Origin of the sequence: Rhodococcus qingshengii JCM 15477 (assembly GCF_023221595.1) — a bacterium.
GTDB classification, from domain to species: Bacteria; Actinomycetota; Actinomycetes; order Mycobacteriales; family Mycobacteriaceae; genus Rhodococcus_F; species Rhodococcus_F qingshengii.
In genome coordinates this window covers 4,905,789-5,019,249 of the sequence record NZ_CP096563.1, presented here as the reverse complement: position 1 = coordinate 5,019,249, position 113,461 = coordinate 4,905,789, and the positions used below count along the sequence as shown (strand labels likewise).

At 62.8% G+C, this 113,461-nt stretch carries 112 protein-coding genes, 1 pseudogene and 1 riboswitch (2 of these 114 only partly in view); of the genes and pseudogenes, 58 read left to right on the top strand and 55 right to left on the bottom strand.

All coding sequences use genetic code 11. The features are described from left to right. Positions 1–317 carry the end of a 3-deoxy-7-phosphoheptulonate synthase gene (locus tag M0639_RS22920; protein WP_003940571.1) on the top strand. 772 nt of this gene lie to the left of the window's left edge, so the window shows 317 of its 1,089 coding nt (coding positions 773–1,089); the start codon falls outside the window, past its left edge; the stop codon is at positions 315–317. 54 nt (positions 318–371) lie between these two features. On the opposite strand, the gene M0639_RS22915 is transcribed toward M0639_RS22920, so the two are convergent. The 8 genes from M0639_RS22915 to M0639_RS22880 form a co-directional block, all read right to left on the bottom strand. Further along, positions 372–1,175, bottom strand: coding sequence for a sugar phosphate isomerase/epimerase family protein (locus M0639_RS22915; RefSeq protein WP_064073960.1), 804 nt, complete (start codon positions 1,173–1,175; stop codon positions 372–374). Beyond that, the gene (locus M0639_RS22910; protein WP_064073961.1) at positions 1,172–2,896 is read right to left on the bottom strand and encodes an FAD-dependent oxidoreductase; all 1,725 of its coding nucleotides are present in this window, start codon (positions 2,894–2,896) and stop codon (positions 1,172–1,174) included. Before M0639_RS22910 ends, M0639_RS22915 begins: the two co-directional genes overlap by 4 nt. Further along, complete coding sequence (locus tag M0639_RS22905) at positions 2,893–3,987, bottom strand: Gfo/Idh/MocA family protein (protein ID WP_064073962.1); 1,095 nt, start codon at positions 3,985–3,987, stop codon at positions 2,893–2,895. Before M0639_RS22905 ends, M0639_RS22910 begins: the two co-directional genes overlap by 4 nt. Further along, a complete protein-coding gene (locus M0639_RS22900) occupies positions 3,987–4,811 on the bottom strand; it encodes an aldo/keto reductase (protein WP_064073963.1) in 825 nt (274 codons plus the stop codon). The genes M0639_RS22905 and M0639_RS22900 overlap by 1 nt, the downstream gene beginning before the upstream one ends. Next, positions 4,808–6,760: an oxidoreductase gene (locus M0639_RS22895; RefSeq protein ID WP_064074066.1), complete on the bottom strand. Its 1,953-nt coding sequence runs from the start codon at positions 6,758–6,760 to the stop codon at positions 4,808–4,810. The genes M0639_RS22900 and M0639_RS22895 overlap by 4 nt, the downstream gene beginning before the upstream one ends. A gap of 44 nt (positions 6,761–6,804) precedes the next feature. Then, complete coding sequence (locus M0639_RS22890; protein ID WP_064074067.1) at positions 6,805–7,686, bottom strand: shikimate dehydrogenase; 882 nt, start codon at positions 7,684–7,686, stop codon at positions 6,805–6,807. 63 nt (positions 7,687–7,749) lie between these two features. Next, a complete protein-coding gene (locus M0639_RS22885) occupies positions 7,750–9,126 on the bottom strand; it encodes an MFS transporter (RefSeq protein ID WP_047270985.1) in 1,377 nt (458 codons plus the stop codon). Positions 9,127–9,265: 139 nt separating this feature from the next. Then, complete coding sequence (locus tag M0639_RS22880) at positions 9,266–10,183, bottom strand: LysR family transcriptional regulator (protein WP_039973351.1); 918 nt, start codon at positions 10,181–10,183, stop codon at positions 9,266–9,268. Positions 10,184–10,317: 134 nt separating this feature from the next. Between M0639_RS22880 and M0639_RS22875 the strand changes: the two genes are divergently transcribed. After that, on the top strand, positions 10,318–11,010 hold the full coding sequence (locus M0639_RS22875; RefSeq protein ID WP_064074068.1) for an SDR family NAD(P)-dependent oxidoreductase: 693 nt from the start codon (positions 10,318–10,320) through the stop codon (positions 11,008–11,010). A gap of 22 nt (positions 11,011–11,032) precedes the next feature. Here the strand turns inward: M0639_RS22875 and M0639_RS22870 are convergent, their stop codons facing one another. Beyond that, on the bottom strand, positions 11,033–11,806 hold the full coding sequence (locus tag M0639_RS22870) for a hypothetical protein (protein WP_064073964.1): 774 nt from the start codon (positions 11,804–11,806) through the stop codon (positions 11,033–11,035). Between the two features lie 105 nt (positions 11,807–11,911). Between M0639_RS22870 and M0639_RS22865 the strand changes: the two genes are divergently transcribed. Both M0639_RS22865 and M0639_RS22860 read left to right on the top strand, forming a co-directional pair. After that, positions 11,912–12,739: a crotonase/enoyl-CoA hydratase family protein gene (locus M0639_RS22865; RefSeq protein ID WP_047270980.1), complete on the top strand. Its 828-nt coding sequence runs from the start codon at positions 11,912–11,914 to the stop codon at positions 12,737–12,739. After that, positions 12,736–14,274 (top strand): class I adenylate-forming enzyme family protein, encoded by a 1,539-nt coding sequence (locus M0639_RS22860; RefSeq protein WP_064073965.1) that lies wholly within the window; start codon positions 12,736–12,738, stop codon positions 14,272–14,274. The genes M0639_RS22865 and M0639_RS22860 overlap by 4 nt, the downstream gene beginning before the upstream one ends. Here M0639_RS22860 and M0639_RS22855 read toward each other — a convergent pair. After that, complete coding sequence (locus tag M0639_RS22855; RefSeq protein WP_054188888.1) at positions 14,267–14,899, bottom strand: alpha-ketoglutarate-dependent dioxygenase AlkB; 633 nt, start codon at positions 14,897–14,899, stop codon at positions 14,267–14,269. The genes M0639_RS22860 and M0639_RS22855 overlap by 8 nt on opposite strands. A 147-nt stretch (positions 14,900–15,046) precedes the next feature. On the opposite strand from M0639_RS22855, the gene M0639_RS22850 reads away from it, so the two are divergent. Next, positions 15,047–15,463, top strand: coding sequence for a DUF7144 family membrane protein (locus tag M0639_RS22850; RefSeq protein ID WP_007733561.1), 417 nt, complete (start codon positions 15,047–15,049; stop codon positions 15,461–15,463). 94 nt (positions 15,464–15,557) lie between these two features. On the opposite strand, the gene M0639_RS22845 is transcribed toward M0639_RS22850, so the two are convergent. Then, positions 15,558–15,785, bottom strand: coding sequence for a hypothetical protein (locus M0639_RS22845; protein ID WP_020970523.1), 228 nt, complete (start codon positions 15,783–15,785; stop codon positions 15,558–15,560). Positions 15,786–16,033: 248 nt separating this feature from the next. Between M0639_RS22845 and M0639_RS22840 the strand changes: the two genes are divergently transcribed. Then, the gene (locus tag M0639_RS22840) at positions 16,034–16,825 is read left to right on the top strand and encodes a MerR family transcriptional regulator (RefSeq protein WP_042921734.1); all 792 of its coding nucleotides are present in this window, start codon (positions 16,034–16,036) and stop codon (positions 16,823–16,825) included. Between the two features lie 83 nt (positions 16,826–16,908). Beyond that, the gene (locus M0639_RS22835; protein WP_042921731.1) at positions 16,909–17,373 is read left to right on the top strand and encodes a hypothetical protein; all 465 of its coding nucleotides are present in this window, start codon (positions 16,909–16,911) and stop codon (positions 17,371–17,373) included. A 53-nt stretch (positions 17,374–17,426) separates the two neighbouring features. Here the strand turns inward: M0639_RS22835 and M0639_RS22830 are convergent, their stop codons facing one another. After that, on the bottom strand, positions 17,427–17,801 hold the full coding sequence (locus tag M0639_RS22830; RefSeq protein ID WP_063315893.1) for a hypothetical protein: 375 nt from the start codon (positions 17,799–17,801) through the stop codon (positions 17,427–17,429). Between the two features lie 136 nt (positions 17,802–17,937). Between M0639_RS22830 and M0639_RS22825 the strand changes: the two genes are divergently transcribed. Further along, the gene (locus M0639_RS22825; RefSeq protein WP_050654738.1) at positions 17,938–18,306 is read left to right on the top strand and encodes a hypothetical protein; all 369 of its coding nucleotides are present in this window, start codon (positions 17,938–17,940) and stop codon (positions 18,304–18,306) included. A 22-nt stretch (positions 18,307–18,328) separates the two neighbouring features. Here the strand turns inward: M0639_RS22825 and nicT are convergent. From nicT to M0639_RS22810, 3 genes and pseudogenes are all read right to left on the bottom strand, one after another. Beyond that, a pseudogene (gene nicT, locus M0639_RS22820) lies at positions 18,329–19,474 on the bottom strand (Nickel transporter NicT). A 140-nt stretch (positions 19,475–19,614) separates the two neighbouring features. Further along, positions 19,615–19,944 (bottom strand): branched-chain amino acid transporter permease, encoded by a 330-nt coding sequence (locus M0639_RS22815; RefSeq protein WP_003940007.1) that lies wholly within the window; start codon positions 19,942–19,944, stop codon positions 19,615–19,617. Further along, positions 19,937–20,674, bottom strand: coding sequence for an AzlC family ABC transporter permease (locus tag M0639_RS22810; RefSeq protein ID WP_003940360.1), 738 nt, complete (start codon positions 20,672–20,674; stop codon positions 19,937–19,939). The genes M0639_RS22815 and M0639_RS22810 overlap by 8 nt, the downstream gene beginning before the upstream one ends. 79 nt (positions 20,675–20,753) lie before the next feature. Between M0639_RS22810 and M0639_RS22805 the strand changes: the two genes are divergently transcribed. Continuing rightward, complete coding sequence (locus tag M0639_RS22805) at positions 20,754–21,194, top strand: Lrp/AsnC family transcriptional regulator (RefSeq protein ID WP_020970517.1); 441 nt, start codon at positions 20,754–20,756, stop codon at positions 21,192–21,194. 57 nt (positions 21,195–21,251) lie between these two features. Continuing rightward, on the top strand, positions 21,252–21,677 hold the full coding sequence (locus M0639_RS22800; RefSeq protein WP_003940409.1) for a VOC family protein: 426 nt from the start codon (positions 21,252–21,254) through the stop codon (positions 21,675–21,677). Here the strand turns inward: M0639_RS22800 and M0639_RS22795 are convergent. Beyond that, on the bottom strand, positions 21,674–22,684 hold the full coding sequence (locus M0639_RS22795; protein ID WP_003940556.1) for an AraC family transcriptional regulator: 1,011 nt from the start codon (positions 22,682–22,684) through the stop codon (positions 21,674–21,676). The two genes, M0639_RS22800 and M0639_RS22795, sit on opposite strands and share 4 nt — an antisense overlap. Further along, complete coding sequence (locus tag M0639_RS22790; protein ID WP_003939670.1) at positions 22,681–23,871, bottom strand: pyridoxal phosphate-dependent aminotransferase; 1,191 nt, start codon at positions 23,869–23,871, stop codon at positions 22,681–22,683. Before M0639_RS22790 ends, M0639_RS22795 begins: the two co-directional genes overlap by 4 nt. A 135-nt stretch (positions 23,872–24,006) precedes the next feature. Here M0639_RS22790 and M0639_RS22785 point away from each other — a divergent pair, with 135 nt between their 5' ends. The 5 genes from M0639_RS22785 to M0639_RS22765 all read left to right on the top strand — a co-directional run bounded on the left by M0639_RS22785 (position 24,007) and on the right by M0639_RS22765 (position 27,829). Beyond that, a complete protein-coding gene (locus M0639_RS22785) occupies positions 24,007–24,585 on the top strand; it encodes a carboxymuconolactone decarboxylase family protein (protein WP_007733549.1) in 579 nt (192 codons plus the stop codon). Between the two features lie 125 nt (positions 24,586–24,710). Beyond that, positions 24,711–25,106: a TOBE domain-containing protein gene (locus tag M0639_RS22780; protein ID WP_064073966.1), complete on the top strand. Its 396-nt coding sequence runs from the start codon at positions 24,711–24,713 to the stop codon at positions 25,104–25,106. A 25-nt stretch (positions 25,107–25,131) separates the two neighbouring features. Beyond that, a complete protein-coding gene (modA, locus tag M0639_RS22775; protein ID WP_042451258.1) occupies positions 25,132–25,941 on the top strand; it encodes a molybdate ABC transporter substrate-binding protein in 810 nt (269 codons plus the stop codon). Further along, entirely contained in the window at positions 25,938–26,747 is an 810-nt protein-coding gene (locus tag M0639_RS22770; RefSeq protein WP_020970514.1) for an ABC transporter permease, read from the top strand. The genes modA and M0639_RS22770 overlap by 4 nt, the downstream gene beginning before the upstream one ends. Continuing rightward, positions 26,744–27,829 (top strand): sulfate/molybdate ABC transporter ATP-binding protein, encoded by a 1,086-nt coding sequence (locus M0639_RS22765; protein ID WP_007733546.1) that lies wholly within the window; start codon positions 26,744–26,746, stop codon positions 27,827–27,829. Before M0639_RS22770 ends, M0639_RS22765 begins: the two co-directional genes overlap by 4 nt. Here M0639_RS22765 and fadD11 read toward each other — a convergent pair. Genes fadD11 through M0639_RS22730 form a run of 7 tightly spaced genes read right to left on the bottom strand, consistent with a single transcriptional unit; the run spans position 27,805 to position 36,074 of the window. Continuing rightward, a complete protein-coding gene (gene fadD11, locus M0639_RS22760) occupies positions 27,805–29,607 on the bottom strand; it encodes a fatty acid--CoA ligase FadD11 (protein WP_064073967.1) in 1,803 nt (600 codons plus the stop codon). The genes M0639_RS22765 and fadD11 overlap by 25 nt on opposite strands. Continuing rightward, positions 29,604–30,566 carry an SDR family oxidoreductase gene (locus tag M0639_RS22755; RefSeq protein WP_064073968.1) on the bottom strand — a complete coding sequence of 321 codons (963 nt, stop codon included), beginning with the start codon at positions 30,564–30,566 and terminating at the stop codon, positions 29,604–29,606. Before M0639_RS22755 ends, fadD11 begins: the two co-directional genes overlap by 4 nt. A gap of 4 nt (positions 30,567–30,570) precedes the next feature. Then, positions 30,571–32,004 (bottom strand): aldehyde dehydrogenase family protein, encoded by a 1,434-nt coding sequence (locus M0639_RS22750; RefSeq protein ID WP_064073969.1) that lies wholly within the window; start codon positions 32,002–32,004, stop codon positions 30,571–30,573. After that, positions 32,001–32,501 (bottom strand): SRPBCC family protein, encoded by a 501-nt coding sequence (locus tag M0639_RS22745; protein WP_007733538.1) that lies wholly within the window; start codon positions 32,499–32,501, stop codon positions 32,001–32,003. Before M0639_RS22745 ends, M0639_RS22750 begins: the two co-directional genes overlap by 4 nt. Continuing rightward, positions 32,498–33,589 carry a PDR/VanB family oxidoreductase gene (locus tag M0639_RS22740; protein ID WP_064073970.1) on the bottom strand — a complete coding sequence of 364 codons (1,092 nt, stop codon included), beginning with the start codon at positions 33,587–33,589 and terminating at the stop codon, positions 32,498–32,500. Before M0639_RS22740 ends, M0639_RS22745 begins: the two co-directional genes overlap by 4 nt. Next, a complete protein-coding gene (locus M0639_RS22735) occupies positions 33,586–34,518 on the bottom strand; it encodes a metal-dependent hydrolase (protein ID WP_003940129.1) in 933 nt (310 codons plus the stop codon). Before M0639_RS22735 ends, M0639_RS22740 begins: the two co-directional genes overlap by 4 nt. Beyond that, the gene (locus tag M0639_RS22730; RefSeq protein WP_064073971.1) at positions 34,518–36,074 is read right to left on the bottom strand and encodes a flavin-containing monooxygenase; all 1,557 of its coding nucleotides are present in this window, start codon (positions 36,072–36,074) and stop codon (positions 34,518–34,520) included. The genes M0639_RS22735 and M0639_RS22730 overlap by 1 nt, the downstream gene beginning before the upstream one ends. A gap of 183 nt (positions 36,075–36,257) precedes the next feature. Between M0639_RS22730 and M0639_RS22725 the strand changes: the two genes are divergently transcribed. Both M0639_RS22725 and M0639_RS22720 read left to right on the top strand, forming a co-directional pair. Continuing rightward, complete coding sequence (locus M0639_RS22725) at positions 36,258–36,914, top strand: TetR/AcrR family transcriptional regulator (protein WP_007733534.1); 657 nt, start codon at positions 36,258–36,260, stop codon at positions 36,912–36,914. Continuing rightward, entirely contained in the window at positions 36,911–37,537 is a 627-nt protein-coding gene (locus tag M0639_RS22720; RefSeq protein WP_030535343.1) for a TetR/AcrR family transcriptional regulator, read from the top strand. The genes M0639_RS22725 and M0639_RS22720 overlap by 4 nt, the downstream gene beginning before the upstream one ends. Before the next feature lie 4 nt (positions 37,538–37,541). Here the strand turns inward: M0639_RS22720 and M0639_RS22715 are convergent, their stop codons facing one another. Continuing rightward, positions 37,542–38,720, bottom strand: coding sequence for an acyl-CoA dehydrogenase family protein (locus M0639_RS22715; protein ID WP_054781686.1), 1,179 nt, complete (start codon positions 38,718–38,720; stop codon positions 37,542–37,544). 187 nt (positions 38,721–38,907) lie between these two features. On the opposite strand from M0639_RS22715, the gene M0639_RS22710 reads away from it, so the two are divergent. Further along, on the top strand, positions 38,908–40,629 hold the full coding sequence (locus M0639_RS22710; RefSeq protein WP_064074069.1) for an FUSC family protein: 1,722 nt from the start codon (positions 38,908–38,910) through the stop codon (positions 40,627–40,629). On the opposite strand, the gene M0639_RS22705 is transcribed toward M0639_RS22710, so the two are convergent. Further along, positions 40,605–41,567, bottom strand: coding sequence for a sigma-70 family RNA polymerase sigma factor (locus tag M0639_RS22705; RefSeq protein WP_030535346.1), 963 nt, complete (start codon positions 41,565–41,567; stop codon positions 40,605–40,607). The two genes, M0639_RS22710 and M0639_RS22705, sit on opposite strands and share 25 nt — an antisense overlap. A 276-nt stretch (positions 41,568–41,843) precedes the next feature. On the opposite strand from M0639_RS22705, the gene M0639_RS22700 reads away from it, so the two are divergent. The 6 genes from M0639_RS22700 to M0639_RS22675 are packed head-to-tail and all read left to right on the top strand — an operon-like array spanning position 41,844 to position 48,213. Further along, positions 41,844–42,923 (top strand): ABC transporter substrate-binding protein, encoded by a 1,080-nt coding sequence (locus tag M0639_RS22700; protein ID WP_007733528.1) that lies wholly within the window; start codon positions 41,844–41,846, stop codon positions 42,921–42,923. Continuing rightward, positions 42,920–43,741: an ABC transporter ATP-binding protein gene (locus M0639_RS22695; protein ID WP_003940477.1), complete on the top strand. Its 822-nt coding sequence runs from the start codon at positions 42,920–42,922 to the stop codon at positions 43,739–43,741. The genes M0639_RS22700 and M0639_RS22695 overlap by 4 nt, the downstream gene beginning before the upstream one ends. Beyond that, on the top strand, positions 43,734–44,606 hold the full coding sequence (locus M0639_RS22690) for an ABC transporter permease (protein WP_003939860.1): 873 nt from the start codon (positions 43,734–43,736) through the stop codon (positions 44,604–44,606). Before M0639_RS22695 ends, M0639_RS22690 begins: the two co-directional genes overlap by 8 nt. A gap of 31 nt (positions 44,607–44,637) precedes the next feature. Then, positions 44,638–45,984: an LLM class flavin-dependent oxidoreductase gene (locus M0639_RS22685; RefSeq protein ID WP_064073972.1), complete on the top strand. Its 1,347-nt coding sequence runs from the start codon at positions 44,638–44,640 to the stop codon at positions 45,982–45,984. After that, the gene (locus tag M0639_RS22680) at positions 45,981–47,213 is read left to right on the top strand and encodes an MFS transporter (protein ID WP_042451237.1); all 1,233 of its coding nucleotides are present in this window, start codon (positions 45,981–45,983) and stop codon (positions 47,211–47,213) included. Before M0639_RS22685 ends, M0639_RS22680 begins: the two co-directional genes overlap by 4 nt. A 13-nt stretch (positions 47,214–47,226) precedes the next feature. Continuing rightward, complete coding sequence (locus tag M0639_RS22675) at positions 47,227–48,213, top strand: LLM class F420-dependent oxidoreductase (RefSeq protein WP_064073973.1); 987 nt, start codon at positions 47,227–47,229, stop codon at positions 48,211–48,213. Between the two features lie 9 nt (positions 48,214–48,222). Here M0639_RS22675 and M0639_RS22670 read toward each other — a convergent pair whose 3' ends face one another. The 5 genes from M0639_RS22670 to M0639_RS22650 form a co-directional block, all read right to left on the bottom strand. Further along, the gene (locus M0639_RS22670) at positions 48,223–48,885 is read right to left on the bottom strand and encodes a DUF3239 domain-containing protein (RefSeq protein WP_007733514.1); all 663 of its coding nucleotides are present in this window, start codon (positions 48,883–48,885) and stop codon (positions 48,223–48,225) included. Between the two features lie 74 nt (positions 48,886–48,959). Beyond that, the gene (locus M0639_RS22665; protein ID WP_058037814.1) at positions 48,960–51,038 is read right to left on the bottom strand and encodes an amidohydrolase family protein; all 2,079 of its coding nucleotides are present in this window, start codon (positions 51,036–51,038) and stop codon (positions 48,960–48,962) included. A gap of 102 nt (positions 51,039–51,140) precedes the next feature. Beyond that, positions 51,141–52,799 (bottom strand): DNA repair helicase XPB, encoded by a 1,659-nt coding sequence (locus M0639_RS22660; RefSeq protein ID WP_003940219.1) that lies wholly within the window; start codon positions 52,797–52,799, stop codon positions 51,141–51,143. A 180-nt stretch (positions 52,800–52,979) separates the two neighbouring features. Continuing rightward, positions 52,980–54,056 (bottom strand): alcohol dehydrogenase catalytic domain-containing protein, encoded by a 1,077-nt coding sequence (locus M0639_RS22655; RefSeq protein WP_064073974.1) that lies wholly within the window; start codon positions 54,054–54,056, stop codon positions 52,980–52,982. Beyond that, on the bottom strand, positions 54,053–55,246 hold the full coding sequence (locus tag M0639_RS22650; RefSeq protein ID WP_064074070.1) for an LLM class flavin-dependent oxidoreductase: 1,194 nt from the start codon (positions 55,244–55,246) through the stop codon (positions 54,053–54,055). Before M0639_RS22650 ends, M0639_RS22655 begins: the two co-directional genes overlap by 4 nt. Positions 55,247–55,461: 215 nt before the next feature. On the opposite strand from M0639_RS22650, the gene M0639_RS22645 reads away from it, so the two are divergent. Together M0639_RS22645 and M0639_RS22640 are read left to right on the top strand one after the other, a co-directional pair. Further along, positions 55,462–55,773, top strand: a complete 312-nt coding sequence (locus tag M0639_RS22645) for a hypothetical protein (protein ID WP_064073975.1) — start codon at positions 55,462–55,464, stop codon at positions 55,771–55,773. Between the two features lie 54 nt (positions 55,774–55,827). Then, positions 55,828–56,478, top strand: coding sequence for a TetR/AcrR family transcriptional regulator (locus M0639_RS22640; protein ID WP_064073976.1), 651 nt, complete (start codon positions 55,828–55,830; stop codon positions 56,476–56,478). A gap of 424 nt (positions 56,479–56,902) precedes the next feature. On the opposite strand, the gene M0639_RS34975 is transcribed toward M0639_RS22640, so the two are convergent. Together M0639_RS34975 and M0639_RS22635 are read right to left on the bottom strand one after the other, a co-directional pair. After that, positions 56,903–57,028 (bottom strand): hypothetical protein, encoded by a 126-nt coding sequence (locus tag M0639_RS34975; RefSeq protein ID WP_003940363.1) that lies wholly within the window; start codon positions 57,026–57,028, stop codon positions 56,903–56,905. A gap of 87 nt (positions 57,029–57,115) precedes the next feature. After that, positions 57,116–59,440: a helicase-associated domain-containing protein gene (locus tag M0639_RS22635; RefSeq protein ID WP_064073977.1), complete on the bottom strand. Its 2,325-nt coding sequence runs from the start codon at positions 59,438–59,440 to the stop codon at positions 57,116–57,118. Positions 59,441–59,500: 60 nt separating this feature from the next. Between M0639_RS22635 and M0639_RS22630 the strand changes: the two genes are divergently transcribed. Continuing rightward, complete coding sequence (locus M0639_RS22630; RefSeq protein ID WP_019744939.1) at positions 59,501–59,689, top strand: hypothetical protein; 189 nt, start codon at positions 59,501–59,503, stop codon at positions 59,687–59,689. Between the two features lie 83 nt (positions 59,690–59,772). Here the strand turns inward: M0639_RS22630 and M0639_RS22625 are convergent, their stop codons facing one another. After that, complete coding sequence (locus tag M0639_RS22625; protein WP_003939675.1) at positions 59,773–60,336, bottom strand: transglycosylase family protein; 564 nt, start codon at positions 60,334–60,336, stop codon at positions 59,773–59,775. An 8-nt stretch (positions 60,337–60,344) separates the two neighbouring features. Next, positions 60,345–60,554: riboswitch (cyclic di-AMP (ydaO/yuaA leader) on the bottom strand. Between the two features lie 394 nt (positions 60,555–60,948). Between M0639_RS22625 and M0639_RS22620 the strand changes: the two genes are divergently transcribed. Continuing rightward, on the top strand, positions 60,949–62,346 hold the full coding sequence (locus M0639_RS22620) for a YncE family protein (RefSeq protein WP_058226123.1): 1,398 nt from the start codon (positions 60,949–60,951) through the stop codon (positions 62,344–62,346). A gap of 94 nt (positions 62,347–62,440) precedes the next feature. Here the strand turns inward: M0639_RS22620 and M0639_RS22615 are convergent, their stop codons facing one another. Next, positions 62,441–62,830: a YccF domain-containing protein gene (locus M0639_RS22615; RefSeq protein ID WP_003939919.1), complete on the bottom strand. Its 390-nt coding sequence runs from the start codon at positions 62,828–62,830 to the stop codon at positions 62,441–62,443. A gap of 33 nt (positions 62,831–62,863) precedes the next feature. Beyond that, the gene (locus tag M0639_RS22610) at positions 62,864–63,091 is read right to left on the bottom strand and encodes a hypothetical protein (protein WP_003940194.1); all 228 of its coding nucleotides are present in this window, start codon (positions 63,089–63,091) and stop codon (positions 62,864–62,866) included. 215 nt (positions 63,092–63,306) lie between these two features. Between M0639_RS22610 and M0639_RS22605 the strand changes: the two genes are divergently transcribed. Continuing rightward, positions 63,307–63,720: a cold-shock protein gene (locus tag M0639_RS22605; protein WP_007733502.1), complete on the top strand. Its 414-nt coding sequence runs from the start codon at positions 63,307–63,309 to the stop codon at positions 63,718–63,720. Between the two features lie 88 nt (positions 63,721–63,808). On the opposite strand, the gene M0639_RS22600 is transcribed toward M0639_RS22605, so the two are convergent. The 3 genes from M0639_RS22600 to M0639_RS22590 form a co-directional block, all read right to left on the bottom strand. Then, positions 63,809–64,276: a DUF2771 domain-containing protein gene (locus M0639_RS22600; RefSeq protein WP_223304425.1), complete on the bottom strand. Its 468-nt coding sequence runs from the start codon at positions 64,274–64,276 to the stop codon at positions 63,809–63,811. Between the two features lie 26 nt (positions 64,277–64,302). Then, positions 64,303–65,997, bottom strand: a complete 1,695-nt coding sequence (locus M0639_RS22595; protein ID WP_223304424.1) for an MFS transporter — start codon at positions 65,995–65,997, stop codon at positions 64,303–64,305. A 69-nt stretch (positions 65,998–66,066) separates the two neighbouring features. Next, positions 66,067–66,897 (bottom strand): glutaminyl-peptide cyclotransferase, encoded by an 831-nt coding sequence (locus M0639_RS22590; protein ID WP_075834166.1) that lies wholly within the window; start codon positions 66,895–66,897, stop codon positions 66,067–66,069. A 38-nt stretch (positions 66,898–66,935) separates the two neighbouring features. Here M0639_RS22590 and M0639_RS22585 point away from each other — a divergent pair, with 38 nt between their 5' ends. The 3 genes from M0639_RS22585 to M0639_RS22575 all read left to right on the top strand — a co-directional run bounded on the left by M0639_RS22585 (position 66,936) and on the right by M0639_RS22575 (position 71,056). Then, positions 66,936–67,757: a DUF3027 domain-containing protein gene (locus tag M0639_RS22585; RefSeq protein WP_030535360.1), complete on the top strand. Its 822-nt coding sequence runs from the start codon at positions 66,936–66,938 to the stop codon at positions 67,755–67,757. A gap of 68 nt (positions 67,758–67,825) precedes the next feature. Beyond that, a complete protein-coding gene (locus M0639_RS22580; protein ID WP_064073978.1) occupies positions 67,826–70,498 on the top strand; it encodes a sacsin N-terminal ATP-binding-like domain-containing protein in 2,673 nt (890 codons plus the stop codon). A 6-nt stretch (positions 70,499–70,504) separates the two neighbouring features. After that, on the top strand, positions 70,505–71,056 hold the full coding sequence (locus M0639_RS22575; RefSeq protein WP_042921691.1) for a phosphatase PAP2 family protein: 552 nt from the start codon (positions 70,505–70,507) through the stop codon (positions 71,054–71,056). On the opposite strand, the gene M0639_RS22570 is transcribed toward M0639_RS22575, so the two are convergent. Beyond that, on the bottom strand, positions 71,046–72,086 hold the full coding sequence (locus M0639_RS22570) for an iron-siderophore ABC transporter substrate-binding protein (protein ID WP_082893142.1): 1,041 nt from the start codon (positions 72,084–72,086) through the stop codon (positions 71,046–71,048). The two genes, M0639_RS22575 and M0639_RS22570, sit on opposite strands and share 11 nt — an antisense overlap. A gap of 90 nt (positions 72,087–72,176) precedes the next feature. Then, on the bottom strand, positions 72,177–72,434 hold the full coding sequence (locus M0639_RS22565; protein WP_007733492.1) for a DUF2530 domain-containing protein: 258 nt from the start codon (positions 72,432–72,434) through the stop codon (positions 72,177–72,179). A gap of 102 nt (positions 72,435–72,536) precedes the next feature. Here M0639_RS22565 and M0639_RS22560 point away from each other — a divergent pair, with 102 nt between their 5' ends. The 3 genes from M0639_RS22560 to M0639_RS22550 all read left to right on the top strand — a co-directional run bounded on the left by M0639_RS22560 (position 72,537) and on the right by M0639_RS22550 (position 75,900). Beyond that, positions 72,537–73,991, top strand: coding sequence for an NCS2 family permease (locus M0639_RS22560; protein ID WP_003940242.1), 1,455 nt, complete (start codon positions 72,537–72,539; stop codon positions 73,989–73,991). A 65-nt stretch (positions 73,992–74,056) separates the two neighbouring features. Next, positions 74,057–74,488, top strand: a complete 432-nt coding sequence (locus M0639_RS22555) for a MarR family winged helix-turn-helix transcriptional regulator (RefSeq protein WP_003939901.1) — start codon at positions 74,057–74,059, stop codon at positions 74,486–74,488. A gap of 104 nt (positions 74,489–74,592) precedes the next feature. Then, complete coding sequence (locus tag M0639_RS22550; protein ID WP_007733487.1) at positions 74,593–75,900, top strand: MFS transporter; 1,308 nt, start codon at positions 74,593–74,595, stop codon at positions 75,898–75,900. On the opposite strand, the gene M0639_RS22545 is transcribed toward M0639_RS22550, so the two are convergent. Continuing rightward, on the bottom strand, positions 75,884–76,432 hold the full coding sequence (locus tag M0639_RS22545) for a hypothetical protein (protein ID WP_003940103.1): 549 nt from the start codon (positions 76,430–76,432) through the stop codon (positions 75,884–75,886). The genes M0639_RS22550 and M0639_RS22545 overlap by 17 nt on opposite strands. Before the next feature lie 70 nt (positions 76,433–76,502). Between M0639_RS22545 and M0639_RS22540 the strand changes: the two genes are divergently transcribed. The 3 genes from M0639_RS22540 to M0639_RS22530 are packed head-to-tail and all read left to right on the top strand — an operon-like array spanning position 76,503 to position 78,205. Beyond that, the gene (locus M0639_RS22540) at positions 76,503–77,093 is read left to right on the top strand and encodes a TetR/AcrR family transcriptional regulator (RefSeq protein ID WP_037128521.1); all 591 of its coding nucleotides are present in this window, start codon (positions 76,503–76,505) and stop codon (positions 77,091–77,093) included. 48 nt (positions 77,094–77,141) lie between these two features. Then, the gene (locus M0639_RS22535) at positions 77,142–77,948 is read left to right on the top strand and encodes a TrmH family RNA methyltransferase (RefSeq protein WP_003939731.1); all 807 of its coding nucleotides are present in this window, start codon (positions 77,142–77,144) and stop codon (positions 77,946–77,948) included. Continuing rightward, the gene (locus tag M0639_RS22530; RefSeq protein ID WP_030535366.1) at positions 77,945–78,205 is read left to right on the top strand and encodes a DUF2537 domain-containing protein; all 261 of its coding nucleotides are present in this window, start codon (positions 77,945–77,947) and stop codon (positions 78,203–78,205) included. Before M0639_RS22535 ends, M0639_RS22530 begins: the two co-directional genes overlap by 4 nt. 20 nt (positions 78,206–78,225) lie before the next feature. Here M0639_RS22530 and M0639_RS22525 read toward each other — a convergent pair whose 3' ends face one another. The 4 genes from M0639_RS22525 to M0639_RS22510 all read right to left on the bottom strand — a co-directional run bounded on the left by M0639_RS22525 (position 78,226) and on the right by M0639_RS22510 (position 82,518). Beyond that, entirely contained in the window at positions 78,226–79,011 is a 786-nt protein-coding gene (locus tag M0639_RS22525) for a DUF6928 family protein (protein WP_064073979.1), read from the bottom strand. 52 nt (positions 79,012–79,063) lie between these two features. Continuing rightward, positions 79,064–80,005, bottom strand: coding sequence for a septation protein SepH (gene sepH / locus M0639_RS22520; protein ID WP_064073980.1), 942 nt, complete (start codon positions 80,003–80,005; stop codon positions 79,064–79,066). A gap of 200 nt (positions 80,006–80,205) precedes the next feature. Then, entirely contained in the window at positions 80,206–81,327 is a 1,122-nt protein-coding gene (gene serC, locus M0639_RS22515) for a phosphoserine transaminase (RefSeq protein WP_007733484.1), read from the bottom strand. 63 nt (positions 81,328–81,390) lie between these two features. Then, positions 81,391–82,518 carry a citrate synthase 2 gene (locus M0639_RS22510; protein WP_003940025.1) on the bottom strand — a complete coding sequence of 376 codons (1,128 nt, stop codon included), beginning with the start codon at positions 82,516–82,518 and terminating at the stop codon, positions 81,391–81,393. Between the two features lie 244 nt (positions 82,519–82,762). Between M0639_RS22510 and pdxH the strand changes: the two genes are divergently transcribed. The 5 genes from pdxH to M0639_RS22485 all read left to right on the top strand — a co-directional run bounded on the left by pdxH (position 82,763) and on the right by M0639_RS22485 (position 87,786). After that, positions 82,763–83,476 (top strand): pyridoxamine 5'-phosphate oxidase, encoded by a 714-nt coding sequence (pdxH, locus tag M0639_RS22505; RefSeq protein WP_007733483.1) that lies wholly within the window; start codon positions 82,763–82,765, stop codon positions 83,474–83,476. Continuing rightward, positions 83,473–84,738: an MFS transporter gene (locus tag M0639_RS22500; protein ID WP_021332219.1), complete on the top strand. Its 1,266-nt coding sequence runs from the start codon at positions 83,473–83,475 to the stop codon at positions 84,736–84,738. Before pdxH ends, M0639_RS22500 begins: the two co-directional genes overlap by 4 nt. 41 nt (positions 84,739–84,779) lie before the next feature. Continuing rightward, positions 84,780–85,727, top strand: coding sequence for an aldose 1-epimerase family protein (locus tag M0639_RS22495; protein WP_003939677.1), 948 nt, complete (start codon positions 84,780–84,782; stop codon positions 85,725–85,727). Between the two features lie 358 nt (positions 85,728–86,085). Then, on the top strand, positions 86,086–87,384 hold the full coding sequence (locus M0639_RS22490) for a citrate synthase (protein WP_020908786.1): 1,299 nt from the start codon (positions 86,086–86,088) through the stop codon (positions 87,382–87,384). Between the two features lie 39 nt (positions 87,385–87,423). Continuing rightward, positions 87,424–87,786, top strand: a complete 363-nt coding sequence (locus M0639_RS22485) for an FKBP-type peptidyl-prolyl cis-trans isomerase (RefSeq protein ID WP_003940440.1) — start codon at positions 87,424–87,426, stop codon at positions 87,784–87,786. Between the two features lie 92 nt (positions 87,787–87,878). On the opposite strand, the gene M0639_RS22480 is transcribed toward M0639_RS22485, so the two are convergent. Together M0639_RS22480 and M0639_RS22475 are read right to left on the bottom strand one after the other, a co-directional pair. Then, on the bottom strand, positions 87,879–88,640 hold the full coding sequence (locus M0639_RS22480; protein ID WP_054781864.1) for an ABC transporter permease: 762 nt from the start codon (positions 88,638–88,640) through the stop codon (positions 87,879–87,881). After that, positions 88,637–89,590, bottom strand: coding sequence for an ATP-binding cassette domain-containing protein (locus M0639_RS22475; RefSeq protein ID WP_064073981.1), 954 nt, complete (start codon positions 89,588–89,590; stop codon positions 88,637–88,639). Before M0639_RS22475 ends, M0639_RS22480 begins: the two co-directional genes overlap by 4 nt. Positions 89,591–89,683: 93 nt before the next feature. Between M0639_RS22475 and M0639_RS22470 the strand changes: the two genes are divergently transcribed. Further along, the gene (locus M0639_RS22470; RefSeq protein WP_007733476.1) at positions 89,684–90,487 is read left to right on the top strand and encodes a TetR/AcrR family transcriptional regulator; all 804 of its coding nucleotides are present in this window, start codon (positions 89,684–89,686) and stop codon (positions 90,485–90,487) included. On the opposite strand, the gene M0639_RS22465 is transcribed toward M0639_RS22470, so the two are convergent. Continuing rightward, the gene (locus M0639_RS22465; RefSeq protein ID WP_007733475.1) at positions 90,422–91,405 is read right to left on the bottom strand and encodes a sugar-binding transcriptional regulator; all 984 of its coding nucleotides are present in this window, start codon (positions 91,403–91,405) and stop codon (positions 90,422–90,424) included. The two genes, M0639_RS22470 and M0639_RS22465, sit on opposite strands and share 66 nt — an antisense overlap. 239 nt (positions 91,406–91,644) lie before the next feature. Between M0639_RS22465 and M0639_RS22460 the strand changes: the two genes are divergently transcribed. The 3 genes from M0639_RS22460 to M0639_RS22450 all read left to right on the top strand — a co-directional run bounded on the left by M0639_RS22460 (position 91,645) and on the right by M0639_RS22450 (position 95,809). Then, on the top strand, positions 91,645–92,472 hold the full coding sequence (locus tag M0639_RS22460) for an MIP/aquaporin family protein (protein ID WP_003940085.1): 828 nt from the start codon (positions 91,645–91,647) through the stop codon (positions 92,470–92,472). A gap of 64 nt (positions 92,473–92,536) precedes the next feature. Beyond that, on the top strand, positions 92,537–94,045 hold the full coding sequence (gene glpK / locus M0639_RS22455; RefSeq protein ID WP_058037823.1) for a glycerol kinase GlpK: 1,509 nt from the start codon (positions 92,537–92,539) through the stop codon (positions 94,043–94,045). Positions 94,046–94,093: 48 nt separating this feature from the next. Then, on the top strand, positions 94,094–95,809 hold the full coding sequence (locus M0639_RS22450) for a glycerol-3-phosphate dehydrogenase/oxidase (RefSeq protein ID WP_058037824.1): 1,716 nt from the start codon (positions 94,094–94,096) through the stop codon (positions 95,807–95,809). A gap of 67 nt (positions 95,810–95,876) precedes the next feature. Here M0639_RS22450 and M0639_RS22445 read toward each other — a convergent pair whose 3' ends face one another. The 4 genes from M0639_RS22445 to M0639_RS22430 are packed head-to-tail and all read right to left on the bottom strand — an operon-like array spanning position 95,877 to position 99,053. After that, positions 95,877–97,154, bottom strand: coding sequence for a sensor histidine kinase (locus tag M0639_RS22445; protein WP_050654708.1), 1,278 nt, complete (start codon positions 97,152–97,154; stop codon positions 95,877–95,879). Next, positions 97,151–97,828, bottom strand: coding sequence for a response regulator transcription factor (locus M0639_RS22440; RefSeq protein ID WP_003939990.1), 678 nt, complete (start codon positions 97,826–97,828; stop codon positions 97,151–97,153). Before M0639_RS22440 ends, M0639_RS22445 begins: the two co-directional genes overlap by 4 nt. 12 nt (positions 97,829–97,840) lie before the next feature. Then, positions 97,841–98,404 carry a hypothetical protein gene (locus tag M0639_RS22435; RefSeq protein WP_003940255.1) on the bottom strand — a complete coding sequence of 188 codons (564 nt, stop codon included), beginning with the start codon at positions 98,402–98,404 and terminating at the stop codon, positions 97,841–97,843. Continuing rightward, positions 98,397–99,053, bottom strand: coding sequence for a hypothetical protein (locus tag M0639_RS22430; protein ID WP_003939689.1), 657 nt, complete (start codon positions 99,051–99,053; stop codon positions 98,397–98,399). Before M0639_RS22430 ends, M0639_RS22435 begins: the two co-directional genes overlap by 8 nt. Before the next feature lie 253 nt (positions 99,054–99,306). Here M0639_RS22430 and M0639_RS22425 point away from each other — a divergent pair, with 253 nt between their 5' ends. From M0639_RS22425 to M0639_RS22395, 7 genes are all read left to right on the top strand, one after another. Next, positions 99,307–99,873, top strand: coding sequence for a hypothetical protein (locus M0639_RS22425; RefSeq protein WP_042921673.1), 567 nt, complete (start codon positions 99,307–99,309; stop codon positions 99,871–99,873). A gap of 63 nt (positions 99,874–99,936) precedes the next feature. After that, positions 99,937–100,398: an RNA polymerase sigma factor SigD gene (locus M0639_RS22420; RefSeq protein ID WP_007733468.1), complete on the top strand. Its 462-nt coding sequence runs from the start codon at positions 99,937–99,939 to the stop codon at positions 100,396–100,398. 236 nt (positions 100,399–100,634) lie between these two features. Continuing rightward, complete coding sequence (locus M0639_RS22415; protein WP_051649553.1) at positions 100,635–101,558, top strand: thiamine pyrophosphate-dependent dehydrogenase E1 component subunit alpha; 924 nt, start codon at positions 100,635–100,637, stop codon at positions 101,556–101,558. A gap of 10 nt (positions 101,559–101,568) precedes the next feature. Next, complete coding sequence (locus tag M0639_RS22410; RefSeq protein ID WP_007733466.1) at positions 101,569–102,618, top strand: alpha-ketoacid dehydrogenase subunit beta; 1,050 nt, start codon at positions 101,569–101,571, stop codon at positions 102,616–102,618. Between the two features lie 2 nt (positions 102,619–102,620). Beyond that, positions 102,621–104,138 carry a 2-oxo acid dehydrogenase subunit E2 gene (locus tag M0639_RS22405; protein WP_064073982.1) on the top strand — a complete coding sequence of 506 codons (1,518 nt, stop codon included), beginning with the start codon at positions 102,621–102,623 and terminating at the stop codon, positions 104,136–104,138. A 6-nt stretch (positions 104,139–104,144) separates the two neighbouring features. Further along, complete coding sequence (lpdA, locus tag M0639_RS22400; protein ID WP_042451192.1) at positions 104,145–105,542, top strand: dihydrolipoyl dehydrogenase; 1,398 nt, start codon at positions 104,145–104,147, stop codon at positions 105,540–105,542. A gap of 106 nt (positions 105,543–105,648) precedes the next feature. Continuing rightward, complete coding sequence (locus M0639_RS22395; RefSeq protein WP_064073983.1) at positions 105,649–106,887, top strand: helix-turn-helix domain-containing protein; 1,239 nt, start codon at positions 105,649–105,651, stop codon at positions 106,885–106,887. A 10-nt stretch (positions 106,888–106,897) separates the two neighbouring features. Here the strand turns inward: M0639_RS22395 and M0639_RS22390 are convergent, their stop codons facing one another. Further along, positions 106,898–108,109 carry a low temperature requirement protein A gene (locus M0639_RS22390; protein ID WP_064073984.1) on the bottom strand — a complete coding sequence of 404 codons (1,212 nt, stop codon included), beginning with the start codon at positions 108,107–108,109 and terminating at the stop codon, positions 106,898–106,900. A gap of 85 nt (positions 108,110–108,194) precedes the next feature. On the opposite strand from M0639_RS22390, the gene M0639_RS22385 reads away from it, so the two are divergent. The 4 genes from M0639_RS22385 to M0639_RS22370 all read left to right on the top strand — a co-directional run bounded on the left by M0639_RS22385 (position 108,195) and on the right by M0639_RS22370 (position 111,066). Further along, positions 108,195–109,004: a helix-turn-helix transcriptional regulator gene (locus tag M0639_RS22385; protein ID WP_007733461.1), complete on the top strand. Its 810-nt coding sequence runs from the start codon at positions 108,195–108,197 to the stop codon at positions 109,002–109,004. A gap of 94 nt (positions 109,005–109,098) precedes the next feature. Continuing rightward, entirely contained in the window at positions 109,099–110,265 is a 1,167-nt protein-coding gene (locus tag M0639_RS22380; protein WP_007733459.1) for an LLM class flavin-dependent oxidoreductase, read from the top strand. A gap of 49 nt (positions 110,266–110,314) precedes the next feature. Continuing rightward, positions 110,315–110,764 (top strand): flavin reductase family protein, encoded by a 450-nt coding sequence (locus M0639_RS22375; RefSeq protein ID WP_054800653.1) that lies wholly within the window; start codon positions 110,315–110,317, stop codon positions 110,762–110,764. 11 nt (positions 110,765–110,775) lie between these two features. Continuing rightward, entirely contained in the window at positions 110,776–111,066 is a 291-nt protein-coding gene (locus M0639_RS22370) for a hypothetical protein (protein WP_042451185.1), read from the top strand. A gap of 9 nt (positions 111,067–111,075) precedes the next feature. Here M0639_RS22370 and M0639_RS22365 read toward each other — a convergent pair whose 3' ends face one another. Beyond that, on the bottom strand, positions 111,076–113,461 hold the 3' portion of the coding sequence (locus M0639_RS22365) for a lysylphosphatidylglycerol synthase transmembrane domain-containing protein (protein ID WP_007733454.1). Its footprint extends 32 nt past the window's final position; 2,386 of the gene's 2,418 nt are visible here — the last part of the coding sequence; its start codon lies off the right edge, out of view; it ends in the stop codon at positions 111,076–111,078.

Here is a 113,461-nt window from a genome sequence, read left to right as displayed (position 1 = left end):
ACACCCTTGCCCGCCTGCGTAAGTCGAACCTGCCCGAGCGCGTGGTCATCGACGCGAGCCACGGTAACAGCAGCAAGGACCATGAGCGTCAGGTCATCGTGCTCGACGACATTGCCCGACGTCTGACCGAGGGCGAGCAGGGAATCGCGGGCGTCATGTTGGAGAGTTTCATCGAGGCCGGCCGTCAGGACCTGACCTTGGGCAAGGCGGACGAGCTCACCTACGGTCAGTCGATCACCGACGCGTGCATCGACTGGTCCACCACCGCAGCGCAGTTGGATCGTCTGGCGCAGGCCGTTGCGGCTCGGAGGGGCTGACGCACCCGTGCGCCTTTCTGGTAGCGCCAACTACCAAAAAGGCGCACAGGGCCGCTAGGCCAACACTTCTCGCGTGGCCTCGACCAGGCGTTCCAGCCAGGCATCCGTGCCGACGGCCTGACGCAGTGGCTCGTTGGGCAGTTCGATGCTGACCGGCAGTCCGGCAGGCAAAGTCGACCAGATGTCGGCCAGGGCTATGCCGCCGGTGCCGGGCACCAGACGCTCCTCGCGGGCCTGACGGATCAGCTCTGCGTCCCCAGTGGGAGCGGGGGTCGAACCGTCGCACATCTGGGCGTAGTGCAACCACTCGCGCGGGATGGACGCAAGATCCTCGAGCGTTGTCGCCGAGCGGTCGGTGTGCAATGCGTCGACGAGGACACTGCGAGCCGGACCGTCTGCCGCCGAGACGATCTCGATGGCCGCACGTGCATCGGGCACCGCGGTCCACGGCATGAACTCGAGGGAAGCGACGATGCCGTAGTTCGCGCACAGTTCAGCGAGGCGGGCATAGGAGTCCGTGAGCCGAGCGCGGTCGCGGTCGTCGCCGCCCACCAGAACGGCTTTGGCTCCGAGCTGTGCTCCGGCTTCGAGCAGCGGAACGTAGTCGGTGGGGTCGAAGTCGGCTGCAAGACGGATGATTTCGAGGTCGAATACCTCTACGGGTGAATCGTCCAGTCGACGCACCAGTTCATTCAACCCCTCCTTGTCCTCGTGCAAAGGGTAGGCCGTCGTACCTGGTGCCGCGGGCATCAGACGGATACCGATGGTGTCGAAGCCGTGCTTTTCAGCTAAGTCGACGTGCTGCATCGGTGCGGTGTCGAGCACTGTGAGGGCTGCCAGTCCGAGTGAGAGTGTCATGCGTGCGCTCCAACTGTCTTGGCTCCGGCCAGTTCCCGGCCGGCCAGGTAACCGAATGTCATGGCCGGTCCGAGGTTGATGCCCCCGGACGGGTAGTGCCCGCCCATCACGCTCGCCTGATCGACGCCGACGGCGAGCAACCCCTCGATGGGGCGGTCGTTGTCATCGAGAACCTGCGACGACGAGTCCGTCACCAGTCCGGCAAAGGTGCCGAAACTCCCTGGCACGACTTTCACCGCGTAGTACGGGCCCTTCTGCAAGGGCGCGAGCGACGGGTTCGGCCACGGATTGGAAGCATCTCCGGAACCTCGGTTGAACGGTGTTGTACCGCGACCGAACTCGGGGTCTTCACCGGCCGCGGCCCCGATATTGAAAGCTGCGACGGTTTTCTCCAACTGCACGGGGTCGACGCCGATCTTCTCGGCCAAGTCCCGAAGAGTGCGCCCACGCGTGAGGTACCCCGAGCGCAGGTACGGCTGGATCGGGATCGGCAAGGGCTTCGCCATGCCCAGCGGGAGGTATCGCACATACTGTTGATCGGCAATCAACCACGAGCACACCTCTTCGCCCTCGGGAACCTGCTCGACCATCGCGAGTGTGTAGTCGTGATAGCCGAGTGCTTCGTTGACAAACCGCTTGCCGTTCGCGAGAACTCCGATGACACCGGGCTTTCCGCGATCGAGGATGTGCGGGAACACACCTTCCTTGCCGTTGCGGTAGCGAACGATGGAGACGGGGCAGTACGCGACGGGAGAGGCGAGTGTGCGGTCGAGTCGGCCGCCCACGGATTCGCCGAGGGTGATGCCGTCGCCGGTGGTTGTCTTCGGAGTGAGTGACCAGTGCTCGTTTCCGGTGGGGGTACGGGGGAACAGTTCACGTCGGCGGTCGATGTCCTGGGCGAAGCCGCCGGTGGCCAGTACGACGCCGCGCGTGGCAGTTACCGAGTACGCGCCATCCGGACCTTCGAGGCGGACACCGACAACGCGACCGTCATCGGTCTGCAGCGATGTTGCCGACGTTTTCACCCGAAACTCGACGCCGAGATCGAGCGCTGAGCGAAGCATCATGCCGACAAGCGCAGTGCCGTTGACAAGTTGCTGACCACGACGCTTGGTGGCGAGATCGAACATGTGCTTAGTCACCCGAACACCACAGTGCACAAAGGCTTTCGGCGATCGAGTCGAGTGCAGGAAAGCCTGCAGGTCGGGCCCGGCCATGATGCCCATACCGAGGAACGACGTTTCGTACAGCTGCCGACGCAGTAGCGCCGCGACATCTGGTCCGAGCTTTCGCAGACTCACCGGTTTCGGTCCGACGGAACGGTGACCCGTGCCGGCGCCCGGTGTGTCACCGTGAATATCGGCGATCTTGGCTCCGGGCACGAACTTCAGAGCAGTCTTCCGTTCGAAGAACTCGACCATCTCCGGGGCGCCGTCGAGGAGTGCATCAACTTTGGCGGCGTCGAAGTTGTCGCCGAGTCGGTTTTCCAGATATGTCCGCGGTGCCGAGCGATCCTCGACAACCCCGTCGGCGATGGCAAACATGTTGCGTGGGGTCCACATCCACCCGCCCGACCAGGCCGTTGCGCCGCCGCAGGTGTCGGCCTTCTCGACGACGAGTACGGAAGCGCCGCCATGTGCTGCGGCAATTGCTGTGGAAAGCCCGCCTGCGCCGGAGCCCACGACAACTACGTCGTAGGTGAGGGGGGTACTGCTACTCATTTCTGCTCCTTGGCAGTTGTTGCGAGGGTCGGTGTCGATGTCAGATCGACAACCTTGCCGGTTCGTGACGATTCGTAGATTGCGGCGATGATGGCAAGTGATGCGCGGGCGTCTCGTCCGGTGACGGCGGGTTCGCGCCCGGTCAGGACCGCGTCGGCGAAGTCTTGCACCTGCAAGGTGTGGAAATCGGTCAGTGCCGCATTGACCGCGCCCACATCGAGATTCGCGTCGATGTCGGCAGAGTACGGCGACAGGAACTCCACTTCGCCCGGCACCGTCCAGATTTCGTTGACACCCTCGTGCCCTTCGGGGAACTCGAGGACACTGGAGACGGCACCGGTGCGCCCGATCACCGTGACGCGGTTGCCCAGGTTGTGATTGGCACCCGTTGTCGCAGTGACGGTGGCGGTGCCACCCGAGGCAAAGGAAATCACAGCTGACGCGCTGTCTTCCGTCTCGATGTGCTCACCGTGGGTGTGGGTGCGGATGAAGCCGCTGACCGAGACGGCCTCGCCCATGAACCAGACCAGCATGTCGATCTGGTGCACGGCCTGAGTCATGAGCACGCCACCGCCGTCGGTGTCCCAGCGTCCACGCCAGGCGTCGGCCGAGTAGTAACTCGATGGGCGATGCAGGATCACCGACGCCTCACCGAGCATGGGTAGTCCGATCCGCCCGTCGTCGATGGCGTCGCGGATCCGACGTGCTGCCGGCCAGAATCGGCGTTGGAAGAGCACCCCGAACGTGATACCGGCGCGGTCGGCGGCCTCGATCATGCGGTCGGCGGCAGCAACATCGACTGCGATGGGCTTCTCGCACAACACATGTATACCCGCGTCGGCAGCGGCCACGACTACCTCTTCGTGTACCGGGTGCGGTGTGCATACCGTGCAGGCGTCGAGGCCTAGAGCAAGCAGTTCGTCAACGGAACGTACGGCGGAGGGAATGCTGTGGAGCGCAGCGAACTCCTGGGCGCGTCCGAGATCGGGATCGCAGCAGCCGATTACCTCGACACCGGGGACTTGTTGCAGAGCGCGGGCATGGTTGCCGGCGATCTTGCCGCAGCCGACGATTCCGACTTTCAAGGTCATCAGAAATGTTCCTCTGCTTCGACGTCCCGCGCCGCAGATTCGCCGCGGTCGAGACTGTTCAGTGCTTCGATGTCCTCGCCGGAGAGGGTCACGTCGAGAGCCGCCAGGTTCTCGACCTGACGCGTCGGGTTCGCTGATCGCGCGACCGGAACCACACCCTGCGCGACGTGCCATGCGAGCACCACTTGAGCTGGTGTGCAACCGATTCGACCGGCGATCTCCCCGACCACGGCGTTGTCGAGCACGTCACCCCGGCCGAGCGGACTCCACGACTGAGTGAAGATGCCAAGTTCGTCGTTTGCGCGGCGAACCGGGATCCGAGCGAGCGACGGGTCCATCTGAATCTGGTTGACTGCCGGTGCCTCGCCGGTTTCGGCGACGACGCGGCGCAGGTGGTGCTCCAGGAAGTTCGACACACCCACGTAGCGAACCAGTCCGGCGTCGCGGCAGGCCAGCATCGCCTCGAACGACGCAACGTAACGATCGATTCGCGGGAGCGGCCAGTGGATCAGGAACAGATCGAGTTGATCCAGTCCCAGTCGTTCCAGGCTCTGCTCGAGCGCTCCGCGGATGTCACCGGAAACCTGTTCGTTTCCACGAAGTTTGGTGGTGACGAACAGTTCTTCTCGCGGTAGAGCAGACTCCGCCAACGCTACGCCGACGGCGTCCTCGTTGCCGTAGATCGCGGCGGTGTCGATGAGGCGGTACCCGGCCTCGATTCCGGAGAGTACCGACTTCGTGGCGTCGGCACCGACCAGTGGCCAGGTTCCGAGTCCGATGGGTGGCAACGCAGGTGCCACCGGTGCGGCTGTGTGTGCGCTCATGCGTGAACCTCCTGACGGGCCGCAGCGGCGGCGGTGATGGTGACGGCAACGTCGGCTGCGGTCACGAGTGCGGCATGGATGGATCCGCCGTCTCCGCTCGCATCACCGACGGTATGGACCCCGAGTCGTGGTGCCAGTGAACGTAGTTCGGACAGAAGCTCCGAGCGCGGCTCGACGCCCTGTGAGATCAGCAGCTCGCCGGGGGCGTCGACTTCGCTCAGTACACCGCCTGTCGAGATCATGACCCGATCGGCGTCGACTTTGGTGACGATCGAGCTCAGGTAGGTCGTGAGGTTCTCACTTGCGGCCAGGCGCGGCAGCAGCACGATCTTTCCGCGGCGTCCGACGTCGTGCGCGATGGTTTCCTGCGGGCCGATCATCACGACCTGGGTGCCCTTCTGAAGGAGATCGTCGGCGACGGCCGCAGCCTCACGGTCGGCGCCGAAGATGGTGACAGCGGCAGGAGCTGGATCGCCGGAGACGAGGAATTCGCGGACGTCGCGAACGGTACGGGTAGCTGCTCCGGGGAGATCGACCACGGGGCCGACGCCGCCGGCGGCAAGAACTATGGCGTCGAAATCGACACCGGAGAGCAAAGCAGCATCTGCCCGGGTCGAGGTGTGGCAGTGGACCCCGAGTTCAGCCAGTTCCGCGGCGTACCAGTCCACGATCCGTCCATATTCGGGATACTCGTGCAGCTTCGATGCCAGAGCGAAGTCGCCACCGAGGCTGGGTCGCTCGTCGTACAGGTCGACGCGGTGACCGGCAAGTGCGAGGTCGCGGGCAGCGGCCATTCCCGACGGCCCGGCACCGATGACGGCGACCCGCACGGTGGCATCAGCCGGCTTGGTAGGCTGATCCAATTCGCGGCCGACCCACGGGTTGACGGAGCAGGGAATGGGGCCGGCGGCCAGGCTGTCGATGCAGTAGTTGCAGGCAATGCAAGGGCGGTACCGGCCACCGTCGATGGCGCGATTCGGGAAGTCCGGATCTGCGTGCAGCGTACGAGCCATGCTGACGAAGTTCGCCTGCCCGGATTCGATGATCCGCGCAGCGATCTCCGGCGACGTGATGCGTCCGGCCACTCCCACCGGGATGTCGAAGTCGCGCTGGTACTGCTCGGAGTACGGCGCGAGGAGACCGCGTGACCATTCACCGGGCTGGATGATCCACTGTCCCGCTTCGTAGTTGCCGGCCGAGACGTCGAGGAAATCGAGTCGGTCGGTGTCGATGGCGCCGATGCGAGCGCGAGTCATCTCGGCGTCGAGTCCGCCGTCGATGCCTTCGAAGGCTGAGAATCGGAGTCCCAGAGTGATTCCCGGTGCGTGCTCGTGGACGGAGGCGATGACCTTGTTGACGAACAAGGTGGGGTCGGCCCACTCGTCGTCGCGGTGATTGTAAGCAGGGGAGAGGAACTGGTGGATCAGATACCCGTGGCCACCGTGCAGGGAGATGACGTCGACGCCGGCCTGCTGGCAGCGCGCTGCGGCTTCACCGAAACACTCGATGATGTGCTCGATGTCGTCGCCGTCGAGTTGTTCTGGCATCTCGCCGCCGACAACCAAACACGGAATCGGTGTCGGGGCAACGGGAACAAACCCGCTGACAGAACCTTGCGCCGTGCGACCACCATGGTTGAGTTCGACTCCGACGAGCGCTCCATGCGCGTGAATAGCGTCGACCATCTTCTTGATGCCCGGAATCCGTTCGTCGACGTCGACGCCCATCTGCCGGATGCGACCCTTGCCGTCGGCACGCACGTAGCTCGCTTCGGTGAAGATCAGTGCAGCACCACCTTCGGCGCGGCGAGCGAGGTACGCGATGTACTCGTCCGTCATGGTGCCGTCGACTTCGCAGTAGTTGCGTTCCATCGGGGCCGACACGAACCGGTTCCGGAGGCGGACGCTGCCCATGTCGAGAGGTTCGGCGAAAGGCGCAGTCACATTCATCAGTGCTCCTGGTACTTCGCGAGAAAGTAGGTGTTCGGTTGTGCTCATGCGCATGCCGTCTCGGAGAGCAGCTCGCTCAGATGGCTGCGTATGCGATCCGTATCGGCTTCGACACCAGTCAGGAGTGTGAAGGTGTCAGAGGCTTGAGCCACCAGCATCTGGCCGCCGTCGAGGACTCGACATCCGAGAGTAATTGCAGCGTCGAGCAATTCGGTGCGCATCGGTCGATAAACGATGTCAGCGACCCACAATCCGGAATGCAACGCCGCAGGGTCGAAGGGAGTTCCGGGGTGACCCACCATGCCGATCGGAGATGCGTTGACGACGCCGTCGCACGTAGTCAGGTTGACGGCGATCTCATCGATCGCCAAAGCCGTTGTGCGCGTGCCAGGGAAGGCCGAGGCGACGCGAGAACACACATCGGCAGCGCGAGCGGGATCAATATCTGCGATGCGAAGATCCGTGGTGCCGGCGGCGGCGAGTGCGTATGCCACAGCGGAACCCGCCCCTCCTGCCCCGGCAAGCACTACTCGGTCCAAGGCGGCGTCGGGCAAACCGCGCTGCAGTGCTGTGAGGAATCCGCTGTGGTCTGTGTTGTGGCCGATCAAACGGCCGTTGTCGACCACAACCGTGTTGACGGCACCGAGCAACCGCGCGTTGTCGGACAGCTCGTCGAGCGCGTCCACGACAACCTGCTTGCACGGATGGGTGATGTTCAGTCCGGTGAAATCGCCCGCGACGGCGCCACGCACCACCTCACCGGTTTTCTCGACCGAGATGTTCAGGTTCTCGAGGTCTACCAGTTCGTAGCTGTAATCGTCGAGTCCCAGTGCTGCTGCTTCGTGTGCGTGCAACGCGGGCGAGAGTGAGGTGGCGATACCCGACCCGACAAGGCCGATACGGTGACGTGTGTATTCGGTGGTCATGACATTCTCCTGCATAAGTGGGGACGGCCCCTCGCGGCAATTCAGCGCGAGGGGCCGGTCCGGTCAAGCGTTGTTGCTGGTGAGCTCCGAGTCCTGCTTGATCGGCAGGCTCGGCTTCGGTTGGCCCAGTTCTGCTGTGGGCGTGCGGTACGTTTCCGGTCCGGTCATTGCCGCGATGGCGGAGACGACGGCGAAGCCCAGGCACATCCAGGCAACCGGTGTCCAGTTGCTCTTGTCTCCGGCTGAAATCGCCTGAGCGATAGCCGGTGTGAAGCCGGCAACAAGGAGTCCGAGCATGAGGCTGACGGCCATTCCGGTGTATCGGACCTTCGCGGGGAACTGCTCCGGGAAGTACGCCGGGTACGTGCCGTTGGGCATCGCGTAGAAGATTCCGATCATGACGATTCCCGAAGCGAAGACCATGGGGACGCTTTGGGTTCCGATCGAATGGAAGAAGACGAAGATCATCAGGCCGGCTCCGATCGCGCCGACGACGAAGATGGGCTTGCGTCCGTAGCGATCCGAGAGGATGCCGAACAGCGGCTGAGTCAGTACGGCAACAAAATTGGCGGTCGCGATTGCCCACAGCATCGTGGAGCGCTCGAAGCCGGATTCGACGGCGTACGCCAGGGCGAAGACGTTGACGATGGTGTTGATCATCGCGAAGGTCGAGCTCATGCTGATACGGATCACGGTGCGCCAGTGCGAGCGGAACATCTCGACGACGGGAATTCCGGCCGTCTCGTCCTGTTCCTTGAGTTCCTCGAATACCTCCGGCTCATCCAGGGCGCGACGTAGCCACAGCGCGACGACGGTCACGATGATGCTGAGCCAGAAGGGAACTCGCCAACCCCACGAGTAGAGGTCTTCGTCGGGCAGGCTCGCCACTGGGATGAATACCAGGCTGGAGACGACGATGCCGAACATGATCCCGCTCATGGTGAACGAGGTGAAGAACGAACGACGGTGATCAGGTGCGTGTTCGAGCGTCAGTGCCGAAGAGCCGGGTGATTCACCGCCCGCAGAGAGCCCTTGAAGAAGGCGAAGCAAGACGAGAATGATCGGCGCGGCGATGCCGATCTGGTCGTAGGTCGGCAGGCAACCGACGATGACCGTCGCAACACCCATGAGGAGCAGGCAGGCGAGAAGCGCGTTCTTGCGTCCGTACCGATCGCCGAGGTGTCCCCAAAGCACCGCGCCGAGCGGGCGGGCGACGTAGGCGACACCTAAGGTGCTGATCGAGAGCAGGGTTGCCGTTGATCCGCCGCCGGGGAAGAAGATCTTGGGGAACACCAGCGCGGCCGCGGAGCCGTAGATGAAGAAGTCGTAGTACTCGAGGGTGCTGCCGAGGAAGCCCGAAACGGCGGCGCGGCGCGCGTTCGCATTCGGATGTTCCTCGGTCGAGTTCGTGGATCCGGTGGAGGTGATCGGAGGTGCCATGTGAAGTCCTTTCGTCCCGATGGGCCGGCCGTGGCGGCACGTTTGGTGATGCACCACGCATCGGTGACGTCCCTCACCTTTCGGCGGCTGAGACGACAGTGCCACGAAGGACTATGGCGCGTCCAACACTAAATGAGTCTCAGATAATGACGTTTTTGGTCTCAATCTCCGGCGTCGGCAGAATTTCCTCGGATGTCTCCAATGCGACGGCGAGCGCATCGGTCATGTGCCGCGGTGACCAGGCAATTCCGTGATTCATGAACGTCGGCTCGCCGGTGAGTGGGACGAACACACTGCCAGGTGGGGTGATAGCAGCCATACCGGACGTCATCAGCGCTACACCGACGCCGGCGGCAACGAGCATCAGGATCATGTACGGATCGGTGATCTCCTGAACCACGCGAGGCCTGAAGTCTGCGTTGATGCAGGCGCGCATCGCGGTTTCCTGGAGGGCCGAGCCGGCCGAGAGCGGGGTGGTCACGAATCCGTCGTCGGCCAATTCGCGGAGGTCGATCGCGTCCCTCTCTGCGAGGGGATGGTCGATCGGAAGCACAGCGCCGAATGCCTCCCGTCGGATCAGCCGGGTAGACAGTGATGCGGATTCCACGGGTAGTCCGACGAAGGCGAGATCGAGGGCGCCGCTCTCGAGTTGGATGACCGCGTCGCGCGTCATGATCCGGCCGAGGAGTGTCAGTTCGACTTCCGGATAACGCTGACGCAACGCGCGTGTCAGTGGCGGAAGTGCTTGATAGTTGAGCACTCCGGTGAACCCGATTGTGACTCGTCCGTAGACGCCTCCCGACGACGCGCGCGTAGCGTGTCGTGCCGTCTCCATGTTCTCGATGACGCGATAGGCGTGGGGGAGAAAGGCATGTCCGCCGGATGTGAGTGCGACGCTGCGAGTGCTTCGTTCGAACAACTTGACGCCGATGTCCTTTTCGAGCTTTCGGATCATCTGGCTGAGCGGCGACTGGGCCATCTGGAGCCGTGATGCGGCCCGCCCGAAGTGAAGTTCTTCCGCAACCGCGACAAACGCGTGCAACCAGCGGGTTTCCATCGGCAAGGCCTCCAGGTATTTGACGTTGACAACCAACGCCATATATTCAGAATTTCTACACAGTGTGACGGCAATTATGCCTGTTTGCAACATAAATTGAGTGCGTAGCGCACAGAAACTCAGGAGTGAATGCGATGCAGGGTTACCCAGAGGGTGTCACAGCGCTCGTTACCGGCGGTGCGAGCGGAATCGGCGCCGCCAGTGCAAAGCTGTTGACGGAGAGGGGAGTTCGGGTGGTAACGGCAGATCTTGCCGAAGGCGCGGACGAACAACTCGACGTGAGTGATCCGGCAGCAGTCGATGCGCTTCGAACCAGGCTCGGCAGAGTCGACATCTTGATCAACAGTGCGGGAATCGTCGGACCATCAGCGCCACTCGTCGACGTAGATCTTATGGCTTGGCAGCGTACGTTCCGGATCAACGTCGAAGGGACCTTCCTGATGTGCCGGGCGTTCGTGCCGGGAATGGTTGCGTCGGGGTGGGGACGGGTCGTCAATCTCGCGAGTATCGCGGCCAAGGACGGAAACCCGAATCAGAGTGCATATTCCGCGTCCAAAGCGGCAGTCGTCGCGCTGACGAAATCGCTCGGCAAAGAGGTCGCCACCACCGGTGTGCTGGTCAACGCGATAGCTCCGGCGGCGGTGGAAAGTCCTATGAATGCCGGCACCGATCCGGCCATCCTCGCCCGTTCGCAGTCTTTGACGCCGATGGCACGGATGGGGACGGCGGACGAAATCGCCGAACTGATCTCCTGGCTGTCGTCGTCGGCGGTGAGTTACTCGACCGGCGCCGTGTACGACGCCAGCGGTGGCCGCGCAACATACTGAATTACCTTCTGGGAGAAATCGATCAGAACTCGAGCAGTGACTGCCACAGTTCGCGAGATGCGTCCTGGTACTCGAGCATGTGCGAGATCAGTTCACGCAGTGGCTGCGTCGGTTCGAGTTCTTCCGGAAGGAGCGGATTGCGCACGATGACCGCGATCACCGCGCTGCCCAGAGCAAGTGATTCGCGGGCCGCCTCCTCGCGACTGATTGTCGCCAGGCGTGTTTGCGCCTGTGTGAGTGCTTCACGGGCCTCCGCGATGTCGGCCAACAGCGCTTCGGAGTTCCAGAGTGTGCGGATTGTCGAATCATCCTCGGGGGCAAGGTGAGCGATTTCCATGACGGCCGATCCGGAGGCGGCGCCGAGTCGGTGGAGAGTGCGGCGGGCGCTGTCCGTGCCGCCGAGGAGATTGTTCGGACGGACTGCGAGTGTGGGCTTCCACTCCTCGTAGCCCGCCAGTCGCAGCGCTTGATCGTGCCGGCGGGCGGCAGTGCGGTCGCTTCGTTTGAGCCCCGAGTGCTCGACGGCGATCCAGGTGCCGTCCCAGGGGCGTATGCGATCGGTACGAGTTCGCCACCCCTCCACTTCGCTGTAGGTGGGGATGCCGTCCGGGTTGAGGAGGTACGTTCCACGAGCGGTACGACGCAGTTTGTTCTCGCGGCACAGGCGGCCCGTTGCCACGCGAATGCTCGATGCGCTGACGCCGACGATCTCGCCGGCCCGGGTCAGCACAGCGGTGCTGAACTCGGTGTCCGGGCTCGCTGTTGCGAGGTCCAGCACAACTCGGGTTGCGGACATTCCTCGATCAGTTTGTAACAACTTTTGAACAACTCCTGACAAATTCTGTTACAAGTGGCATGGTGGGTACCGGGAAACCTTATCCGCGAGCAGTGAGGAAATATCGTGACCGACTCCGATCGACCAGGTGGCGATGTCTATGTGGAGCGTGACGGTGGCGTCACCGTCATCGTGATGAATCGCCCTGATCGCAAGAATGCGGTGGACGGGCCGATGGCGGCGCAGTTGCGTGATGCCTTCCTGGAGTTCGAATCGGACGAGAGTCAGAAGGTGGCGATTCTGTGGGGCGCGGGCGGCACATTTTGTGCCGGTGCGGATTTGACCGCAGTCTCCGACCCCGCCCGCGTGCATGAGTTGCATCCGGAAGGCGGCGGCACCGGCCCGATGGGGCCGAGTCGGTTGGTGTTGTCCAAGCCATTGATCGCCGCCATCAGCGGATACGCGGTTGCAGGAGGGCTCGAGCTTTCATTGCTCGCGGACCTGAGGATCTGCGAGGAGGATTCCGTGTTCGGAGTCTTCTGCCGGCGCTGGGGAGTTCCTCTCATCGATGGTGGGACCGTGCGACTGCCGCGAATCGTCGGGCAGGGGCGAGCGCTCGACATGATCTTGACCGGTCGCCCGGTCGACGCTCCGGAGGCGCTGGCCTTCGGACTGGCCAATCGTGTTGTTCCAGTGGGGCAGTCACTCCAGGCAGCCAAGGAGCTTGCGCACCAGTTGTCCGCTTTCCCTCAACTCTGCATGCTCGCGGATCGCGCGTCGGCCTACCGATCTTTTGATCTACCACTTGCCGAAGCACTGCGGGCCGAGGGCGTCGCGGGAAATCCCATTGTCATCGCCGAAGGTGTGCGCGGCGCTGCTGCGTTCGCCGCGGGCGCCGGCCGGCACGGCCGGTTCGAGAACAACCCGAATTCGAACGAGGAAACTGAACCATGATGCCCGTAACCAGAGACCTGATCGCCCGTGGTGCGCGACAGCACGGATCGCGAACAGCCGTCGTTTTCGGCGATCGATCGATGACGTTCACGGAAGTGGACGAACTCAGCAGCCGATTGGCGCATACATTCATCGCCCTCGGTATCGGGCGTGGTGCACGGGTTGCATTGCTGGTCAACAACTCTCTTGCCAGCGTCCCCGTCGATTTTGCCTGTGTCAAAGCCGGCATCAACAGGGTTCCGCTCAACTCGCGTCTCTCGCTCGACGAGCACGCGAGAATGCTCGAGGACGCCGACACCTCGCACGTCGTCTTCGGTAGTGACCTCGCCGACCGCGCCGCTGAACTGTCCGCCAGGTTCCCCGAACGTACGTTCATCGGGCTGGAAACAGGTTCGGCGCGGCAGCGTTCGCTGCTCGACCAAGCACAGAGCATGCCGTCGGACACACCGGACGTCGAGTTAGCTCCCGACGATGTGATCCTGACGCTGTTCACCTCCGGGACCACGGGAACATTGAAGGCCGCGCAGCACACTCAGCGCAGCTACGCCGGCATCTGCCGCAATGTTCTGCTCAATCTGCTTCCGGCGACTCAGGACGACACGATGCTGCACGCGGCATCACTGATTCATGCCAGCGGTGTCTTCGTGCTTCCGTTCTGGCTGCGTGGCGGTAAGACCGTCATCCTCCCCGGTTTCGACCCGTCGACCTTCTTGGACTCGATAACCGAGCATCGGGCTACGGCAATCAATCTGGTGCCGACGATGATTCAGATGCTCCTCGAACGCCCTGATTTTGCGAGCGCAGACATCTCGAGTCTGAAATCCGTGATCTACGGTGCGTCGCCGATGCCGCTGGCCACCATCGAACGGGCGATGCAGGCGTGGGGGCAACACCGTTTTCTCCAGTACTACGGGCAGACCGAGGCACCGCTGTGTATTGCAGTCTTACGGCCCGAAGATCACACGGAAGATCGCCTGCTGTCCTGTGGTCAGCCGGCCATCGACGTCGAGATCAGGCTGCTCGACGGCGAGGGAAACGAAGTGCCCCAGGGAGAACCGGGTGAAATCGTGATCCGCTCGCCATCGGCGATCGCCGGATACTTCAATGCACCGGAACTGAATGCGGACACCTTCACCGAAGACGGCTGGGTTCACACCCGTGACATCGGTCAGTTCGACGCCGAAGGATTCTTGTTCTTGAAGGACCGAGCTTCGGACATGATCATCAGCGGCGGATACAACGTCTACCCCCGTGAAGTCGAGGATGCACTCCTGACGCATCCGTCCGTCCGTGAGGTCGCCGTGGTGGGTACCGCCGACGCCAAGTGGGTGGAGGCGGTCACGGCTGTGGTGGTACTCGAGGACGGGACCGTCGAAAACGACGTACTGCAAGCATCATTGGTCGCGCACGTCGGCGAGCGACTGGCGTCGTACAAGAAGCCGCGTCGGGTTGTTTTTGCAGAATCCATACCGAAGACGGCCGTCGGCAAGCTCAATCGGAAGGCGCTGCGAGACGAACTCCGCGACGCTATCTAACTCCGCGAGTGCGGAATTGAACGCTGATTCTCGGCCCGAGGGCCCGCGCACTCTTCGGGACACAGTGTTCCCACGTGCGTTGGCAGGATCCGCCCATGACGAGTAGATCTCCGTGTCCGAGATTGAAGCGGATGGATTCGCCGCCCCCACGAGGGCGCAATAGGAGCGGGCGAGCCGCACCGAGAGACAGGATGGCCACCATCGTGTCCTCGGTGCGACTTCGTCCCGTATCGTCCCCGTGCCAGGCAACGCTGTCGGAACCGTCGCGATAGAAACAGAGACCCGACGTGGCGAATGGTTCACCGAGTTCGTCGAAGTAGTGACTGCTCAGCGCGTCTTTGGCTTCGGTGAGAAGTGCGTCCGGCAGTGGTTGATTCTCTGCGTAGAAACACACCAGACGAGGGACGTCGACAACGCGGTCGTACATCTGACGCCGTTCGGAACGCCACGGCACCGTAGCTTCCAGATTGTCGAACACGGCCTCCGATCCGGTCAGCCAGGCCGGGCGATGGTCGACCCATGCGCCGGCGGTGAGAATACGTCGCTGCACCGTGCCGTCGAGATCGGCCAAAGAAACGCCGAGGTCACCGTTGTCGAACAGAGACGGTTGCATCGTGGCGGGCATAGGCTCCACCGTACACCGAAATCGAACATATGTTCCCATGAATTTTGATTGCAGTGCTGGACGGCTGTTCATCCTTGCTGGGTGATGTCCGTCGGCGTGAACCTTTGAATACTGTTCTCACGCTATTTCGCCGAAGAAGGGGACGTCATGACTGCTCCGCACCAATCTCATGCGAACCATCCTGTCCGACAGGGCTTTGCCATCGGGACCACGGTGGCGGCAGCCTGCCTGCTCTTCGTCGCGGGAATCGTCGCGTTGCTGCAGGGCATCGCGGCTCTCGCAGACAACGACCTGCTGATCGTCGGAGTCAATTACACCTTCGAATTCGATGTCACGACATGGGGTTGGATCCACATCGTGCTCGGAATCATCGGCATCGCGGTGTCGCTGGGATTGTTCGTCGGCATGGCGTGGGCCCGCGGGATGGCATTCGTCATCGCGGCACTTTCGATCGTGGCGAATTTCCTGTGGATGCCGTACTACCCGCTGTGGTCGATCGTGATCATCGCCCTCGACGTCGCTGTGATCTGGGCCGTCGCGACCTGGCGACCTGACGAGGTGTGATCCTCTGACCGAAGTGAGTGGTTCACCTGCGGTAGGTGAACCACTCACTTCGCTGTGTCCGGGCCTCCACGGTTGGCCTCATCCCTACGCGGCGTCAGCGCCGTTTCGGTGACTCGCGATCCTGGTTCTCGCGCGGACGCATGTCCTTCGTCGATCGGTGTGGGAAGCCATGGATCATCGAGCAAGAGATCCAGCAGATCACTACCGTTGCGATTCCGAGTCCGATCGACGCGAATGGTTCCTGCGTAGCCAGCCAGACGCTCAGTCCGATTGCCGTCCCGACGATCAGAATCAGGATGGTGTCGAGTCGTGTCGTTTGCATCGAAATCATCGCCTGGCACAGATAGTTTCTGGCGGCCCGCTGGTTTTGGCGGCCCGCCGCCCGGCGAGTGACAGCCGGGGGCAGACCTTGCGCGGCTGACCCCTCGCTCTGGAAATCGCCGCCGCAAGTGATCAATACCCGCGAAATTCGTCTGCGAAACTCTTGGCAGGAAGAACAGGACCTTATGCCTCAAGGCCCGACATGCCGGGCCTTGACTATGACGTAGCGTCATAGTTAATGCTGTTCGTATGCGAATCAGCGACGTGGCCAGTGCGGCAGGCACCACTCCGCGGACCGTTCGGCACTATCACCGACTGGGGTTGCTGGCCGAGCCGAGACGACTGTCCAACGGTTACAGAACTTACGAACTTCCCGATCTGGTCAGGCTGATGCGCATTCGTTGGCTCACCGCCGCCGGCATTCCACTCGGATCCATTGCCGCGATGATCGAACCGACGCCGATCGATGCACGAGAACCGGACGACTTCGCCGAAGATCTTTCCTCCCTGATCGCGGAGATAGACCGGAAGCAGCGCGTCCTCGCAGACCAGCGAGTGCGCCTCCAGGAAATGCTCACGGCGCGAGGTGCTGGGAGGGTGGTCTCGCCGCTTCCGATGGAGCTGCTGTCGGCGTTCGACGAGTTGATCGCGTCGTCCCCCACGGGTTCGGTGCGACGCTTGTTCGAGCGCGAACGTGACATGTGGGAATTGGTGGCGATCTCGGGAGCAGCGCCACACGAACTGTTCTCCACGGCTGCGCGATTGCTGTCCGACGAGGGCGACCGGAAGAGAATTGTCGATCTGTACCGTCGTTTCGCCGCTCTGGCTGGGCGCGAGGTAGCCGAGGTTGCAGACGAGATCGCGTACTTGTCGGACGAACTGGAGGAATCACTGGACGGGGTGCTCGGCGATGTGTACGCAGACGGAGACTCCGCAGGCGTGGGATTCTCGGTTGGGATCGCTGATCTGGTGCCTGATTCAGCGCAACGTGAAGTGGTCGCGCGCGTCGCAACACGTCTCATGTCAGGCGGTACGGCGTGATCCGATCACTGTGGTTGCTCTCGACGGGTCGGAGAGACGGAGGTTCCAGTGATACAGCGACTTTCGGCTACGCGAGGGGGACAATGTCGATACCGGTGGCATTTGTTGCGGCGAGTGTGATCGAGGCCGTGGCGATTCACTTCCTGGTGCCGTGGCAGTGGCTTCGCGTCGTGCTGCTCGTTGCAACGGTGTTGTCGCTGATTGCGATTGGCGGTTGGCTTGCCGGACGCGTCGTGCACCCGCATCTCGTCTCGGCTCGAACGGTGGTGTTTCGTTCCGGCACGGGCATTCGAGTCGAGGTGGACCGATCACGGATTTCGCGGGCGAGCATGGTCCGAAGGTTCGGTGAGACAGCAAATGTGATTGTCGACGATCGCTTGGTTCTGCCGGGGCCCGACGGCACTGTCGTGGACATAGACTTCGATCGGCCGCTCTCGGTCACGCTCCCGAAACGGCTGTCGAAGGGATCTCGCTCCACTCTGATCGGTGGGTTGCGGTTGCATGTCGATCAACCCGGCGAATTCTGTGCAGCGTTGTCGCGGGACTGAACTCGCAAAGATCGTCTGGAGTCGGTCAGAGCGGAGACCTCGATGGAAGACCTTCAGGGAAACGGCTCGACAACCAGCCACTGCACCGTGCCGCCGACATTCCACAGTGCATCGGGGTTGTCGAGCGAGGCCGCGTAGGTTGTCGCAGCTCGGTTGCCGGCGATCTCACCGCTCTCACCCGACGGCGGGTTGGGCTCGAGGAATTCGGAGGGGTGCGGCCCTGGCCATGCAGGCACGTCGAACGGGGAAATGCTGGTGTCGATGAGGCCAGGTCGATGCACGGTCACCCGGTCGGGAACTTGCTTGGTTTCCGCCGCCACGGCGATGCCTGGTCCTTCGGCAGCTTCGCCGTCGCCGCTACCGCAGCCTGCCACTGCAAGAACAAGTCCCGTGATTGCCACACCCACTACCGCATGACGTATCCGCACCGTTTTCTCCTAGCCGGGGCTCACCCCGTTCGAACTCCACTATTGCATCTCGCCAACTCCGCGGGATGCGTCTTTCGATAAATGTGGGAAACGCACTGAATGTGCTCGACAGGAGAATTGGATTGTACTGTGAGCCATGCCGACCCTGCTTCGACGTGCATTCAAGACCGGCGCGGTAGCGCTGGCAACGATTGTGGTGGCGGCCTACCTGTATCTGGCCTTCACTTATCGCAGCGCTGATGTCTTTGCGCCGCCAGGGCGCATCGAGTCTCTCGGCCCGACCTACCTGATCAGCAATTTCCCGCCGCGCACTCGTGAAGATCTCGAACAGCGATTCGCGCAGGGCCATCGTGAGCAGTACACCTTGGAACAAGTGAGTTCCGTATTTCCGTGGCGCGCTGTCTACCAGTGGCAGAACGACCAGATCCGCGGCCAGGCGACGTCGAGCGCGTACCTGAAATGGGGCGAGACGTACATCAGCTATTCGCTTTCGGGTGGCCCATGATTCTGCGTAGACCGAGTCGAATTCACATCGCTTCGTCTGGTGTCGCTCGTCGTGCTACTGCTGCACCGGACTGAGCCTGCCACCGTTCTTCGATGCGGCCGTACCGCCACACGAGTAGAGCAATCAGCCAGGTGGCGACAAAGAGTCCGACGATGATGAAGCCCATCGCGCCGAGATCCAAGTTCCCGATGGTGCCGAGAAACCCGTCGTGAATGTCGAGTTTGTCGGTGAAAATCGAGATGATTTCCTGGGACCCGATCAGCAGTGCCACTGCCACCGAGAGTCCGGTGATCACCATGTTGTAGTAGATCTTTCGGACCGGCTGAGCAAATGCCCAACCGTAGGCGAAGTTCATGAACGATCCGTCGATCGAGTCGAAAAGCGACATCCCGGCGCAGAAGAGGATCGGCAGAACGAGGATCGAATACCACGGGAGCCCTGTCGCCGCCGCGCCGCCGGCGATCACCAACAGCCCGACTTCGGTGACGGTGTCGAATCCCAATCCGAACAGTAGGCCGACCGGGTACATGTGTCAGGGCTTGCGAACCATCTTCATCACCGGGCCCAGAATCTTGTTCAGGGCGCCACGGCTGTCGAGTTCCTTCTCGAGTTGTTCCTCGTCGAAGGTTCCGGCCTTGTACTTCGTGTACACCCGATGAATCCCGATGAGAGAGAAAAGGTTCAAGATTCCGATCAAAATCAGGAACGTGCCGGAAATGGTGGTGCCGAACAAGCCGGTCCACTTCTCCAGATCGGAGTTGTCGTCGGAAAGGCTGGTGGCCAGTTGCCGCACACCCAAAGCCAAGAGGGCGACGAGTACGAAGACGATGGTCGAGTGTCCGAGCGAAAACCAGAACCCGACGGACATCGGTTTCTTGCCGTCCGCCACCAACTTCCGAGTGGTGTTGTCGATAGCGGCGATGTGATCGGCGTCGAAAGCATGGCGCATGCCGAGCGTGTACGCCGTGACACCGAGTCCGACGCCGAAGACACTGCCTTCGATCGTGTAGTGGCCGGGGACAACCAGGCCGAGAAGAACTGCCCACCCGACGACGTTGAGCGCTACGACGGTGACGGTCATCCCGATGATGCTTCGACGCTGGCCTTGATCCAGACTGTGCCAAGCACCGGCGATTCGAGTGCCCGTCGTGGTCATTGTCGTGGACATCGAACCTCACCGATCTTTCAGTCGCGGCCGGCGGCCACGCTACTGAAATCGTATAAGTGTTCAACTGTTCAGATAAGCGCCTGGAGGTTACAAATCACCCATCCGGGGGTAAAACTGCTTTGCTCCCGGATGGGAAATGCTCAGGCGAACACGGTATTGACCAGCGCGACGTAGATCGTCGTTCCGACGACGATGCTCAGGACGGCATTCTTTCGCCAGAGGTGCGCGGCGATCGTGGCGCACACTGCAATCAGTTCGGGTAGGCCGTGAGAAGGGGCGGTGATCGACACCCCTTTGAGTGAATACATCACGAGGATCAACATGACGCCTGCCGGCATGTAGATGCCGAGGTAGCCGACCAGGGCGGAGGAGCGCAGCGGCATGAGCGCGGCGAAGGGGATTGCGCGCAGCGCGAAGGTGACCACGGCCATGACTGCGACCGCCGCAAAGATGTACGAGGTGTCAGGCATCGATCTTCGCCTTTCGTGAGTCGTAGACAAAGCGCCCGATCAGGAAGAGCACGAAGGCGCCCATCGCAATTGGCAGCATGTGGTCCGGCGCTGCGAGCCGGGCGACCAGAGCGCAGGTGACCGCGGCGACCGGCACCGCGAATCCGTTTTGTGCGCGAATCGCTTCGATCGAGAGGACGACGAACAACGCCGTCAGGGCGAAGTCGAGGCCGACGATCGAGTCCGGAATCCACTGTCCTGCCGTCGCGCCCAGGATCGCGCCACCGATCCAGTAGCCGTGCAGGTACAGCTGGGAGTAGACGATGACGCGTCCGGTGAGTGCCTTGGGATCGGCAGTTACCGACATCGCATAGGCCTCGTCGGTCAGCGCGAACATGCTGTAGAAGCGGGCGAAGGGGTTGCGAATCTTTTCCAGCGGAAAACTCAAGGCGTAGAACACATGTCGAAAGTTGACCAGCAGTGCGGTCAGAGCGACGTACGGCAGCGGTGTCATGGCCGCGACCATTCCGACCGCGAGAAACTCCAGCGATCCTGCGTAGATCAGCGAGGTGAAAGCGACTGCCCACCAAGGGCTGAGCCCTTGTTGGACCACAAGAACGCCAAGTGCGATCCCGAGTGGGAGCAGGCCGAATCCAACCGGTAGCGACAGCTGGAAGGCGTGCCGCCACGCCGGGGTTCGCGGTGGGAGTTCGACGGCCGGTGCGGCCGTCGACGATGCTGGTTCGATCACGACGCAAATCTATAACAAAGATCGAGGTGATCGATTGCTCAGAATGCCCACATATTGAACAGTGCGCAATAATAGTGCGATGGATGCCATGGATGACGCAATTTTGTTTCACCTACGCCAGGACTCGAGTTTGACCAACACCGAGTTGGCGGATCTGGTGGGTCTGACACCCTCACCTTGCCTGCGTCGGGTGAAGAAGCTCGAAGCCGACGGAATCATTACCGGGTACCGGGCGATCGTCAGTCAGGAAGCGCTCGGTCGAGGATTTCAGGTGATCGTCACCGCCGAGATCGGAGTCAATGACCAGGCCACCATCGAGGACTTCGAATCCCAGGTCGCCGCCTTCGACGAAGTGATCGAATGTCGGCGGTTGTTCGGAATTCCCGACTACTTCATTCGGGTCGCGGTGAAAGATCTCGCGACGTATGAGAACTTCATGGTCACCAAGCTCAGCGGGCTTCCGGCTGTCTCGCGGGTGACATCGTTGATCACCATGAAGACCATCAAGAGCGTCGACTGACTCCCGGGCTCGGCTGAACCTTCACTAGGTGTCGGTGGTCGGCGTTAACGTCGGAACATGGGATACGAATTTCAAGTCACAGTAGATTCGGCACATCCGCACGAACAGGCGAAGTGGTGGGCCGCAGCACTCGGGTGGGCAGCGGAGCCCAGCGACGAAGACTTCATCAGGGGCCTCGTCGCCGCTGGTCACGCCAAGGAATCCGACACCACGACATTCGAGGGAGTCCTCGTCTGGCGCGAAGGTGCGGCCATCAGCGATCCGGAGCATCCCGAACGTCCCCGCGTTCTGTTCCAACTGGTTCCGGAATCGAAGACGGTGAAGAACCGGCTCCATTTCGACATACGAGTGGGCGACAAGCGCGAGGATGTCGCAGCGCACCTCGAGACGGTGGGGGCGACGATCCTGCACCGAGGAGCGCAGGGGCCGAGCGTGTGGATCACGATGACCGATCCCGAAGGAAACGAGTTCTGCGTCAGCTAGCGGTACGAACTCGGAGTGTCGCCGGTCCATCGTTTGAAGGCCCGACGGAAGGCGCTGGGCTCGGAGAACCCCAATCGCGCCGAGAGTACTTCGACGGATTCTCCGCGCCGCAAACCAGCGATGGCTACGTCGCGGAGCACTTCCTCGCGCAGTTGATTGAGTGATGTTCCGTCACGCCGCAGCAGTCGACGCAGATGGGGAACGCTGATCGAGAGCATCTCCGCGATCTCCTCGGCCGTGGAGGTTCGCCCCTTCACCCCGAGCTCCAGGACCCGTCGTACCTGCGCCGACGCAGTGCTGTCGTAATCACGTTCGGACATGAGCTGAATCGGAGATTCTCGGAGGTACTCCTCCAACGTCTCCTCGGTTTGGATGATCGGTGCACGCATGGCCGAGTTGTCGAACTCCAGTGCCGCGCGCTTCGCGCCGAAGGTGACCGGCGCTCCGAAGATGTAGTCGTAGTCCTGCGCCAACCGTGCATCCGGTGCCGAGTACGGAAACTCGACCGCCCGAAGTCGGACGCGCTTTCCGATCAACCATGCGGAAAATCGGTGCAGCAAGATCAGGACGAAATCGGTTGTGACACGTTCTGCGACATCAGGTTCGGCGACGCCTTCGCGAGCTCGGACAGCGAAACTCACCCGAGTGCTTTCCTCGCCCTTCTCGATCGACAGTGGGGCCAGAGCCGGTAGCGCACGGATCACGTCGGACATTCGAGCGAAGGCCGATCCGAGATCAGGGCAATGGATCAACGTCAGGCAGATCAATCGGAAAGTGCCACGGGGGACCGGGGCGGATCCGAGGCCGAACAATTCGTCGTCGGTGATCTGCCAGGTGGATTGGATGAACGTGGTGACCTGAGTCGGGGTCAGCCGGGCGCGCGGGTCGGACAGTGTCTCGAGGTCGATCCCGGCAGCGCGCAGTGCACCCGACAAGTCGACGTCGTTGTCCGGCGAGAACGCGAGATAGCGGTGGACGAATGCGGTCGGGATGGTCCGCGCTGTCATGGGTGCGCTGCTCCTTGGAGCAGGTGGAGACGGCGTGCAGCTTCGGACAGAATGTGGTCCTGCTTGCAGAAGGCGAAGCGCACCAGGTGCTTCCAATCGTCGCGGTTGTCCGCGAACACGTCGACCGGAACGGCCGCGACGCCGATCCGCTCGGGCAGTGCGCGGCAGAAATCTCCCGCATCGGTTTCGCCCAACGGTCTGATGTCGGCAAGGAGGAAGTACGTGCCGCCACCGGAATGCACCGTGAAACCGGCCTCGGTCAGAGCTTTACCGAGCACGTCGCGTTTGCCTTGCAAGCTCTGTCGAAGTTCGACGACCCACGGCTGTTCGTTGGTGAGCGCGTAGGCAACGGCCGGTTGGAACGGTGCACCGGCAACAAATGACATGAACTGCTTGGCGGCACGGACTCCGTCGATGAGTTCGCGCGGGCCGATCGCCCAGCCGGTTTTCCAGCCGGTGACATTGAAAGTCTTTGCGGCACTGGACACCGTGACGGTGCGCTCACGCATGCCCGGGAGCGACGCCATCGGTGTGTGGGTGAGGCCGTCGAAGACCAAGTGCTCGTAGACCTCGTCGCTCAACACGATCAGGTCGCGTTCGCACGCGAGTTCGGCGATCGCTCGAAGTTCGTGATCGGTGAATACGGTGCCGGTGGGGTTGTGAGGACTGTTGACGATCAGCATCTTCGTCTTGGCGGTGATCGCGCCGCGCAATGCATCGAGATCGACCGCAAATCCGTCTCCCGCGGTTACCAACGGAACTGTGCGACGTACAGCGCCTGCCAACGCGACGGATGCAGCGTAGGAGTCGTAGTACGGCTCGATCAGCACTACTTCTTCGCCGGGTTCGACCAGTCCGAGAATCGCAGCACTGATCGCCTCGGTGGCGCCGACGGTGACCAGAACTTCGGAGTCGGGATCACTGTCGAGTCCGTAGCGGATGCGCCGATCCTCCGCGATGGCCTGACGCAAGACGGGCATGCCCGGACCGGGCGGGTATTGATTGACGCCCTCGGCGATGGCTCGGCGCGCTACCTCGAGCATGGCCGCAGGACCGTCGGTATCCGGAAAGCCCTGACCGAGGTTGACCGCGTCGTGAAGTGTGGCCAACGCTGTCATCTCGGCGAAGATCGTGGATGCGAACGGCTGCAGACGCGAGACGGTGCGGTTGCGGGGCGTCGAAGGCATCTTTGCAGCTTAGTCGGCTGACACCGCATCCTCACATCCGCTCGGACGCGGTGCTTGTCACGTTTGAATCGCCGCCATCGTCCAACTCTGTAGAGAGCATCGAATCCGGTGCCCCAGAACATACGGAGGCTTGCCATGACTCGCATTCCCGCAGTGACACCGTCAGAAGCCAGTCCGTTGATCAAAGTGGCATACAAATTCGCCGCCAGGCAGTACGACGAAGTCCCCGAGCCCTTTGCCGTCCTGGCCAACCATCGGAAATTGTTCGTAGCGGCTGCCCGCCACGAAATGGCTGTGCAGAAGGCGTCGAAGGTGCTGCCGTCGAACATTCGTGAACTGGCCGTCTATCGCGTCGCCTGGACTGTCGGCTGCTCGTGGTGTGTCGACTTCGGGACGATGCTCTCGCGCTTGGACGGTTTGGACATCGACAAGTTGAAAGAGATCGCGAACTACCGGGATTCATCGAAGTACAGCGAAGACGAGCGGGCCGCGATCGCCTACGCCGACGCCATGACCGGTGACCCCCATGGGGAGAACGGGGTGACGGACGAACAGGTCGCGGATCTCGAGCGCAGGTTCGGGCGAGCGGGCGTCGTGGAACTGACCTATCAGATCGGGCTCGAAAACATGCGCGCCCGGATGTATTCGGCGTTGGGGATTACCGAGCAGGGGTTCAGCACCGACTCCTGCCGTGTGCCCTGGGCAGAAGAATGATGCGCTGATTCGTCTACGGCAACTATCGACAATGCTCCGCAGATACGTGATCATGATTGACTAGTTCACGCATCTGCGGAGCATTTCGGCTTGTTAGGTCCGCACTTGCGACCTACGATCACCTGGTGCCCAACATTCGAATCCGCGAAGCTGCCGGCCTGCTCGGTGTCAGTGACGACACCGTCCGGCGGTGGGTCGACGGTGGGTTTCTCACCGCGACGACGGACGACTCCGGCCGCAAGGTCATCGACGGTGCCGAGTTGGCGGGCTTCGCCCGGTCCAACGCCGGACCCGCACCGGCCGATCCGCTCACGGGTGCGAGTTCGGCCCGCAACCGGTTCGCCGGCCTCGTCACCAAGGTCGTCACCGACAAGGTGATGGCTCAGGTCGAAATGCAGTGTGGGCCCTTCACTGTCGTCTCGTTGATGAGTACCGACGCGGTTCGGGAGCTCGGACTCGAGGTCGGGAGTATCGGAGTCGCAATCGTGAAGGCCACCACGGTCATCGTGGAAACGCCGTAGTTTTTGAACATACTGGAGGAAATTCGTGAAGCGTGTAGTCGGACTTGTTGCAGCAGGTGCCTTTTCGCTTGCCCTGGTGACCGGTTGTAGTTCATCCGACAATTCTTCGTCGGAGACGTCGTCGGCCGCTCCGACCACAACCACTTCCAGTGATAGTGCCACGGGAAGCATCACCGTCTTCGCAGCGGCGTCACTCAAGAACAGCTTCACCGAACTCGGCAAGGAATTCGAGTCCGAGAACCCCGGTTCATCGGTCACATTCAGCTTTGCCGGGTCCTCGGACCTCGTCGCTCAGATCACCCAGGGCGCACCGGCTGACGTGTTCGCCTCGGCTGACGCCGCCAACATGACCAAGGCCACCGACGCCGGCGTCGTCGCGGGGTCGCCCTCGGACTTCGCGAGCAACACCTTGACGATTGTTGTGCCGCCGGGCAATCCGAAGGGCATCGCGTCGTTCGCCGATCTGGCAAAGGAGGGGACGCAACTGGTGATCTGCGCTCCGCAGGTCCCTTGTGGCGCGGCTACGAAGAAGGTCGAGACGGCCACAGGCGAGACCCTCTCGCCCGTCAGCGAAGAATCGTCGGTGACCGACGTTCTCAACAAGGTGACGTCCGGGCAGGCCGATGCCGGCATCGTTTACGTCACCGACGCGAAGTCCGCTGGTGACAAGGTTCAGACCGTCGCGTTCCCGGAAGCCACCACGGTGGTCAACCTGTACCAGATTGCGGTGCTGAAGGATTCGAAGAATTCGGAAACGGCAACCAAGTTCGTCGATCTCGTGAAGGGCCCCAAGGGCTTGGCAGTTCTGGGTGACGCGGGATTCGCTGCCCCGTGACACACCTACGACCGGCGGTCCGGGCTCCGCTCGGGTTGCCGGTATGGATTTACCTTCCCGCGCTGATCGGCGGGGCGTTTGTCATCGCTCCCTTGGCCGCGATGCTGGCCACCGTGCAGTGGTCGCAGTTCTGGGAACTCGTGACTTCCGAATCGTCGGTTGCCGCGTTGAAACTGAGTTTGAAGACAGCAGCGATGAGCACGCTGCTGTGCATCCTGTTCGGCGTACCGATGGCCGCGGTGTTGGCGCGCAGTCATTTTCGGGGACTGTCCGTTCTTCGATCCTTGATTCTGCTCCCGCTGGTTCTGCCGCCCGTGGTGGGCGGTATCGCGTTGCTGTACACGTTCGGGCGCAAAGGGTTGATCGGTGAGCAGTTGGAAGTGCTCGGCATCCAGATAGCATTCTCGACAACCGCGGTGGTCCTGGCGCAGACGTTTGTCGCGCTACCGTTCCTCGTCGTCAGCCTCGAAGGTGCGCTACGCACTGCGGGCACACGATACGAGGCCGTAGCCTCGACGCTCGGAGCCCGCCCGACCACCGTGCTTCGCCGGGTGACTTTGCCGCTGGTGCTTCCCGGTCTGGTGTCAGGGGCAGTGCTGGCTTTCGCTCGCGCACTGGGGGAGTTCGGTGCAACGCTGACGTTCGCGGGAAGTCTGCAAGGGGTCACGCGTACCCTGCCGTTGGAAATCTATCTCCAGCGTGAGACCGATCCGGATGCAGCGGTAGCGCTTTCGCTGGTGTTGGTCGTAGTCGCGGTGGTCATCGTGGTTGCGGTGCGTGGACGCGGATCGGCGGGTTCGTTGTGAGTGGCCTCCACGTCGACATCGAGATTCCGGAGCGCGACGTCGTTGCGACGTTCGACGTCGCGGCCGGTGAGGTGACCGCTGTCCTCGGACCGAACGGCGCAGGCAAGTCGACGGTACTGGCGGCGGTTGCCGGACTACATCACCCGCGGCGTGGGTTGATCGAACTGAATTCCCGCGTTCTCACCGATACCGGTAGGGGAGTCGCGTTGGCGCCGCATCGGCGCGGCACTGCTCTACTCGCGCAAGAGGCACTTCTCTTTCCCCACCTCAGTGCGGCCGCGAACGTGGCGTTCGCGCCGCGCAGTGCAGGGCGGTCGCGTCGCGATTCCGCCGATTCCGCGCGCCACTGGCTCGACGCAGTCGACGCCGCCGAATTGGCTGACCGCAAGCCGTCACAGCTCTCCGGCGGTCAAGCGCAACGAGTCGCAGTGGCGAGGGCATTGGCTGCCGAACCCGAACTACTCCTGCTCGACGAACCGATGTCTGCGCTCGACGTCGCCTCCGCCCCGGCATTGCGGTCGTTGCTGCGTAGAGTGCTCCGAACAGGAGATCGCACGGCCGTGCTCGTCACGCACGACGCTCTGGATGCGCTGGCCCTTGCCGACACCGTTGTCGTGCTGGACGGCGGCCGGGTCGTCGAACGTGGTGACGTACGAACAGTTCTGACTCGCCCGCGTAGTGCATTTGCAGCACGCATCGCAGGGATCAACTTGCGCAGCGGCACGATGGCCGGAGACGGAATGCTCAGAAGTCCGGTCGGGGTGGATATCGCGGGCCAGACGGAGACCGACCTACCGGCCGGCAGTGCCGCCGTGGCAGTCTTCGAGCCGCGAGCAGTGTCGGTCTACCTGGATCCGCCTCACGGGAGCCCACGAAACGCGTTTGCGGTCACGATCGCGGAGATCGAAAATCGAGGCGATGTCGTCCGAGTCCGAGCCGAGGACGAAGCCGGCCAGCCGGGCTTGTCTGCCGACATCACGGCGAGCGCAGCGGCCGAGCTCGATCTGGTTCCGGGATCGGCCGCTACGTTTGTGGTCAAGGCCACCGAGACGCTGATCTATGCGCAGGGCGCAGGCTCGTAGACGTCCTCTACGACCGAATCCGCATAGAGGGCTGCAATTTCGGACGCGTACTTCTCGGCTATCGGCTTGCGCCTGAGCTTCATCGTCGGTGTCAGCTCGTCGCCGCCTGGCTCCCAGAACGTGGTGAGTACGTGAAACCGCTTGATCTGCTCGGCCCTCGACAGACGCGAGTTTCCCTCGGCGACAGCAGTTGCAACGATGTCGACGATCCGAGCGTCCTTGGCGAGTACCGCGGCCTCGGCCGCAAGTCCCAGTGAGCGTGCCCCTCCGACCGCGGCGTCGGCGCTGAGAGTGATCAACGCTGTGTTGAACTTTCGGCCGTCTCCGATTGCCACGACCTCACCGATCAACGACGACGACGTCTTCACTGCGGTCTCGATGGCAGCGGGGGACATGTTCTTTCCCGACGCATTGATGATCAGCTCCTTCTTGCGATCGATCACCGTGAGGTATCCGTCTGCGTCGGCCGTGACGATGTCTCCGGTCGAAAGCCAACCGTCTGCACTGATCGCTTCGGCCGTTTTTGCCGGTTCGCCGCGGTACCCCTTCATGACCAACGGTCCTCGAACCAGTAGCTCACCGTCCGCCTCGATGCGCATTTCCATGCCTGGAAGCAACTTTCCGACCGTTCCCAGCTTGGTCGGCTCGGCCGGTGCGGTGCTCGCAATGCATGTCAGCTCGGACATTCCCCAGATCTCCGAGATCGGAACTCCCAGGGCTGCAAAGAATGCCAAGGTGTCCGGCGGAATCGGTGCGGCGCCAGAGATGGCCCACTTCAGTTCGGCAAAACCGAGTTTCGCACGCAGAGCGGAGAGGACCATTGCATCGGCTCGGGCGTAGTCCGCTTCCAGTTCGGCGGGGACTGTTTCACCGGCTCGCAAGTGTGCGAGCCGAGTGCGACCGACGTCGAGTGCCCACTGCAATGCCACTCGCCGCGCGTCGTCCGGTTCGTTGGCGACGGCCGATTCGACTGCAACCTTCAGCTTTTCCCACACACGGGGGACGCTGCCCCAGATCGTGGGGCGACAGTCCGGAAGCGCAGCCGCTACCTGGCTCGGATCCGGCACGACAGTGATCTGGGCGCCGAACACCATTTGCATGTACAGGCAGGTGAGCCGATCGGCGATGTGCGCCGACGGCATGTACGAGGTGATGCGGTCACCGAACTCGACGGGGAGTACAGCACTGACGGCGGTGGTTTCGAACAACAGACAGGCATGAGTCGTCTCGACGCCCTTGGGGTTGCCGGTCGTGCCGGAGGTGTAGATCAACGTGGCGACGTCGTTCGGTTTCACCGCACGCCAGGTGCTCTCGAAATCGAAATCGGCGGCAGCAGAGGACTTCATCTGCTCCAGCGTCAGGGTGCCGGACTGCTGGGCAGACGGTTGCGCGTCGACGACCACGATCGTGTCGAGTGTGGCACCGGATCGGCGAACGGTATCCACGTACTGGGCCTCGCAGACGAGCACTCGCGCACCGGAATTGGCGAGGATGTACTGGATGGCTTCGGGTGCCGACGTGTTGTAGATGGAGAAGGACGTCGCGCCGAGGTGTTGGGCGCCGACGTCGATCGGGTAGAACTCGATGCGGTTACTCATCATCAATGCAACCGTATCGCCATGTCCCACGCCGATTCCGGCCAATCCCGCGGCAACATCGCGAACCTGTTCGCCGTACGCGCGCCACGTCAGTGTTCGCGCATCGCCGATGTCTCGCAAAGCCACCGCGTCGGGCGCTACCGCCGACACTCGCTGGAAGGCTGCACACAACGTAGTCATGATGTTCTCCTGGATGCCTTTGGCAGGGCTGATGCATTCGTCGGGGCCGCAGCGGTGGTTCTGTCTTCGAGTTCGCGGATCAGGTCGTGTGCCTGTTTGTCTTTTGCCAGGTAACCGTCGGCAAGGACATTGATGAATCCGCGTCCCCACGCCCAGGGTTCCCAGGCAGCGGGGGCAAGGGTCCGGGCGGCGCGGCGCGCGATCGCGTCGGCGATCACGGTGGCGGCACGGTCCGGGGAGATTCGATGACGGAGGGGACCAGGTAGTCGAGCGTCGAGTTTGCGCCCGATCTCGTCGTCGTCGAGTGTTGCGCGTGCAAGTTGTGTATCCACCATCCCGAAGTACGCGATGCCGGCAGTAGCGCCGTAGCCGGCAACCTCGAGACGCAGCGCCCGGCCGAGCGCTTCGACCCCAGCCTTGCTGATCATGTACGAAGCGCCGCCCAAACCGGGGGCGAACGACGCCGCCGATGACACGACGACGATGTGCCCACTGTTGCGGATCACCTCGTCGATGGTCGGATGCACGGTGTTGAAGACGCCGGTGAGATTGACGTCGAGCACACGATCGAAGGCGTCGGGATCGATCTGGCGCAATGTTGCCGGGGGAGGGGTGATTCCGGCGTTGGCCACCACGACGTCGATTCTGCCCAGCTGCTCGATGATCGTTTGCACGGCTGCGGTCATGCCGTCCCGATCTCGGACATCGGCCGTCACCGTCACGACTCGCTGTGACTCGAATGAGCGCTCGGCCGTTGCCAATGAACTCTCGTTGACGTCGACCAGTGCCACGGTGGCCCCACGCCGGTGGAGAGTGCGCGCCAGCGCTGCACCGATACCGTCGCCTCCACCGGTGATCAGTACGACCTTCCCGGCGACGTCGTAGTCGAGTCGGCGTCCGGGCAGTGGAATGCCCAGATCGCGGACTGTTCCCGCAATTGCGGACAAGCGTCCCGTCATTGCTTCAGTGCCTTCCGTGTAGCGCGCGGATGAGAACCTTGACCAGCCAGTCGATTCGGGCGGTCCTTCGAAACGTCGTCAGTGGTAGGGGCGAACGGAATCGTTGCCGAGTCGTCGAACGAGCGTAGGTGAACTCCTTCAGACCATCTGGGCCGTGAACGCGTCCGAAACCAGATGCTCCGACCCCACCCAGTGGCAGGTTGGGAACCGCGGCATACATCACGTAAGAGTTCACCGACGCTCCTCCGGATCGGAGCCGATCGGCAACAGCCGCTCCGTCCTTGCCGAACACGCTTGCTCCCAATGCGTATGGCGACGCATTGACCAACTCCACCGCCTCGTCCATCGAGGCGACCTTGGTGATCGTCATCGTCGGGCCGAAAGTTTCCTCCGTGACGGCGAGGCTGTCTTCGGGGACGTCGACCATGATGGTCGGTTGCACGTACTGGCCGGAGATCGAGCCGAGCCCTCCGAGAACGACACGTCCACCCCGCGACATCGCGTCGTCGATGTGGCGCCGGATTACAGCCACTTGCGAGGGCATGGTGATCGGACCGATCTTGTCTTCGGCACCCGGACCCGCATGAACTCGGGCAGCCAAAGTGATTGTCTTGTCGATAAACTCGCCGTAGACATGTTCGTGCACGTATACACGCTCGACGCCCAGACAGGTTTGACCGGAGTTGGACAATGCTCCCCACACCGCAGCATCCGCGGCGGCACCGACATTTCCGTCGGCATCAAGGATGAGCGCGTCCTTACCACCACATTCCATCAACACCGGTGTGAGGGTCTCGGCGCACGCTGCCATGACTTTCTTGCCCGTCGCGGTCGATCCGGTGAACCCGATCTTGTCGACACCGGCCAGGCACAGTGTCGCGCCGACCGAACCATCGCCCGTGACGACCTGCAGCACAGGATGTTCAGGGACGACCTCGGCGAAGGCGCGGCCCAACCATTGCCCGACTGCCGGTGCGAACTCACTCGGCTTGTAGACCACGGCGTTGCCTGCAGCCAGCGAGAACGAGAGCGAACCGAGTGGGGTGAAGACCGGATAGTTCCACGGACCGATCACACCGATCACCCCGAGAGGTCGATACTCCACCGAGGCGGCCTGATTGACCGTCAACAAACTGGAGCGGACGCTGCGCCTGCCCAATACCTTTCGGGCATTCTTCGACGCCCACGCGAGATGTTCTAGTGCCATGGCGATTTCGAGCATTGCGTCAGGGTGCGGCTTGCCCATGTCCCGGTGCACGACGTCGGCGAGTTCGGATGCGCGACGAGCGATGATTCCTCGCCACCGATCCAGTCGACGAGCGCGTTGCTCGAATGTCAGTTCTGCCCACCATTCGGAAGCAGTACGGGCGTCGCGCACTGCCTGTGTCACTGTGTCGTCGGACGCCTGTGTGGTCGTGTCGATCTCGGTCGCCGTCATCGTGGAGTTCCTTGAAGTGTGTGGTGGACGGCGCCGTCGGCCCAGCCGCGGGTGACGCGTTGGAGGATCGGTCGGGACAGAGTCAGAATGGGGGCGAACCACGGCTGCGCTTGCACAGCGAACGTCCAGGTGAGGCGGCTGCCAGTCGAAGTCGGTTCCAACACCAGATCTTCAGCGAAGCGTTTGAACCCCGGAAGTGACGCCGACTCCACGTAGAACGACATCCGGCGCCCCTCGTCCCAGCGGAAGAATCGCTCGTTCAGTGCAGCAAAAGCGCCGGCTCGCACGGTTCGCGTAGTCCCGACGCCGAATGGTCTGTCCGAGGTCCAGTCGGCTCCGGTGATCCCGTGCGCCCACGACGTGAGCGCTCCGTCCGAGGTCAACGTCTGCCACAAGCTTTCACATGTCGCTTCGGATTCGATCCGGTGAGTGATCACCAGCGGAGCGGAGCGGATGAAGGCTGCGTCGGCCGCAGAAAGAGAGAATTTTCCCTTCACAGGTCCACCACCAAAGACCCACCGGTGGAACGTGATCGACAGGTCAACATCGAACCAGTACGTTCGGATTCGGTGAGGAGGGTGTCTCGATGCTCGACGGTCCCGGAGAGCACCCGGACCTTGCATGTACCGCAGAAGCCCTGTTGGCATGAATACGCTACTCCGGGAAGTACGCGTCGTATTGCAGCCAATGCACTTTCGGACTCGCCCACATCGACGGTGAGACCGGTGCGCGCCAGATGCACCGTGAACTCCTTGCCGTCGACTGCCGGGAGTGGGGAGAACCTCTCGCTGTGCACCGATCCGGTCGGGTTGGCGGCGAAAGTTGCCGCACGCACCGTGTTCATCAGCGGAACCGGTCCGCACGTGTACACCGCGGCACCTGGATCCGCAGCAGCGACGAGTGTTCCGATATCCGTCGGACCCAGCTCGTCGTCGGGTCGGATGGTTACCCGGCCGCTGGAATACTCCTCGATCTCGTTCAGGAATGGCATAGCTGCCCGAGTTCGTCCGAGATAGTCCAATCGCCACGGGACTCCGCGGCGGTGACAGCGTTGCACCATGGGAAGTATCGGAGTGATCCCGATTCCGCCCGCAACAAAGAGGTACGACGGAGCAGTGACAAAAGGAAATGCATTCCGCGGCCCTCGTACGTCGACAACCATTCCGGGTTTCAGCGACTCGTGTATCTCGCGGGAGCCACCCCCGCCTTCGTCGATTCGCCGGACGGCGATCCGATACGAGGTCAAGTCGTCGGGGTCTCCGCACAACGAATACTGTCGTTGCCTTCCCGAGGGGAGAATGACGTCTAGGTGAGCGCCGGGAATCCACGACGGCAGGGTGATTCCTTCCCTCGGGGTCAAGGTGACACTCAGGACGTCTGCGCACTCGAACCGGACGGACTTCACGTCCAGCGTCATGTCGAATCCGCTGTAGCGGACCGGGTTGGGACGCGAAAGTATCTGCGCTGCAGGACTTGACGCAAAGATTCGACGGTATGCGCTCGTCGCCTGTGCGGCAATCCTCAACGACCGGGTCGGTGTGAAGTCTTGTGCGTCGTGAGGACGGTCGGCAGTCGTCTTGTTCATCCTTCACTCTTTTCGGAAGAACGATTGGCGGCAGGTGAGCGAGCGAGGTAGCGCATGGCTACGTCCATGTCCCCGATCTGGGACGGATGGAAGCTCGGCCGCAGATACGGAGGAATCTCGGTGATCAGGAATTTCATGTTCGGGACCAGGCCGCGGCGAGTGGCGCTGATCAGTTGCAGAGGCCACAGGCGGCCCTTCGCCTTCGACGGGTCCTGCCGGAAAAGGTAGTTCATCGAGGCGATGAACAACACGAACAACGTGAAGCTGGCGAGCAGCGCCGTGCGAACGCGGCGGGCGTAGCTACCGTCCACGTACATGTAGGCGTCGAAGGCCACGTTGCGGTGCTCGACTTCCTCGGCGCCGTGCCACTTGACCATGTCGAGCATCGTCGGGTGCATGCCGGCATCTTCGAGGGCGGGATCGGTGAGCAGCCATTCCCCGACCACCGCCGTGTAGTGCTCCATCGCGGCAAACAAGCCGAGACGTTCACAGAGCCAGGCGTGCTTGGCTTTTCCGGTCAATCCTTTGTCGCCCAATATCTTGTCCACGAGCCAGTCCATCCGGCGTGACATCGGTTTCATGTCCATGCCGAGGTCCGCAAGATGCTCGCGTGCACCTTTGTGCGACGACGCGTGTGTTGCTTCCTGGCCGACGAATCCCACCACCTCTTCGTGCAGGCGGGGGTCCTCGATGAGCGGGAGCGCTTCGGCGAGCGTTGCGGACATGGCCCGCTCTCCCTCGGGCAACACGAGATGCATGAAGTTGATGACGTGGGTGACCATCGGTTCGTTCGGCACGTAATGCAGTGGTACGCCGTCCCAGTCGAATTCGACGTCACGGGCGGCGATCGCATGTGCTTCGTCGGTGTAGCGGCGCGCGCCGGACGGTGCGACGACGGGTGTGCCTCGGAAGGCGTTGATGCCGAGCATTATCGGCTCCTCACGGTTTCTCGGGCAGTGGTGAGTGATTCGGACGAGACGGGTTGTACTTGCGCGTAGTGAGCGAGGTCGGCTCGTTTGGTCCTGGTGCGGAAGGATCGGTTGAATCCGGGATAGAAGGTGTAATTGCGGCCGCCGTCGACGAGGTAGTAACTACTGCACCCGCCGGCGTTCCATACGCTGGTGGCGAGTCGGCGGTCGGTCGCGCGCACGAACTCTCTCTGCACGTCTGCCCGGACGTCGATACTGCCGATGCCGCCCTCGTCCATTTGAAGAATGCAGCTCACGATGTACTCGACCTGCGCTTCGATCGTGACGACCTGCGAGGTGTAGACCACGGAATTGGGGCCGAGGATCATGAAGAAGTTCGGAAACCCGCTGATGGTGGTGCCGAGGAAGGCCTCGGCACTGCCGTTCCACGTCTGCGCGAGGCTGCGGCCGTCCTTGCCCCGGATGATGTCGAACGACGGGTTGTCTCCCATACGAAAGCCGGTTCCCATGACTATGGTGTCGACTTCCCGGAAGGCGCCGTCCGCGGTGAGGACTCCGCGCTCCTGCACCTCGACGATTCCGTCCGTCACCACCTCCACATTGGGTGACGCCAGCGCGGGATAGTAGGTGTTCGAGAACGTCGGACGCTTGCATCCGAATGCGTAGTGGGGGAGCAGCTTTGCGCGAAGCTCCGGGTCCCGCACCTGCCGGCGAAGGTGTGCTCGGCCGAGTGCGGCCAGCCCTTTGAGCAGTGACGGCTTGTACACGAATCCGGGTACCAGGGCTTCTTGGAGCAGGTCAAGTCCCTTGCGTGCCAGTCGTTGGGTGAGCGGCACCCGCTCGAAGAGAGCGCTCGGCCAGCCGGTCATCGGCTGATCCGGGTGCGGCAGGATCCACGTCGGTGTCCGCTGGAACACGGTCAACGTGTCCGCGAGCGGTTGCAGTCTGGGGATGATCTGCACCGCAGAGGCGCCGGTGCCGACCACGGCTATCCGCTCACCGCGAAGGTCGTGGTCGTGGTTCCAGTCCGCGGTGTGGAACATCTGACCACGAAACGATTCGAGCCCGGGAAGGTCGGGTGTGGCGGGGGCACTGAACGGGCCGGTGGCCGCGACCAGGAACTGTGCCTCCCACATGGTTTCCGCAGTGTGTACCCGCCAGATCTGGGCTTGCTCGTCCCACGAAGCTTCTGTCACGTCCTGGTTGCAGTGGAAATGACCGGCCAGTCCGAAGCGATGGACGCAATCCCGGAGATAGTCGTAGATCTCGGGCTGTAGCGGATACAGCCGCGTCCAGTTCGGATTTGGCGCAAACGAGAACGAGTACAGAATCGACGGGATGTCGCACTGTGCACCGGGGTAGGTATTGACCTGCCAGGTTCCCCCGGGCTCCGCGGCACGTTCCAGAACGACGAAGTCGTCGATCCCGGACTGCTTCAAGCGGACAGCCGTTCCGATGCCGCCGAAACCGGCTCCGATGACGACGACTCGTGTTCGGCGAGTTCGAGTTTCCTCGTCACCGGCCGATGGCCCCGAGGTTGGGTCGATGTCGACCATGTGTGACGCCTCCTGATTGGTGCGTGAACAACTGAACGAAGAGTAAGTCTGACATCAAGTGATGTCAACAGCGGTTGATGTCAGAATTCAACTGATTGACATCGGGCGATGTCAGTTCGCTTGCGGAGGTCGCCGCGATAACCTGAGGTCGAGAGCGCTGCCGGTCAGTGAGAACATGGGGACATGACGGATACCGAGGCTCGGCGCACCGGCCCGCGCAGGTGGCGTGGGCAGGAACCGGAAGATCGCCGCGCCGCGCGCCGGACACAGCTGATCGAAGCCGGGTTGCAGATCATGGGTACCGAGGGAGCGGCCGCCGCGACCATGCGTGCGACCTGCCGCGAGGCCGCGCTGACCGAACGGTACTTCTACGAGAGCTTCGCCAACCGTGACGAACTGCTGGTCGCCGTGCTCGACGAGGTCGTTCTCGGTGCGCGTGACACTATTCTGGACGCTCTCGAGGCGGCGCCTTCCGAACCGTCGGCCCTGATCCGCCACGTGGTGAAGGCCTTCACCAACTACGTATTCAAAGATCCTCGACGTGGACGCATCATGTTCGTCGAATCCCAGGCGGAACCTGCGCTGTGGGATCGAGGGCGAGAATTGATGGCGGAGTTCACGAATCCGATTTCCGCGTCGCTCGAGCTGATGTACGGCGGCGAGGCAACCGACTCCGCGAACTCCGAACTCAATTCGGTGGGGCTGTTCGGTGCCCTCGCGTTCATCTATCAGGCGCACACCCCGTCCTCCAAGATCTCTCGAAAGCGTTTGGTGGAGCACATTTCGCTCATGGTCGAGGCGCAGGCGACGGTCAACAGCACGCCCGCGAGAAAAGAATGACGTCCGCGTCGGCCACAGGCGGAAGGCGTCTCGGTCCCGAAGACCGGCGTGAGCAGATCATTGTCAGCGCGGCAAAGGTTTTCGAGGAGAAGTCTTTTGCCGACGTCTCGATGACCGAGTTGGCCAAGGCGGCTGGGGTCGGACGTCCGCTGCTCAATCATTACTTCGGCTCCAAGCGGGAGTTGTATCTCGACGTCGTGCGGCGGTTCGTCTTCATTCCCGAAGTGGCGGTGGACCGCATTCCGCGATCGGCGAGCCAGGAGAAGCGGATCGGCGCCGTGATCGATCGGTGGCTCGACGTCGCCTGGCGTCATCGCGACATGTGGATCTCGACAGTCATGTCCGACGACCTCCGCCGTGATCCCGAGATGGATCGGATCCTGCAGGATGCTGACGACGTTGCTGCGCGACGCATGATGGATGCGCTCGAGATTCGACCGAGTGAAGGCAGCGAGGCTGCTGTTCATTCGATGATCGTGGCGTACGGAGGCTTGGCGAAGGCTGCCAGTAAGCAGTGGTTGGTGACGGGAGCGCTCGACCGCGAACAGGTGCACCTTCTGCTGGTACGCAGTTTGCTCGCCATCGTGCGTGACGTTCTGCCGGCGTGCGAGGCGGATTCCTGATTGCTCAGAGTGATCTCGCCACGAGGTCCTTCATGACTTCGTTCGATCCGGCGTAGATTCGCTGAATACGAGCGTCGGCATACATCTGAGCGATGGGATATTCGAGTATGTAGCCGTACCCGCCGTGTAGTTGCACGCAGCGGTCGATCACGGCGCACTGCTGATCGGTGAGCCAGTACTTGGCCATCGCGGCGGTAGTCGCATCGAGCTGCCCGGCAAGGTATTTGACGATGCAGTCGTCGATGAACGTTCGTGAGATACGAGCGATGGACGCGCACTCGGCAAGTTCGAAGCGCGTGTTCTGCAGATCGAAGAGCGTTTGCCCGAACATGTTTCGGGATTTGGTGTACTCGACGGTGAGGGCGACTGCACGCTCCATTGCCGCAGTGGCTGCAACTCCGCAGATCAATCGTTCGGGCAGTAGCTGCTGCATCAGCTGGGCAAACCCTGTGCCTTCGCGGTCCCCGAGCAGGTTTGTTGCAGGCACCCGCAAGCGGTCGAAGAACAGCTCGGTGGTGTCCTGGCCCTTCTGTCCGACCTTCTCGAGTATTCGCCCGCGCTCGAAACCCGGTGTGTTGTCATCGACCTCGGCCACGATGAGCGACACTCCACGCGCTCCGAGGCTGGGATCGGTCTTGGCGGCAATGATCACCAGATCACAATTGCGACCGTTGGAGATGAAGGTCTTTGCGCCGCTGATCAGATAGTCGTCACCGTCGCGGACGGCTCGGGTGGTGATGTTCTGCAAGTCGGATCCGGTGCCGGGCTCGGTCATGGCGATTGCGCCCACCCACTCGCCACTCACCAGTTTCGGTAGCCAGCGCAGTTTGTGCTCGTGATCGGCGTAGGCATTGAGGTAGTGCGGCACGATTCCCGAGTGCACGCCGAGTTGGAGTGAATGATCACCCGCCATGACCTGCTCGTGGAACAGCACGGCGTCGTGCGCGAAAGTTCCTCCTCCGCCGCCGTACTCGGTGGGGATCGACATGCCGGCGAGCCCGAGCGCCCCGAGTTCTCGATATGCGGATTTGTCGGGAAAACCTTGGGACGCGAAGCGTTTCTGATGCGGTGTGACGTGTTTGGCGAAGAAGTTCCTTGCCAGGTCGGCCACGGCCTCCAATTCGTCGTCCATCCACGGGGACCGTCGTTCTGCGGTCCGGGTTGCGGTAGATCCTTGCGTCATCGTGATTCTCCCGATCGATGAAGTGCGACCCGCGAGCGGATCCGACTCCACCTATCATCCACACTGTTGACATAGTGTCAATAAAGGGGTGGTCGAATCGACCTCCGGACCCGCCTCGAATTCCACGTCGGCCGCCCGCAAGAATGGGACGACACAGACACGAACAGGCCGGCGCGAAGGATGGGCAGTGGACCCCGAAGAAACATCAGCGGGTCACGAGTCCAACCTCCCGGCTCCGCGGCCGGCGCGCAGCGTCCTGTTCGGATTGCCGCCGGTGGGAAACAGGTACCCCGGAGCGGTTCGCGTCGCCCTCGCCCTGGCGATTCCGGCGGCCATCGCCACACTGCTCGGATTCGGGTCTGCTTCGCTCCTGGTCGGCCTCGGTGCATTTGCATCGATCTACGGTGAGGGTCGTCCGTACCGGAGCAGGTGGAAGGCAGTCGGTATCGCTGCGACGGCGCTGACGATCCTGTCCTTCGTCGGGGCATCGGTGGGTGAGCCCGTCCACCGAGCCATCGCTGAGGGAGCGCCGACGGTGCTGCTGGTCTTTGTCGTGCTGATCATGGCCGTCGTGGTGTCGACCTGCGCCTTCACCGTCGACGCGCTTCGATTGGGTCCACCGGGCGCGTTCTTTCTGTTGCTCACCACCGAGATCAGTTCCGTGATCGCCACTCCCGGTCAGCCGCCGGTCGAGGTCGCGATGTGGACGGCAATCGGTGGGATCAGCGCGGTGGTCGTCTCGATGACGGGAATCCTGTGGGCACCGAGAGCTGTCGAACGCAGCGCTGTACAGGCAGCCGTCTCGGCCGTTGCGGAGTACACGGACGCTCAGGCGAGGTACGCCCCACCCGAACTCACGCGAGACAAACGCCACGCTGCAGCACTTCGGCTGCACGACGCGTGGCAGTGCCTTTACCGCGGCGCAATCGTCGGGAAAGACCACCCGTTGACCCGTGAACTCGAACGAGCGCAGATCTCGATGGCCAGAGCGATCTCCGACGACCACGATCCGGAGCTCATGGCGGACCCCGCGTTCGACGTCGACGAGGTCGGGGCCCACCCGCCTCTGCCCGACCCGACGATCCGATATCGGTTCCTCCGCGCCTGCAATCCGTCCAGCCGAGCGTCGGTGACGGCACTTCGGCTGTCCATTGCCTGTATGGCGGCGGGAACCCTCACCGTCCTGCTCGGCATCGATCGCCCGGACTGGGCGGTGATCGCCGCGGCGATGGTCCTTCATCAAGGACCGGATCGAATACTGGGCACCTATCGCGGAATCCACCGCATCGGCGGAACCGTCCTCGGGTTGATTCTGTTGGGTGCCATCTACTCCTGGAGTCCGACCGGTCTGTGGTTGGTGGCGGTACTTGCAGTCCTGATGGCGGGGATCGAGCTGTTCCTGGTGCGGAATTACGGGATAGCCGTCATCTTCATCACCGCCCTCGCGATTCTCCTCGGCGCGGCCGGTGGTGCGCACGGGACCGTCCGACATCTGATCCTCAGCCGCATGCTCGAGACGGCAATCGGCGTCGTCGTGGCGTTGGTGGTCCTGTGGACGGTGGGGCGCGGTGCGCATCGACGCACTCTGATCTGGGTCGACGAACGGGCGGGTAGCGTCCTGTTCAAGCTGCTGACCGAAATTCGCGCGAGGCACTATGCACCACAGGCGAATTGGTCGGAGCTTTCGGAGCTTCGACGGGACCTGGACTTCGAACTGCGAGGTAGCGCGATGGCCGGGATCGACGCCGCCCACAACGAACCCGAGTGGGCGTCGCAGCAGTGGAGGACGCACACCGAATTGCACCATCTGGGATCGGATGTACTGCACCGACTGTGGTTCGGCACGCAGGTGTCCAGATCACACCTCGAGGAATGGGAGTCTCGCTACTTGCGTTCGGGTTCGGTGTGATCGAGCATCGGCACAGCGCTGAACTTGGCTGGATTCGCAATGTCGTAGGCCGCGCACACGACTCCGTCGCGGACAGTGAAGCCGGCAACGCGAGCGGCGAACTGCGGGTACTGGTCGTCCCCTGGTGAGCCGGCGAATACACCGCCGAGCTGTCCGTTGACGAGAACCGGTGACATCGAGAACACCGCTGCCGGTCCGTACTTGCGGGCCAATCCCAGATAGAACCGCGCGACACGATCGCTGCCGCGCACAATGTTGACAGCCGTGCGGGTAGTTCCGCCTGCGTCACCGATCAGGACGGCATCGGGATCGAGTGCACCTATCACGGCGTTCAGATCTCCACTCGCGATAGCCGTCACCAATCGCTCGACGGCAGCAGCATGCTCCTCGCTACTGACCGGGACCGGCGCCGACGCTGCGGCTTTACGGGCCCGCGAGGCCAACTGACGGGCAGTGGCTACTTCGATGTCGAGGATGCGCGCAACCTCGGCGAAGGGCACGTCGAAGCCGTCATGCAGGACGAAGGCAACGCGTTGAGCGGGAGTAAGGGTGTCCAGGACGACGAGGGCAGCAAAACGATTCTGTTCCTGCGTCACGACGTACTCCAGCGGATCGGGTGTCGCTGAGGGTGTGCCCGAGGTGGCGTCGACGGGCGTGACGATCGGCTCCGGAAGCCACTGTCCGACATAGCTTTCTCTTCTGACCGCGGCCGATTTGAGATGATCGAGGCAGATCCGACCGACAACAGTGGTGAGCCATCCGCGCAGCTCGCGGATCTCGAGGTCGCTTCCTTGTCTCGATTGTGCGACTTGCAAGCGTATCCATGCCTCCTGCACCGCATCCTGAGCGTCGCTGAAACTTCCGGTGAGACGGTAGGCCACCGACGTCAGGTGGCCACGGTGTTGCTCGAAGTCCTGCGCAGTCGTCGGCGAAAGCATGCCCTCATGATACTGACCTCACACATTAAATCCGGCATGAATGTAACCGTTGACCCAGGTAGTGGGTGCCGACGTATGGTTTCGGCACTGCTCACGGCTCGATCCTGTCTGCACATTCATTGGAGTCTCACGTGTTTCGGTCTTTCCCGCTCATGTCGCTCAACTGTTGTCGTTGAACTGACATTCCCACACCTGCCTGTGCCGAGTGCCGCACACGGCGCTCCGGACAGGTGTAGCCGAGAACTGAACCAATCATCTTCTACAGGAAGCAACTTCATGATTCGCCCTCGTTTCGCGCGCTCGGTAGCCGCGGTCGTCGCTCTTGTCACTCTGTCCAGTTTTGCCGTTGCCTGCTCGGGCTCCTCCGACGAAGTGGTCAAGACCGCCGACGGCAAGACCGTCCTGCGGTACGAGGGCAGCACCGGACAGGTCATCTACCCCGAACTGGCCGCTGACCTCGGCTACTTCAACGACGTGGAGCTCAACTGGATCGGCGATACGACCAGCGGCCCTCAGAGCATTCAGAACGCAGCGACCGGTCAAACCGAGTTCGGCGGAGCGTTCAACGGGGCGGTGGTGAAGTTGGCTTCCGCGGGTTCACCGATCACCTCGGTCATCGGGTACTACGGCTCCGACAAGGAGAGCTTCAACGGGTACTACGTTCTCGACGACAGTCCGATCAAATCGGCGAAGGACCTGATCGGCAAGAAGGTCGGGATGAACACCCTCGGTGCGCACCACGAGTTCGTCGTGCGTGAATGGCTTGCGCGGGAGGGGCTTACACCGGACGAGATCAAGCAGGTTGAATTGATCGTCGTTCCGCCGGTCAACACGGAACAAGCGTTGCGGCAGGGACAGATCGACGTCGCCACCCTCGGCTCGGTCTTCCGTGACTCCGCGCTAGAACGTGGTGGCCTTCGTGAGCTGTTCACGGACGAATCGTTGTTCGGCTCCTTCACCTACGGCACGTTGGTGTTCCGTGACGACTACATCGCGCAGAACAAGGAGGCGGTCGCCGATTTCGTGCAGGGAACAGCGAGGGCCATCCGCTGGACGCAGACACACCCACGAGAAGAAGTGGTCGCGAAGCTGACGTCGATCATCAACAGCCGCGGACGCAACGAGGACACCAAGCTCATCAGCTACTGGAAGAGCCCAGGAGTCGCCGGCCCCGGCGGAACGATCACCGATACCGAGATCAGCACGTGGATCGACTGGCTCACCCGTAACGGCGAACTCGAAGAAGGAAAGTTGAAGCCGTCGGACATCTACACCAACGAATTCAACCCGTACGCCAACGGAACGTATTCACCCGACAGCGGCGCTGACGGACAGGCACTGGAGGCAGCAAAATGAGCACAGAACCGAAACTACGGCTCGAGCACGTCACCAAACAGTTCGACATTCGTGGAACCGACGAAGTTTTCACCGCGGTCGAGGACATCAACATCGACGTGGCGCCGGGGGAGTTCCTGGTCCTCGTCGGGCCGAGTGGTTGCGGCAAGTCGACTCTGCTGGACCTCCTCGGAGGACTCAGTTCGCCCACTTCCGGTCGAATCCTTCTGGACGGCAAGCAGATCACGGGCCCAGGCTTGGATCGGGGAATCGTCTTCCAGCAATACGCGCTACTTCCATGGCGAACTGCACGTCACAACATCGAGTTCGGACTCGAAGCGAAGGGCGTGAAGAAGAGCGAGCGACGCGAGCTCGCCGAGCATTACCTCGAACTGGTCGGTCTGCAAGGTTTCGCGGATCGCTATCCGCACGAGTTGTCCGGTGGAATGAAGCAGCGGGTCGCGATCGCCCGCAGCCTGGCATTCGACCCCGAAGTGTTGCTGATGGACGAACCATTTGCTGCGCTGGACGCACAGACGCGAGAGTCGCTGCAGGACGAGCTTCTGCGCATCTGGAAGGCCACCGGCAAGACGATCCTGTTCATCACCCACGGAATCGACGAGGCCATCTACCTCGGGCAGCGTGTTGCAGTACTGACGTCGAGGCCAGGGCGCGTCAAGACGATCGTCGACATCGACATCGACCGGTCCGGCGACGACGTGCGATCAGGTGAGGAGTTCCGAGTGTTCCGGCACCGGATCTGGACGCTACTGCACGGTGAAGTCGAGCGCGCTCGGGCCGGCGAACTCGATCCTGCCAAGGAGGTTGCACATGTCTAGCGCATTGGCGACGCCGGAGGTGGTCGCCGCTCCGAAACCGTTGGCCGACAAAACACCTGACATTGCGCAGCGGAGCCAGGCCGGCGGCAAGGCGGCGCGCTACATTGGTTCCACCGCCTGGCGGATTGCCAAGCCGTCGATTGCGATCGCGATCTTCCTCGGGATCTGGGAAGCGGCACCTCGGCTCGGGCTGGTGGACAAGGTCTTCCTCCCGCCCTTCACCGAAGTTGTGTCCGCATTCTTCACCCTCGCCGAGAACGGACAATTGCAAGAGCATGTTTCCGCCAGTCTGACGCGTGCGCTGACCGGCTTCTTCGTGGCCATCGCGATCGCGATTCCGTTGGGAATTGCGATCGCCTGGTACCGCCCGGTCTCCGACTTCCTCAACCCGATTCTCGAATTGTTCCGCAACACAGCAGCCTTGGCGCTGCTTCCCGTCTTCGTGCTGATTCTCGGAATCGGTGAGGAATCGAAGATCGCCCTGGTGATCTACGCCTGCACCTTCCCGATCCTGCTCAACACCATTTCGGGTGTGCGCACGGTCGATCCGCTCCTGATCAAGTCCGCTGCCTCGCTGGGGTTCTCCTCGATTCGGCTGTTTCAGAAGGTGGTTCTGCCCGCCGCTGTTCCCACGATCTTCACGGGTATCCGCATGGCAGCCGCGTCGTCGATTCTCGTGCTGATCGCCGCCGAAATGGTCGGGGCCAAAGCCGGTCTCGGGTATCTGATCACCGCTTCACAACTCAACTTCCAGATCCCGAACATGTACGCGGGCATCGTCGCGATCTCGTTGTTGGGTCTGACAATCAACGCGATTCTGGTCCTGATCGAACGTCGGCTCTCGCGCTGGCGCGTCACCACCTGACCACACATTCACGGAAAGATTCTGCGAACTCATGTCCGAACGACAATTTCATCTGAACGCCTTCCTGATGGGCGTCGGCCATCATGAGGCGGCGTGGCGCCACCCACGCACAAATGCGGCCAACCTCCTGGACGTCAAGCACTTCCAGGAATTGGGGAGAATCGCCGAGCGTGGAAAGCTGGACTCGGTGTTCTTCGCCGACGGTCTAGCAGTCGGCCCGCGGGTCAAGTACAACACCCAGGCGATCTTCGAACCCGTCACCTTGCTGTCGGCGATCGCGGCGGCCACCGACAAGGTGGGGCTGATTGCAACCGCGTCGACCAGTTACAGCGATCCATACACTCTCGCAAGGAAGTTCGCTTCCCTCGATCACATCAGTGGCGGACGAGGCGGGTGGAACATCGTGACGTCGGCCGGCGCCGACGAGGCCGCGAACTTCGGCCTCGATGCGGTACCGACGCACAGCGGTCGTTACGAGCGCGCCGAGGAGTTTCTCGACGTGACGCTCGGACTCTGGGACAGCTGGGAAGAGGGGGCAGTTGTCCTGGACGAAGAGACCGGAATCTTCGCCGATCCTGATCGTGTCCATCGCATCGACCATGACGGTCAACGATTCACGGTGGCTGGCCCGCTCAATTCGCCGAGGTCTCCACAGGGACGTCCGCTGCTTGTACAGGCCGGTTCCTCCGAGAGCGGTAAGGATTTCGCGGCGAGGTATGCCGAAGCCGTGTTCACCGCTCAACGAACACTCGAGCAGGGGCAGGATTTCTACACCGACCTCAAAGCGCGGCTGATCAAGTACGGGCGTAGTCCCGACGAGATCAAGGTGCTGCCAGGCATCGTTCCCTTCATCGCGGATACGGAAGAAGAAGCCAAGGCACTGGAGCAGTCGTTCACGGATCTCATCTCACCTGAGTACTCACTGCGCCAACTGTCGAACATGGTGGGCGTCGACCTCACCGAGCATTCGCTGGATGCCCCGCTGCCACCGTTGCCGGACATCGATCGCATCCAAGGAAACAAGAGTCGATACCAGCTCGTCAAAGACCTTGCGGAGAGCGAAAACCTCACCGTCCGTGAACTGATCGGCAAACTCGGCGGTGGCCGTGGGCATCGGACATTTGCCGGGACACCGGAGCAGGTCGCGGACGAGTTGACCGAATGGTTCGACAAGGGCGCCGCGGACGGCTTCAACATCATGCCGCCCTATCTGCCCGGAGGGCTCGAGGTGTTCGTCGACCGGGTCGTGCCGATTCTGCAGGCGCGTGGGCTCTTCCGGACCGAATACACGGAATCCACCCTGCGGGGTCACTACGGCCTCGATCGTCCGGCGAATCGGTTCTCGCGGGCCGCTGACGCGGCAGAAGTGAGCGCGTGACGGAAACACTGCCCAAGGAACAGCCGGCGATTGCCGGTCTCAAGCCACTGGTCACAACGGTTTTCGTACCGGCGGCCATCTTCGGGATCGGTCAGGGTGCGGCTGCCCCCATCATGGCCGTCACCGCGCGCGACCTGGGTGCCTCGGTTGCCGTCGCCGGCCTGATCGTTGCACTCGGTGGTTTGGGCGCCGTACTCGGTGACCTCCCCGCCGGCAGGATCGTGTCGCGCTTCGGTGAGCGCAGGTCGATCATCGGCGGAAGTTCCTTGGGTGCAACAGGAGTGGTGATCTGTCTCCTTGCACAGACTCCGTGGATGCTCGGTATCGGCGCACTGTTGACCGGATTGGCGAATGCGGTGTGGGGCCTTGCGCGGCAGAGCTACCTCGCCGAGACCGTGCCACTCGGTCTACGGGCTCGAGCAATGTCGTCGTTCGCTGCGATGTGGCGGTTGGGTTTCTTCCTGGGACCGCTCATCGGGGCCGGCGTGATTCTCCTGGTGGGAGCGCGCGGAGGATTCCTTGTCCAGTTGGTGGGCGTCGTGCTCGCCGGGGCGCTGATGGCCCGCGTTCCCGACCCGCCACGAAAGGTGCAGGCAGGCAACAGCGATCACGGACACGTTACGCTCCCGGAGATCCTTCGCCGTCATCGTGCCGCTCTGTCGACGCTCGGGACAGGCTCCCTTCTGATGGGCGCCGCCCGCGCTTCGCGTGAGGCCGTTCTTCCATTGTGGGCATTGCACCTCGGATTGGATGCAGCCCAGGTGAGTGTGATCTTCGGTATCGGTGCGGCCGTGGACCTGCTGTGCTCGTACCCGGCCGGACACATCATGGACCGATACGGCCGCAGGCTGGTCGCGGTGCCTTCGCTGACGGTGATCGGTGTGTCGTACCTACTGTTGCCGTTCTCGACGGGTGCAGTGGGATTGACCGTGGTCGCTGTCGTGATGGGGATCGGCAACGGACTGGGCAACGGCGTGATCATGACCCTCGGTGCCGATATCGCCCCGCCCGAAGAACGCGCCGAGTTCCTCGCTGCATGGCGATTGACGCACGACACCGGCATGTTCGGTGGGCCGCTCGCGATCGGTCTACTCGCCGCGGTGCTCCCACTCGGGTGGGCATTCGCCGCTCTGGGCGCGACGTCGTTCGCCGGCGCGGCGATGATGTTCCGCTTCATTCCGGTCTACTCTCCGCGGGTGTCACCCCGGTCGCGCGTCGGGAAACTGTAGGTAGGCTCGCTACATGCGATTCGGACTGTTCGTACCTCAAGGCTGGCGTCTGGACCTGGTCGGCATCGACCCCGCGAAGCAGTGGGAGGTGATGCGGGACTTCACGCTGCGCGCGGAGGCAGGGCCGTGGGAGTCGGTGTGGGTCTACGACCACTTCCACACCGTTCCCCAGCCGACGGAAGAAGCGACTCACGAGGCGTGGACATTGATGGCCGCACTCGGTGCGTCGACCTCGCGTATCCGACTGGGCCAGATGTGTACCGCCATGAGTTACCGAAACCCGGCGTACCTCGCCAAGGTCGCCGCGACCACCGACCTGATCACGGGTGGACGCGTCGAGATGGGCATCGGCGGCGGCTGGTACGAGCAGGAGTGGCGCGCATACGGCTACGGCTTCCCCTCTGCCGGTGAGCGTCTGGGCCGCCTCGACGAAGGAATCCAGATCATGCAGCAGGCGTGGTCGACCGGCAGCGCGACGCTCGACGGCAAGTACTACCAGGTCGACGGAGCGCTGTGCCGTCCACTTCCGTTGCAAGAGGGCGGAATTCCCATCTGGGTTGCCGGTGGCGGCGAGAAGGTCACACTCAAGATCGCGGCCAAGTACGCGCAGTACACGAACTTCGACGGCACCCCGGCCGGCTTCGCGCACAAGTCCGAGATCCTGAAGAAGCACTGCGACACCGTCGGCACCGATTTCGACGCCATCGTCCGTTCGGCCAACTACAACGTGGCCATCGGCGCGACGGAATCCGAGGTGGCTCAGCGGTTGGAGACACTGAAGGACAGACTGACGCCGTTGGTCGGCGAAGCTGCCGCCGATGCGTCGCTCGATGCGTTCCGCGGAATGCCCGCCGTCGGTACACCCGAGCAGATCATCGAGAACCTGTCGGCGCTCAAGGCACAGGGACTCGAGTACGGAATCTTCTACTTCCCCGAGGCCGCGTACGACACGTCGGGAATCGAGATGTTCGAGAAGGAAGTGCTGCCCGCGCTCGCGTAACCGTTGGGGCTAGCGCAGTGAGTCAGGAAGATCGGCCGGGTTGATCAGAACCCGGCGATCGGGGTGGGTGCGAACTTCTTCGGAATCGGGAATCCGGCTCTGCAGGAAGTTCCACTCGCTCGCACTGACAGCAGCGATCGCGCGTGCCAGCACTGCCGAGTCCTTGGTCCCCCACTCGATCGGCATGGGACTGACCATCTGCCACGTGTCAGCCTTGCTGCGGGTGGAACGATCCGAACGCAGTGCGACCGACGGAATGCGGTCGCCGACTCGCCACTTCGGATTGAGTCGAACGTTGCGGCTGACGAGCGCGTACTGCGGTGCTCCGGCCGCAGGCTTCGCGATGTCGATCAATGCCGTCAAGGTCGCCGCTCGAGGGTGAACCTCGGTGACGATCGCGGGAACCAGTGGGTTGTCCGCATACAGAGATTCGACGCTTCCCACCTTGCGAGGTGCCCACACGGCAACCCACAGGGAACTGGCCGCACCGATGGCGAGGACTGCGCCGATGATGATGGACCACACCTCGCCCATGCTGATCAACCAGGCCCCGACCGCGGCGAGGACGATCGCGAAGATCACCGCAGAAATCTGCAGGCGGCGTACATCGGCCAGTGTGTCGTTGACCGACTTGGCGTGAGCCTTGTCGACGGTGAACTGGAAGTCAGCCACGAAAAATTCCTTCGGGTGGTGCCGGACGATCTAGGACCGGCCCCCGATCTCCCGGGGACCGTCCACCAGCGTAGCTAGTTTCGCGCGCGCTCCCACATCTGCAGGTAAGCCTCGGCGCCACGGCTCATGTCCTCGATGATCGTGTCGCCGTCGGCGCCCGCAGCAATACGCATGTCCGCGATCCAGTCGGGAATCATCCCGTACTGGGCAACGCCGTCGGTGTTCACGTCGAAAACCCGGGTGCCGGCGCGCTGCTGGTCCATGACCGTGCCGTCGAAGGCGGTGTACGGATATTGCAGCGGATTTTCTGCGGCGTCGCCGCGCGGTGCGGCCTGCGGCCCGAAGCCGTTGGTGTCGGCGCCGTAGCCGAAACCGAAGTAGTAGTTCTCGCTTCGCATCGCCCGTGCGTCCCGCCACTGGTCGATGAACCCACGCTCTTCGGGCTTTTCGTCCGATGCGTCGAGTTGTCCGGCGTACAGGGCGACAAATCCGCCGAGTGCGTAGATCCGCTTGTACAGGCTCGGGTCGCTCCAGCTGTGACTGGAAACGACGCCGGAGTAATTCGCAGCTTCGAGAATATCGAGAGCCGCTTCGGCGGTCTTGACGCTCATGTGATCGATGTCCACGATCATCCCTCGGTCCATCAAACCTCGGATCGTGTACGCGCCGAGGTCGGTCAGGCCGTGCGAATTGCATTGCGGACCAGAGGGGTACACCGGAAGCGTCACTCCGGGTGGGAGTACCGCGAGAAGATTCTGTGCGCCGTCGACCTTGGTGGGCAGCACATTGTCCTCGGCAACGCCGGTGCATGGTTCCGACTGCCAGAACTCCCCAGTGCCCAGGTAGTTGCCGATGTTGACGGCCACTCCGGTGACGCCGCCGTCGAAACGGGCACCGCCGAGGGCGTTGTCGAACTTGTGCGTGACGATCATCTGCCGGACACCGAGGTCGTACAACTCGTCCAGGCCGCGGTCGATGTCGTCCTCGGTGCACTGCGGAATACCGTTGCGCACAGAGCAACCGAAGGGTTCGGACACCTCCACCCCGAGGGTGACGGCCAGCTTTCCGTCGGCGGCCACCTGCCTGGCCTGTTCAGGGGAGCTCACGATGCGGAACCAACCCCGGCCGGGACCGCCATACTGGGCGTCGATGTAGTCCTGGAGTTCGCGTGTCTGCTGCGCCTGGATCCGGACGGTCTCCATCTCGTCACAGGGATTTCGTTTACTCGGATACAGCTCGCACAGGACACGGTTGGCGACAAAGAGGTTGGTGAAGATTCGCAGACCGCCACGCCAGGCCCGCTCGACCCACTTGTAGTACGTCTGCTCGTGTGTCAGTGAATCGTGCGCCGGCCAGTCGGTGAAACTCGGCCAGCCGGTGGTGTCGTGAGTTTCGAAGGGATTGCCGTACGACAGAACGTTTTCGAGGAGCGCCGGTATCCCGTCGGGTTGATGGTCCGGGCAGTCGACGAGCGCTGCGGTGACGCCCTGAGGATCGAAAGGTCGGCCGCAGTGCAGGTTTCCGCCCATGAACTCGGAAGCATTCATGTGCACGTGTGTGTCGATGAATCCGGTGACTTCACCGTTCGGTCCGATTTCTCCCGGAACGCCGTTTGCGCCCACCTCCGCTTCGGGGAAGTCGGCGCAGCCGTCGCGCGGGATCAGCGTGAACGCAGATTCGGGAACGTCACCGGGATCGGACATCGTGAGCATCAAATCTCGCGAGATCAGTTGTCGGCCGTTCGAGGTCGCTGTCAGAACGAAGGACTCGCCAGTGGACATCACGGTCCAGTCGGTGGACGGAGTTGCTTCGGAAGTGGCGAGCACCGAGTCTGCGCCGTCGTGCGAGAGCATCGACCCGTCCGGGCCGTACAGCATGAATCGACCCAACTGGGCCGCATGTAGCCGGAACGGTTCGGCGTCTGCGGCTTTCGTTACGTCGGTGAGGTACGCCGACCCGTCACGACGGACGAAATCACCAGACTCGGTGCGCAGCGCGAAGCAACCGTTCGCAAGTGCGTACACCGAGTTCTGCGCAGTAGGAGCAGGACTCGGTGCCGCGGCGCTGACGCCAGTCGTGGCGACGACGACGGCGGCAGTCAGCAGCGAGATGGTTCCGGCGAGCCGACCCCGTAGACGTGGAACTGAGCGCATGGTGCTGGTGACCCCCGGCCGATGGACACGACTGTGACAGGGGACACTCTACAGATAACTGGACGTATGTCCATTTGATTCTGCAACGTGTTGCAGAAATGCTCAGCCGATGGCAGGTCCGAGCAGGTCATCGGCGTCGGTGATCCGATAGGCGTAGCCCTGTTCGGCGAGGAATCGCTGACGATGTGCCGCGTACTCCGCATCGAGAGTGTCGCGCGAGACCACCGAATAGAAGTGAGCCTGACCGCCGTCGTGCTTGGGTCGCAGTAGGCGTCCGAGTCGCTGCGCTTCTTCCTGTCTCGACCCGAAGGTTCCCGAAACCTGCACGGCGACAGACGCCTCCGGAAGGTCGATCGAGAAGTTCGCGACCTTACTCACCACCAGCGTCTGGATCTCACCGTTACGGAACTGATCGAAGAGGATCTCGCGTTCCTTGTTCTTGGTGGATCCCTTGATCACCGGGGCGTTCAGGGCTTCGCCGAGTTCGTCGAGCTGATCGAGATACGCACCGATCACCAAAGTCGGAGAATCGGGGTGCTTGGCCAGGATCGACTTCACGACCGCAATTTTCGTGTGAGCCGTCGAGCACAGTTTGTAGCGCTCCTCCGGTTCGGCGACGGCATAGGACATGCGCTCGGCGTCCGTCATCGTCACTCGCACCTCGACGCAGTCGGCCGGCGCGATCCAGCCCTGCGCTTCGATGTCCTTCCACGGAGCGTCGTAGCGCTTGGGGCCGATGAGCGAGAAGACGTCGCCTTCGCGGCCGTCCTCACGAACCAGCGTTGCGGTCAGGCCGAGACGGCGGCGCGACTGCAGATCTGCCGTCATCCGGAAGACAGGCGCGGGCAGCAAGTGGACCTCGTCGTAGATCACCAGTCCCCAGTCTCGGGAATCGAAAAGTTCGAGGTGCTTGTACTCGCCCTTCGTGCGACGTGTGATCACCTGGTACGTGGCGATCGTGACCGGCCGAATCTCCTTGCGCTCGCCGGAGTATTCGCCGATTTCTTCCTCGGTCAACGATGTACGCGCGATCAACTCACGCTTCCACTGACGACCGGCAACGGTATTGGTGACGAGGATGAGGGTGGTGGCCTTGGCCTTTGCCATCGCTGCGGCGCCCACCATCGTCTTGCCGGCGCCACACGGCAGCACGACGACGCCCGAACCGCCGGCCCAGAACGAATCCGCTGCCATCTGCTGGTAGTCGCGCAGTTCCCAGTGGCCCTCTTCGAAAGCGAGATCGATCGGGTGCGCTTCGCCGTCCACGTAGCCGGCGAGGTCCTCGGCCGGCCAGCCCACCTTGAGCAGCATCTGCTTGAGGCGGCCGCGTTCGCTCGGGTGGACGATCACGGTGTCGTCGTCGACCTTCTCACCGAGCATCGGCGAGATCTTCTTGTGTCGCATCACCTCGGTGAGGACTGCGCGGTCGAGGCTGACCAGGATAAGGCCGTGCACCGGGCTCTTGACCAGCTGTAAGCGTCCGTACCTGGCCATCGTGTCGACGATGTCGACCAGCAGCGGTTGTGGAACCGCGAATCGTGAGTACGACACGAGCGCGTCGACAACCTGCTCGGCGTCGTGTCCGGCGGCGCGGGCATTCCACAAGGCCAGGGGAGTGATGCGATAGGTGTGGACGTGTTCGGGGGCCCGTTCGAGTTCCGCGAAGGGGGCGATTGCCTGCCTGGCATCGCCGGCGCGCTCGTGGTCGACCTCCAACAGCAGCGTCTTGTCGGATTGGACGATCAACGGTCCGTCGGTCACGGAATCCTCCTAGTGAAGCTAACGCGGCAGCCACAGAGCGTTGCGCCGCGTTGTCGGCTGACGCCAACCCTGCCATTGTCCTGGTATCGGGGCGCAGACGCCAACAGGCGACGCTCGCACAGCCCGAAGTAGAGGTGCCCGAGTGCGAGCACCCCTACGTCAACAGGGCAGGATCGACCGCTATTCCGGGAGGCCCGCGGGTAGTACGAGGATCTTCACGTGTTCGTCGGGTGCGCGCAGAGCTGCGAAAGCGTCCGAGACTCCATCCAGACCGACCCTGCCGGTGATGATCGCTTCGGCGTCGATCTCGCCGTCGGCGAGCCTCTGCAGGGTGATGTCGTAGGCATTCTCGTAAGGACCGTGACCGAAGTTGATCGAGATCCTCCGGAACTGCCCGACGACGGGAATGATCGTCTCGTCGCCGAACGGCGCAGCCAGAACCTGAATCTTCGAGTTGAACGGGAGAGTGTGCATCAGTTCTCCGATGACTCCCGCCCGGCCGCTGCATTCGTAGGCGATCAGAACTCCGTTCGCGGCCTGACCGACAAGCTGGTTGCCTTCGGCGATCATTCGATTCCACAGTTCGATCGGATCCTGCTCGGCCGGATCGACGACGATGTCCGCGCCCATCTTCGCGGCGAGCTCGCGTCGTTTGGGGGAGGGCTCCGACGCGATGACGATCTGCGCTCCGCGCGCTTTCGCGGCGACGATGGCGCCCAGTCCGATCGTTCCGCAACCGATGACGAGCGCCGAATCGGCCGAGGTGAGGCCGGACTGTTGGAGGTGCATCTCGCCGACGTGGAGAGGTTCGGCAAGTGTGGCGTGCTCGAGTGACAGGTGGTCGGGAACTTTGCGGACCCAGAACGCGTCGACGACTATGTGATCGCCGAACGCGCCGTGGTACTCGTTCGAGTAGCCGATGATCGTCGGGATCCCGGTAGCGGTGTCGGTGGCCAAGCCGATGCCGGCCACCCGATCGCCGATCGCGAAATCGTCTACTGCAGAACCGGTCTCGGAGACGATACCCGCGTATTCGTGCCCCAGCACCACTGGCGCGTCCGGATCGAAGGTGGCGAGCGGGTAGCCCCCGTCGTGCGCGACCTGAACGAAGCGGCACGGGTCCTTCGACATGCTCAGGTCACTGCCGCAGATCCCGCAGGCGACGACGTCGATGCGGATCTGATGGGGTGCCAACGGCGGCGGGTCGGCGATCTCGGTGACCGCGAATTCTCCCTGCTGGAAACGGACGGCCCTCATGCGCGCACGGCTCCCGTCTCGGCCGGCCGGCCGTAGTAGTCGGTATGGGCTTTGGTGATCGCTCCGACCAGCCCGCCGATCAGGTACTCGCGATTGTCCTCGGCGAACTGCATGCTCGCCTGACGCCCCACATTTCGCTTCCGGAAGTGCGGGACCACCTCGGAGGCGAACAATTCGTAGCTGCGTTTGGTGTCCTCCCAGCTCGCCATGTCGACGTGAAGGATCAAGAACGTGCCGAACCCTCCCGTCTTCTCGATCAGACGCTCGATCTGTGCGATCGCATCTTCGGGGGTACCGATGATCGCCTGACCGAACTCGCCGAGCGTGTCGTTGCGCCACTGATCGATGACTCCGGCCGGTGTATCTGCCCAGGCCGGGTTCTGGCCGGTCTGTCGATTCACGTAGGAAGCCATCGATCCGATCCGTCGGCTCACGGCGCGCTCGGCCTCCGCTCGGGTCTCGGCGATGAACATCGGATTGACCACACGCCACGTCGCTCGGTCGGCGCGGTGGCCGTGTTCGGCCGAGACCTTCTCGTACACATCCCAGTTGCGATCCAGTGCGTCGAAGCCGCTGGGTGAACTCGCCGCCAATGAGAGCAGGGAGAGCCCGTTCTTGCCTGCGAGCACCGAACCGTTGGGGGAAATCGTCGACGCTGTCACTGTCTCGATGCCGTCCGCGCGATAAGTGGGCAGCTGTGCGCGTGCGTCACGCAACGTGAACCAGTCGGTTTCCATGTTGACGACCTCGCCGCGAAGCAACGCGAGAATGGCCTCGAGCGCTTCGCCCTGGCGACGACGCTGGTCCGACGGGTTGATGCCCATCATGTGTGCATCGAGGGGGATCTTGCCCGGGCCGGTGCCGAAGATGAGCCGTCCGCGGGTCTGCAGATCGAGCTGAGTGATGCGGTCGGCCGTGATCAACGGGTGGTGATAGGGCAGAGACGTCACGCCTGTGCCGAACTGGATGCGCTCGGTTCGCTCTGCGGCGGCCGCGATGAACATGTCCGGGGCAGGCACGATCTCGGCGCCGGTCGAATGATGCTCACCCATCCACGCTTCTTCGAATCCGAGGTGGTCCAGGTGTGTCATGAGGTCGATATCGCGTCTGAGTTGCAGGGCGGGATCGGCGTCGAGCGGATGGTACGGGGCGAGGAAGGCTCCGAAGCGGATGGACGATGCGGACCACACGATGACAACTCCTGTCGACAGGGGAGTGATTTGGATCACTCGCTCTGATCGAGATGTCTAACATGGATCACCTGATCCAATAAGTTGAGCCTCCCGCACAGTGGGAGATTTGTAATCACCTGTAGTTCAACGTTATCTGGTGCAATGACGTCGGATATCGTTGTTGCAAGTCGATCGACTGAACCAAGTACTTTCCGAAGGAGTATTGAAGAGGTATGCAACTGGACGTCACAATCACCCCCGACTCCTCGACCGTCGAACTGAACAGTGTCGACGACTTCACCAGTCTCTCGGTCGTCGTTGGCGGCGACGATCGATCCGAGACTCTGAGTCGGGTACTGGAACCGTGGGGGGAACTCGAGGGGGATCACGTCTGGCTCGACATCGGCCACTTGGAGCAAGCCGTCGCTGCCCGGATCGGAAACACCGAGTGGAGACAGAAGTTCTCCGCGATGGTGGTCTACGCACGCGCCCACGGCTGGGTGGATCGCGACAACAGGGTGCGAGCACACCGTGAATCACTCTGACTCCGCGTTCGCCACGGTTGAGACGTTTGTCGAGCCCGTGCGAAGCTCGTTCGTATGACCGACTCCCGGCAGAACCGTCAAGGCGACGCGACGCGTCTGCGTTTGCTCAAAACTGCTGAAAGGCTTTTCGCGACAGAGGGATTGGATGCAGTTTCGCTGCGCTCGGTCAACGCCGCGGCCGGTCTCGGGCCGTCATCGGTCCACTACCATTTCGGAACCAAGGACGATCTGGTCGCAGCGGTGCTGTTGGACATGGGAACGTCGGTGCGAGATCAGATCAGCGCGAACGTCGACGCCCTCTCCGCCGACAAGACGCCGCCGACGGTGGAGGCACTGGTACGGGCCGTCACTGCGCCCTACAAGGCATTGCTCCTTCGCCATCGCACGCGGGGAATGCGATGGATCAGAATCGTCACGCAGATCTCGCAGCTGCAGATGTCACGACCGGGCCATCCAGCCCTCGAGGCGACCGAGTTGCACCTGCGTGAACATCTTCTCGACCAGGTCCGTCGTACTTTTCCTGCTACCGATCCCGAACGGCTCGAGACTCGCTGGGCGATTGCCTTGATGGGCTTCCTCCAGGCGTTGAGCCGGGCGGACGATTGGAGCGGAAGTGGCAAGCCGCTCGCGCCGGAGCGGCTTGCCGACTTCTACGAGGACCAGGTCGTCTTTCTGGTCGGTGGTGTGCGGCAGTTATTGGGGTGAGCGCCTAATCGATGCGTCTCCTATTTCTGCGCGACCACTGACTTCCGCATTTCCATTACATGAGTAATAGCTTCGGAAATTCCGGACCGGTAACCGATATTCTTTTCGGAATCACCCGGAGTGGAATCAAGCTCCGATTCGAGTCTCGTTTGAATGCGGTCCAGGGTATGGATTGTTCTTTTCACGATGGTTGATTCTCTTTCTGCGGTAAATCCGATAGAAGTATTCCGGATTGCCGAGCGTGTTCGTCGAGGACGCAGAGTGAAGCGAGGGTCATGCCCGCTGCGTACCCGCGCGAGCGTGCGTCAGTTCCTCGATTACGTGACTTGAACAGGTTGAACGTTTCGTGCAGGTGCACAAGGGTGTCGGTGGGGGCAGGCATTGGTCAGCTTCGCAATCAGCTCGTCTTCTCTGGACTTTGCTGTCAGCTCCGCTTCCGCTTACGGATGAACTCGGAAGACTCCGCAGATTTCGCCCGCTTCTCCGCGCGGCGTTCCTTGATCGACTGGGCGGGTTTCTTCATGTTCTTACCCGGCGCCTTGTCAGCCATTGTCGCTCCTCATTTTTCGAAGTGGCAATCACAAACTGACCTCGACCATACTTCATTTACAGAAAAAAGCCAGTTGCTTCTTTTTTGCTACTTTTTTCCGGAGTCGACGGGGCTGACGGAAGTAATTCGGTGCAACGTGAAACGGCGAACCGCGCCGCTCGCGGGGTCGAAGGCGTCCAGCTGTCCGCCGCCCACGCTGACGGGGTCGACGATGCGATGCGTCGCGACCCCCTGGGCGTCGACGTAGCCGATGTTGACGCTCGAATTGTCTCGGGCCGCCGTGGCCAGCAAGGCGATGGTGGCGGCGTTATTCTCCCGTGAACCGTCCGTTCGCACTCCGCCGCGGCCGGGGGCGGAAGCACGGTCTCCGGCCCGCATCGTGCGGACCAACGACGCCAGCTGATCCGCCGACGGGCTCGCCGGCATCCTCGACGCCGGTCGGCTGCGACGGTTGGGTACACGTGCCCCGCGTGGGCGGAGATCGACCAACGTGCCCGAGGAGTCCTCACCTGCCGGCGCGAATCCGGCGGCTCGCAGCTCGGTCAGGACTTCGCGGAGAGGGGCCTGCGAAATCGCGACGGTGGGAGCCAAGGCGCGCAGTGCCAACGGCTCGGCCACTGCGGATGCGAGGACCTCCGCCAGCAGTGACGCGTCCTCACATCGAATGAACGACGCCGCCACTCCGGCACGCAGTCGTCCGTGTCGACGGGCGACATCGTCGATCAGATACGAAAGTGATTGGGGGACAGGAGTCTTCGATTTCGAAGCGAACATCGTATGCAGTTCGGTGGCCGTCAGACCGGCGTCGAGCGCACGACGCACGCTGTCCTCGCTGATGCGGTACATGGACGCCGATCCGGCCGACTCGATGTCTGCGACCAGGCTCACCTGCTCGAGCAGGTCCGGTACCAGCGGGCCGGGCGCAACCAGAGTCAGATCCGCCTGGACCAGGATGTAGTCGATGGGCTCGGGTAGCGCGGACTGCATTTCGGCTTCGGCGTCCCCGCCGTGCAGCAAGGCTCGTCCAGGTGACGACAACGCGCCGCGGGCCACCAGCCCGAGAGCAGCGGCCTCGTCCAGAGTCCGCTCGATCGCGAACGTCCGCAGGCGCCCGCTCCATCGCGGGCGTCGCCACGCCAGCAGCCGACTTACCTCGACGGCCGACGCGGTCTGGCCGCTGTCGAGTTCGGAGAGCAGCCCCAGAATGGCCTGACGATCTCGCGGAGCCGCCGGAGCGCGGCCCTCCTCGGACAACGCCGCGATCGGCTTGTCGGTGGAATCGCGCAGCCCGATCATCCACGGGACTCGAGGTACGTCGACCCAGGCGGACGCCAGGACCTCCCACCGTCGCGCTGTGGATGCGTTCAGCCAGCCGTCGACCGCAAGCGTGGGCGTCCAGTATTCGTCCGCGTTGTCCGAGACCGGCGCCGGGTCTGGTGTTCCACTGGCGATGAGTCCGGCTGCCGAGAGCAACTCGACAAGTAGGCTCACGCGCGCTTCGTCGAGATCGGCCGTCTTGGCCACGCGTCGTAGTTCTCGAACACCGAGCCCACCGGCTCGCAGTGCGGGGGCCGGCGCTGCGCCCAGAACAGCGATCACGTTCTCGCATTGGCGTACCAACTCGAGCGCCTCGCCGGCTGCTGCGGCGTTCACGTCCGCCGGCTTGAGTTTGTCGCCCCCGATGACAGGTGCGGTCAGCGTCGTCGGATCGAAAACCGGCTCGCCGCGGATGACCTGACGAACCGTCGCCGGAAGCTCGACGGTCTGCTCGTCGAGCCACCGCAGCAGGCCGGCCGCCAGCAGTCGTTGAACCGGGCGCTCAGGCGGCGTTCCGGGGGCAGCGTCGCGGGTGCGACCGATCGGGCTGGAGTTGGCGAGTGTCTCGAGGAGATCCCGCTCGCGGGTGTCCAGAGCGTTGAGCGCAGCCGAGATCTCGGTCTCGGTCATCGCCTCGGCAGGTTCGAGGGCGCGCCCCACACGCCACGGAATCATCCCGATGACTGCCGGGACGACGCTGATGGGATCGACACCCCAGATGAGGGCGGACGCGCGCATCTTCGACAGAGACTTGTCGACGGCCTTCTTGGTGACCTTGCCCTTGCCGGTCAGGGCGCGTTCGGCGATCGCACTGTTGAGCTCCGCCCGCGTCATCGGAGTTTCCTCGGCGCCGGCCAGTGCCAACAATTCGAGAAGACCGAAATCGAGGGTGTCGAGTTCGTCCGCGGCTCGGCTGACCGACGCGCGTTGCTGTGCCCGACCGCTGAGAACCACCATCGTGCTCGGCGGCGGTACGGCCAGATCGGGGCGCAGACGCAGCAACTCCGTCAACTCGGCGTCACTGCGCGCCGAGAGCCAATCGGTCAGACTTTCGGCTGCGGAACTGCCCGCCGGGGTGCCACGTGTTTCGGTCATCAGGTATCAGATTAGAGACCTGGTCTGTACGGCGTAACGGCGTCCTGTCAAAATGACTTCGTGGCCAACAATTCGAAGCAACACTATGTAGATCCAGGATGGCCGGAAACTGCAGACGGAGATCACGCAGTGACCGAATTGTCATCGACCCGCGCAGGTGGACTTTCACCCTTCGGCGAGGACACCACCTTTCCGGTTCCGGTGGAGTCACTTCCTTACGTACACCCGCACACCGTCATCAACCGATAACAACTCGACACGAAGAAGGCCCGCACCGAATCGGTGCGGGCCTTCTTGATGTTCGAGCGTCCGAGCGGACAGTCTTGCCGGTGTTACTTGAGGAACGACTTCGCGGTGTCGGCGACTGCGAGGATCTGCGGGTCGACCGGGATACCGTTGGCCTCGGCGAATGCGATTGCCTGATCGATGGCGTCGGCGACCGGGTGTGCAACGGTCTGTGCGACCTGCTGCGCCGGAGCCGGAGCTGCCTGAGGAGCCGTCGTGGCCGGAGCGGAACGCTCGGTGGCGCCGCTGCTCAGCCCGAGGCTGGAGGAGCAGGACGGCCATGCGCCCCAACCCTGGTTTGCGAGAACACGCTCGGCAACAACGATCTGCTGCTCGCGAGTGGCCTGGTTTGCGGTGGCTGCGTACTGTCCGCCGCCGTGTGCGTTCCACGTGCTGGGGGAGAACTGCAGTCCGCCCTGGTAACCGTTGCCTGTGTTGATGGCCCAGTTTCCGCCGGCCTCACACTGGGCGAGACGATCCCAGTCGGAGTCGGGGGCAGCGTTTGCGGTTCCGGTGGCTGCAATTCCTGCTACGCCCATGATGGCGCCGGTGACGGCGACCTTGGCGACAGTGCGGCCGGTGGTGGTGGGCTTGCGATGGCGTCCGCTCATGATGGTCGAAATCCTCTCCACACGCGCCTGCGAGGTCAGCTGTCGGGTTCGGGCTGAGAGGTCGCCCGGCCTCGCCTTTCCTGGCTGGAAAGGGTCTGGCTTCACCCCAAGATTCGGTCTTGCGATCGAACCGGTGTCCACTGGAGAACTTTTCTGTTCTCACAGAGGACTTTGGGTCCCCCGTCCTCGTCCCTGGAATGCTCTGTCGGAAGTCCGGTACCCGCGGGACAAGGCTTGGCGCGGCGGGCCGGAGGTGGCCGAGTTTCCCGGCCGAAAACGACGGTAACGGCTCGAGTCGCTCGTGTCACCATTTGATAACGCGGCGTGGCGAAAGCCGTACAACGCGTCACACAAAGCGCAGGAGACTCTTCCCAGGTAGGTGGGGGTGCCCGAGTGAATGTCCGGTTGTGTCCGTTCCGTTATCCATCCGTAATGTGAGCAAGGTCACACGTTGTGTGGAAATACAATTTCGGGCGATTGAGAGGTGTGTCGATCCGGGCCCAAGGTGTGGCCCGTGTCTCAACATCGAGATCGAAACTTAGGTTAGGTTTGCCTGACTTGCCTCGATTGGGCAGGTTTCGCAGAGTCTTCCAAAGAAGTAGGGCACCCCTCATGAAACTGCAATACCGTCGGCGTGCGGTCACCGCATCACTCGCCGTCGCCGCTGCTGCTGTCGGCCTGGCCGTCACTGCTCCCGCTGCACACGCCTCACCCGAGGATCCGACACACGGTGTTGTCGGAAGCTATTCCGCAACCCAGCCCGGCGACATCGTCGTCGACTCGGCAACCCACCGCGGATACATCACGCAGTACGGCGGACCGACCAGCTCGTTGTCCGTCGTCGACACGAACACCGGCAAGTCCGTCGGCACCATCGACGGCGTCGTCGGTTACCCGTCGGCACTTGCCGTCGACTCAGGCCTCGGACGCGCATACGTGTCCTCCTCCTACGGCGGCGCGATCTCGATTGTCGACACGAAGACCGGGAAGGTCGAAAAGACGGTCACGCTGAGCGAGAAGAACCCCGACGGCTCGCGTCCGCAGATCAACGATGTCGTCGTCGATCCCACAACACACCGCGCGTACTTCTCGGACTACAAGTCCGGCAACATCCGAGTCGTCGACCCCAACGCCGCCGACGCCGTGTCGAGCATTCTGGTCCACAAGTCGGCAACGCCGACCAAGCTCGCCTTCGACAGTGTCCGCGGCTTCCTCTACATCGCGGACACCAACTTCTTCGACGAGAATTACGGCCGCACGCTGTGGCAGGCGGACGTACGCAAGGGCGGAGCACTCAAGTCGATCGTGCGTGCCGACAACCTCTACCCGGTCGACGTCGATGTCGACACGAACACCGGCAACATCTACATGACCGACACCCGGGCAACCAACCTGTGGGCGATCACCCCGGCCGGCGCGGTTCTGTCGAAGACCACGCTGTCTCCGACCGCGATTCCCAACGGCGTGGTCGTCGACGCTGCGGCAGGCATTGCATATGTCGCGGACGTCATGAACGGACACCTGTGGTCGGTCGATCTGACGACCCGCGCCACCACCGCTCTGACCGATACCAAGGTTCCGGCACTGGAGAAGGTCAAAAACCTCGCGCTCGACACCTCGACCGGCGCCATCGCGTCGACGACCAACGGGGGCAAGGTGACAGTCGTTGCTGCGTACCCGCTACCCGCGACCGTCGAATTGCCTGCCGCTCAGGTAGGTAAGGCGTATTCGCAGAAGCTCACTGCCGCCGATGCGCGCGCAACCTTTGCACTCACCAGTGGCACTCTGCCCGGCGGACTGTCCCTCGCACAGGACGGCACCATCTCGGGTACCCCCACCGCTGTCGGCAGCGTCACCGTCGAGGTCACTGCGAAGAGCGTGCTTTCGCGTGCTTCGAGCGTGACCATCGTGGTCTCCGAGGGGCCGGTCGGCCCCGTCGATCCGGGCAACCCGGGAACGGGTACCGGTTCGCTCGGTAACCTCCCCGGACTCGGTAGCCTCGGCCGCTGATACGACCTGATACCAGAGAACCCGACCACAGCAACTGCTGTGGTCGGGTTCTTCGGTCCGCGGGCCCGCTATGCGTAATCGACGCGGTCCACGACTATGCGTAATTCACCCGGTCCACGTCGACGATCTCCTTGCCGAGCGGCATCAGCGAGATCGGAATCATCTTCAGGTTCGCGACCGCGAGCGGAATTCCGATGATCGTGATCGCCATCGCGACGGCGGTGACGATGTGTCCGATCGCCAACCAGATACCGGCGATGATCACCCAGATGACATTGCCGATCATCGAACCGACACCAGCGGTCGGCTTGTCGACGACGGTCTTACCGAACGGCCACAGTGCGTAGATGCCGATGCGGAATGCCGCGATTCCGAAGGGAATCGTGATGATGAGGATGCAGCAGATGATGCCTGCGGCGAAGTAACCCAACGCCAGCCAGAAGCCGCCGAAGACCAGCCAGATCACGTTCAGGAGGATTCTCATGGTCAGTGACCTTTCGGTTGGAGGCGGGAGTGATCAGCGCACGCGTCGACCGGATCTGAGCGTGTAGACGATGGCCAGGAGGAAGCCGATCGGGCACGCGAGTGCTACCAGGTACAACGCCAGGCCGGGTGGGGTGTCGCTGAAGATATGGACTGCGAAGATGGCCACGATCGCCAGGAATCCGACGATGAACAGTGCCATCGCCGTACGGAACAGACCGTTTCCGGTGCCGGAAGTGCGCGGGTTCGGTTGAGGGTCCACACCTACGAGGATAGTGCCTGTAAACCTGGGTGCCGACCCGGGTTCGTCACAGGTAGACTGTTAACAGACTGCGCGCCCCGCTGAAGCAAGTGTGGGGCGCGTTCTTTTGCATTCTTCCACCGGAAGCGATGCGAGCAAGGCCATGAGGCTCTTCCGAGAGCCTCCCGAGCACATTGGGGCAGACGCCCCAGTCGAGTGATGAGCAGGTGAACGCGGTGCCGACCGGCAAGGTGAAGTGGTACGACGTCGAAAAGGGTTTCGGCTTTCTGTCGCAGGAAGAGGGCGAGGACGTCTACGTCCGTGCTTCCGCTCTCCCCGAGGGCGTCGAAGGCTTGAAGGCCGGCCAGCGCGTCGAGTTCGGAATGGCTGCGGGCCGCCGCGGTCCGCAGGCACTGAGCCTGAAGGTACTCGAGCCGGCGCCGTCGTTGCGCGGCGCGACGGCGACGCGTCGTGAGCCCGTCGAGCGTAAGCACACCCCTGATCAGTTGCACGGCATGGTCGAGGACATGATCACGTTGCTCGAGGCGAAGGTCCAGCCGGATCTGCGCAACGGCAAGTACCCGGACCGCAAGACCGCTCAGCGGATCTCCGAGGTCGTCCGGGCCGTCGCTCGCGAGCTCGACACCTGATCGCTCGATACGAGCTGCCATACACGGCTTCGAAACAAAATGCCCTGCACACCAATCGGTGTGCAGGGCATTTTCGACGTTCCGGGGATCAAGCGGTCTTGATCGACCAGATCAGCAGTCCCTGTTCGCTTCCCTCACCGACGGCGAGGTGGATTTCGACGCCGACGAGTTGCTTGACGGGATCGCTCGAAGACTCGACCGTCACTGCCAGGGCCTCGCCGGGCTCGAAGACTCGGGGCTCACCGGTCTGGTTGCCGTCGGCATCCTCGTAGACGGCGAGCAGTGCCCACTGCGCATCCGAGACGTCCGTCGACAACGACAGCTGCAGCGGGTAGCCCGCTGGAACGTCGAGTGCGTAGATGTCGCCCACCTGGGCGCACTGGGACAGGTCGATGGTGCAGAAACCGGCAGGGTTCGTTTCGATCGTCTTGCCGTGTGCGTATGCAGTGATGACCGGCAGCTTGTCGGGGTCGTCATTGATGTTCTTGATGATCACGAAAAGAACGGAGACGTAAGCAACCAGTGCCACCACCATCAGGACACTGATCGCTGCCACGATCTTCTTTGTTCTCGAGCGCATCATCACTGCGGAGTACTTCCTTGTCCTCGGTTGGATTTACCGGTGTAAATCACTTCGGTCACTTCTTGTTCGGCCAGATCGGGTCGCTTCCCGCCGAGGCCGGGCAGGAGGCTGCTTCCTCGGTAGCTCAGGAAGGTCTGCAGAAGCCCGATCGTCAGGAACACCGATACAACAGTGAACCCGATCCAGTATTCGGTCGGAAGCAGAACCCCCAATGCGCCGCCGAGTACCCAGCTCAGCTGCAGAACCGTCTCGGATCTACCGAATCCGGACGCGATCGATTCCTCGGGCAGGTCGTGCTGGAGTGACGCGTCGAGTGAGACCTTGGCGAGCGCGCTGGCGGCCGATGCGATGAGCGTGGCAAGCGCGGCCGTCATGAGGTTGTCCGTCAGAGCTGCGATCACCGCGATGATCCACACCGACGCAGTACACCGGAGCACGATCAAGGCAGGCCGGCCGAGCTTGAGGCGCGCACCCGTGGCATTTCCGGCGAAGTTACCCAGACCGGCTGCTGCGCCGACCAGGCCGAGCATCATGGCCTGCTGGAGCGGCTCGTGATCGGTGCGTGATTTGGCGACGAACGCGATGTAGAGCGTCAGGAAGCCGGTGAGCACGCGAATGGTGCCGTTGCCCCAGAGTCCGATGATCACGGCGCGTCCGAGAGGCTGACGGACCTTGGCAGGTTTGGCGTCCGGCTGCGGTGGGGCGCTGCCGGCGTGATGCGCTTCGTCCGGGTGGTAGGTGATGGTCGCGGGTACCTCACCCTCGGTGACCTCGACCCACGACGGGATTCGCATGCTCAGATATGCGCCGAACACGGTGACGGCGACCGCGAACCACAAGGCGCCGGTGGAACCGAAAGCGAGCGCGAGCGCACCTGCGACCGCGCCGGCCCCGATCGTTCCACCGATCAGCCCGAAGACCGTCAGACGCGAATTCACGCGCACCAGGTCTATTTCCGGTGGTAAGACACGTGGTGTCACTGCACTCTTGAGCACCGAGAACGATTTACTGAGCACCATCATGCCGAGCGCGGCCGGATAGAGGATCCAACTGTCGAAGTTGAAGACCAGGATCACCGCGAGGAGCGTCCGGATTCCGAACGACGACGCGAGTGCGATGCGGCGTCCGCGCTGCAACCGGTCGAGCATGGGGCCGATGAGCGGTGCGATGACCGCGAACGGTGCGATCGTGATCAGGAGATAGAGCGCGACCTTGGTCTTGTCCTCGCCCGTCGCCGCCGAGAAGAACAGGGTGTTGGCCAGAGCGACGGAGATCGCCGCGTCGGTCGCGTTGTTCGTCATCACCGCGTAGGTGAGAGCGGTCAGACCGGACTTGTCCGCGCCGTCGGCCTTCGCCGCGCGCTGGAAGGTCGCGATGCCCTTGTTCGTCAGTTCGCGGCTGCGCATCGCTGCGACGCGAGTGACGGTGAGCTTGCGAGGCATCGGTGGAGCCTTGGGAGCGTCCGCCCCCGGCGTCTTCGAACCGGCCGCGGATTCGGAGTCTCCCCGCGATTCGGGAATCGGATGCAGCGGTGGCAAAGGCGTGCGACGGGCAGCGGGACGGGCCGAAGGTGGGTAATTGTCCGGGCGGGCCGCGGGTGGGTAATTGTCGTAACCGGGGTGCACCTGTTGCCCCTCCGGCTCGTCGTGGATTCGCCGAGTTTCGGGGTCGTAGGGTTCGCGCGGTCCGGTCACCACTCAATTCTGTCCTAGTGTCGGCGCGGCTACCACGCACACCCCTGCGAGTCCTGTGTCATGTCGGACTCAGTTAACAAAACGGACTTCGAACATCTGCGGCCAATACTTGCCGGTGAGCAGGAATCGATCGGTACCGGGAATCTGCGCGATGCCGTTGAGAACGTCGACGGTGCTGGTCGATCCGTCCGCGACGAGTTCTTCGCGTAGCGGCGAAGCGTCGTACACGTTCGTGACGCTGCCGTCCGACGGATCGATTCGGACGACGGTGTCCGTGGTCCAGACATTGGCGTAGACGGAGCCGTCTTCGGCGCATTCCAATTCGTTCAGCTTGCCGACGGACTCCGAAGATCTGGTGACGTCGACGGTCGAGATCGACGCGAAGGTTTCGGGATCGCGAAAGGTCAACGTGGCCGAACCGTCGCTCGAGACCAGCCGATCCCCGAGCGAACAGATTCCCCATCCCTCGGTGTCGAGTGGGAACCGCCCTCGTTCGGTCAAGGTGTCCTTGTCACGGGCGATGGCAACGCCGTCTTTCCAGGTGAGTTGCCACAGTGTGTCTCCGGCAACCGTGATGCCCTCACCGAACAACGGCGGGTCGAGATCGGCACGCGCAACTTCCGGTCCCGAAGCGGGGGACTGCTCGTCGGAGATCTCGCTCGAGCGCACCCAGGACTGCCCGACGCGTCCGGTGCTTTCGTACAACCGGTTTCCGTCGATCTCGAGGCCCTGCGTGAACGCGTCGGGATCGTGCGCGGACACTCGAACGATCTCGACGGAGCCGGTTTCGGACGTGAGGTTGTCGGGAGCGCCGGGGGAATCGGAGCACCCCGCCAAGGCCGAGGCGATCACGGCGACCACTGCAAAAGTGCGCACGGAATTGGCGTGTGACCTACTCATCTGCCCAGCATGGCAGCCCAGTGCGTTGCGGACTTGCGGTGGTGCGGCAAACTGGAGGAGTGAGTGTTGCTACTTCTCCAGAGCGTGCAGTGCCGCGCCCAGTACTGGCCGATGCGGTCGAGCTTGCCCGAAAGGCAGTCGTCGACCTGCATGAAGGCGGTGTGGGGGCATACCTCGGCGTGACGTCGGAGGACGAATTTGCCGCCACCCATCGATTTGCAGCAGACATTCCGGGATACCGCGGTTGGCAGTGGGCGGTTGTCGTCGCTGCCGGACCGGAGGACACCCACGCCACGATCAGTGAGTTGGCGCTGTTGCCGGGTCCCGACGCGTTGGTTGCGCCGGAATGGCTGCCATGGGATCAGCGGATTCGTCCCGGCGATCTGTCCGTCGGTGACCTACTCGCCCCGCCGGCCGAGGATCCTCGCCTCGTTCCCGGCTACGTCGCCACCGGTGACCCGGAAGTCGACGAGGTAGCTCTCGAAATCGGGCTCGGCCGCAAACAGGTCATGAGCCGCGAGGGCCGACTCGATGCCGCGCAGCGTTGGTTCGACGGTGACTTCGGCCCGGAGTCGGAGATGGCGAAGGCCGCGCCGTCGACGTGTGGACTGTGTGGATTCTTCCTTCCACTCGCCGGTTCGCTGCACGCAGCGTTCGGTGTGTGCGGAAACGAACTCTCCGCAGACGGCCGTGTGGTCAGCGTGTCTTACGGTTGTGGCGCGCACTCGGACACCAGCTTGCCGCTCGGTGCGGGCTCGCCGCAGTTCGACGCATTCGACGACGGGGCCGTCGAGCTGATTGCGGTGCCCGCTCGCCCGTCGAGCGCTGTTGCAGTTGAGGATTCGGTATCCACCGAGTAGAAGATCCGTTCGGTACGGACGCACTCCGCGAGGCGACGCTGCGCGCGTGGTCGGAATCTCCGACGCGATTGCGTGAAGACGCGGCTGCGGAATCCGACCTCGCGAAGGCCGGGTACCGCGACCGTCTGCTCACCGAACTGGCGCAGAACGCTGCCGATGCAGCTGCACGCGAGGGCGTCGAGGGCTCTTTGTGGGTGGACGTGGACGGTCGGACGCTGACGGTGGCGAACACGGGCCGTCCACTGGACGAACCCGGTGTACATGCGCTCACCGCGCTGCGCGCGTCGAACAAGGTCGACGCCGACGAAGGTGTGACGGGACGGTTCGGCGTCGGATTCTCGGCAGTTCTCTCGGTCAGTGACGAGGTGGAACTGCGCTCGTCGACGGGATCGATTCGATTCTCCGCCTCGCACACTCTGCGCGAGATCGAGTCTCGCGAACTCCCCGTGCCGGAAACCGGTGTCCCCGTACTTCGTTTGGTGTGGCCCTCTGGCGAATTGCCGAGCGACGGTGCCGATTCGGAAGTGGTGCTGACGCTTCGGCCGGACGTCGATGCCGCAGCGCTGCTTTCGCAGATGGCACGTGAGGCTGTCGACCTGCTCCTCGAACTCCCAGCTCTCGGATCAATTCGTCTGGGTGAGAAGACTTTTCGGCGATCGGAACGGGTGCTGGATTCCGGCCTCGTCGAGATCGCTATCGGTGATCGCACGTGGTGGCAGTACACCGCGCCGAACGCACGATGGTTGGTGCCCGTCCGCGACGGGGTCGTCGAGCCGGTCGCAGACGACGTCCTGCGGGCGCCGACGCGATCCGACGAGGAACTGTCGATCCCCGCGATCATCATTGCCGACATTGCAATGCAACCCGATCGGCGACGCCTCATGCCCGCTGCACCGATCGCTCCGCTTGCCGAGGGGTACGCGAAGTTCCTTGCTGCACTACCTCCTCGGCAGCGAACGGCACTCGTTCCGATCCCTGCCTTTGCCCGCAGCGAAACCGATTCGCTTCTGCGCGAAGCGCTTCTGAAGGAGCTGCAGGAAAACGAGTGGCTTCCGGTGGTCGGTGAACCCGACCGCGCGCCGCAGCGAGCATCCGTGGTGCCCGGGCTCGGTGATGACCTTGCCGAGTTGCTCACCGATATCATCGGCGGCCTGGTTGTCCCCGAGCTCTCCGGCCCCAAGCACGAGCGAGCACTCGCGGCAGTGTCGACGCACCGCATCGGGCTCGCGCGCATCGCGGAACTGCTCAGCGGTTCGGAACGTGAACCGAAGTGGTGGAATCGACTCTATTCGGCTCTCGAGCCCTTGGTGATCGACACTCTTGCGGTGGAAGAGCTTGGAACACTGCCGGTTCCGCTCTCCGACGGACGGACGGTGACCGGGCCGCGGACCGTCGTCGTCGGCGTCGAACTGGGCGAAGACGCGCCGTCGGTGCAGTGGACGAGGTTGGTTCATCCCGTCGCGGTTCACCCGTTGCTGTCTCGATTGGGAGCGCAGACCGCGAGTGCCACCGACCTGCTGTCCGATCCGGCGCTGCGCGCATTGATCGAAGATGCTGCGGACCAAGATGATTCGGTAGCGACGGAGTTGGCGCAAGTGGTGCTCGGATTGGCGGCCCACGTGGCGCCAGGGGCGCTGCCGTCGTGGATCGGTGAAGTGCTGCTTCCTGATTCGGAAGGCGAATTGCGGTCCGCCGACCAACTTCTGCTTCCGGGAGCTCCCCTTGCAAGCGTCCTGGTCGAGGATTCTCCCTTCGGTATCGTCGACGCTGATTTTGTTCAGCGGGTGGGGGAGCAGGCGCTACGGGTAGTCGGTGTCGGGTGGGGTTTCACGGTGGTCCGTGAGGAATTGCCTTCCGGCCCCGATCACGATCTCGACGCCGAAGACGCATGGTGGGACACCCTCGACGAGGACCCCGAATACATCGAAGCCGTGCGCGATCTCGACCTCGTGGACGAAGACCGCTGGCCGCAGGCGTTGTCGCTGCTGGTCGAGTCGCCGGCGACGCGGGCGCTGCTCACCGACCGTCGTGGATACACGGCGTGGTGGTTGCGTTCGAATGCCGAACTCGGCGGTGAGGTGCTGGGCTTGCTGCGCGCTCCGGGCGATCGCACCTTCGAGGGATTGCTCGATGCTGCCGAACACCCCGACGCCGGATTCTTCTCCGGATTGCTGGCATCGGATACCGTCGACGATCCGGAACTGGCTCAGCTGCTGCTCGATCGGCTTGCCGACCCACTACGGATGCCGGCCTCCGCCGTCGTCGCGCGGACGCACCGACTGCTGGGTGAGGCAGCGCAGCGACGGGTTCTCGACCTGGAGGAACTGCACCTGCCTCCGTTCGTGCGAGGCCTTTCCGGCGATCTGGTCGATCCCGGCGACGCCCTTGTTCTCGACCGACCGTGGCTGGGAGCAGCACTACCTGCACAACGAGTCGTGCTCGGCAGCTTCGAGACAGCTGACGCACTGGCAGATCTGCTCGACGTCGCGACGGCGTCCACGTCAGTCTATGGACGAGTGAGCAGCACCGGCGTCGTGACGACGTGGGCGAACGAACCGCAGGCAGTTCTCGGCTTCGCAGCCCTCGGCCGTGAGGTACCCAGCGGCGAGGTAGTGATCCATCACGAACTGTCGGTGGAACTGACGGGGGCGGTCGAGACGACGGTGATCGTGCCGTGGTGGGTGGACTCGGACGGCGTTCATCACGTGATGCGTACGTGGACTCTGCCGCAAGGAATGTGAGGGCAGATGTCTTTTGATCAGTGGGTACTCGACAGCGCAGTGAGTCAGCGGACGGCGTGGCTCGTGGACGTCGTCGACGTCATCACCGACAGCGGCGGAACCCTCGCGTCGTGGCTGATCGCGACGCTGCTCACGATCGTGCTTCTGGTCCGGGGACTACGCACCGAAGCTCTGCTGATCGCCGGATCGATGTTGACCGGTCTGCTCGTGATGAGCGGATTGAAGCGCATCTTCACGCGAACCCGTCCACCCCTGCCGGAGCGGTTGATCGAAATCGATTCGTATTCGTTCCCGTCGGGCCACGCGATGATGAGCGCGATCCTCGCGACTTCGGTTGCCGCCGTGATCCTTCGTCTTGCCTTGCCGAGGCTCGCGAAGACGGCAATGCTCGCGAGCCTCGGCCTGTACACGATCGCCGTCGGATTCTCCCGCGTCTACCTGGCTGCCCATTGGATGACCGATGTACTGGCAGGTTGGGCGTTCGGGATGATGTGGGCCGGGGTGTGGATCTGGGGAACCGCGCAGATCAGAAAGCGCCGGGCGCTGGTTACTTCGTGAGCTCGGCGAGTAGTTGGCTCGTGGCCCACGGCAAGCTCAGTGCCGAGCTTGCGGTCAAGGCCGCACCGACCTGCGGAGCCTGATCGTCGTTGACGTAGACGACGCGATTGTCCTTGACCACGTCGAGTTGCTGGAAGCCAGGGTTGTTTCGGACCGCCTGTGCGGCATCGGGATTGCCGATGACAACGAGACGGTCCACGTCGAGAAGATCCAGTCGTTCGGTGGAGATCGGCGCGTAGAACTCACCGTTCATCAAGGCCTCGACCGCGGGAGCAGGTTTGAATCCGAGACTGCCGAGAACCCGTCCGCGGGCGTCCTCGGAGGAGAAGGCGTAGAACTCCGGGGGCGCGTCGACGCTGATGATCACCGCGGTCTGGTCTGCAAATTCCGGGTGAGCGCTTCTGGCGTCGGCGAACTGCCTGTCGATATCGGCGACCAACTTCTCGCCGTCGGCTTCGCGACCCACTGCCTTCGCTGCGGTCTTCGTCGTGATCTGCCACGGAGTTGCGTAGTCGCCGTAGGCCGGATCCTTCGCGACGGTCGGGGCGATCGCGGAAAGTGTGCTGTACAGGTCTTTGTCGATGCTCGAGTAGAGCGCGAGGATCAGGTCGGGCTCGAGCGCAGCGATCTTTTCGACGCTGATCGTGGTTTCGGGATTGCTGCCGACGACGGTCGGTTCGGTTCCGCCCCAAGGGCCGGTGACCCATGGCCACGTGCGGTTGACGTCCGGTTCGCCCGGGTACTGGTTGACCATTCCGACGGGCTTGATGCCCAGAGCCAACAGAGCCTGCTCGTCGTTGTAACCGACGGTGACGATCCGTTGTGGTTCGGAATCGATCGTGGTGCTGCCGAAAGCGTGATCGATCGTGACGGGGAAGGCGCCACCATTGGAACTCGACGGACTACTTGCTGCGTCGTCGTTCGAACTGCAGGAGACGAGTGCTGTGCCGACCAGGGCGACCACAGCAACGGATGTCAGTCTCGTCCAACGTCCTCGGCTTTTCCAACGATTTCGGTGGGAGATCTTCACGGCTACGTGGTTCCTTTCAGCATTGACAAGCTAAGACCGACACTGGAGTGAAGGGTAGGCTTACCATGCTGAAAGGGTGAATCGACCTGCTCAGTCGACCAGACCGGCGCCCTGCTGTGCACCCTTGTCACCGCGCACAGCTGCGCGTCGTTGAATGGAGAACAGAGCGAAGCCGAGGAAGCCGACTCCGATACCCGCGTAACAGATCGGGAGTGCATCCGACCAACGATCGCCGCTCACCGCGACCACGATCGTGGCGATCACCCACAACGCGGTGCCGATGATCAGTGCCGGCGCGGGTGCGGACAATTTGCCGATCAGGCCTGTTGTGTTGCGAGTCTCCGTCACAAAATTAACGCTACCCGTACCCCGGTGGCCTACTCTCCCTAGTGCGACCGGCTTCATGTGCGCCGGCACACGGCGACCTACAGCGATGGGGAAAGAACAAACATGGCGGCACCCGGCAAGATCCTCGACACCTATTTCAAGATCAGCGAACGAGGGTCGACGATCTCGACCGAGATTCGCGGCGGTGTCGTCACCTTCGTGGCGATGGCCTACATCGTGGTCCTCAACCCCCTGATCCTCGGCAGTTTCTCGGCTGACGACGCTGCAGCGAAGACCGACGTTCTCGGCAACATCCTTCCGGTCAACCAGGTGGCTGCGGTCACCGCTCTGGTTGCCGGCCTGATGAGCATCGTCTTCGGTGTCGTTGCCAACTATCCGTTTGCCATCGCCGCGGGTCTCGGCATCAACAGCCTGCTCGCCGTCACAATCGCACCTCAGGTCACCTGGCCCGAGGCGATGGGCCTGGTGGTCATCGACGGTGTGATCATCGTTCTGTTGGCACTCACCGGTTTCCGAACTGCGGTGTTCAATGCGATTCCCTCGGCATTGAAGTCCGCGATCGCGGCCGGTATCGGCATGTTCATCGCCTTCATCGGACTGGTCGACGCCGGATTCGTCCGCCGTATCCCCGATGCCGCCGGTACGACGGTTCCCGTCGGACTCGGAATCAACGGCTCCATCGCTTCGTGGCCGACCGTGGTGTTCATCTTCGGTGTGCTGCTCATGGGTGTTCTGGTAGTGCGCAAGGTTCGTGGTGGACTGCTGATCGGCATCGTCGTCACGACGATCCTCGCCGCGATCATCGAGGCAGTTGCCGACGTCGGACCCTCGCTCGGAACCAACCCCAAGGGCTGGAACCTCAGCATCCCCGCGATCCCGGAGATGCTCGGTGGTATGCCTGATCTGAGCCTGGTCGGCGACGTCAGCATCTTCGGCGCATTCACCCGCATCGGTGTTCTGGCCGCCAGCCTGCTTGTCTTCACCCTCGTGCTCGCGAATTTCTTCGACGCCATGGGCACGATGACGGGTCTCGGTAAGGAAGCCGGCCTGACCGACAAGGACGGAAACCTCCCCAACGTCGGTCGCGCGCTTGTCGTCGAAGGCGCGGGCGCGATCGTGGGCGGTGGCGCTTCGGCGTCGTCGAACACCGTGTTCGTGGAATCCGCGTCGGGTATCGCCGAAGGCGCCCGCACGGGCCTGGCAAACGTCGTGACCGGACTGCTCTTCCTCGTCGCGATGTTCCTGACGCCGCTCTACTCCGTCGTGCCGATCGAGGCAGCTGCGCCTGCCCTCGTCGTCGTCGGTGCGCTGATGATCGGGCAGGTCCGAGACATCGATTTCACCAAGTTCTCGGTTGCTCTCCCGGCGTTCCTGACCATGATCGTCATGCCGTTCACCTACTCGATCGCCAACGGCATCGGCGTCGGCTTCATTTCATGGGTGGTCCTGCACGCTGCCAGCGGTGGTATCAAGAAGATCCACCCGTTGCTCTGGATCGTGGCGGCACTTTTTGTGGCCTACTTCACTGTCGGACCCATTACCGACGCCCTTACGTGAAATCAGGGTTGACCGGTATTCGATTACGTGAGCTACCGGCCAGCTCTTGACGTATTGTCTGACGCGTGACCACCGAAACTCGTGCGCTGGCCAGCGATCTTTCCCTGGCTGTAGTGCGTCTCACCAGGCATCTGCGCGGCCGCAGAGTCGACGCTCAGGTATCGCTGACGCAACTGTCCGCCTTGGCGAGCCTGGATCAGTACGGCCCGATGACTCCTGGCGTACTCGCAGCACGTGAGAAAGTGCAGCCGCCGTCGATGACGCGCGTTGTTGCTTCTCTCGCCGAGCTCGGTCTGGTCGAGCGCTCGCCGCATCCCACGGATGGTCGTCAGATCATCGTGAATCTGTCCGACGCCGGGCAGGCGTTGCTCGCGGACGAAACTCATGCGCGTGAGGCGTGGATGAACGAGCAGCTGGCCGGGCTGGGTGGCGAAGAACTCGCGACGCTGCGCGGTGCCGTCGAGATCATCACCGAGATGGTCAACAAGACGGAGTAGCTCCGTGAGTTAGAGGTCGCGTAGCTCCGCTACCTAGAGGTCGTTGCCCAAACGAATTACTCGAGGGGCAAGATAGTGGGGTGCCCCGAGACCCCGATTCCGGCATGTTTGCCGCGCTCCACAACCGCAACTACCGCCTTTGGGCTTCCGGACAGATCGTTTCTCTGGTCGGCACGTGGATGCAACGCATCGCCCAGGACTGGCTGGTACTGACGCTCTCGGACGGCAACGCGCTGGCGGTGGGCATCGTCATGGCCTTGCAGTTCGGCCCGACGCTGTTCTTGTCGGTGTGGGGTGGGGTGCTGGCCGATCGGTACGACAAGCGTCGGATCCTGATCTTCACGCAGTGGGCGAGTGCGGTATGCGCACTCGTGTTGGGCCTGCTGGACGTCGGTGGGCTCGTCGCGTTGTGGCATGTCTTCCTGATTGCCTTTGCCCTCGGCTGTGTCTCGGCGCTCGACGCACCCGTGCGTCAATCGTTCACCATCGAAATGGTGGGCAAGGAACACCTGTCCAACGCCATCGCGCTCAACTCCATGACGTTCAACACGGCCCGCATCGTCGGTCCGGCCATCTCGGGTGTGCTGATCAACCTGATCGGAACAGGGTGGGTGTTCCTGCTCAACGTCGCGACATTCGGTGGGGTGCTCATCGCGCTCTACCTGATGAACAAGAAGGAGTTGATCCCGTCGGAACCGGCCCCGCGCACCAAGGGGCAGGTGCGCGACGGGTTCCGATATGTATGGGGCCGCAAGGACCTTCGCGTGATCATGGTGTCGGTCTTCATGGTCTCGACCTTCGGCCTGAACTTCGCGATCAGCCTGGCGGTGATGGCGCGCAACACGTTCGGTCTCGAGGCCGACGGTTACGGATTGCTGTCCACGACGCTCGCCGTGGGCACCCTTGCCGGCGCTGCGTACGCCGCAAGACGGAAGGAAGCGCCGCGGTTGCGGACGTTCCTCGGTGCCGCCGTGGCTTTCGGTGTGTTCGAGGTCGCGGTGGGATTGATGCCCACCTACGCGTTGGTGGCGCTGATGTTGATCCCCACGGGCGCACTGACGTTGACGTTCACGACGTCCGCGATGAACATCCTGCAGATGTCGGTGCCTTCCGAGATGCGCGGGCGGGTGATGGGTATCTACATGCTCAGTTTCCTCGGTGGCACACCGCTGGGAAGCCCGTTGCTGGGTTGGCTCGCCGACTCCGTGGACCCACGTGCGCCCTTGATCGTGGGCGGAGTGATCTCGCTCGTCTCGGGCACTGTGGCCGGGGTGTACCTGCTACGCAGCGAAGGGCTGAAACTTCGTCTTGCGCGACCGGAAGACGGTGGCAGGCTGCCGGTTTTCGTCCTGCGTCCGGTGATCGTATGCGACGCGACCGAACAGGCAGTCGAGGCTAGCCGCGCGCCGTGACCTTCTCACGCTTGGGAAACACCGTGTAGCTCAGGGCGATTGCTCCCCAGATTGCGAGTACCACTGTCAGCTTGCTGATCCATCCGTCGAGGGCTCCAGTACGGGTGGGGTCGTCGACGAGGAAGATGGCCGCGCCGAGAAGTCCGCACGCGACGGCCCAGGCGATCGCGGCTTTGCCGAACTCGCGCCATTCGCGCAGTGCTCGCGCACTCCCGTACTTGGGTGGTGCGACGGGAGCCGGGCCGCCGGCGAATCGGTAGGCGAACCTGGCGTCGGCCCAGGAGATGAGGCTGTGTCCGAACGCGACGGAGAATCCGATGTAGGCCGCGGCAAGCCCATGGGTGAAGTTCGCCTCGCCACCGCCACGAAGATCGAGGGCTGTGGCGACGAGCAGTACGACATCCACCAGGGGCGCGCAGATGAGCAGTGCGGCGCCCAGCGTTTTGCGGCGCAGTAGATAGCGGGCCGCGAGACCTGCGGCGATGAACACCCAGAACATGATTTCGCACGCGATGATCAAGTGGACGATCATGACATCAGCTCATTTCTAGTACGACTGTGTTAGTGATCGAAAACTAGCACAGCTGTGTTAGTTTTGTGAAGTGGTGAAACGTAGCAGTCCGGATGAGCGGCGTGAAGAGATCGCCGAGGCCGTGTGGCGTGTGATCCGTCGAGACGGTGTGGCGAGCGCCAGCGTCCGGGCGGTCGCGGACGAGGCGAAGATGTCGACGGGGTCGCTACGGCACTTCTTCGCGACGCAGTCCGAACTCTTGCTGTTCGCGATGACGCTCGTGACCGTCCGGGTGGAGGAAAGGATTGCCGGCATCGACTTCGATCCCGACATCCGCCGCGCGATCCGTCAGTTCACCGATCAGTTCGTTCCCCTCGACCAAGATCGGCGTGAAGAAATGCAGGTTTGGGAGGCCTTTGCTGCTGCCGCCCAGACCGATTCGGCGTTGACGGCCGTGCGTGACGAGACAGACCGGACCTTGTTCGAGCACTTTCGTTCGTTCGTGGAAGCGGCGCATCGAGCGGGTTTTCTACGGCCGGGTGCCTCGGTCGACATCGAGGCGATGAGATTGCATGCGCTCGCCGACGGGCTCGCGTCGCACGGCGTCGACAATCCCGAGCGAACCAATCCAGAGGTGATCAGCCAGGTGCTCGACGCGCATTTTGTCACGCTGTTGCGCTAGGTCGGGAGTAGTGGTGGGGGCTTGCGGTGCGTACGGCACGATAGACCCGTGGTTCACGTCATCGACATCTCAGATCCCGCCGACCCCCGGCTGGATGACTTTCGCGATCTCAACTCTTCGGATCGGCGCCCCGACCTGCCGGAGGGCAAGGGACTGGTCATCGCCGAGGGAGTGTTCGTCACTCAGCGACTGCTGACTTCGCGGTTCGAGCCGATCAGTCTCCTCGGCGTCGAACGACGGCTCCTGGAGCTCGCTGACGATCTCGACGGTGTGGACGTGCCGTTCTACCGTACGAGCGCCGAAGTGATGGCCGAGGTCGTCGGATTTCACCTCAACCGCGGCGTCCTCGCTGCAGCAGCGCGCCCGGCACCGCTCGCGGTCTCGGACGTGTTGAAGGACGCGAAGACCGTCGTGGTTCTCGAAGGCGTCAACGATCACGAGAATCTCGGCTCGATGTTCCGCAACGCGGCGGGGCTCGGTGTCGATGCAGTTCTGTTCGGGAAGGGTTGTGCCGACCCGCTGTACCGGCGGTCGGTCCGTGTGTCGATGGGGCACGTGCTGCGAGTGCCCTTCGCGCATGTGGCAAAGTGGCCACACGACTTGGATGAGCTGCGTGGCAACGGTTTTCAGCTCATTTCCTTGACTCCGAATCCGGAAGCGGTCACTTTGGCCGAAGCGATGACCGGGGAGAAGGTAGCGCTACTGCTGGGCGCCGAGGGGCCAGGTTTGACCGAACATGCGATGCGGGCCACCGACATTCGTGCCAAGATACCGATGGCACCCGGCACCGACTCGCTCAACGTCGCGACCGCAGCGGCGATGGCCTTCTACGAACGTGTCAGGACCGGCCGGTGACTCAGGACCGCACGCCCTGGTTCACCGGAATCGCGGTGTCGGTGTTCGCAGCCATGCTCTCGACCAGTGCCGTCGCGGCGTTCTGTGTCGCGCTGGGCAACGTGAACGTGCTCCTGGCGGTTGTCGTCAATGTCATTGCGGTAGGCGGACTTGCGCCGACCGTCTGGCGCTGGCGAGCCGTCCCCGTCTGGCGATGGGTGGTCTACGGCGCGGTAGCCGGCGTACCGCTCGGGTGGATCGCAGCGATAGCCGCGTGAACCTGTGAGGCTGCTCGGCGCTACTTGAAGCCGAAGTACCGAGCGAGGCGGCCGCGCGGCTTGGCCACCGGTGCGTCGTGGATCGGCGGCATGTTTTCGGGCATGGGTACCTCTGTCGGCGCCTGCTCGGGCATCGGCGCGGGGGCTGGGGGTGCAGGTTTGGGTGCCTCGCCGGGTCGGTGAATCTTGAAGCCCCACAGGAGAATCTGCGTTGTGTCGAGTTCGTGTTCTCGCGGCGCGCCGGTGTATCGAAATCCCAGCCACTCGAGGTTGGCGGACTCCGCGAACTGTTGCGGGTGGAACGGAAGTGACTGCGGATCAGGCAGGATCCCGGGCGGGTAACGCAGGGGATGGTTGCCGGCCCAGAATTCCAGTTCCCAGGTCTGTGGGATCCCCAGATTTTCGACGATGTCGATCGGGATGGCACTGAACGAGCGTCGTAGCTCGCCGTCCTCCCACAGTGCAAACGAACCCTGCGCGGTTTCGGGGACGGAGCTGATCAACAGCGTCGAGCCACCCTCTGCCGAAAGGTGCCAGGAATCAGGCAGTTTCGAGGGGACGAAGGTGCTGAGTTCGGTGCTGCAGACGACACTCACTCGACCGTACGCGCCGACGAAGACGTAGCCGGGGCTCACCGTCGCGGCCATCGACAGCGGCTGAGGCCCGAGCGACTCGAACTCCTTGTCCGGGTACAGCGACATGGCGATTTTCAGGGCCTCGGTCTGATCCGGCTGTGGGTACCTGCTCAATTCGGTGCGAGCGTCTGCGCCGCCCAGAAACCAGATCGTCGATACCCGTGCAGCCACCGGCAGCCCTCTCTCCTCAGCCTCGCTCGAAAGAAGAATACTTTCCTTCGGGTCAGCGACCGCTGCTGCGGACCCCGAGGAGTACGTCGTCCCACGAGGGAAGAGCAGGCCGTCCGCGCTTGTCCTTGGTCTGCGTCTGCTGCGGAGCGGTTTTCGGGGTCACATCCGGTGCGGGTTCGGGAACCTCTTCGGTGACGACGGTTTCCGGCTCGACAGCAATCGGTTCGGGCGCCCCGATCCGTTCCGCCACCACCGTCCGCTCGGGGACTACTGTGCGCTCGGAAACTGCTGTCCGCTCGGAAACTGCTGCGGGCTCGGGCTCGATCTCCGCCACCGGTTCGACGTCGAATCGGGACAGTTCGAGCTGCTGCGGCTCGTTCGAGACCACCGGTACCAGGCCGCGGAGCGGGCGACCGAAGTCGGGATCGATCAAGTCGAATGCCGCGTCGTCGAGTGCGACGATCGTTCCGCCGTGCGCGTCGGGCTGGTAGCGCCAGTGCGCGGCGTTGGTGGTGCGGCCGGCCTGCCACTGCAACTGCGCGACCCACTGATTGTCCTCGTCGCGCCAGGCATCCCAGGTGGCCTCGTCGATACTGTGGCCGCGGGCGCGGAATGCGTGGGTCACGATTTCGGAGAGGGTGGGAACTGTCGGACCGTTGTCGCGCACCGGGTGTCCGCCCTGCGCCATTTCCGCGGCGCGGGAGCGCTCGAGCAGAACGGGGTACGCAAAGCGCTCGACCTTGCTGATGGGGATCTTCGCTTCTTCGGCGACCTGCTCTACGGAAGCACCGGAACGAATGCGCGCCTGAATTTCGCGGGGACGGAGTTGGCTTTCCATTTCGATCTCAATCTGGCCGAGTCGAGCCACGTCTCCGCGGGAAGCTGCACGAAGTTTGTCATCGGCGGGAAGCCGGAATTTCTGGCCGGTTTCAGCATCTGCGCACACCACGTGCGATCCATCGGGTTCAAGTCCGATCACTCGAAGCTCTCGCACATTGACCTCCTTATCGCGCCGGCTCGCGACTTTGCGCCGCGCTCAACTGTAATTCATTCGTGACCATGGACTCGGCAGGACACGCAGGGCGAGATGACCTCGGATCCGCCCACCGGTGTGGTAGCTCACAAGGCCTGGCGCAAACGACGCTCGGCCCCCGACGTCATGCCGGGGGCCGAGCGGTGAAGCAAATGTGAAAATCAGCCGAGCTGAGAAACGACCCAGTCGATGCTCTTGGTGAGAGCGGTGACGTCATCGGGGTCGATGGCCGGGAACATGCCGACGCGCAGCTGGTTGCGGCCGAGCTTGCGGTACGGCTCGGTATCGACGATTCCGTTGGCGCGCAGGATCTTTGCCACCTCGGCAGCGTCGACGTCGTCGTTGAAGTCGATGGTGCCGACAACCTGCGAGCGGTGTGCCGGATCAGCGACGAACGGCGTTGCGAACTCACTGGCCTCGGCCCAGTTGTACAGGCGCGAGGACGAATCCGCGGTGCGAGCGGTAGTCCAGTCGAGGCCGCCGTTGCTGTTCATCCACTCGATCTGGTTGGCGAAGAGCAAGAGGGTGGCCAGGGCCGGGGTGTTGTACGTCTGATCCTTGGAGCTGTTGTCCACGGCGATGGGCAGCGAGAGGAAGTCAGGCGTCCAGCGTCCCGAATCCTTGATCTCCGCGACGCGTTCGAGGGCGGCCGGGCTCATCAGCGCGATCCACAGTCCGCCGTCTGCAGCGAAGCACTTCTGCGGAGCGAAGTAGTAGACGTCGGAATCGGCGACATTGACCGGAAGTCCGCCGGCGCCCGAGGTGGCGTCGATGGCGATCAGTGCGTTCTCCGAACCCGCGGGACGCGAGACGGGGATCGACACACCGGTGGAGGTCTCGTTGTGCGCCCAGCCGATGAGATCGACGGACGGGTCGGAGACCGGCACCGGTGCGCTGCCCGGATCGGCGGAAACGACGATCGGGTCACCGATGAACGGGTTGGCCTTGGCGACCGAAGCGAACTTGGAGCTGAATTCGCCGTTGGTCAGGTGCAGCGACTTCTCGCGGATGAGGCCGAATGCGGCCGCATCCCAGAACGCAGTGGTTCCGCCGTTGCCGAGGACGACCTCGTAGCCCTCGGGCAGTGAGAACAGATCGGCGAGGCCGGAACGAATGCTGGCCACAACGTTCTTGACCGGCTTCTGGCGATGGCTGGTGCCGAACACCGAAGCGCCCACCTCGACCAGGGACTGCAGCTGCTCGGGGCGAACCTTGGAAGGACCGCAGCCGAAGCGTCCGTCGGCGGGCTTGAGGTCGGCGGGGATGATAGGTGTGGAGGTCATCGCTTCTTTCTGTTCCTTCACTTGTGTTCTGTACTGCCGTGATTGGCGAATTCGAGCGGGGTACTACGCGTGGCTGATCTGGTCCCAGCCCTCGACCGACTCCGGAGTACGGGGCGCCGGGCCGGTGTAGATGGCGGCCGGGCGTACCAGTTTACCGAGACGCTTCTGCTCGAGGATGTGTGCACACCAGCCGGCGGTGCGGCCACAGGTGAACATGGCAGGCATCATGTGCGCGGGAACCTCGGCGAAGTCGAGGATGACGGCGGCCCAGAACTCGACGTTGGTCTCGATCGCGCGATCGGGACGACGCTCACGCAGTTCTGCCAGTGCAGCCTGCTCGAGAGCTGCGGCAGCCTCGTAGCGGGGAGCGTTGAGGCGCTTGGCCGTGGCGCGGAGCACGCGTGCACGGGGATCTTCGGCGCGGTAGACGCGGTGTCCGAAGCCCATGAGCTTTTCCTTGCGGTCGAGGATTCCCTTGACCAGTGCGCGGGCGTCGCCGGTCTTCTCGGTCTCTTCGATCATCGGAAGAACGCGGGCCGGTGCGCCGCCGTGCAGCGGGCCGGACATCGCGCCGATGGCGCCGGAAAGCGAAGCCGCGACGTCGGCGCCCGTGGAGGCGATGACGCGGGCCGTGAAGGTGGAGGCGTTCATGCCGTGCTCGGCTGCCGAGACCCAGTACGCGTCGATTGCCTCGACGTGTGCCGGATCGGGCTCACCCTTCCAGCGAACCATGAAGCGTTCGGTGACGGTCTTGGCCTCGTCGATGCGGCTCTGCGGGACTGCCGGCTGGTAGATGCCGCGAGCGGACTGCGCGACGTACGACAGCGCCATGACGGATGCGCGGGCGAGCTGGTCGCGGGCGGTCTCGTCATCGATGTCGAGGAGCGGCTGGTAGCCCCAGATGGGAGCCAGCATCGCCAGTCCGGCCTGAACGTCGACACGGACGTCGCCGGTGTGAATGGGGAGGGGGAACGGCTCGGCCGGCGGGAGGCCGGGGCCGAAGCGGCCGTCGACGAGAAGGGCCCATACGTTGCCGAAGGTGACCCTCTGGCCGACCAGGTCTTCGATGTCGACTCCGCGGTAGCGCAGTGCGCCGCCGTCCTTGTCAGGTTCTGCGATATCGCTGGTGAAGGCGACGACGCCTTCGAGTCCGCTCACAAAATCGTCCGGTATTGCTGCGCTCGCTGCCATTCTCGTGGACTCTCCTCGTTCGAGTGCGCCAGGTCTACAGTCGCACTGCCTCAGCTTCAGTGACTGCGCCTCGGTGCTCGCAGGGATGAGCACGCACCGTGTTTTGTACTGCGCAATCGTCTCGTCCCGATTCGGCGCTGTCGCTGGTGCGGCTCGCGGTCCGGGTCGGGTCTAGCCACGGCAAACTTTAGCGCGTGCCGCGTAGCCGTTGGCCAGTGAGTACCCGGGAGTAGCGTTCTCGGCTGTGTCGAATGAACGTCAGGACCCGCAGGCGGTGGACAACGAACTCGCGGCCATGCGTGTGGGCTATCCGCAAGCAGGCAGCGAATCGGAGTCCGTCGAGGACCGCATGAGTGCGGAATTGGATACTTCGGTTGTCGAAACCGGTTGGCTGCCCCTCATGCGCCAATGGCTCGTGGACGCCGTCGAAGCTGACGCGCCGGAGCCCAACGCCATGACTCTGTCGACGGTGGACGACGGTGGCCGTCCGGCGTCGCGCACCGTGCTCTGCAAAGGGCTCAGCGAGGACGGCGTCCTCTTCTTCACCAACTACGGATCCGACAAGGCTCGTCACCTCGACGCCCACCCGTACGCGTCGGCGAACTTCACGTGGCTGACCCTTGCCAGGCAGGTGATCGTCCGCGGCACCACCGAGCGGGTGAGTGCTCAACTGACGCAGGAGTATTGGCGAACCAGGCCTCGCGGTTCACAGCTCGGCGCGTGGGCGTCGTCGCAGTCTCGTCCGATCGACTCGCGTGCCGATCTCGACGAGCAACTGCGTGAGGTCGCTGCTCGATTCGGCGTGGACGGTGAGATTCCGGTGCCACCGAACTGGGGCGGGATTCTGATTCGGCCCGAGTCTGTCGAGTTCTGGCAAGGACGCGCGAACCGCATGCACAATCGAGTTCGCACGAGCCTGGTCGACGGACAGTGGTCCGCCGTCCGTCTCCAGCCGTGAGCCGGCTACTCGCGGACACGACTCCGCTCGAGAATCGCGACTATCGACGGCTGTGGACGGCCGGCATCGTCACCGTCATCGGCGCTCAGCTCAGCGTGGTCGCCGTACCGCAACAGGTGTACGAGATCACCCGAAGCTCGGCCTACGTCGGTCTGACGGGAATCTTCGGTCTGGTCCCGCTGGTCGTTTTCGGTCTGTGGGGCGGCGCACTGGCCGACGTCATGGATCGACGACGGCTGTTGATGATCACCTCGATCGGACTCGGCGTCACGTCGGTGCTGTTCTGGATCCAGGCTGCCCTGAACGTGAACAACGTGTGGTTGGTGCTCGGATTGTTCTCGGTTCAACAGGCGTTCTTCGCGGTGAACCAGCCGACGCGAGCGGCGATCATCCCTCGGTTGATTCCGGGCAGGCAGTTACCTGCCGCGAACTCGCTGAACATGACTGTCGTGCAGTTCGGTGCGATAGCCGGCCCGCTACTGGCGGGTGTCCTCATACCGTCGGCCGGTCTGCAACTGCTGTACCTGCTCGACTCGATCTTTCTTCTCGCCACACTGTGGGCGGTATGGAAGCTCCCGGCGATTCCGCCGACCGGAACGTCTCGGCGAGCCGGATTGAGCGAGGTCCTCGGCGGTTTCACGTATCTCGCGACGCAGAAGGTTCTGCTCGCGTCGTTCGTGGTGGACATCATCGCGATGGTGTTCGGGATGTCGCGAGCACTGTTCCCGGAGATCGCTCACGAATCCTTCGGTGACCCCGCCAGCGGCGGTTTTGCGCTGGGACTGCTGTTCGCGGCGATGTCGGTGGGAGCCGTTCTGGGCGGAGTCTTCTCGGGTTGGTTGCCACGGGTTCAGTACCAGGGGCGAGCCGTTCTGGTCTGCATCGCGCTGTGGGGGCTGTCCATGGTCGGCTTCGGCGTTGCCGTGTACTTCGCGAGTCCCGGTTCCAGTGTGATTCTGCTCTGGGTGGCGGTCGCATTCCTGGCATTCGGCGGAGCCGTCGACATGGTCTCGGCGGCTTTCCGCAGCACGATGCTCCAGCAAGTGGCAACCGACGACATGCGCGGACGACTGCAGGGCGTGTTCATCGTGGTCGTGGCAGGTGGTCCGCGTATCGGTGACGTGCTGCACGGCGGTGCAGCCTTCCTGTTCGGGACCGGTGTCGCGGCAGCGGGCGGCGGCTTCCTGGTGATTGTCGGTGTTGTCCTTTCTGCCCTCGCATTTCCGGCATTCGTTCGCTACAAGGTGGGACGCGCCGTCTGACGTCCTGGTTAACCGGTCGCTCGTGGTGGAAACTGGTACGTATGACTGCGCCGCACAGCACGGGTAGGGGAGGGTTCGAGATCCGTGGTGGAGGCTATCGAGCCGAGATCGCCGCGGCCGGTGCCGGGTTGCGGCTACTCGATCACGAAGGACCGAACGGTCAGCGCGCGCTGACCGAGACCTGGGCACTCGGATCGAAGCCACCGCTGTCGGCCGGATTGGTTCTCGCGCCGTGGCCCAACCGAATTCGCGACGGGCACTTCATGTTCGACGGGATCGAGCATCAACTCGAGATCACCGAACCTGCGCTGGGGAACGCGAGCCACGGGTTCGTCCGGCGTCGCAATTGGAGCCTCGTGGACCACACGTACGAGCGCGTCGAACTGTCGGTCGACGTGGGACTTCACAAGGGTTGGCCCTATCCGTTGCAGCTGACGGTCGCCTACGAGGTCGGTGCCGACGGACTGACCGTCACGCACACGGCCACGAACAAGGGTGCGACCTCGTCGCCGTTCGGGCTCGGAATGCACACCTTCATTCGCGCCGGCGACTTTCCGCTCGACGAATGTGCTCTGCATCTGGCAGCAGGCACGCGGTTGCCGATCGATCCGGCGAGGATGCTGCCGAACGCGTATTCGCAGGCAGTCGCCGGTACGGACTACGACTTCCGGACACCGAGACTGCTTGCCGGGGTGCAGTTGGACACTCCGTACAGCGCATTGGACGTCGTCGACGGCAGTGGTCGCACGCAACACGAGCTGCTGGCTCCGGATGGAACGGGCACTGCCCTGTGGACCAACCGCGAGTTCCCGTGGATTCAGGCCTTCATCGCAGATCCCGCCAACGACAAGGGGTATCCCGATCGCGGCCGCGCATTGGCTTTGGAGCCGATGACCTGCCCGCCTGACGCCTTCAACTCGGGCATCGATCTCCTGGTGCTTCATCCGGGTCAGACGTGGACGGGTAGCTGGGGCATCAAGGCGCTGTGATCCGGCTCTCATACCGTGGGATCGTGTAACACCAAGTAGGCATCAGCCGATAACGATCGGTTTTCGGTACCCCGTGTCAGTGGTCCGGAAGGTCCGACGTTGCTCCCATTTGCGAATTGCAGCCGAGATTTGCAGATCAGTGTGGGTAAATGCGCGATTCCGTAGACTGGAGTACCGGTCACGCGAGTGGGAAAGCCCAGACTGGAACATGTTTCAGTTTCGGTGGGTATGTCGGGTTCGTGAGTACCCGAAAAATAGCCGTGGAGCGACCCTCCTTCGGCACGATCTCTCCCGTGCGACTAGTTTCTAGTTGATCGCATGTAGTTACTCGTTGGTTCGAGCTTGAGAGGGATCCTTCGTGCCCGCTGACAATGACACAAAGCCCACGCTTACTTACCCCGGTGGTGAGTACACGATGTCCATTGCCAGGGCAACAGAGGGCAATGACGGCATCGAGCTGGGAAAGCTGCTGGCCACAACGGGGTACACCACCCTTGACCCCGGTTTTGTGAACACTGCATCCACCAGTTCTGCAATCACCTACATCGACGGTGAGAAGGGAATCCTGCGTTACCGCGGATATCCCATCGAGCAGTTGGCAGGTAAGTCGACGTTCATCGAGGTCAGCTACCTGCTGATCTACGGCGAACTGCCGACCGACGCCCAGCTCGAGTCCTTCACGGACCGCATCCGTCGACACACCCTGCTTCACGAGGACCTCAAGCGGTTCTTCGACGGATTCCCGCGCAACGCTCACCCGATGCCGGTTCTCTCGTCCGCAGTGAACGCATTGTCGGCGTACTACCAGGATTCGCTCGATCCCGAGGATCCGGAGCAGGTGGAACTGTCCACCATCCGTCTTCTCGCGAAGCTGCCGACCATCGCTGCGTACGCGTACAAGAAGTCCGTCGGACAGCCGTTCCTGTACCCGGACAACTCGTTGAACCTGGTCGAGAACTTCATGCGTATGACGTTCGGCTTCCCCGCCGAGCCGTACCAGGGTGATCCCGAGGTCGCCAAGGCACTCGACATGCTGCTGATCCTGCACGCAGACCACGAGCAGAACTGCTCCACGTCGACCGTGCGTATGGTCGGCTCGTCGGACGCCAACCTGTTCACCTCCGTCTCGGCCGGCATCAACGCACTGTGGGGCCCGCTGCACGGCGGCGCCAACCAGGCAGTGCTCGAGATGCTCGACGAGATCAAGGCCAGCGGCAGCACCGCAGCCGAGTTCGTCCGCAAGGTCAAGAACAAGGAAGACGGCGTGAAGCTCATGGGCTTCGGGCACCGCGTCTACCGCAACTACGATCCGCGCGCTGCGCTGGTCCGCGAAACCGCGCACACCATCCTCGCCAAGCTCGGCGGCGACGACGAACTGCTCAACATCGCAATGCAACTCGAAGAGGCCGCCCTCACGGACGACTACTTCATCGAGCGCAAGCTCTACCCGAACGTCGACTTCTACACCGGCCTCATCTACCGCGCGATGGGCTTCCCGCCGCGCATGTTCACGGTGCTGTTCGCCATGGGCCGTCTGCCCGGCTGGATTGCGCACTGGCGTGAAATGCACGAGGATCCGGCTACGAAGATCGGCCGCCCGCGCCAGATCTACACCGGCTACACCGAGCGTGACTATCGGGACATCACCACCCGCTAGCCCCTGCCCCCCCAATTTTCGCCTCAACGAGGAGGACCCATGAGTAGCAAGCCCGTAATCGAGTTCCAGGAAGGCCCCGCGCCGACCGATCTGGTCATCAAGGATCTGGTTGTCGGAGAAGGCGCCGAAGCCGTTCCCGGTGGCACCGTCGACGTTCACTACGTCGGTGTCGAGTTCGAGTCCGGCGAAGAGTTCGACTCTTCCTGGAGCCGTGGCGAGTCCATTCAGTTCCCGCTTCGTGGCCTGATCAAGGGCTGGCAGGACGGCATCCCGGGCATGAAGGTCGGCGGACGCCGTCAGCTCACCATTCCGCCGGAGCTGGCATACGGCCCCGCCGGTGCAGGGCACCAGCTTTCCGGCAAGACCTTGGTCTTCGTGATCGATCTGCTGGACGCCAAGTAATCCACTGTGCGCCTTTATTAACCCCCCGCGGTTAATAAAGGCGCACAGCACAAGCAGCCCCGCACCGTCAGGTGTGGGGCTTTCTTGTGTGGTCAGCTCGCGGTCTTTCGTCGGTAGAGCCAGTTGGACCACACGAATCCCACGGCGGCGATGCCCAGGCACCACGCGAGGGCGATGGCCGCGCTGTTCCCGATCGGCGTGCCCATCAGGAGTCCGCGCACAGTCTCGATGATCGGAGTCACCGGTTGGTGCCGGGCAAACCCCTGCAGCCAGGACGGCATGGTCTCAGCCGGTACGAAAGCAGTGCTGACGTAGGGCAGGAACATGATGGCGAAGGTGAATCCGCTTGCAGCCTCCGGGTTCTGGGCCAAGAGTCCCAAAGCTGTCGAGAGGTACGACATGGCAAAGACGAAGGCGACGATCACAGCGGCGACGCCGAGCCAGCGCAACGGATCGCTGGTCGGGCGAAATCCCATGATCAGCGCAACGACGACCACGATCGCCGTAGTCAGGACGTTGCGGACGACGCTGGCCAGTACATGACCGGTCAGGACCGACGACGGAGAGATCGCCAAGGTCCGGAAACGGTCGATGATCCCGTCCTCCATGTCGCTCGAGACGCTGACCGCGGTGGTCGAGGCGCCGAAACCGGCGCACAGAAGGATTATTCCGGGCACTACGTAGTCGATGTACTCGCTACCGGTGTTGATGGCGCCGCCGAAGACGTAGACGAACAGCAGCATGAGCATGACCGGAAGGGCTATCGCGGTGATCATCGAATCCGGACTGCGCAGAACGTGTTTGAGATTCCGGCGGAGCATCACCGCGGAATCGATTGCAATGGTGGAGGTCATCGAACGCTCGCAATCTCGGGTTGGCCTGATCCGGTGAGCGCGAAGAACACGTCGTCCAGATCCGGAGTGTGAACGGAGAACTTCTCGACGGTGATCGACGGATCGTCGATCGAGTCGAGGATCGCTTTGATCGACGGAACTGCCCCGTCGGAAGGGATGTGCAGGGTCAAGGTCTCGGCATTCGAATGCGCCTGCGGCAGTGATGCCGCGGCGAGTTCGAGTTGGGCCAGGTTCTCGAATTGCAGTGCGACGTGGCCGCCGGGAACAAGGCGTTTGAGTTCGTCCGGTGTTCCCTCGGCGACGATGCGGCCGCCGCTCAGCACGCCGACCGTATCGGCCAATTCGTCTGCCTCGTCGAGGTATTGGGTGGTGAGGAAGATGGTGACGCCTGACGCTGTGAGTCCTCGAACGATCGACCACATGTCGTGGCGGCTTCGCGGGTCCAGGCCGGTGGTGGGTTCGTCGAGAAAGACGACGTCCGGTCGGGCGACGAGGCTCATTGCGATGTCGAGTCGTCTGAGCATGCCGCCCGAGTAGTTGCCGGCGCGTTTGTCGCCGAAGTCCGTCAAAACGAACTGGTCGAGCAATTCCTCGGCACGGTGACGGGAGTTCTTCCGGCCCAGGTGATTCAGTTCGCCCAGTAGGGTGAGGTTCTCGAATCCGGTCAGCAAGGTGTCGACGGCTGCGTACTGCCCGGTCACGCTGATGCGTCGCCGAACATTCTGTGGATCTCCGGGCAGTGAATGCCCCGCGACCGTGACCTCACCTCCGTCGAAGGGGATGAGGGTGGTGAGAATTCTTACGGCCGTGGTCTTTCCGGCGCCGTTCGCGCCGAGGAGGGCGTACACCGATCCGGCCGGGACCGACAGGTCGAGTCCAGCCAGTACCTGTTGATCGCCGTAGCGCTTACGGAGTCCGCGGACCGAGATTGCGGGGATCGTTCCTGACATCGAGACCTCCAAGTAAGAACTGTGTATGTCATAAACTCGTGTTTATAGCGTATACAGTTCTAGGATGATCGCAAGAGTGAAGAGTGGGAGCTTATGGATCGCGGAGCGCTACCGAGAGCAGTTGAACTGGCCTGGGGACTGGACCAGCCGGGAACGCGGGGTCCGAAGAAGGGGCTCAGTCTCGAGCAAATTCTCGACACCGCGATCGAATTGGCCGACGCAGAAGGCGTCACCGCTCTGTCGATGGGCCGCGTGGCCAAAGCGCTCGGGTTCACGACCATGTCGCTCTACCGCTACGTGGCAAGCAAAGACGAACTGATCGAACTGATTTCGGATCGGGTGATCGGGCCGCCGCCGGTAATTCCCGACGGCGTGACCTGGCGCGTCAAGCTCGAGGCGTGGGCGAATCAGGAGTACGCCACGATGCTGAGTCGACCGTGGTGGCTCAAGCTGCCCATCACGGCTCCACCGACCGGGCCCAACAACATGGCGTGGCTCGACGCGGGTCTGAGCGCCCTCGACGGGGTCGCCCTGAGCGCCGCGTCGAAGTTCCAGGTGGTGACCAACGTGTCGTTGTTCGTCATCGGCCGCGCTCGATTCTCGGCTGACCTGGCGTCTCGTTCAGCGCAGTCGGCAGACGACGACGTCGCATACGGCGCTCTCATTGCTCGTGTCATCAATCGGGAGGGATTCCCCTACCTGAGTGCCGCAATCGAGGAAGGCGGCTTCGAGGACGGCAGCCCGGAGGGTGAGGCCGCCGGCGACGATGCCTTCGATTTCAGTTTCTCGCTTGGCTTACTTCTCGACGGAATCGAGAAGCTGGTGCAGCGGTCAGGACACCAGCGCGGTGGCGCTGACGTCGTCGATGATCAGATCGGTGATCAGCCCGCCCCGTAGTGCTCCCTCCAGGGCCGGCAGTTTTGCTGTTCCGGCGACGATGCACACGCGTCTGGCGACCTTCTCGAAAAGGTCCAGTCGCGGGCCGCTCGCGCGCTCGTTGAGTTCGATTCCGCGGTAGCTCCCGTCCGACCGGAAGAAGACGGTTGCGATGTCGCCGACCACTCCGTCGCGTCGAAGTGCTTCTGCTTCATCGGGTTCGAGGTATCCGGCGGTGTAGACGTGACTCGGTACGTTGCCGCCCGGTACGCCGATGCTGAAGACTGCCAGGTCCATTCGCTTCTGCATGTCCAAGACGCGTTTGATGCTTCGTTCGCGCCACAGTTGCTCCCGGGTTTCCGGGTAGTCGAAGAAGGCAGGCACCGGAAATCCTTGTGGCAGAGCACCGTAGGCGTCGGCGATGGTTCTGATGATGTCGCTGGCGTAAGAGATTCCGGTGGTGCGAGTATTCGCGGCGCCGTTGAGTTGCACGACGTACGAGTTGTACGTGCGTTTGGGGGCAAGGTGCTTGCTGACTTCACTGAGTGTGGTTCCCCAGGCGATCCCCATCACCATGTCGCTGTCGAAGAACGACGCCAGCAGGCGTCCTGCAAAGGTTGCGACCTTTTCGAGTCGCTCGAGATCTCCCACCAGTTCCGGCACGGTCACCACGTGGGCGCGCACTCCGTACCGTTCCGAGAACTCGCGTTCGATGCGAGGAGCCTGGCCGTGCGGGGTGCTGATCTTGATCTCGACGAGACCCGAGGTGCGCGCGTAGGTGATCAATCGGGAGACGGTGGATCGGGACACCCCCATGTCGCGGCCGATGGCAGCCATGGTCTGGTCCTGGAAGTAGTAGAGGCGTGCGGCCTGAACTGCGTCGGCGATGCGCGGGTCCGCCGGATCGGAGGTAGCGGAGTCCGAAGTGGGAGTTTCCATGGGTTCGTCCTGTCTGCACGTACGTGCAAGAGCATTGAACCGAATCTTATCCGAGTAGGCCCAGGCCGAGGCGCTCGATCACGCAAAGTCCCAGAAGTGTGTCTGTTACCCGCGTTACGGTGCGCAAATGGGGCAATTGCACATATGTGCACGAGCTATGCGTGAATGTGCAAACGGCCTTACGCTACGGGTGCAGCAATCCAAACTATGACATGCATCACAACGAAGTGAGGGTGGGGATGGAGAAAGCCAAGCGATTAGGGCTTCCAGGCGAGTTGGCAGCCGAGTTCGCCGGAACGATGATCTTGATCTTGTTCGGCGTCGGAGTTGTGGCGCAGGTTGTGTCCGGCGGGAGCGGTGGGGGTCTCGGCGGACACGACAGTATCGCGTGGGCCTGGGGACTCGGCGTCATGTTCGGCATCTATGTCGCAGGCCGGGTGACGGGTGCTCATCTGAACCCCGCAGTGACCTTCGCCTTTGCGATCTTCCGGGGATTCTCCTGGCGCAAGGTCCTGCCCTACACGCTGGCGCAGACCGCTGGAGCCTTTGTCGCGGCCCTGATCGTCCGGTGGAATTACAACGACATGCTCAATGCCATCGATCCCGGACACACAACGGCGACTCAGACGATCTTCTCGACGATGCCCGGAAACGGAACGCTCCCGGTCAGTCTGGGATCAGCGCTGATAGATCAGATCATCGGCACGGCGATCCTGTTGTTCCTCATCGTTGCGGTGACCGATACTCGGGGAACTCCGCCGCTCGCGAATCTTGCGCCCTTCGTCGTCGGTTTGATCGTGGTGGCAATCGGATTCGCATGGGCGACCAACGCGGGTTACGCCATCAATCCGGCCCGTGACTTCGGTCCGCGGCTGGCGTCGTATCTCACCGGTTACGGCAGCGCCTGGCGAGATCAGTACGGGAGCCTGTATTTCTGGGTGCCCATCGTGGGGCCGCTGATCGGCGCTCCGATCGGGGTGTTCCTCTACGACAAGCTGATTGGTCGATTCCTGCCTGACGAGTCGGTGGAGAAGGCAGCCGAGGAGCCGGCCACGATACCGGCCTGATGGCGAATCATCATCTCTGACAGTAAATCTTTCGCACTTTCTTCGACACCAAAGGGGTAGCACGATGGCGCAGTTCGTAGCCGCGATAGACCAGGGAACCACCTCCACGCGATGCATGATCTTCGATCACAGTGGGCACGTAGTCGCTGTCGAACAGCACGAGCACACACAGATCTTTCCGCAGGCAGGCTGGGTCGAACACGATCCGATCGAAATTTGGGACAACGTCCGCAACGTCACCGCGGGCGCCTTGGCCAACGCAGATCTGACCGCGGCCGACATCGCATCCGTCGGCATCACCAATCAGCGTGAGACGGCAGTGGTCTGGGAACGAGCAACCGGAAAGCCCGTTTACAACGCCATCGTCTGGCAGGACACACGCACCGATCGAATCTGTACTGCACTCGCCGGCGAAGACGGCCCCAGGAAGTACACCGAAGTCACCGGATTGCCGTTGGCCACGTACTTTTCGGGCCCCAAGGTCAAGTGGATTCTCGACAACGTCGAGGGCGCGAGTGAGAAGGCCGAAGCAGGCGAGTTGTGCTTCGGCACGATGGACACTTGGGTGCTGTGGAACATGACCGGCGGCGTCGACGGCGGAGTGCACGCTACCGACCCCACCAACGCGTCGCGCACTCTGTTGATGGATCTCGACACTCTCGCTTGGGATTCGGCGATCTGCGCCGACATGGGCATCCCCGAATCGATGCTCCCCGAGATTCGCAGCTCGTCCGAAACTTTCGGATTCGTGCGCGAACGCGGAACGTTGTCCGGCGTGCCGATCGCCGGAATCCTCGGCGATCAGCAAGCAGCGACTTTCGGTCAGGCCTGCCTCTCGCCCGGAGAAGCGAAGAACACCTACGGAACCGGCAACTTCGTGCTCCTCAACACCGGCACCGAAAAGGTGATGAGCAAGAACGGCTTGTTGACGACGGTCTGTTACAAGATCGGTGAGCAGCCAACGGTTTACGCACTGGAAGGTTCGATCGCCGTGACCGGTTCGCTGGTCCAGTGGCTTCGGGACAACCTCGGCATGATCGACAACGCGGCCGACATCGAGGTGAACGCGCGCTCTGTGGACGACAACGGTGGCGCGTACTTCGTGCCCGCGTTCTCGGGCCTGTTTGCACCGCATTGGCGCGCGGATGCACGCGGTGCGATCGTCGGTCTGACAAGGTTCGTGAACAAGGGGCACCTTGCCCGGGCGGTGCTCGAAGCGACTGCGTACCAGAGTCGTGAGGTGATCGAGGCGATGAACCTCGACTCGGGTGTCGACTTGAAGGTTCTCAAGGTCGACGGCGGAATGGTCGCGAACGAACTCCTCATGCAATTCCAGGCCGATTTGCTCGACGTCGAGGTGATCCGCCCTGTCGTTGCGGAGACCACGGCATTGGGCGCTGCGTACGCCGCTGGTCTCGCGGTCGGGTACTGGGAGAGCGAGGACGACATTCGCAGCAACTGGGCGAAGGACAAGAGCTGGACGCCGTCGATGGATTCGGCCGAGCGTGAGCGCCTGTATGCAGGCTGGCAGAAAGCCGTCACTCGGACACTCGACTGGGTCGACGCAGACTGATCGCGGCGCCCCCATTTCTACCTATTTTCAAGTGAAGGAACAGTTTTCATGAGCACAGCACAAGCATTGAGTCCGTCCTCGCGGGCGGAGTCGCTGAAGAAGTTGGAAGAAACCGAACTCGACGTCCTCGTTATCGGCGGTGGCGTGGTCGGAGCGGGTAGCGCGCTCGACGCCGCAACTCGCGGTCTGAAGGTGGGCTTGGTGGAGGCTCGTGACTTCGCGTCCGGAACCTCGAGCAGGTCGAGCAAGCTGTTCCACGGCGGACTGCGTTACCTCGAGCAGTTCAATTTTGCGCTCGTGTTCGAGGCACTGCGTGAGCGGTCGCTGGTTCTGAATTCGCTGTGCCCGCATCTCGCGAAGCCGGTGCCGTTCATCTACCCACTCGAGAAGTTGATCGACCGGCCGTACGTCGGTCTGGGCATCGGCGTCTACGACGTGATGGGCGCAGGCCGCGGGGTTCCCTCACACCACAAGCATGTGGGCAAGAAGAAGACTCTCGAATCGTTCCCTTCCGGAAAGCGCTCTGCTATCCGGGGTTCGGTCAAGTTCTACGAGGGTCAGGTAGATGACGCCCGCCACACGATGATGCTGGCGCGCACGGCGGCCGAGTACGGCGCGCTGTGCGTCAACAGCACCCGCGTAATCGGCTTTCTCCGTGAGGAGGACCGCGTAGTCGGGGTGAAGGCCGTGGATCTGGAAACAGGTCGCGCGTTCGAGATCCGTGCTCGTCAGGTCATCAACGCCGCCGGTGTGTGGACTGACGAGATTCAGGAAATGGTAGGTGGTCGAGGACAATTCCAGGTTCGCGCTTCGAAAGGTGTGCATTTGGTCGTCCCGCGAAACCGCATCAACTCTGCGACCGGAATCATCACGCGGACCGAGAAGAGTCTGCTGTTCGTGATTCCGTGGGGAAGCCACTGGATCATCGGTACGACGGACACCGACTGGAACCTCGACCTCGCCCATCCGGCAGCGAGCCGAAGCGATATCGACTACATCCTCGGACATGTCAACAAGCTCCTTCAGGACGAGTTGACGCACGAGGACGTCGTCGGTGTGTACGCGGGGTTGCGTCCGTTGCTGTTCGGCGAATCGGATTCGACCAGCACTCTCTCGCGTGAGCATGCGGTGTCGAGTCCGGTCCGAGGTTTGACGGTGGTCGCCGGTGGCAAGTACACCACTTACCGCGTGATGGCCAAGGACGCTGTCGATTCCGCGGTGCACGGATTGGAACAGAAGGTGCCGAAGTCCTGCACCGAGCGTATCCAACTTGTGGGTGCCGACGGCTACTTTGCCGCGCACAACAATCGGCATCTCACCGCTGAGCGCACGGGACTGCACGTTTCGACCATCGAGCACCTACTGGGTCGGTACGGCACTCTGGCTGACGAGTTGTTCGAACTCGTCGAGGCGCGACCGGAACTGGGGCAGCCGTTGGACTCCGCCCCCGAGTACCTCAAGGCGGAGATCCACTACGCTGCGAGCCATGAGGGTGCACAGCATCTCGACGACATCCTTACCCGTCGTACCCGCATCTCCATCGAGGTTACCGATCGCGGCGACGCGGCAGCAGCGGAAGTAGCCGAACTGGTTGCGCCGGTGCTGGGTTGGACTCCCGAGCACATTGCCGAGGAGATCGAACACTACCGGTTGCGTGTCGCAGCCGAGCGGGAATCTCAGGAGCAGCCCGATGACCTGACCGCTGATGCGGCGCGCCTCGGTGCACCGGACGTTCGAACCGGAGTCGCTGTCGGACAGGTTTGAGTCCGAGACACCACCAATGATCGGCCGGGACCCTGTGTCCCGGCCGATCGACCGAACTGCCTCGGTGTCAATCGAACTCGTCTGCCGAACATTCGGGGAGGTCGATCGTCACCACCGCGCCCCCGTTCGGATGGTTCGCGAAGTCGATACGAGCGCCGATGACCGCCGCTTGTCCCACTACGATCGTCAAGCCGAGGCCCAGGCCCGAGTTCGGGCCGCGTTCGACGGAGTTGGTCTGAAATCTCTTCGGCCCCTGGCGAAGCCACTCTTCAGTGAACCCGACGCCCCGATCTCGGACCGTGATGCGGGAGTGGTCGACGTGGACATTGATCGGCGACTTTCCGTGATTGCGAGCATTCAAGATCAGGTTGGCGATGATCCGCTCCAGTCTGCGCGCGTCGGTGTACGACACGGGGGTGCCGTGAACACTCACTTCACACTCGACTCCTGTGGTGGAAATCGCGTGACGCACCACCGGCGCCAGTTCCACCGATTGGATGTCTGCCTGCTCGGAGGTGGTGTCGAGGCGTGCCACTTCGATGACGTCCTCGGCGAGCCTCCTGAGTTTATGGACGCCGTCGCGCACCAATTCGGTTGGCCTACCGGGTGGCAGGAGCTCTGCGGCGCCGACCAGTCCGGAGATGGGCGTCCTGAGATCGTGCGCGATGTTGGCTGTCACGCGCTTTTCGGCGTCCAGTTGTCCCCGTAGAGCATCGGACATCGCGTCGACCGCATCCGCCAGCTCGGTGATCTCGTCGTCGAAAAGCGACCAGGTGACCGAGCGGACGCGGATGTCCGCTCCGGTAGACACTTTGCGAGCCGCACGGGCGGCCGAGCGCAATCGATACGACATCGCGAGTCCAAGCAGCACACCCAGGACGGCACCCGCTGCGATCACTGCGATGGTGGCGTTGCGAAGTGTCCGATCGACGCTGGCGATCGATTCCCGCTGCGCGGTGTACGGGACGCGAATCGCCACCACCTGAGTGTTGACGTCGGCAGCAGCCCAGACAAATGGCTGGTCCCCGCTGTCGACAAGGTAGGTGGCACGTTTGCCGCCCGCCACGGCCTGACGCAACTCTTCCGGAACGTCGAGACCATCTGTGGTGGCGCGGAACAGCGCACGCATGCTGCCCGTTTCGTCCTGCAGCACCAGTTGGAGATTGCGATCAGCTGCCGCCCGCGCTGCATCCTCTTGGTTGTGTGAAAAGGTTTGATGCATCACGGTACTGAGCGTGATCGAGGCGACGGCGATCACGAACGTGATGGCCGCCGCGATCTTCCACTGAAACGACAACCGCCTCCCGGTGGACGGGAGCTTGGCGGCGAGATCCCGCGATCTCACCGATGGTTGTCCATCGTGTAGCCGAACCCCCGGACGGTCCGGATCTGTTCGGAGCCGATCTTCGTGCGCAATCGCTGAACGTGAACGTCGACGATGCGCGTATCGCCGCCCCAGTCGTAATCCCAGACGTCCGAGAGCAGTTCGGAGCGAGACCAGACTTTGCGCGGCACACTCACCATGACCAGGAGCAGCTTCATTTCGGTGGGCGTGAGAGCCACTTCGGCGCCCGAACGCGTGACGGTCACCAACTCGCGATCGATCTCCAGATCGCCGAGAGTCACGATGTCTTTCTCCGTACCGGAATGGGATTCGACCCGCCGGAGCACACTGCGGATACGGGCCACCAGGACACCGCTGTCGAAGGGCTTGGTGACGTAGTCGTCGGCACCGGCTTCCAATCCGAGAACGATGTCGACCGGGTCGTCGCGCGCGGACAGCATGATGACCGGCACCGACAGTTCCTCACGAATGCGTCGGCACAGGCTGATTCCGTTCAGGTCGGGAAGCATCACGTCGAGGACGGCGATATCCGGCTTGGCGTCGACCGCCATATCCATTCCGGTCAACCCACCCGATGCGGTGATCACCCGAAACCCGTTGCGTTCGAGATTCAATTGCGTTGCTTCGCGTATGACAGCGTCGTCTTCGACCAGCAAAATCAACGGATCGGTCATCGGCCTTCGCTTTCATGGGAACGGAACACTCTCAAACCCTTCACCGGTCCACTTGTATGCAGTCGACGATTGACAGAACTCCGGAATGCCGGGGTCTTTGCACAGGTCGACCATGACCGACAATCCTCCGGTTGAGCCGACGACGTAGCGTCCTGGGTCTTGCACTCCGAAGACTTTGTGAGCGCCCGATTCGTCGATCTGGTAGACGAATCCGGCGACCATGAAGCTGACCGGTGGGGCCGGTCGTCCCCAGATGCCGACAGACTCGCAGGTGAAGACATTGACGACGGCATCTTGCCAAACGGCGCCTGTCACGGGGGAGTACCGGATTTCGAAGGGGAAGTTCGCATCACCGCACAGTCGGAGACTGTCCTTGACCGCATCGGACACTTCCGGGTCTGCTCTGAGGAGGGCAACAGGATCGATGCTCAAGCCCTGTGAGAGATCCGAGGGGTCGAGTGATGCTGCGATATTCGGAGTGGGTTCTGATTCAGGCTCGGTGGAACAGGAGACGAGAGCAAACGCGACCGGCAGGCAAACACCGGCGAGCATCGCGCGGCGACGGCGATCAATCACGGATGAACTCCATTCCATCCCAGTGGAACTCGGTCCGAAGCGGTGGACGGGGGCAACATTCGAACTCCGGTGGCCGCGGATCCGTTTCCAGGACAGACAAACTCGCGGCGCGTTGACCGCTGACGATGAACTTTCCGCGCTCTTCGACGGAGAACAGGCGCTCACCCAGTTCGGGATCGTCTTCACTCGAACCGGCCTTGCCGCTGCGGTAGACGTAGCCGGCAAGGTTGACCGAAATCGACACTCCGGTCCCGGGTTGGTGGGCCGGTTGGCACGGATACACATTCATGACGACGAGTTCGGTCTCCGGCACGATACGCGGTGCGCCTGGATCGAGAAGGATGGACCCGACCGAGATCGGATACCAGTCAGGGCACGACCGAAGTTCTGTCTTCACTCCCTCGGACACCCCAGGATCGTCGAGGAGCGCCCGGCCCAACCTCGAGTTTTCGGCAACCCGTCTGGCCAGGTCTGCAGGTTGTGTGACGGGCAACCCGGTGGAAGCGACATCGCCTTCGATCACAACGCCCTGGGTGGACGCGCAGCCGGTGATCACGGACGCTCCGAGGGTTGCTGCCGCGAGCGCTGTACCGAACAGGCTGCGAGTACGGTCTGATCGACCGCCGCAGATGTCACTCCGATACAACACTTTCCCCTCCCCGGCCGCTGCGAACCCTCTCATCGGCATGTGCGTTTTCATACGATCACAGGTGATCTCGATATCGGAGTTTTGCCACCCACCGTTACGTAATCGTATGAATTTCTGGACCGTCGAGAGTTGGTACGCGACCGACGGAATTCTGTTACGAAACCGATGGAATCAGGCTCCTAGAGTGAGTCACGTCGGTGTTCACCGCTTGGGCGGAACGAGCTGATCCGCGTATCGAGGAGTGTGAGAGCAAATGCCTGAACTATTGCTGACCAACAAGACTCGGCGTCTGCGAGTGCTGCTCGCCGTACTGACGATCGGGGTGATGTGCGCGATGACAGGGTGTTCGAGTGATGACAACAGCGCTCCAGGAGACGAACCGACGACTACATCGGTGGTTGCGGCGTCTACGACCCCACCGCCGCTGACCGCAGCGACCACTTCGGAGACAGTCGAAGGCTCGAACTCGGTGGGCGGCGGTACGGACGCATCCACCCCCGGAGTCCCGGCGGGCGGAGCAGCGCCGGCCTGGACCCCGGTCTCGACCAGCGCGGTTGCCCCTGCGGCCCCTGGTCCGGCTACCGAGTCGACCAAGTGCACCGATCAGATCAACTATGTGGGTGACCCTCGTTCGAATGCGGAGATCAACAGCATCGGAGAGCAGATGGGTTCATGCCCGGCGCCGCTCCCGCCCGATGCCGTCGAGCCCTCCGAGAAGTGCACCGACCAGATCAACTACGGCGCTGACCCTCGTTCCAACGCCGAGATCAACATCATCGGGGAACAAACCGGGATCTGCCCCGAGCCGATACGCCCCTAGCGACTTCAAAACCTGAGCAGTAGTCGGGAATTCGACCAAGAGCCGAAGCAGGGGGAGATCGGAATGACAAGCAGGGCAGGTGGACGTTCGATCGACAGTGTTGCCGACGATGCGTCCCGAGGGGATCGGGACGCGATTGCAGAACTCCTTCAACGCATCGTGCCTCTGGTGACGAGGCGCTGTCGTGCCGAACTGCGACCGCTCGACGCTGATCGTATTGCCGTCGGTATCTGCCGATCCGTCCTGTCCGACATTCGGCGACGTAGACGTGCCGGAGAAGCGTTCCTCGCGCATCTGTACGACGCGATCAGTCGCGAAATCGATTCGCTACCCGCCTCCAGTCGACTCACTCTGCCCTTCGGTGATCTGTCGGCCGCAGAACGCAACGTCTTGGTAGCTCGCATCGTTGTCGGCTTCGACGTGCGCGAGACGGCGCTGTCACTGCGAACGACAACGAGCGCCGTCGAACTCGCCCAACACCGCGCGCTGGCCAAGATCAGACGCGACAGCCTGAGCGGCGCCTGAATCAACGCTCGAAAGTCAACAGCTGCAACCCTTCGCAACTCCCGGCAACCTCACGCAACTCTTTCCCTTCGCCCGTGACCTGCACGACACTGCATGGCGACGAGTGATCGAGAACGAGGAGTGTGACTGTGGTTCAACGGACGGCGCAGAAGCCGACAACCCCAGGATCGAAAAAGACCGGCGCCAAGCCTCATTCGGGGCTGGACCGGGATGCATTGCTGAAGGCGTACGAGAAGATGTCGCGCATCCGTGCGTTCGAGGATCGACTGCACGAAGAGAATGCAACCGGTGACATCCCCGGCTTCATTCACCTCTACTCGGGCCAGGAAGCCATCGCGGTGGGAGTGTGCGAGAACCTGAGCGACGCCGATTACATCGGATCCACTCACCGCGGTCACGGGCACTGCATCGCCAAGGGCTGCGATCTGAACGGCATGATGGCCGAGATCTTCGGCAAGGACGACGGCCTGTGTCGCGGTAAGGGCGGCTCGATGCACATCGCCGACCTGTCCGTGGGAATGCTCGGCGCCAACGCGATTGTCGGCGGAGCCCCGTCGTTGGCGATCGGCGCTGCACTGAGTGGTAAGACGCTTCGAAACGGTGTCATCGCAGCGTCGTTCACGGGTGACGGTGGATCCAACCAGGGAACCGTCTTCGAGGCGATGAACATGGCTGTGGTGCTGGATCTTCCGATCGTCTTCGTGATCGAGAACAACGGATTCGGTGAGGCCACCGGAACCGACTACGCAGTTGGTGCACCCGACATCGCCGCGCGCGCCGCATCCTTCGGCATGCCTGCCGTCAAGGTGGACGGCACCGACTTCTTCGCGGTCTACGACGCGATGGCGGAAGCATCCGAGCGCGCCAGGACCGGCGGTGGCCCCACCACGATCGAGGCGGCGGCATTCCGTTGGCACGGCCACTTCGAGGGTGACGCGCAGCTGTACCGCACGGCGGAACAGGTTGCGCAACTACGGGAAACCAAGGATCCGCTCAAGAATTTCCGTAGCAGCGTGGATGTGAAGAAGGTCAGCACTGCTGATCTGGACGCGGTGGACGAGCAGTCGCGAGTGCTGGTGGACGAGGCGGTAGCGAAGGCGCGTGCCGCGGCGTATCCACCCGTCGAGAATCTGCTGACCGATGTCTACGTGTCGTACTGAGGAGCCCGAGATGACAAGCGTGGAAGCCGAGAACGTGTCGAAGAAGACCTACCGCGAGGCCGTCAAAGAGGCCATCGCCCAAGAAATGCAACGCGACCCGAGCGTCGTTCTCATCGGTGAGGACGTACGGGGTGGGCATGCCGGTACCAATCCCGATCTGGAGACGAAGAAGATCGAGGCATTTGGCGGTGTCCTGGGTGTCACCAAGGGATTGTGGACGGAGTTCGGATCGGAGCGTGTAATCGATACCCCGATCACCGAATCCGCGATCATCGGAATGGCTGCCGGAGCCGCACTGACCGGACTGAGGCCGGTCGCCGAGCTGATGTTCATGGACTTCTTCGGAGTCTCCTACGACGCGCTCTACAACCAGGCTGCCAAGTTCCGCTACATGTTCGGTGGCAAGGCCAGAACCCCGCTGGTGGTGCGAGGCATGATCGGCGCAGGCTTCTCCGCCGCTGCGCAGCACTCTCAGTCTCCGTACAACGTGTTCGCGGCGGTGCCTGGTCTGAAGGTAGTCGCTCCGTCCAATGCCTACGACGCCAAAGGCCTTCTCATCCAAGCCATCCGGGACGACGATCCCGTCGTCTTCTGTGAGCACAAGGTTCTCTACGACCTCAAGGACGAAGTGCCGGACGAGCCGTACGCGATTCCGTTCGGCGTCGCCAACTACACCAGGCAGGGCGACGACGTCACGATCATCGCGTTGTCCGCAATGGTGAACCGCGCCAACGACGTAGCGGACAAGCTGGCCGCCGAGGGTATTTCGGTCGAGGTTGTCGATCCTCGTACCGTCTCACCATTGGACGAGGACGGCATCCTCGAATCCGTCGCATCGACTGGAAGGGTCGTGATCGTCGACGAATCCGCCGCCCGCTGCGGTTTCGGGCACGACGTAGCCGCGCTGATCGCCACCAAGGGATTCAACTACCTGAAAGCGCCGATCGAACTGATCACGCCGCCGCACACGCCGGTTCCGTTCTCCCCAACCCTCGAAACTGCCTGGCTGCCTGACGCGGCGCGCATCGAAGAGTCGGTTCGCAAGCTGGTGAGAGCCTGATCATGGCTGACATCAAAGCTATCGACATCCCCAAATGGGGGCTCTCCATGGAGGAGGGGTTGGTCAACGCCTGGCTCATCGGGGAAGGTGACTCGTTCACCAAGGGCCAGTTGATCTGTGAGATCGAGACCAGCAAGATCACCAACGAGCTCGAGGCGCCGTTCGACGGTGTTCTCCGCAAGATCGTCGGCACGCCTGGGCAGACTCTGCCCGTCGGCGCCGTGATCGGTGTATCCGCCGATGCGTCCGCGACGGATGCGGAGATCGAGCAGTTCCTCGCCGCCCGCGGCGCAACCGCGCCGGCGGAAGAGCCGGCACCGTCACCAGCTGCTGCGCCGGCGGCTCCCGTGACACCTGCGGCTACACCGGCTGCGAAGGTGGTTGTTGCAGCGAAACCTGTACCAACCGGTTCCACCGTCGTACCGAGCGTTCTGCAAGGCACGACGCAGGACGATGTGTTTGCGAGTCCTCGCGCACTCCGACGTGCGGAATCGCTCGGAATCGATCTCGCCGCCGTAGTGGGTACCGGTCCCCTCGGGCGGATCAGTGTCCGCGACATCGACGACGCGATTCGTGACGCCGGTGGCACTGTTGCGCCGGTAGTGCCGGCCGCGAGATCCGGCCTCCCGCTGCGATCGACCGCCGACGACAGTGCCGTGCCTGCCACCCCGGTCGCACGCAGAACTGCCCGATCACTGGGGGTCAACCTGCATGACTGTCGTCCGACGGGTTCGCGGGGGCGCGTCTGCGTCGCCGACGTGCACGACGCCGCTCGTTCCGCGCAGCTCCTGCCCGAGGCGGCGGCTGAGACCGAATCTGTTGCGGCCGAACCCGAGTACGACACAATTCCTTTCACCCCCATGCGATCGGCAATCGCCGGTAGGTTGCAGGCGTCCAAGCAGCAGGCACCCCATTTCCGGCTCACCGCAGACCTCGAGCTCGATGCGCTTCTCGCTCTGCGCAAGGAGATCAATTTGACCGTCCCGGCGGTCAAGCTGTCGGTCAACGACTTCATCGTGAAGGCTTGCGCCGCTGCACTGATGAAGGTGCCGGACGTGAACGTCCAGTTCGATGCCGCGAACGAATCGGTTCTTCGATTCGCGTCGGCGGATGTCTCGGTGGCAGTTGCACTTCCGACCGGGCTGATCACGCCCATCGTGCGTAGCGCGAATACCAAGTCGTTGGCGGACATCTCGGGTGAGGTGCTCTCGTTGGCCACCAAGGCGAAGACCGGCAAACTTCGTCCCGAAGAATTCCAGGGCGGAACCTTCACGGTGTCCAACCTCGGCATGTTCGGGATCAAGGCATTCGACGCGATCATCAATCCGCCCCAGGGAGCGATCCTTGCCGTAGGTGCGGGGGAGAAGCGCGCGGTGGTGGTCGGTGACAGTGTTTCTGCCCGGACCGTGATGACCGTGACCCTCTCGTGCGATCACCGGGTTATCGACGGAGCCCTGGGTGCGACCTTCCTTCGGGAGCTCCAGCGCTTTGTCGCTTCTCCCGCGCTGATGTTGGTGTAAGGGGCTGTGGTGGAAAACAATACGTCGCATAAGTACGACGTTCTTGTCATCGGTGGCGGCCCCGGTGGTTACGTGGCGGCGATCCGGGCTGCCCAGTTGGGGTTGAACGTCGCGCTGGTAGAACGTGATCGCCTCGGAGGTATCTGCCTCAACTGGGGTTGTATCCCCACCAAGGCGATGCTGCACGGCGCGGACGTCGCGCATACCTTGAGTGAACTCGACACATACGGATTCAGTTCGGCGTCTGTCCAGTTCGACATCTCGAAGTTGGTATCGTTCAGCCGAGGGGTTTCGGAGAGGTTGTCCGGCGGTGTTGCCTATCTGATGAAGAAGAACGGCGTCGACGTCATCTCAGGCGCCGCGAAGTTGGTGGACAAAGGCGTCGTATCCGTGGGAGGACAGACGTATCGAGCCGACCACGTGATCATTGCAACCGGTGCCCGGCCGCGTTCGATTCCCGGCGTTGCCCCCGACGGTGATCGGGTGTGGACCTACTTCGACGCGCTCGTCCCGAAGGAACTGCCGAAGTCGCTGCTCGTGATCGGGTCCGGCGCGATCGGAGTCGAATTCGCCAGCCTGTACCGCGATCTCGGAACCGAGGTGACCATCGTCGAGATGGCACCACACATCATGCCGGTCGAGGACGAAGAGATCTCGGCCTTCGTTCGCAAGCAGTTCGAGAAGCGTGGCATCACGATTCACACCGGAGCCTCGGTGTCGGCGGTGACCGTCGGCGACGACGCCGTCCAGGTGAATGTGCAGACGAGCGACGGTGTCGAGTCGTTGACCGTGGACCGGGTGTTGGTGGCGGCCGGAATCACCGGCAACGTCGAGGATCTGGGGTTGGAGGCTCTGGGCGTCGAGATCGAGCGCGGTGCGATCGTCACAGACCAGTGGTGCCGTACCAGCGCTTTCGGGATCTATGCGATCGGTGACGTCGCGGGCGCTCCATGTCTGGCGCACAAGGCAAGTCACGAAGCTGTCCTGTGCGTCGAAAAGCTGGCGGGCGTGCCCGACGTTCATCCGCTCGATCGCGACTACGTTCCGGGATGCACGTATGCCCGCCCACAGGTGGCGAGCCTGGGTCTGACGGAGAAGCAGTGCGCCGGTACTGGTCGCGCGCTGCGGGTCGGACACTTCGACCTGCAGGCGAACGGCAAGGCACTGGCGATCGGCGAGGCCGAAGGCTTCGTCAAGACGATCTTCGACGCCGATACCGGGGAACTTCTCGGCGCGCACATGGTCGGTCCGGATGTGACCGAGCAGATTCAGGGTTTCGGTATCGCTCGATCCCTCGAAGCCACCGGCGAGGATCTCGCCGAGGTCGTGTTTGCTCATCCGACGCTCTCGGAGGCAATGCACGAGTCTGTGCTCTCGGCGCTGGGGAGACCCCTCAACGCGTGAGCACCGTTCGCGTGCGTGAACGCCGTCCTTTCGTTCACGCACGCGAACAACTCTGCAACCGGGTGCAACGCTCGCTTTCGAAGACCCCGTCACATAGGACTGGAGTGTGATCGGCGAAACGAATCGACTCGAACCGGCCCTGGCCAGTGGTGAAGACCCGGCGCAGTACGCACGTGTTCTCGAATCCGTGTACGAAGCAACGATGTCGGGACGCAAGCCGCCTGCGCGTCCGCGCTCCGTCATCGCGAATTCGTGGTCGCGTTTGCGTGCGCTCGGACTCGATCCGGACCGGTGCTCGATCACCGAGACCGGCCGCGAATCCGAGATCGAAGAAGGCAGACGCGCAGCCGGCATGGCGGAGATCTTCGGCGAGGCGGTGCACGGTCTGGCACCACTCGTCGGCCCGGACGACGCGAATCTGATCGTGGTGGCGGACCGCTACGGACGTATCCTCTGGCGACACGGGTCCAGTCGAATGTTGGATCGGGCCGAACGGCTCGGGATGATCGAGGGTGCGTCGTGGACCGAGGAAGCTGTTGGTACCAACGGGATCGGCACTTCCTTGGCATCAGGTTCGGCAGTGCAGGTGTTCTCGGCCGAGCACTACTCGCGCTCGCAGCATCCGTGGACCTGCTCCGGGGCGACGGTTCGAGATCCGCGTAGTCGCCGGGCCATCGCCGTCGTGAACGTCGCCGGCGCAGCAGACACGGTCCACCCGTCGACTCTCGCTCTGGTGGACAGTGTGGCCAGGCTGGCGGAATCCGCACTGCGGGAGAAGCATCGAATCGGATTGGATCAGCTCCGGATGATCTCGGCATCGACGCTGGCTCGTGCGAGTCAGCCGACAGTGGTCGTGGACCGCAGTGGCTGGGTCGCGGCGGTGGACTCGATGGCGCCGATCTACAGAATCGCACTGCCGAAAGTGATGAGCAGCGGCGAGCATTGGCTCCCGTCGCTCGGACTATGTATGTGCGAGCCGCTTCCGGGTGGTTGGCTCGTCCGCCCTCAAATGGATCCGGCGTCCGGAACGGTTTGTGCCGAAGTCGAATTGGATGTGCAAGATCCGAATGCGATGGAATTGCGGTACTCCTCGGCAATGGGGAGCTGGAGCATCGACCTCAGCCCGCGCCATTCGCAGATCCTCGTGGCTCTGACACAGGCGCCCGAGGGCCTCACGGCCTCGCAGCTCGCCTCACAGTTGTTCGGCGATCCGCGCAAGACGGTGACCGTCCGGGCCGAGATGTCGAGGTTGCGTAAGCGATTGGCCGGAATCCTGTTGGCTCAGCCCTATCGCTTCGACCCGGCGGTGAGGGTGAAAACCGCCCCTACTGTGCGCCTTTATTAACCGCGGGGGGTTAATAAAGGCGCACAGCAGAGCGGCGCGAACGCCGCACCTGCGCGTACTCGTAGCCGTTCTGCCAGGTCACGGTGGCCACCAGCACCCAGATGATCCACGTGGCGCTCATGTGCGTGCCGACAATGCCCATGACGATGGGGACGGCGGTGCAGGGGAGCGCCCAGCCGAGCAGCCACCGTCGGTCCGATCGCGCGAACAGCCCTGCCACCAGGCTGATTCCGAAATAGACTGCGATGCTTCCGCACAACAACCACCGCAGGTTCGCGGGCGTGTGCTCCGCACCGTGTTCGGTTGCCGCTCCGAGTCCCGCGACCAGAACCGCGATAGCGCCGGTGGTGAAACAGTGCAGTGCCATGTCGATGCGAGCGGGAAACTTCTCGGCCTGCAGGTGCGGAACACCGGCGTGGCCGTAGAGAAGCGAGAGAGCCCACATGCCCGAGAGCAGGACAAACGATCCGACTGCGAGGCTGACCACCGTCGAGTCCCAGGTGAGCTTCGAGGCCGCAGAAATCACGAGGATCACACCCTCGCCCAGCACGATGATGACGTACAGGCCCAATCGCTCGGCAAGGTGGGCCCGATCGGAGTGCAGGGCTTCGAGTTCGGGCATCCGGTCGTCCTTGAACCCGCGGACCTTGATGATGCGGTCGAGCTTTTCCTGCGCGTCTTCCATGATCGCGCTGCCGGAGACGACGAACATGATCAGCAGGTCGATGGTGACACCGGCAGTCCAGAGCCAGAAGCGGGTGTCACCCTCGAACCAGAACGAGACGATCCACGGAATCACACCGAGTGACATCTGGGCGATCGGCCAGTCGACGACGATCTGACCGTTGTGCCACACCCGACTCGCCAGCAGACGTACGGCCACGTAGGCGACAGCGAAGGCCAGCGCATGGTTGTCGTGGATGCCGGCCACGGCCGCCATCATGACGGCCAGTCCGAACATAGCGATCAGCATGCTCGGGATTCGGACACGGTCACCGGCAACGTTGCCGTACATCGTGAACGTCGCCCAGGCGGTCCAGAACGCGAGATAGAGCAACGCGTAGAGCGCGACATCCGACCACGACGGTGAACCGTGGAGCAGGTGAGCCAGCTGACCGATACCGGCAACCACGACGAGGTCGAAGAACAATTCGATCCATGACGCGTGTCGCTCGAGCACCGCCTTCTGCTTCGAGTCTGGTTCATTTCCGAGTTCCGACATACAGCTCAGTATCGGTTATCGGCATCAACAGTGCTGGTAGGCGGCGAAGTTGTCCGTTTTCTCGAAGTAATGCATATGCTGTCCGATGAGTGATCTGGATCATAGTTCGGGTGAGGTGGTCGACGTGCACGGTAGCGGTGACGTCGCTCTGTCCGCTGCGGACTACGACCGTGTCTTCGCTGTCTTCGACTACTGCTCGGCCGCGAGAACGCTCGATCAGCTCAAGGATCTCCTCATGGTCGCGCTCCATGATCACTACCGCTGTCCCAACACCACCTTCCTTGCCGGCCCGACCTTCACGACGGCTTTCGCCGACCCGGATCCGGTGACGACCGGGCGGATCACGCCGATCCTCGACGAGTACCAAGCGCACTGGTACCTCGACGACGTTTTTGCGACGGCGCAATCGCGGGCAACGCTGTTGGCATCTCCCGCCATCACGCACACTCAGTTGGCCGACGTCCCTTCACAGTCGGCGACGTACCTGCGAGATTTCCTCTATCGCAAACGCCTTCACAGCGCGTCGGTGATGCATCTCCAGTTGGCCCACGGCGGTCACGGTCTGGTGGGGATTTTCGATTCAGAAGGCAAGGATCTGTCGGGGCGCGACATCGTGGGCTTGGGCATTCTGGGCAAGCAATTGTCGCTGTTGTGTCAGACGCTGCCCGGGCAACGCGAGCCGGGATGGCGAGAGAAGCTGACGCCCCGGCAGATCGATCTCGCGGAGTTGTTGGCGGACGGCCATACCAACGACGAGATCGCGGTGATCCTGTCGCTGAGTCCGGACACGGTGAAGAAGTATGTAAGCCGCATCCTTGCTCTTCTGCGCGTTCGCAACCGTGCCGAGTTCGTGAAGTTGGTCTACGCGCAGAAACTTGCCGATCAACGCGCTTGAGATTGTCCACTTTCGTGCACTGTGACCGCGGTCACGGCACGGATAGCGTTTTCGGTGCACGGCCAGGAGTTGGCCCACAGCACTAGGAGAACTCATGAGTAGGCTTCGTTTCGGGTATTTCATGGCACCGTTCCACGTCCCCGGACGCAATCCCACCGCCGCACTGCAGCGTGATCTCGAACTGGTCGAGTACCTCGACCGGTTGGGCTACGACGAGGCGTGGTTCGGTGAGCATCACTCTGCCGGAAGCGAGATCATCGCGTCGCCGGAAATCATGATCGCTGCAGCCTCGCAGCGCGCACCTCGGATTCGTTTCGGCACGGGTGTCACGTCGTTGTCGTATCACAACCCGCTGTGGGCAGCGGATCGAATCATGCAGTTGGATCACCTGACTCAGGGGCGCACCATCTTCGGAGTCGGGCCCGGTTCGTTGCCCACCGACTCGGCGATGATCGGTCTGAACCCGACGGACACCCGAGAGTTGTTGCAGGAGAACCTCGACATCGTCGTGCGCCTTCTTCGTGGCGAGACGGTTTCCGCGAAGACACGAACCCACGAGCTGTACGACGCCAAGCTGCAGCTCGCTCCGTACTCGGAGAACGGCATCGAAATCACCGTGGCCGCAGTGGCCTCCCCGACAGGACCTCGCCTGGCCGGTACGCACGGTCTCGGTCTGCTCTCCATCGGAGCAACCTTGTCCGCCGACGGTTTCGACGCCTTGGCGCACCACTGGAATGTGATGGAGGAACGCGCTGAGGTCAACGGGACGACGGTGGATCGTCGGCAGTGGTCTCTTGCCGGACCTTTCCACATCGCCGAAACCGAGGCGGAAGCACGCAAGCAGGTCGAGTACGGCATCGAGGAGTGGTTCGACTATTTCCAGCACGTCGCGGCCTTCCCTCAGATGGCGGTCTCCGGTGCGCGTCTGAGCGAGATGATCGACTTCATCAACGAGGCCGGGATCGGTGTCATCGGCACACCGGAGCAGGCCAGACGTCAGGTACAACGGCTGTGGGACCAGTCCGGTGGTTTCGGCTGCATGCTGCAGATGGGTCACGATTGGGCGAACCCGCAGGACACCCGACGTTCGGCAGAGTTGTTCGCGCAGGAGGTCTTTCCGCACTTCCAAGGGCAGGCGCAGGCGACGCTCGACGCGGCAGCTCACGCGCGCGCTGTCAGGGAAGGGCATGCAAAGGCGCAACTCGACGCCGTCGACCACATGACGAAGAAGTACGCACAAGAGTTGGCAGACAAGGGCTGACATCGTGAATGTCCCACAGGGCAACCGGGCGTTGCGTTTTCGAGAAGCCATGGCGCACGTGTGCTCACCGGTCGCCGTCGTCACGGCAATGGACGGCGACCGGCCGCACGGCACGACGGTCAGCGCATTCATGTCGTTGTCGATGGACCCGCCGATGACCGCGGTGGCTCTGGATCGACAGTCGGAAGTTCTCGGCCTCATCGAAGGAACGCGGAGGTTCGCGATCAATGTCCTCGGGACCGCGCAAAGCTCACTGGCGGTTGCCTTTGCGAGGAAGGGCCGTGCGAAGTTCGACGGTGTCGAGTGGGCGGAGCATCTCGGTGTTCCGAGACTGCCGGACGTATCCATCTGGATCGCGTGCACCGTTGATGCCGTCGTGGACGGTGGTGATCACAAGATCGTGACAGGATCGGTGAACGAGGTCGAGCACCGCGAGTCGAATCCACTGACCTACCACCGGCGTGTATTCGGTACGCACGCACCGACGTCAGTGCTCTAGGAAGGAGAGCCATGTATGTACTGGTGGACGACGGCCGCGTCAGCATCCACGATGTGGACAACCTGAAGGCCTTTCACGTCGAGGTGAGTGCCGACATCTCCGAAGCCGAACTGGACGAACTCTTGCGCCTTCAGGATTACGGATACGTCAGCGGTGGTAGTGCATTCATCTCGGTAGCCCGCGTTCGCGAGAGCACCACGGACGTCGAAGGTGTTGCCGCGATGGTCGACTACGCCCAGAGCAAAGGCTGGGTGGACGAGGACGGTGAAGCACTGCAGGCTCACGTCGTTCGCCAAAAGTAGCGGAACGGCTCAGACCATGTCGTTCTTCTGCAGCCACCGCAGTGTCGGCCAACCGCAGAACACAGGGAGCCAGCAGGTCAGCACTCGGTAGAGCAGGACCGACGGGACCGCGATACTTGCCGGCAGTCCGAATGCGGACAGACCACCGATGAGGGCGGCCTCGACGGCTCCGACGCCACCCGGTGTCGGAGCCGCCGAGGCGAGCGTCCCACCGATCATCGTCACGATGGTGACGGTGATGAACGTCGTTCCGCCGCCGAATGCTTCGACGCTCGCCCACAGAGCCAGGGCGGCACCCAGAGTTGTTGCGGCGCTGCCGCCCACGATGATGAGGAAGCGGGTCGGGTTTCGCGCGAGTTGGCTCAGTTCACCCAACACCTCGGTGATCTGAGGACGCAGATCGTCGCGCAGCCACCCACGGAGTTTCGGAATGAACATGAATGCACCGAGAACTCCGAGTGCTACGCCGCCCGCCAGGTACAGAACAGTGGATCCCGGGATGAAGTGCGAGAGGTTCGTATCACGTCCGGCGACGATCGAGAAGAAGATCAGCAAGCCGACGTGGGTGACCACCTGAACCGTCTGTTGCAGCGCGACTGCGGCCGTTGCGCGGACGGTACCGAGCCCGCCCTTCTGCAGGAACCGCACGCTCAGCGCTAGCCCGCCAACTCCGGCCGGAGTTGTCGTCGCCGCAAAGGTGTTGGCCACCTGCATGATCAAGAGGTTGCGGTAACTGACCATCGACGACGCACAGGCCCACAGGGCCGCAGCCGCGCCGACGTACGTCAGTGCGGAGACGCCGAGGCCGAGCAGTGCCCACCACCAGTTGGCCGTCTTCAGTTCGGTGATGAACGCGGGGACCTGGCTGATGAAGGGGTAGGCGACGTAGACCAGACCGATGAGCAGAACGAGCTGGATCAGCTGGTTGCGACTGAATCGGGTGACCTGTGCGGGAGCGACCTTTTCGATCCCGTTCTTGGCACCGACCTCGTCTCGGATCTCGGTCATCAGTTTTGCGGAATCCGTGACCGTTCGCCGAATTCGGTTGGGCAATGCAGCGGTGGTCAATCGGCCGGAGGCGGCGAGAATCGTGTCTGCGCCTTGCGCTCGAATCGCGGCGTCCACCGCTGCATCGACCCCGAACAATGATGCGGTGGCGAAGAGAAGTTGTGCGTTGTCGGACTGCATCTGAACTTCGGTGGCGCCGAATTCGGAGTACGCGTACCCGCCGAAGAGGATGGTTCCGCCTTCGACACGAATCTCGGAAGCGCGCAGGTCGCCGTGCGCCATCTGGTGCACGTGAGCGGTATGCAGTGTTTGCCACAGCGCGTCGATCAGTTTGGTGGATTCTTCCTCGCCCGCCTGGTTCTCGACGGCGACGGCAAGGGGGATGCCACGAGGACTCGGGCGCGCGTACATCTCCCACCCGCGATCGAGTACCGAGATTGCGACGGCCTTGGAACTGGCCAGACCGATGTCGGCGAACGCGATACCCATGAGCGCTCGGTGTTCGACGGCGCGACGAAGTGATCCGTAGGGCGGCGGAGTTTCACGGTTCCGGAACGAGATCCAACGGAACGTCTGTCGAATTGCTCCGCTGCTTCGCTGGTTCTGTCCGTACAACTCGACGACGAGTTCGTCGAAAGGTTCGTCGTCCGGTGCTTGATCGATGGCTGCGGACATGACAAGAGGCCCGATTCCCGAGGGACTCACGACGCGGAACGCGGTGACGCGGTAACCGCGCCGCGCGAGTACGCGTACTGCCGAGTCCAACGGCACTTCGAGGGCAGGGGTGCCGACGGCGAGAACGATCACCGCGCCGATCAGGTAACCGACGGCGAGACCCAGCATCGATCGTGCGGGAACGATCGAGCTGACGATCAGATGGATGGGAGCGAAGAGCAGAAGCAGCGTCCACCAGGCTCGTCGCCACTTCTTCGGAAGCCACGGGCCCGAGACGGTGAGCACCGCCGCGAGCATCGCGATCCATCGCGGATCGTCGAGGAATTGAGACAGGAAGGTGGCGTCGAGTCGGTCCGGCACGTCGAGGTGCCATTTCGGTGCCGCCAGGCCTGTTCCGGTGAAGGACAGCGCGACACCGGCGCACAGGCCGGCGGCGGCGTATCCGGCCAGCAACTTCCACCGGCGCCCGACGATCAGGCCGATCAGGATGGCGAACGGTAGCGCCAGAATTGCGATGCCGTAGAGCAGGTACACAGTGTCGGACAGGCTCGGCGAGAGAACACCGACGATGTTGGACACCGACGTTTCGAGGGCGTCCCACTGACTTCGAGTGATCAGAGATCCCGCGATCACGCCGCCGAGCAGCACAGCAGCGATCGCAACCCGCATGATGTCGCTCGTACGGCGGTGCAGTGGTGGCAGGAGGCTTCCC

What these genes read in the sequence shown, in the direction of transcription:
- serC (WP_007733484.1), bottom strand. Translation starts at nt 81,327, where the DNA reads ATGACCTCCACACCTATCATCCCCGCCGACCTCAAGCCCGCCGACGGA.
- M0639_RS22800 (WP_003940409.1), top strand. Translation starts at nt 21,252, where the DNA reads ATGGGATACGAATTTCAAGTCACAGTAGATTCGGCACATCCGCACGAA.
- M0639_RS22575 (WP_042921691.1), top strand. Translation starts at nt 70,505, where the DNA reads ATGTCTTTTGATCAGTGGGTACTCGACAGCGCAGTGAGTCAGCGGACG.
- M0639_RS22905 (WP_064073962.1), bottom strand. Translation starts at nt 3,987, where the DNA reads ATGACCTTGAAAGTCGGAATCGTCGGCTGCGGCAAGATCGCCGGCAAC.
- M0639_RS22730 (WP_064073971.1), bottom strand. Translation starts at nt 36,074, where the DNA reads ATGGTCGACATCGACCCAACCTCGGGGCCATCGGCCGGTGACGAGGAA.
- M0639_RS22615 (WP_003939919.1), bottom strand. Translation starts at nt 62,830, where the DNA reads ATGAGAATCCTCCTGAACGTGATCTGGCTGGTCTTCGGCGGCTTCTGG.
- M0639_RS22700 (WP_007733528.1), top strand. Translation starts at nt 41,844, where the DNA reads ATGATTCGCCCTCGTTTCGCGCGCTCGGTAGCCGCGGTCGTCGCTCTT.
- glpK (WP_058037823.1), top strand. Translation starts at nt 92,537, where the DNA reads ATGGCGCAGTTCGTAGCCGCGATAGACCAGGGAACCACCTCCACGCGA.
- M0639_RS22415 (WP_051649553.1), top strand. Translation starts at nt 100,635, where the DNA reads ATGTCGCGCATCCGTGCGTTCGAGGATCGACTGCACGAAGAGAATGCA.
- M0639_RS22805 (WP_020970517.1), top strand. Translation starts at nt 20,754, where the DNA reads ATGGATGCCATGGATGACGCAATTTTGTTTCACCTACGCCAGGACTCG.
- M0639_RS22655 (WP_064073974.1), bottom strand. Translation starts at nt 54,056, where the DNA reads ATGAGGGCCGTCCGTTTCCAGCAGGGAGAATTCGCGGTCACCGAGATC.
- M0639_RS22870 (WP_064073964.1), bottom strand. Translation starts at nt 11,806, where the DNA reads ATGTCCGCAACCCGAGTTGTGCTGGACCTCGCAACAGCGAGCCCGGAC.
- M0639_RS22385 (WP_007733461.1), top strand. Translation starts at nt 108,195, where the DNA reads ATGAGTGATCTGGATCATAGTTCGGGTGAGGTGGTCGACGTGCACGGT.
- M0639_RS22880 (WP_039973351.1), bottom strand. Translation starts at nt 10,183, where the DNA reads ATGGAAACCCGCTGGTTGCACGCGTTTGTCGCGGTTGCGGAAGAACTT.
- M0639_RS22690 (WP_003939860.1), top strand. Translation starts at nt 43,734, where the DNA reads ATGTCTAGCGCATTGGCGACGCCGGAGGTGGTCGCCGCTCCGAAACCG.
- M0639_RS22725 (WP_007733534.1), top strand. Translation starts at nt 36,258, where the DNA reads ATGACGGATACCGAGGCTCGGCGCACCGGCCCGCGCAGGTGGCGTGGG.
- fadD11 (WP_064073967.1), bottom strand. Translation starts at nt 29,607, where the DNA reads ATGACTACGTTGTGTGCAGCCTTCCAGCGAGTGTCGGCGGTAGCGCCC.
- M0639_RS22675 (WP_064073973.1), top strand. Translation starts at nt 47,227, where the DNA reads ATGCGATTCGGACTGTTCGTACCTCAAGGCTGGCGTCTGGACCTGGTC.
- M0639_RS22720 (WP_030535343.1), top strand. Translation starts at nt 36,911, where the DNA reads ATGACGTCCGCGTCGGCCACAGGCGGAAGGCGTCTCGGTCCCGAAGAC.
- M0639_RS22480 (WP_054781864.1), bottom strand. Translation starts at nt 88,640, where the DNA reads ATGACCTCCACCATTGCAATCGATTCCGCGGTGATGCTCCGCCGGAAT.
- M0639_RS22685 (WP_064073972.1), top strand. Translation starts at nt 44,638, where the DNA reads ATGTCCGAACGACAATTTCATCTGAACGCCTTCCTGATGGGCGTCGGC.
- M0639_RS22755 (WP_064073968.1), bottom strand. Translation starts at nt 30,566, where the DNA reads ATGACGGGACGCTTGTCCGCAATTGCGGGAACAGTCCGCGATCTGGGC.
- M0639_RS22835 (WP_042921731.1), top strand. Translation starts at nt 16,909, where the DNA reads ATGTCGATACCGGTGGCATTTGTTGCGGCGAGTGTGATCGAGGCCGTG.
- M0639_RS22510 (WP_003940025.1), bottom strand. Translation starts at nt 82,518, where the DNA reads ATGGCAGCGAGCGCAGCAATACCGGACGATTTTGTGAGCGGACTCGAA.
- M0639_RS22470 (WP_007733476.1), top strand. Translation starts at nt 89,684, where the DNA reads ATGGATCGCGGAGCGCTACCGAGAGCAGTTGAACTGGCCTGGGGACTG.
- M0639_RS22695 (WP_003940477.1), top strand. Translation starts at nt 42,920, where the DNA reads ATGAGCACAGAACCGAAACTACGGCTCGAGCACGTCACCAAACAGTTC.
- M0639_RS22910 (WP_064073961.1), bottom strand. Translation starts at nt 2,896, where the DNA reads ATGAGTAGCAGTACCCCCCTCACCTACGACGTAGTTGTCGTGGGCTCC.
- M0639_RS22485 (WP_003940440.1), top strand. Translation starts at nt 87,424, where the DNA reads ATGAGTAGCAAGCCCGTAATCGAGTTCCAGGAAGGCCCCGCGCCGACC.
- M0639_RS22460 (WP_003940085.1), top strand. Translation starts at nt 91,645, where the DNA reads ATGGAGAAAGCCAAGCGATTAGGGCTTCCAGGCGAGTTGGCAGCCGAG.
- M0639_RS22875 (WP_064074068.1), top strand. Translation starts at nt 10,318, where the DNA reads ATGCAGGGTTACCCAGAGGGTGTCACAGCGCTCGTTACCGGCGGTGCG.
- M0639_RS22885 (WP_047270985.1), bottom strand. Translation starts at nt 9,126, where the DNA reads ATGGCACCTCCGATCACCTCCACCGGATCCACGAACTCGACCGAGGAA.
- M0639_RS22375 (WP_054800653.1), top strand. Translation starts at nt 110,315, where the DNA reads ATGGCGCACGTGTGCTCACCGGTCGCCGTCGTCACGGCAATGGACGGC.
- M0639_RS22855 (WP_054188888.1), bottom strand. Translation starts at nt 14,899, where the DNA reads ATGCCCGCCACGATGCAACCGTCTCTGTTCGACAACGGTGACCTCGGC.
- M0639_RS22620 (WP_058226123.1), top strand. Translation starts at nt 60,949, where the DNA reads ATGAAACTGCAATACCGTCGGCGTGCGGTCACCGCATCACTCGCCGTC.
- M0639_RS22845 (WP_020970523.1), bottom strand. Translation starts at nt 15,785, where the DNA reads ATGCAAACGACACGACTCGACACCATCCTGATTCTGATCGTCGGGACG.
- M0639_RS22740 (WP_064073970.1), bottom strand. Translation starts at nt 33,589, where the DNA reads ATGAACAAGACGACTGCCGACCGTCCTCACGACGCACAAGACTTCACA.
- M0639_RS22705 (WP_030535346.1), bottom strand. Translation starts at nt 41,567, where the DNA reads ATGCTTTCGCCGACGACTGCGCAGGACTTCGAGCAACACCGTGGCCAC.
- M0639_RS22640 (WP_064073976.1), top strand. Translation starts at nt 55,828, where the DNA reads ATGACCGACTCCCGGCAGAACCGTCAAGGCGACGCGACGCGTCTGCGT.
- M0639_RS22915 (WP_064073960.1), bottom strand. Translation starts at nt 1,175, where the DNA reads ATGACACTCTCACTCGGACTGGCAGCCCTCACAGTGCTCGACACCGCA.
- M0639_RS22450 (WP_058037824.1), top strand. Translation starts at nt 94,094, where the DNA reads ATGAGCACAGCACAAGCATTGAGTCCGTCCTCGCGGGCGGAGTCGCTG.
- M0639_RS22380 (WP_007733459.1), top strand. Translation starts at nt 109,099, where the DNA reads ATGAGTAGGCTTCGTTTCGGGTATTTCATGGCACCGTTCCACGTCCCC.
- M0639_RS22815 (WP_003940007.1), bottom strand. Translation starts at nt 19,944, where the DNA reads ATGCCTGACACCTCGTACATCTTTGCGGCGGTCGCAGTCATGGCCGTG.
- M0639_RS22495 (WP_003939677.1), top strand. Translation starts at nt 84,780, where the DNA reads ATGACTGCGCCGCACAGCACGGGTAGGGGAGGGTTCGAGATCCGTGGT.
- M0639_RS22900 (WP_064073963.1), bottom strand. Translation starts at nt 4,811, where the DNA reads ATGAGCGCACACACAGCCGCACCGGTGGCACCTGCGTTGCCACCCATC.
- M0639_RS22750 (WP_064073969.1), bottom strand. Translation starts at nt 32,004, where the DNA reads ATGACGGCGACCGAGATCGACACGACCACACAGGCGTCCGACGACACA.
- M0639_RS22390 (WP_064073984.1), bottom strand. Translation starts at nt 108,109, where the DNA reads ATGTCGGAACTCGGAAATGAACCAGACTCGAAGCAGAAGGCGGTGCTC.
- M0639_RS22425 (WP_042921673.1), top strand. Translation starts at nt 99,307, where the DNA reads ATGCCTGAACTATTGCTGACCAACAAGACTCGGCGTCTGCGAGTGCTG.
- M0639_RS34975 (WP_003940363.1), bottom strand. Translation starts at nt 57,028, where the DNA reads ATGGCTGACAAGGCGCCGGGTAAGAACATGAAGAAACCCGCCCAGTCG.
- M0639_RS22645 (WP_064073975.1), top strand. Translation starts at nt 55,462, where the DNA reads ATGCAACTGGACGTCACAATCACCCCCGACTCCTCGACCGTCGAACTG.
- M0639_RS22405 (WP_064073982.1), top strand. Translation starts at nt 102,621, where the DNA reads ATGGCTGACATCAAAGCTATCGACATCCCCAAATGGGGGCTCTCCATG.
- M0639_RS22420 (WP_007733468.1), top strand. Translation starts at nt 99,937, where the DNA reads ATGACAAGCAGGGCAGGTGGACGTTCGATCGACAGTGTTGCCGACGAT.
- M0639_RS22550 (WP_007733487.1), top strand. Translation starts at nt 74,593, where the DNA reads ATGTTTGCCGCGCTCCACAACCGCAACTACCGCCTTTGGGCTTCCGGA.
- M0639_RS22795 (WP_003940556.1), bottom strand. Translation starts at nt 22,684, where the DNA reads ATGACAGCGCGGACCATCCCGACCGCATTCGTCCACCGCTATCTCGCG.
- M0639_RS22475 (WP_064073981.1), bottom strand. Translation starts at nt 89,590, where the DNA reads ATGTCAGGAACGATCCCCGCAATCTCGGTCCGCGGACTCCGTAAGCGC.
- M0639_RS22410 (WP_007733466.1), top strand. Translation starts at nt 101,569, where the DNA reads ATGACAAGCGTGGAAGCCGAGAACGTGTCGAAGAAGACCTACCGCGAG.
- M0639_RS22590 (WP_075834166.1), bottom strand. Translation starts at nt 66,897, where the DNA reads ATGAGTAGGTCACACGCCAATTCCGTGCGCACTTTTGCAGTGGTCGCC.
- M0639_RS22665 (WP_058037814.1), bottom strand. Translation starts at nt 51,038, where the DNA reads ATGCGCTCAGTTCCACGTCTACGGGGTCGGCTCGCCGGAACCATCTCG.
- M0639_RS22715 (WP_054781686.1), bottom strand. Translation starts at nt 38,720, where the DNA reads ATGACGCAAGGATCTACCGCAACCCGGACCGCAGAACGACGGTCCCCG.
- M0639_RS22790 (WP_003939670.1), bottom strand. Translation starts at nt 23,871, where the DNA reads ATGCCTTCGACGCCCCGCAACCGCACCGTCTCGCGTCTGCAGCCGTTC.
- M0639_RS22440 (WP_003939990.1), bottom strand. Translation starts at nt 97,828, where the DNA reads ATGACCGATCCGTTGATTTTGCTGGTCGAAGACGACGCTGTCATACGC.
- M0639_RS22635 (WP_064073977.1), bottom strand. Translation starts at nt 59,440, where the DNA reads ATGACCGAAACACGTGGCACCCCGGCGGGCAGTTCCGCAGCCGAAAGT.
- M0639_RS22890 (WP_064074067.1), bottom strand. Translation starts at nt 7,686, where the DNA reads ATGACCACCGAATACACACGTCACCGTATCGGCCTTGTCGGGTCGGGT.
- M0639_RS22895 (WP_064074066.1), bottom strand. Translation starts at nt 6,760, where the DNA reads ATGAATGTGACTGCGCCTTTCGCCGAACCTCTCGACATGGGCAGCGTC.
- M0639_RS22825 (WP_050654738.1), top strand. Translation starts at nt 17,938, where the DNA reads ATGCCGACCCTGCTTCGACGTGCATTCAAGACCGGCGCGGTAGCGCTG.
- M0639_RS22625 (WP_003939675.1), bottom strand. Translation starts at nt 60,336, where the DNA reads ATGAGCGGACGCCATCGCAAGCCCACCACCACCGGCCGCACTGTCGCC.
- M0639_RS22860 (WP_064073965.1), top strand. Translation starts at nt 12,736, where the DNA reads ATGATGCCCGTAACCAGAGACCTGATCGCCCGTGGTGCGCGACAGCAC.
- M0639_RS22735 (WP_003940129.1), bottom strand. Translation starts at nt 34,518, where the DNA reads ATGCTCGGCATCAACGCCTTCCGAGGCACACCCGTCGTCGCACCGTCC.
- M0639_RS22465 (WP_007733475.1), bottom strand. Translation starts at nt 91,405, where the DNA reads ATGGAAACTCCCACTTCGGACTCCGCTACCTCCGATCCGGCGGACCCG.
- M0639_RS22545 (WP_003940103.1), bottom strand. Translation starts at nt 76,432, where the DNA reads ATGATCGTCCACTTGATCATCGCGTGCGAAATCATGTTCTGGGTGTTC.
- M0639_RS22785 (WP_007733549.1), top strand. Translation starts at nt 24,007, where the DNA reads ATGACTCGCATTCCCGCAGTGACACCGTCAGAAGCCAGTCCGTTGATC.
- M0639_RS22370 (WP_042451185.1), top strand. Translation starts at nt 110,776, where the DNA reads ATGTATGTACTGGTGGACGACGGCCGCGTCAGCATCCACGATGTGGAC.
- M0639_RS22850 (WP_007733561.1), top strand. Translation starts at nt 15,047, where the DNA reads ATGACTGCTCCGCACCAATCTCATGCGAACCATCCTGTCCGACAGGGC.
- M0639_RS22560 (WP_003940242.1), top strand. Translation starts at nt 72,537, where the DNA reads ATGGCGGCACCCGGCAAGATCCTCGACACCTATTTCAAGATCAGCGAA.
- M0639_RS22840 (WP_042921734.1), top strand. Translation starts at nt 16,034, where the DNA reads ATGCGAATCAGCGACGTGGCCAGTGCGGCAGGCACCACTCCGCGGACC.